General features: G+C 72.3%; 101 protein-coding genes and 5 pseudogenes. 54 read left to right on the forward strand and 52 right to left on the reverse strand.

The window, feature by feature from the left end; genetic code table 11:
- The first annotated feature begins 196 nt into the window (after positions 1–196).
- Positions 197–1,177 (forward strand): NAD(P)H-quinone oxidoreductase, encoded by a 981-nt coding sequence (locus ACZ7G3_RS20325; RefSeq protein ID WP_470927237.1) that lies wholly within the window; start codon positions 197–199, stop codon positions 1,175–1,177.
- 12 nt (positions 1,178–1,189) lie between these two features.
- Here the strand turns inward: ACZ7G3_RS20325 and ACZ7G3_RS20330 are convergent, their stop codons facing one another.
- The gene (locus ACZ7G3_RS20330) at positions 1,190–1,987 is read right to left on the reverse strand and encodes a hypothetical protein (RefSeq protein WP_470927239.1); all 798 of its coding nucleotides are present in this window, start codon (positions 1,985–1,987) and stop codon (positions 1,190–1,192) included.
- Between the two features lie 216 nt (positions 1,988–2,203).
- Between ACZ7G3_RS20330 and ACZ7G3_RS20335 the strand changes: the two genes are divergently transcribed.
- On the forward strand, positions 2,204–2,743 hold the full coding sequence (locus ACZ7G3_RS20335; RefSeq protein ID WP_426521576.1) for a bacterial proteasome activator family protein: 540 nt from the start codon (positions 2,204–2,206) through the stop codon (positions 2,741–2,743).
- Between the two features lie 141 nt (positions 2,744–2,884).
- Here ACZ7G3_RS20335 and ACZ7G3_RS20340 read toward each other — a convergent pair whose 3' ends face one another.
- On the reverse strand, positions 2,885–4,540 hold the full coding sequence (locus ACZ7G3_RS20340; protein ID WP_470927241.1) for a protein kinase domain-containing protein: 1,656 nt from the start codon (positions 4,538–4,540) through the stop codon (positions 2,885–2,887).
- 349 nt (positions 4,541–4,889) lie between these two features.
- On the opposite strand from ACZ7G3_RS20340, the gene ACZ7G3_RS20345 reads away from it, so the two are divergent.
- From ACZ7G3_RS20345 to ACZ7G3_RS20360, 4 genes are all read left to right on the forward strand, one after another.
- Positions 4,890–6,518 carry a protein kinase domain-containing protein gene (locus ACZ7G3_RS20345; protein WP_470927243.1) on the forward strand — a complete coding sequence of 543 codons (1,629 nt, stop codon included), beginning with the start codon at positions 4,890–4,892 and terminating at the stop codon, positions 6,516–6,518.
- Between the two features lie 510 nt (positions 6,519–7,028).
- Positions 7,029–8,297, forward strand: a complete 1,269-nt coding sequence (gene pdhA, locus ACZ7G3_RS20350; protein WP_470927245.1) for a pyruvate dehydrogenase (acetyl-transferring) E1 component subunit alpha — start codon at positions 7,029–7,031, stop codon at positions 8,295–8,297.
- A 31-nt stretch (positions 8,298–8,328) separates the two neighbouring features.
- Entirely contained in the window at positions 8,329–9,294 is a 966-nt protein-coding gene (locus ACZ7G3_RS20355) for an alpha-ketoacid dehydrogenase subunit beta (protein WP_470927419.1), read from the forward strand.
- Positions 9,295–9,313: 19 nt separating this feature from the next.
- Entirely contained in the window at positions 9,314–10,744 is a 1,431-nt protein-coding gene (locus tag ACZ7G3_RS20360) for a dihydrolipoamide acetyltransferase family protein (protein WP_470927421.1), read from the forward strand.
- Positions 10,745–10,822: 78 nt separating this feature from the next.
- Here ACZ7G3_RS20360 and ACZ7G3_RS20365 read toward each other — a convergent pair whose 3' ends face one another.
- Positions 10,823–11,758, reverse strand: a complete 936-nt coding sequence (locus ACZ7G3_RS20365) for a BRO-N domain-containing protein (protein ID WP_470927247.1) — start codon at positions 11,756–11,758, stop codon at positions 10,823–10,825.
- Positions 11,759–11,947: 189 nt separating this feature from the next.
- Positions 11,948–12,916: a D-alanyl-D-alanine carboxypeptidase family protein gene (locus ACZ7G3_RS20370; RefSeq protein WP_470927249.1), complete on the reverse strand. Its 969-nt coding sequence runs from the start codon at positions 12,914–12,916 to the stop codon at positions 11,948–11,950.
- A 206-nt stretch (positions 12,917–13,122) separates the two neighbouring features.
- Here ACZ7G3_RS20370 and ACZ7G3_RS20375 point away from each other — a divergent pair, with 206 nt between their 5' ends.
- Together ACZ7G3_RS20375 and ACZ7G3_RS20380 are read left to right on the forward strand one after the other, a co-directional pair.
- A complete protein-coding gene (locus ACZ7G3_RS20375; RefSeq protein WP_470927251.1) occupies positions 13,123–13,773 on the forward strand; it encodes a GntR family transcriptional regulator in 651 nt (216 codons plus the stop codon).
- A complete protein-coding gene (locus ACZ7G3_RS20380) occupies positions 13,770–15,098 on the forward strand; it encodes an MFS transporter (RefSeq protein WP_470927253.1) in 1,329 nt (442 codons plus the stop codon). The genes ACZ7G3_RS20375 and ACZ7G3_RS20380 overlap by 4 nt, the downstream gene beginning before the upstream one ends.
- 147 nt (positions 15,099–15,245) lie before the next feature.
- Here ACZ7G3_RS20380 and ACZ7G3_RS20385 read toward each other — a convergent pair whose 3' ends face one another.
- Positions 15,246–16,070 carry a maleylpyruvate isomerase family mycothiol-dependent enzyme gene (locus ACZ7G3_RS20385; RefSeq protein ID WP_426602621.1) on the reverse strand — a complete coding sequence of 275 codons (825 nt, stop codon included), beginning with the start codon at positions 16,068–16,070 and terminating at the stop codon, positions 15,246–15,248.
- A 195-nt stretch (positions 16,071–16,265) separates the two neighbouring features.
- Here ACZ7G3_RS20385 and ACZ7G3_RS20390 point away from each other — a divergent pair, with 195 nt between their 5' ends.
- Positions 16,266–17,060: a carbon-nitrogen family hydrolase gene (locus tag ACZ7G3_RS20390; RefSeq protein WP_470927255.1), complete on the forward strand. Its 795-nt coding sequence runs from the start codon at positions 16,266–16,268 to the stop codon at positions 17,058–17,060.
- Between the two features lie 199 nt (positions 17,061–17,259).
- Here ACZ7G3_RS20390 and ACZ7G3_RS20395 read toward each other — a convergent pair whose 3' ends face one another.
- The 3 genes from ACZ7G3_RS20395 to ACZ7G3_RS20405 all read right to left on the reverse strand — a co-directional run bounded on the left by ACZ7G3_RS20395 (position 17,260) and on the right by ACZ7G3_RS20405 (position 21,766).
- Positions 17,260–19,884, reverse strand: coding sequence for a peptidoglycan recognition protein family protein (locus tag ACZ7G3_RS20395; protein ID WP_470927257.1), 2,625 nt, complete (start codon positions 19,882–19,884; stop codon positions 17,260–17,262).
- A 386-nt stretch (positions 19,885–20,270) separates the two neighbouring features.
- Positions 20,271–20,765: an LURP-one-related/scramblase family protein gene (locus tag ACZ7G3_RS20400; RefSeq protein WP_470927259.1), complete on the reverse strand. Its 495-nt coding sequence runs from the start codon at positions 20,763–20,765 to the stop codon at positions 20,271–20,273.
- Entirely contained in the window at positions 20,762–21,766 is a 1,005-nt protein-coding gene (locus ACZ7G3_RS20405; protein WP_470927261.1) for a helix-turn-helix domain-containing protein, read from the reverse strand. Before ACZ7G3_RS20405 ends, ACZ7G3_RS20400 begins: the two co-directional genes overlap by 4 nt.
- A gap of 52 nt (positions 21,767–21,818) precedes the next feature.
- Here ACZ7G3_RS20405 and ACZ7G3_RS20410 point away from each other — a divergent pair, with 52 nt between their 5' ends.
- Positions 21,819–22,211: a cupin domain-containing protein gene (locus tag ACZ7G3_RS20410; protein ID WP_470927263.1), complete on the forward strand. Its 393-nt coding sequence runs from the start codon at positions 21,819–21,821 to the stop codon at positions 22,209–22,211.
- Between the two features lie 182 nt (positions 22,212–22,393).
- A pseudogene (locus ACZ7G3_RS20415) lies at positions 22,394–22,522 on the forward strand (thioredoxin-like domain-containing protein); the annotation flags it as partial.
- A gap of 76 nt (positions 22,523–22,598) precedes the next feature.
- Here ACZ7G3_RS20415 and ACZ7G3_RS20420 read toward each other — a convergent pair.
- The 6 genes from ACZ7G3_RS20420 to ACZ7G3_RS20445 all read right to left on the reverse strand — a co-directional run bounded on the left by ACZ7G3_RS20420 (position 22,599) and on the right by ACZ7G3_RS20445 (position 29,998).
- Positions 22,599–24,926 carry a hypothetical protein gene (locus ACZ7G3_RS20420; protein WP_470927264.1) on the reverse strand — a complete coding sequence of 776 codons (2,328 nt, stop codon included), beginning with the start codon at positions 24,924–24,926 and terminating at the stop codon, positions 22,599–22,601.
- A gap of 130 nt (positions 24,927–25,056) precedes the next feature.
- Complete coding sequence (locus tag ACZ7G3_RS20425) at positions 25,057–25,674, reverse strand: hypothetical protein (RefSeq protein ID WP_426602608.1); 618 nt, start codon at positions 25,672–25,674, stop codon at positions 25,057–25,059.
- A gap of 310 nt (positions 25,675–25,984) precedes the next feature.
- Entirely contained in the window at positions 25,985–26,323 is a 339-nt protein-coding gene (locus tag ACZ7G3_RS20430) for a hypothetical protein (RefSeq protein ID WP_426602606.1), read from the reverse strand.
- A gap of 76 nt (positions 26,324–26,399) precedes the next feature.
- Positions 26,400–26,651, reverse strand: a complete 252-nt coding sequence (locus tag ACZ7G3_RS20435) for a DUF6458 family protein (protein ID WP_310872258.1) — start codon at positions 26,649–26,651, stop codon at positions 26,400–26,402.
- Between the two features lie 123 nt (positions 26,652–26,774).
- Positions 26,775–28,073: a M18 family aminopeptidase gene (locus ACZ7G3_RS20440; protein ID WP_470927266.1), complete on the reverse strand. Its 1,299-nt coding sequence runs from the start codon at positions 28,071–28,073 to the stop codon at positions 26,775–26,777.
- Between the two features lie 98 nt (positions 28,074–28,171).
- Positions 28,172–29,998 carry an acyl-CoA dehydrogenase gene (locus ACZ7G3_RS20445; RefSeq protein WP_470927422.1) on the reverse strand — a complete coding sequence of 609 codons (1,827 nt, stop codon included), beginning with the start codon at positions 29,996–29,998 and terminating at the stop codon, positions 28,172–28,174.
- Positions 29,999–30,160: 162 nt separating this feature from the next.
- Here ACZ7G3_RS20445 and ACZ7G3_RS20450 point away from each other — a divergent pair, with 162 nt between their 5' ends.
- From ACZ7G3_RS20450 to ACZ7G3_RS20460, 3 genes are all read left to right on the forward strand, one after another.
- On the forward strand, positions 30,161–30,640 hold the full coding sequence (locus tag ACZ7G3_RS20450; RefSeq protein ID WP_019324792.1) for an SseB family protein: 480 nt from the start codon (positions 30,161–30,163) through the stop codon (positions 30,638–30,640).
- A gap of 135 nt (positions 30,641–30,775) precedes the next feature.
- Positions 30,776–31,753: a pirin family protein gene (locus ACZ7G3_RS20455; RefSeq protein ID WP_470927268.1), complete on the forward strand. Its 978-nt coding sequence runs from the start codon at positions 30,776–30,778 to the stop codon at positions 31,751–31,753.
- Positions 31,754–31,890: 137 nt separating this feature from the next.
- Complete coding sequence (locus tag ACZ7G3_RS20460; protein ID WP_470927270.1) at positions 31,891–32,979, forward strand: AI-2E family transporter; 1,089 nt, start codon at positions 31,891–31,893, stop codon at positions 32,977–32,979.
- Here the strand turns inward: ACZ7G3_RS20460 and ACZ7G3_RS20465 are convergent.
- Positions 32,907–35,075, reverse strand: coding sequence for a SpoIIE family protein phosphatase (locus tag ACZ7G3_RS20465; protein ID WP_470927272.1), 2,169 nt, complete (start codon positions 35,073–35,075; stop codon positions 32,907–32,909). The two genes, ACZ7G3_RS20460 and ACZ7G3_RS20465, sit on opposite strands and share 73 nt — an antisense overlap.
- Positions 35,076–35,255: 180 nt before the next feature.
- Here ACZ7G3_RS20465 and aspS point away from each other — a divergent pair, with 180 nt between their 5' ends.
- Positions 35,256–37,019, forward strand: coding sequence for an aspartate--tRNA ligase (gene aspS / locus ACZ7G3_RS20470; RefSeq protein WP_470927274.1), 1,764 nt, complete (start codon positions 35,256–35,258; stop codon positions 37,017–37,019).
- A 126-nt stretch (positions 37,020–37,145) separates the two neighbouring features.
- Here the strand turns inward: aspS and ACZ7G3_RS20475 are convergent, their stop codons facing one another.
- The 3 genes from ACZ7G3_RS20475 to ACZ7G3_RS20485 form a co-directional block, all read right to left on the reverse strand.
- The gene (locus tag ACZ7G3_RS20475; RefSeq protein WP_470927276.1) at positions 37,146–37,751 is read right to left on the reverse strand and encodes a Uma2 family endonuclease; all 606 of its coding nucleotides are present in this window, start codon (positions 37,749–37,751) and stop codon (positions 37,146–37,148) included.
- 53 nt (positions 37,752–37,804) lie between these two features.
- Positions 37,805–38,686: a helix-turn-helix domain-containing protein gene (locus ACZ7G3_RS20480; RefSeq protein WP_470927278.1), complete on the reverse strand. Its 882-nt coding sequence runs from the start codon at positions 38,684–38,686 to the stop codon at positions 37,805–37,807.
- Positions 38,687–38,826: 140 nt separating this feature from the next.
- Complete coding sequence (locus ACZ7G3_RS20485; protein ID WP_470927280.1) at positions 38,827–39,381, reverse strand: ATP-binding protein; 555 nt, start codon at positions 39,379–39,381, stop codon at positions 38,827–38,829.
- A 158-nt stretch (positions 39,382–39,539) separates the two neighbouring features.
- On the opposite strand from ACZ7G3_RS20485, the gene ACZ7G3_RS20490 reads away from it, so the two are divergent.
- Positions 39,540–40,415, forward strand: a complete 876-nt coding sequence (locus ACZ7G3_RS20490) for a helix-turn-helix domain-containing protein (protein ID WP_470927282.1) — start codon at positions 39,540–39,542, stop codon at positions 40,413–40,415.
- Entirely contained in the window at positions 40,412–40,624 is a 213-nt protein-coding gene (locus ACZ7G3_RS20495) for a DUF397 domain-containing protein (RefSeq protein ID WP_470927284.1), read from the forward strand. The genes ACZ7G3_RS20490 and ACZ7G3_RS20495 overlap by 4 nt, the downstream gene beginning before the upstream one ends.
- Positions 40,625–40,761: 137 nt before the next feature.
- Here ACZ7G3_RS20495 and ACZ7G3_RS20500 read toward each other — a convergent pair whose 3' ends face one another.
- The 4 genes from ACZ7G3_RS20500 to ACZ7G3_RS20515 all read right to left on the reverse strand — a co-directional run bounded on the left by ACZ7G3_RS20500 (position 40,762) and on the right by ACZ7G3_RS20515 (position 45,516).
- Positions 40,762–41,697 carry a hypothetical protein gene (locus ACZ7G3_RS20500; protein WP_426521050.1) on the reverse strand — a complete coding sequence of 312 codons (936 nt, stop codon included), beginning with the start codon at positions 41,695–41,697 and terminating at the stop codon, positions 40,762–40,764.
- 103 nt (positions 41,698–41,800) lie between these two features.
- A complete protein-coding gene (locus ACZ7G3_RS20505) occupies positions 41,801–42,166 on the reverse strand; it encodes a PH domain-containing protein (protein ID WP_279564350.1) in 366 nt (121 codons plus the stop codon).
- 102 nt (positions 42,167–42,268) lie between these two features.
- Entirely contained in the window at positions 42,269–43,885 is a 1,617-nt protein-coding gene (gene metG, locus ACZ7G3_RS20510) for a methionine--tRNA ligase (protein ID WP_470927286.1), read from the reverse strand.
- A gap of 110 nt (positions 43,886–43,995) precedes the next feature.
- Positions 43,996–45,516, reverse strand: coding sequence for a VWA domain-containing protein (locus tag ACZ7G3_RS20515; protein ID WP_470927288.1), 1,521 nt, complete (start codon positions 45,514–45,516; stop codon positions 43,996–43,998).
- A 266-nt stretch (positions 45,517–45,782) separates the two neighbouring features.
- On the opposite strand from ACZ7G3_RS20515, the gene ACZ7G3_RS20520 reads away from it, so the two are divergent.
- A complete protein-coding gene (locus ACZ7G3_RS20520) occupies positions 45,783–47,873 on the forward strand; it encodes a PhoX family protein (protein ID WP_426602574.1) in 2,091 nt (696 codons plus the stop codon).
- Positions 47,874–47,901: 28 nt separating this feature from the next.
- Here ACZ7G3_RS20520 and ACZ7G3_RS20525 read toward each other — a convergent pair whose 3' ends face one another.
- The 4 genes from ACZ7G3_RS20525 to ACZ7G3_RS20540 all read right to left on the reverse strand — a co-directional run bounded on the left by ACZ7G3_RS20525 (position 47,902) and on the right by ACZ7G3_RS20540 (position 51,128).
- Positions 47,902–48,915: an endonuclease/exonuclease/phosphatase family protein gene (locus ACZ7G3_RS20525; protein ID WP_470927290.1), complete on the reverse strand. Its 1,014-nt coding sequence runs from the start codon at positions 48,913–48,915 to the stop codon at positions 47,902–47,904.
- A gap of 127 nt (positions 48,916–49,042) precedes the next feature.
- Positions 49,043–49,396 (reverse strand): hypothetical protein, encoded by a 354-nt coding sequence (locus ACZ7G3_RS20530; protein ID WP_470927292.1) that lies wholly within the window; start codon positions 49,394–49,396, stop codon positions 49,043–49,045.
- 87 nt (positions 49,397–49,483) lie between these two features.
- The gene (locus ACZ7G3_RS20535) at positions 49,484–50,470 is read right to left on the reverse strand and encodes a hypothetical protein (protein WP_470927294.1); all 987 of its coding nucleotides are present in this window, start codon (positions 50,468–50,470) and stop codon (positions 49,484–49,486) included.
- Positions 50,471–50,633: 163 nt separating this feature from the next.
- Positions 50,634–51,128, reverse strand: coding sequence for a hypothetical protein (locus ACZ7G3_RS20540; RefSeq protein ID WP_470927295.1), 495 nt, complete (start codon positions 51,126–51,128; stop codon positions 50,634–50,636).
- A 127-nt stretch (positions 51,129–51,255) separates the two neighbouring features.
- Between ACZ7G3_RS20540 and ACZ7G3_RS20545 the strand changes: the two genes are divergently transcribed.
- Positions 51,256–52,437, forward strand: coding sequence for a PP2C family protein-serine/threonine phosphatase (locus ACZ7G3_RS20545; protein WP_470927424.1), 1,182 nt, complete (start codon positions 51,256–51,258; stop codon positions 52,435–52,437).
- A 63-nt stretch (positions 52,438–52,500) separates the two neighbouring features.
- Positions 52,501–53,580: a hypothetical protein gene (locus ACZ7G3_RS20550; protein ID WP_470927297.1), complete on the forward strand. Its 1,080-nt coding sequence runs from the start codon at positions 52,501–52,503 to the stop codon at positions 53,578–53,580.
- A gap of 53 nt (positions 53,581–53,633) precedes the next feature.
- Here ACZ7G3_RS20550 and ACZ7G3_RS20555 read toward each other — a convergent pair whose 3' ends face one another.
- The gene (locus ACZ7G3_RS20555; protein WP_470927299.1) at positions 53,634–53,834 is read right to left on the reverse strand and encodes a hypothetical protein; all 201 of its coding nucleotides are present in this window, start codon (positions 53,832–53,834) and stop codon (positions 53,634–53,636) included.
- Between the two features lie 112 nt (positions 53,835–53,946).
- On the opposite strand from ACZ7G3_RS20555, the gene ACZ7G3_RS20560 reads away from it, so the two are divergent.
- From ACZ7G3_RS20560 to ACZ7G3_RS20575, 4 genes are all read left to right on the forward strand, one after another.
- Complete coding sequence (locus tag ACZ7G3_RS20560) at positions 53,947–55,305, forward strand: helix-turn-helix domain-containing protein (protein ID WP_470927301.1); 1,359 nt, start codon at positions 53,947–53,949, stop codon at positions 55,303–55,305.
- A gap of 73 nt (positions 55,306–55,378) precedes the next feature.
- Positions 55,379–56,404: a permease gene (locus ACZ7G3_RS20565; protein WP_470927302.1), complete on the forward strand. Its 1,026-nt coding sequence runs from the start codon at positions 55,379–55,381 to the stop codon at positions 56,402–56,404.
- Complete coding sequence (locus tag ACZ7G3_RS20570) at positions 56,401–57,192, forward strand: TIGR03943 family putative permease subunit (RefSeq protein ID WP_470927304.1); 792 nt, start codon at positions 56,401–56,403, stop codon at positions 57,190–57,192. Before ACZ7G3_RS20565 ends, ACZ7G3_RS20570 begins: the two co-directional genes overlap by 4 nt.
- A gap of 87 nt (positions 57,193–57,279) precedes the next feature.
- Entirely contained in the window at positions 57,280–58,005 is a 726-nt protein-coding gene (locus ACZ7G3_RS20575) for a GAF and ANTAR domain-containing protein (RefSeq protein ID WP_470927306.1), read from the forward strand.
- Positions 58,006–58,078: 73 nt separating this feature from the next.
- Here the strand turns inward: ACZ7G3_RS20575 and ACZ7G3_RS20580 are convergent, their stop codons facing one another.
- Positions 58,079–58,855: a hypothetical protein gene (locus ACZ7G3_RS20580; protein ID WP_470927308.1), complete on the reverse strand. Its 777-nt coding sequence runs from the start codon at positions 58,853–58,855 to the stop codon at positions 58,079–58,081.
- 181 nt (positions 58,856–59,036) lie between these two features.
- Between ACZ7G3_RS20580 and ACZ7G3_RS20585 the strand changes: the two genes are divergently transcribed.
- Positions 59,037–60,014, forward strand: coding sequence for a nucleoside hydrolase (locus ACZ7G3_RS20585; RefSeq protein WP_470927310.1), 978 nt, complete (start codon positions 59,037–59,039; stop codon positions 60,012–60,014).
- 91 nt (positions 60,015–60,105) lie between these two features.
- Positions 60,106–61,776 (forward strand): glycoside hydrolase family 13 protein, encoded by a 1,671-nt coding sequence (locus ACZ7G3_RS20590; RefSeq protein ID WP_470927312.1) that lies wholly within the window; start codon positions 60,106–60,108, stop codon positions 61,774–61,776.
- A 211-nt stretch (positions 61,777–61,987) separates the two neighbouring features.
- Here ACZ7G3_RS20590 and ACZ7G3_RS20595 read toward each other — a convergent pair whose 3' ends face one another.
- Complete coding sequence (locus ACZ7G3_RS20595) at positions 61,988–62,359, reverse strand: DUF6479 family protein (protein ID WP_470927314.1); 372 nt, start codon at positions 62,357–62,359, stop codon at positions 61,988–61,990.
- A 237-nt stretch (positions 62,360–62,596) separates the two neighbouring features.
- Here ACZ7G3_RS20595 and ACZ7G3_RS20600 point away from each other — a divergent pair, with 237 nt between their 5' ends.
- Positions 62,597–64,342 (forward strand): right-handed parallel beta-helix repeat-containing protein, encoded by a 1,746-nt coding sequence (locus tag ACZ7G3_RS20600; protein WP_470927315.1) that lies wholly within the window; start codon positions 62,597–62,599, stop codon positions 64,340–64,342.
- A 51-nt stretch (positions 64,343–64,393) separates the two neighbouring features.
- On the opposite strand, the gene ACZ7G3_RS20605 is transcribed toward ACZ7G3_RS20600, so the two are convergent.
- Both ACZ7G3_RS20605 and ACZ7G3_RS20610 read right to left on the reverse strand, forming a co-directional pair.
- The gene (locus ACZ7G3_RS20605) at positions 64,394–65,272 is read right to left on the reverse strand and encodes a serine hydrolase (RefSeq protein ID WP_470927317.1); all 879 of its coding nucleotides are present in this window, start codon (positions 65,270–65,272) and stop codon (positions 64,394–64,396) included.
- Positions 65,269–66,231: a LysR family transcriptional regulator gene (locus tag ACZ7G3_RS20610; RefSeq protein ID WP_470927319.1), complete on the reverse strand. Its 963-nt coding sequence runs from the start codon at positions 66,229–66,231 to the stop codon at positions 65,269–65,271. Before ACZ7G3_RS20610 ends, ACZ7G3_RS20605 begins: the two co-directional genes overlap by 4 nt.
- Positions 66,232–66,317: 86 nt before the next feature.
- On the opposite strand from ACZ7G3_RS20610, the gene ACZ7G3_RS20615 reads away from it, so the two are divergent.
- Positions 66,318–67,382, forward strand: coding sequence for a CE1 family esterase (locus ACZ7G3_RS20615; RefSeq protein WP_470927321.1), 1,065 nt, complete (start codon positions 66,318–66,320; stop codon positions 67,380–67,382).
- 54 nt (positions 67,383–67,436) lie between these two features.
- On the opposite strand, the gene ACZ7G3_RS20620 is transcribed toward ACZ7G3_RS20615, so the two are convergent.
- Complete coding sequence (locus ACZ7G3_RS20620; RefSeq protein WP_426599286.1) at positions 67,437–67,703, reverse strand: twin-arginine translocase TatA/TatE family subunit; 267 nt, start codon at positions 67,701–67,703, stop codon at positions 67,437–67,439.
- Positions 67,704–67,832: 129 nt separating this feature from the next.
- Positions 67,833–68,288: a tellurite resistance TerB family protein gene (locus ACZ7G3_RS20625; RefSeq protein ID WP_470927324.1), complete on the reverse strand. Its 456-nt coding sequence runs from the start codon at positions 68,286–68,288 to the stop codon at positions 67,833–67,835.
- Positions 68,289–68,655: 367 nt separating this feature from the next.
- On the opposite strand from ACZ7G3_RS20625, the gene ACZ7G3_RS20630 reads away from it, so the two are divergent.
- From ACZ7G3_RS20630 to ACZ7G3_RS20645, 4 genes are all read left to right on the forward strand, one after another.
- Entirely contained in the window at positions 68,656–69,996 is a 1,341-nt protein-coding gene (locus ACZ7G3_RS20630; protein WP_470927325.1) for a hemolysin family protein, read from the forward strand.
- Complete coding sequence (locus ACZ7G3_RS20635; RefSeq protein WP_426599283.1) at positions 69,993–71,015, forward strand: hemolysin family protein; 1,023 nt, start codon at positions 69,993–69,995, stop codon at positions 71,013–71,015. The genes ACZ7G3_RS20630 and ACZ7G3_RS20635 overlap by 4 nt, the downstream gene beginning before the upstream one ends.
- An 85-nt stretch (positions 71,016–71,100) precedes the next feature.
- On the forward strand, positions 71,101–71,610 hold the full coding sequence (locus tag ACZ7G3_RS20640) for a hypothetical protein (protein ID WP_470927328.1): 510 nt from the start codon (positions 71,101–71,103) through the stop codon (positions 71,608–71,610).
- A 118-nt stretch (positions 71,611–71,728) separates the two neighbouring features.
- A complete protein-coding gene (locus ACZ7G3_RS20645; protein ID WP_470927330.1) occupies positions 71,729–72,349 on the forward strand; it encodes a hypothetical protein in 621 nt (206 codons plus the stop codon).
- A gap of 51 nt (positions 72,350–72,400) precedes the next feature.
- Here ACZ7G3_RS20645 and ACZ7G3_RS20650 read toward each other — a convergent pair whose 3' ends face one another.
- From ACZ7G3_RS20650 to ACZ7G3_RS20665, 4 genes are all read right to left on the reverse strand, one after another.
- The gene (locus ACZ7G3_RS20650) at positions 72,401–73,885 is read right to left on the reverse strand and encodes an alpha/beta hydrolase (protein WP_470927332.1); all 1,485 of its coding nucleotides are present in this window, start codon (positions 73,883–73,885) and stop codon (positions 72,401–72,403) included.
- Between the two features lie 474 nt (positions 73,886–74,359).
- A complete protein-coding gene (locus ACZ7G3_RS20655) occupies positions 74,360–76,894 on the reverse strand; it encodes an ABC transporter permease (RefSeq protein ID WP_470927334.1) in 2,535 nt (844 codons plus the stop codon).
- A gap of 3 nt (positions 76,895–76,897) precedes the next feature.
- Positions 76,898–77,650: an ABC transporter ATP-binding protein gene (locus ACZ7G3_RS20660; protein WP_470927336.1), complete on the reverse strand. Its 753-nt coding sequence runs from the start codon at positions 77,648–77,650 to the stop codon at positions 76,898–76,900.
- Positions 77,647–77,895 carry a hypothetical protein gene (locus ACZ7G3_RS20665; protein ID WP_426599277.1) on the reverse strand — a complete coding sequence of 83 codons (249 nt, stop codon included), beginning with the start codon at positions 77,893–77,895 and terminating at the stop codon, positions 77,647–77,649. Before ACZ7G3_RS20665 ends, ACZ7G3_RS20660 begins: the two co-directional genes overlap by 4 nt.
- Positions 77,896–78,094: 199 nt before the next feature.
- Between ACZ7G3_RS20665 and ACZ7G3_RS20670 the strand changes: the two genes are divergently transcribed.
- The 7 genes from ACZ7G3_RS20670 (at position 78,095) to ACZ7G3_RS20700 (ending at position 82,868) form a co-directional block, all read left to right on the forward strand.
- Positions 78,095–79,345 (forward strand): sensor histidine kinase, encoded by a 1,251-nt coding sequence (locus tag ACZ7G3_RS20670; RefSeq protein ID WP_470927337.1) that lies wholly within the window; start codon positions 78,095–78,097, stop codon positions 79,343–79,345.
- Positions 79,346–79,774: 429 nt separating this feature from the next.
- Positions 79,775–80,149: a MerR family transcriptional regulator gene (locus ACZ7G3_RS20675; protein WP_470927339.1), complete on the forward strand. Its 375-nt coding sequence runs from the start codon at positions 79,775–79,777 to the stop codon at positions 80,147–80,149.
- Positions 80,150–80,387: 238 nt separating this feature from the next.
- The gene (locus ACZ7G3_RS20680; protein ID WP_003975194.1) at positions 80,388–80,591 is read left to right on the forward strand and encodes a cold-shock protein; all 204 of its coding nucleotides are present in this window, start codon (positions 80,388–80,390) and stop codon (positions 80,589–80,591) included.
- A gap of 178 nt (positions 80,592–80,769) precedes the next feature.
- Positions 80,770–81,165 (forward strand): sortase-dependent protein, encoded by a 396-nt coding sequence (locus ACZ7G3_RS20685; protein ID WP_470927341.1) that lies wholly within the window; start codon positions 80,770–80,772, stop codon positions 81,163–81,165.
- On the forward strand, positions 81,162–81,836 hold the full coding sequence (locus ACZ7G3_RS20690; RefSeq protein ID WP_470927343.1) for a class F sortase: 675 nt from the start codon (positions 81,162–81,164) through the stop codon (positions 81,834–81,836). The genes ACZ7G3_RS20685 and ACZ7G3_RS20690 overlap by 4 nt, the downstream gene beginning before the upstream one ends.
- Before the next feature lie 47 nt (positions 81,837–81,883).
- Positions 81,884–82,375, forward strand: coding sequence for an RNA polymerase sigma factor (locus ACZ7G3_RS20695; RefSeq protein WP_003975205.1), 492 nt, complete (start codon positions 81,884–81,886; stop codon positions 82,373–82,375).
- Positions 82,359–82,868 (forward strand): hypothetical protein, encoded by a 510-nt coding sequence (locus ACZ7G3_RS20700; protein ID WP_470927345.1) that lies wholly within the window; start codon positions 82,359–82,361, stop codon positions 82,866–82,868. Before ACZ7G3_RS20695 ends, ACZ7G3_RS20700 begins: the two co-directional genes overlap by 17 nt.
- A 130-nt stretch (positions 82,869–82,998) precedes the next feature.
- Here the strand turns inward: ACZ7G3_RS20700 and ACZ7G3_RS20705 are convergent, their stop codons facing one another.
- The 4 genes from ACZ7G3_RS20705 to ACZ7G3_RS20720 form a co-directional block, all read right to left on the reverse strand.
- Positions 82,999–83,319 (reverse strand): SCO5918 family protein, encoded by a 321-nt coding sequence (locus ACZ7G3_RS20705; protein ID WP_470927347.1) that lies wholly within the window; start codon positions 83,317–83,319, stop codon positions 82,999–83,001.
- A gap of 68 nt (positions 83,320–83,387) precedes the next feature.
- On the reverse strand, positions 83,388–84,920 hold the full coding sequence (locus ACZ7G3_RS20710; protein ID WP_470927349.1) for a DEAD/DEAH box helicase: 1,533 nt from the start codon (positions 84,918–84,920) through the stop codon (positions 83,388–83,390).
- Positions 84,921–85,176: 256 nt separating this feature from the next.
- On the reverse strand, positions 85,177–85,380 hold the full coding sequence (locus tag ACZ7G3_RS20715; RefSeq protein WP_055418803.1) for a cold-shock protein: 204 nt from the start codon (positions 85,378–85,380) through the stop codon (positions 85,177–85,179).
- A gap of 481 nt (positions 85,381–85,861) precedes the next feature.
- Complete coding sequence (locus tag ACZ7G3_RS20720; RefSeq protein WP_426599270.1) at positions 85,862–86,086, reverse strand: hypothetical protein; 225 nt, start codon at positions 86,084–86,086, stop codon at positions 85,862–85,864.
- A gap of 310 nt (positions 86,087–86,396) precedes the next feature.
- Between ACZ7G3_RS20720 and ACZ7G3_RS20725 the strand changes: the two genes are divergently transcribed.
- A complete protein-coding gene (locus tag ACZ7G3_RS20725) occupies positions 86,397–87,686 on the forward strand; it encodes a phosphatase PAP2 family protein (RefSeq protein WP_470927351.1) in 1,290 nt (429 codons plus the stop codon).
- 125 nt (positions 87,687–87,811) lie between these two features.
- On the opposite strand, the gene ACZ7G3_RS20730 is transcribed toward ACZ7G3_RS20725, so the two are convergent.
- Positions 87,812–90,160 (reverse strand): esterase-like activity of phytase family protein, encoded by a 2,349-nt coding sequence (locus tag ACZ7G3_RS20730; protein WP_470927353.1) that lies wholly within the window; start codon positions 90,158–90,160, stop codon positions 87,812–87,814.
- Positions 90,161–90,326: 166 nt separating this feature from the next.
- On the opposite strand from ACZ7G3_RS20730, the gene ACZ7G3_RS20735 reads away from it, so the two are divergent.
- The 4 genes from ACZ7G3_RS20735 to ACZ7G3_RS20750 all read left to right on the forward strand — a co-directional run bounded on the left by ACZ7G3_RS20735 (position 90,327) and on the right by ACZ7G3_RS20750 (position 95,909).
- Entirely contained in the window at positions 90,327–90,959 is a 633-nt protein-coding gene (locus ACZ7G3_RS20735) for a glyoxalase (RefSeq protein WP_470927355.1), read from the forward strand.
- Between the two features lie 461 nt (positions 90,960–91,420).
- Complete coding sequence (locus tag ACZ7G3_RS20740) at positions 91,421–93,460, forward strand: flavin monoamine oxidase family protein (protein WP_470927356.1); 2,040 nt, start codon at positions 91,421–91,423, stop codon at positions 93,458–93,460.
- Positions 93,457–95,340, forward strand: a complete 1,884-nt coding sequence (locus ACZ7G3_RS20745; RefSeq protein WP_470927358.1) for a thiamine pyrophosphate-binding protein — start codon at positions 93,457–93,459, stop codon at positions 95,338–95,340. Before ACZ7G3_RS20740 ends, ACZ7G3_RS20745 begins: the two co-directional genes overlap by 4 nt.
- 59 nt (positions 95,341–95,399) lie before the next feature.
- The gene (locus ACZ7G3_RS20750) at positions 95,400–95,909 is read left to right on the forward strand and encodes an inclusion body family protein (protein ID WP_470927360.1); all 510 of its coding nucleotides are present in this window, start codon (positions 95,400–95,402) and stop codon (positions 95,907–95,909) included.
- Between the two features lie 58 nt (positions 95,910–95,967).
- Here the strand turns inward: ACZ7G3_RS20750 and ACZ7G3_RS20755 are convergent, their stop codons facing one another.
- Positions 95,968–96,741, reverse strand: coding sequence for a polysaccharide deacetylase family protein (locus ACZ7G3_RS20755; protein ID WP_426599263.1), 774 nt, complete (start codon positions 96,739–96,741; stop codon positions 95,968–95,970).
- Between the two features lie 407 nt (positions 96,742–97,148).
- Here ACZ7G3_RS20755 and abc-f point away from each other — a divergent pair, with 407 nt between their 5' ends.
- On the forward strand, positions 97,149–98,780 hold the full coding sequence (abc-f, locus tag ACZ7G3_RS20760; RefSeq protein WP_470927362.1) for a ribosomal protection-like ABC-F family protein: 1,632 nt from the start codon (positions 97,149–97,151) through the stop codon (positions 98,778–98,780).
- Positions 98,781–98,844: 64 nt separating this feature from the next.
- Complete coding sequence (locus ACZ7G3_RS20765) at positions 98,845–99,015, forward strand: hypothetical protein (RefSeq protein ID WP_470927363.1); 171 nt, start codon at positions 98,845–98,847, stop codon at positions 99,013–99,015.
- Between the two features lie 135 nt (positions 99,016–99,150).
- Here the strand turns inward: ACZ7G3_RS20765 and ACZ7G3_RS20770 are convergent, their stop codons facing one another.
- Positions 99,151–99,564 carry an arsenate reductase ArsC gene (locus ACZ7G3_RS20770; RefSeq protein WP_470927365.1) on the reverse strand — a complete coding sequence of 138 codons (414 nt, stop codon included), beginning with the start codon at positions 99,562–99,564 and terminating at the stop codon, positions 99,151–99,153.
- Between the two features lie 92 nt (positions 99,565–99,656).
- On the opposite strand from ACZ7G3_RS20770, the gene ACZ7G3_RS20775 reads away from it, so the two are divergent.
- The 4 genes from ACZ7G3_RS20775 to ACZ7G3_RS20790 are packed head-to-tail and all read left to right on the forward strand — an operon-like array spanning position 99,657 to position 102,332.
- On the forward strand, positions 99,657–99,965 hold the full coding sequence (locus ACZ7G3_RS20775) for an ArsR/SmtB family transcription factor (RefSeq protein WP_470927367.1): 309 nt from the start codon (positions 99,657–99,659) through the stop codon (positions 99,963–99,965).
- Entirely contained in the window at positions 99,962–101,071 is a 1,110-nt protein-coding gene (gene arsB, locus ACZ7G3_RS20780; protein WP_470927369.1) for an ACR3 family arsenite efflux transporter, read from the forward strand. The genes ACZ7G3_RS20775 and arsB overlap by 4 nt, the downstream gene beginning before the upstream one ends.
- Positions 101,071–101,271, forward strand: coding sequence for a hypothetical protein (locus ACZ7G3_RS20785; RefSeq protein WP_470927371.1), 201 nt, complete (start codon positions 101,071–101,073; stop codon positions 101,269–101,271). Before arsB ends, ACZ7G3_RS20785 begins: the two co-directional genes overlap by 1 nt.
- Positions 101,268–102,332 (forward strand): ArsO family NAD(P)H-dependent flavin-containing monooxygenase, encoded by a 1,065-nt coding sequence (locus ACZ7G3_RS20790; protein WP_470927372.1) that lies wholly within the window; start codon positions 101,268–101,270, stop codon positions 102,330–102,332. Before ACZ7G3_RS20785 ends, ACZ7G3_RS20790 begins: the two co-directional genes overlap by 4 nt.
- 59 nt (positions 102,333–102,391) lie before the next feature.
- Here the strand turns inward: ACZ7G3_RS20790 and ACZ7G3_RS20795 are convergent.
- Positions 102,392–102,613: pseudogene (locus tag ACZ7G3_RS20795) on the reverse strand (ArsR/SmtB family transcription factor); the annotation flags it as partial.
- 103 nt (positions 102,614–102,716) lie between these two features.
- On the opposite strand from ACZ7G3_RS20795, the pseudogene ACZ7G3_RS20800 reads away from it, so the two are divergent.
- Positions 102,717–103,018, forward strand: a pseudogene (locus tag ACZ7G3_RS20800) (MFS transporter); the annotation flags it as partial.
- A 99-nt stretch (positions 103,019–103,117) separates the two neighbouring features.
- Here ACZ7G3_RS20800 and ACZ7G3_RS20805 read toward each other — a convergent pair.
- Complete coding sequence (locus ACZ7G3_RS20805; protein ID WP_426599255.1) at positions 103,118–103,684, reverse strand: Uma2 family endonuclease; 567 nt, start codon at positions 103,682–103,684, stop codon at positions 103,118–103,120.
- A gap of 80 nt (positions 103,685–103,764) precedes the next feature.
- On the opposite strand from ACZ7G3_RS20805, the pseudogene ACZ7G3_RS20810 reads away from it, so the two are divergent.
- Positions 103,765–104,263 (forward strand): annotated as a pseudogene (locus ACZ7G3_RS20810) (tyrosine-type recombinase/integrase); the annotation flags it as partial.
- Positions 104,264–104,279: 16 nt separating this feature from the next.
- Here the strand turns inward: ACZ7G3_RS20810 and ACZ7G3_RS20815 are convergent.
- Positions 104,280–105,071: a hypothetical protein gene (locus ACZ7G3_RS20815; protein ID WP_470927374.1), complete on the reverse strand. Its 792-nt coding sequence runs from the start codon at positions 105,069–105,071 to the stop codon at positions 104,280–104,282.
- Between the two features lie 226 nt (positions 105,072–105,297).
- On the opposite strand from ACZ7G3_RS20815, the pseudogene ACZ7G3_RS20820 reads away from it, so the two are divergent.
- Positions 105,298–105,434 (forward strand): annotated as a pseudogene (locus tag ACZ7G3_RS20820) (tyrosine-type recombinase/integrase); the annotation flags it as partial.
- Positions 105,435–106,026: 592 nt separating this feature from the next.
- Here ACZ7G3_RS20820 and ACZ7G3_RS20825 read toward each other — a convergent pair.
- The 5 genes from ACZ7G3_RS20825 to ACZ7G3_RS20845 all read right to left on the reverse strand — a co-directional run bounded on the left by ACZ7G3_RS20825 (position 106,027) and on the right by ACZ7G3_RS20845 (position 110,837).
- Positions 106,027–107,055: a hemolysin family protein gene (locus tag ACZ7G3_RS20825; RefSeq protein ID WP_470927376.1), complete on the reverse strand. Its 1,029-nt coding sequence runs from the start codon at positions 107,053–107,055 to the stop codon at positions 106,027–106,029.
- Positions 107,052–108,389, reverse strand: coding sequence for a hemolysin family protein (locus ACZ7G3_RS20830; RefSeq protein WP_470927378.1), 1,338 nt, complete (start codon positions 108,387–108,389; stop codon positions 107,052–107,054). Before ACZ7G3_RS20830 ends, ACZ7G3_RS20825 begins: the two co-directional genes overlap by 4 nt.
- A 503-nt stretch (positions 108,390–108,892) precedes the next feature.
- Positions 108,893–109,726 (reverse strand): PIG-L family deacetylase, encoded by an 834-nt coding sequence (locus ACZ7G3_RS20835; protein ID WP_470927380.1) that lies wholly within the window; start codon positions 109,724–109,726, stop codon positions 108,893–108,895.
- 308 nt (positions 109,727–110,034) lie between these two features.
- Positions 110,035–110,490 carry a DnaB-like helicase C-terminal domain-containing protein gene (locus ACZ7G3_RS20840; RefSeq protein ID WP_470927382.1) on the reverse strand — a complete coding sequence of 152 codons (456 nt, stop codon included), beginning with the start codon at positions 110,488–110,490 and terminating at the stop codon, positions 110,035–110,037.
- On the reverse strand, positions 110,487–110,837 hold the full coding sequence (locus tag ACZ7G3_RS20845) for a hypothetical protein (protein WP_470927383.1): 351 nt from the start codon (positions 110,835–110,837) through the stop codon (positions 110,487–110,489). The genes ACZ7G3_RS20840 and ACZ7G3_RS20845 overlap by 4 nt, the downstream gene beginning before the upstream one ends.
- Positions 110,838–111,059: 222 nt before the next feature.
- Between ACZ7G3_RS20845 and ACZ7G3_RS20850 the strand changes: the two genes are divergently transcribed.
- Positions 111,060–111,389 carry a hypothetical protein gene (locus ACZ7G3_RS20850; protein WP_470927385.1) on the forward strand — a complete coding sequence of 110 codons (330 nt, stop codon included), beginning with the start codon at positions 111,060–111,062 and terminating at the stop codon, positions 111,387–111,389.
- Positions 111,390–111,965: the final 576 nt, after the last annotated feature.

Raw genomic sequence — 111,965 nt, forward strand, 5'->3', positions numbered from 1 at the left:
CCTGGGACCGGGAGGGGAGGGCGTTCCGTCCGGGGGCCCGCGTGGGGAGGGCCTCCCGGCCTGGGGACCGGGTGGGAGGCGTTCCGACCCGGGACCCGGGTGCGGTTTCCTGACCTGGGGCCGGGAGGGGAGGGCGTTCCGTCCCGGGGACCGGGTGGAGGGGCCCGACCGGGGGTGGAGGAGTAGCGTCGCTCTCATGCATGCGATCACGATTTCCGAACCCGGAGGCCCCGAGGCGCTGGTCTGGTCCGAGGTCCCCGACCCGGTGCCCGGCGAGGGCGAGGTCCTGGTCGAGGTGACGGCCAGCGCCGTCAACCGCGCCGACATCATGCAGCGCCAGGGCTTCTACGATCCCCCGCCCGGCGCCTCCCCCCACCCCGGCCTGGAGTGCTCCGGGCGCGTCGCCGCGCTCGGGCCGGGCGTGTCCGGCTGGTCCGTCGGCGACGAGGTGTGCGCGCTGCTCGGAGGCGGGGGTTACGCCGAGAAGGTCGTCGTTCCGGCCGGTCAGCTGCTGCCGGTTCCGGAGGGCATCGACGTCACGCGGGCGGCGGCGCTGCCCGAAGTGGTCTGCACCGTCTGGTCGAACGTCTTCATGGTCTCCCACCTGCGCCCCGGCGAGACGCTGCTCGTGCACGGCGGTTCCAGCGGCATCGGCACCATGGCGATCCAGCTCGCCAAGGCCGTCGGCGCGAAGGTCGCCGTGACCGCGGGCACCGAGGAGAAGCTGGAGCGCTGCGCCGAACTGGGCGCCGACATCCTGATCAACTACCGCGAGCAGGACTTCGTCGCCGAGGTGAAGGAGGCGACGGGCGGCGCGGGCGCCGACGTCATCCTCGACAACATGGGCGCCAAGTACCTGGACCGCAACGTCCAGGCCCTCGCCGTCAACGGCCGGCTCGCGATCATCGGCATGCAGGGCGGCCGGAAGGCCGAGCTGGACATCGGCACGCTCCTGGCCAAGCGCGCGGCCGTCAGCGCGACGTCGCTGCGCGCCCGCCCGCTGGAGGAGAAGGCGGCCATCGTGGCGGCCGTACGCGAGCACGTCTGGCCGCTGCTCGCGGAGGGGCACGTCCGTCCGATCGTCGACCGCGAACTCCCGATGAGCGACGCCCCCGCCGCCCACCGGGTCGTGGAGGAGAGCGGGCACATCGGCAAGGTGCTGCTGGTCACCCCGTAGCGGAGGCGGGTGTCAGCCCCGGCGCAGGCGGAGGCCGACGAAGGCCAGGGCCAGGCCGAGGCCGATGAGGACGAGCCCGCTGCCCAGGGGAAGGACCCGCACCACCGGCTCGGTGGCGTCCTCGGCGTGCGTGCCGGCCTGCGGCTGCTCGGACCCGGACGGGATCGCGGAGGGCACCGGGGCGGCCTCCCCGGCCTCCCCGGGCGGCACGGCGGGGAACGGATCCTCGAGGATGCCCCGGCCACCGTCATCGTCCGCCCTGTGACCCGCGTTCTCGTCCGCGCCGCCCCACTCCGGTGCCCGCTCCTCGGGCCGTCCGGGCCGCTGCCGCCCTTCGCCCGGCCGGCTCCCCGCCCGGGAGGGCTCCGGGTCGGCCGCCGAGCCGCCGGACGCCGAGGGAGAGGGCGAGGGCGAGGGCGAGGGGGCGGGCGTCGCGGAGCCGCGCGCCGCGCCGTCCGCCGGGCCGGACTCCTCGGCGGCGGGGGATGCGGGGTGGGCCTGCGGGCGGTCGGGGCCGTCACGGCCGTCCTGGCGCCGGGGGCGCTCGTGAGCGCCCCGCCCGTCGTCACCGCCGGAGCCGTGAGCGTCGTCACCACCGGAGCCGTGCGCGTCGTCGCCGTCGGTGGCATGCCCGTCGCCACCGCCGGAGCGGTCGGGGCCGGCAGCCGCCCCGGGCACCGGAGCGGGGGCCGGCGCGGAAGGAGACGGGGCCGCGATCGCGTCCACCGCCGCGAACCCGGCGGCCCCCGCCGTCGCGGCCCCGGCGCCGTGCGCCGCCTCCGCCCCCCACGGCGACACCAACGTGCTCACCCCCAGAACCCCCGCCAGTCCCGTAGCTCGCAGTGCGTGCAGCCATGGAGTCACGTCCGTGACCCCCTCCCGGTGATAACCAGTCGCGGAAATCGACGGAACAAGCCTCACACCTGCTCGCCATACCGGCATTCCGGACTCCGCCGAACGCGGTGGATCACGTTTCTCCGGGGGCACCACCCGATCGAGGCGCAGGCGTACGAGAGAATGGCGGGCATGGAGATGCCGAGGAACGACAGGTCGCCGGAGAACCCCCAGATCCTGGTCGTCGGCCAGGACGGAATGGCGCTCAGCGGCGGCGGAGACGACGACTCCCGGGAGACCCCGGTGACCGAGCAGGTGGAACAGCCCGCCAAGGTCATGCGGATCGGCAGCATGATCAAGCAGCTGCTGGAGGAGGTGCGCGTCGCGCCCCTGGACGAGGCGAGCCGGGCGCGGCTCAAGGAGATCCACTCCAGCTCGGTGAAGGAGCTGGAGGACGGCCTGGCCCCGGAGCTGGTCGAGGAGCTGGAGCGGCTCTCCCTGCCCTTCACGGACGACGTGACGCCGACCGACGCCGAACTGCGGATCGCGCAGGCCCAGCTGGTCGGCTGGCTGGAGGGCCTGTTCCACGGCATCCAGACCACGCTGTTCGCCCAGCAGATGGCCGCGCGGGCCCAGCTGGAGCAGATGCGCCGCGCTCTCCCGCCGGGCGTCGGCCAGGACGGCGAGGAGCCGCCCCACCCGGGCGTCCGCTCCGGCGGTCCCTACCTGTAGCGAGGCCCGCCGGCACGGGTGGAAGCCCGCTGATCCCGGTAGGAAGCCCGCACCCGTGGGGAGCGCCGGCCACCGACAGCGCGAAGGGCCCGGCAGCACCTGCTGCCGGGCCCTTCGCCGTACGCCGGACGGAACGCGTGGTCAGGCGGACGGCGGCTTGCCCGTCGAGACCTTGAGCTGGATCGTCGGCATGTCGTCGGGGTCGACGTCGGTACCGGGCTGCGGGAACTGGTCGCGGATCGAGCCCTCACCGTAGGTGTTCTCGTCGACCTCGACGATCTCCATCGGCCACCCGGCGGCGTTGAAGCACTCCTTGACCGAGCCGATGTACTTGAACGTGAAGTCCGGCACCTGGATCTTGTCGGGGTCGTTGTACGCCTCCCGGGGCTCCGTGCAGGTGTCCTTCTCGATCGTCTTCGTCTTGTCCGGCCCGCGGTAGCCCGCCACCTCGGAGGCGGCGGTGGTCGCGTCGCCGCCCTTGGGCTCGTCACCGCCGTCGTCCATCGTCAGCGCGCCGATCAGGCCGCCGACCGCCAGGACGGCGACCGCGATCGAGCCGATGATCACCATCTTGTTGCCCTTGCCGCCGCCCGGCGATCCGGACGCGGGAGTGGCGGGCGTGAGGTTGTACGGCGGTGGCGTGGGCGCGCCCTGGTGCTGCTGCGGTGCGTACGGCGACGGCGTCGGCGTCTGGTAGCCGCCGCCCTGCTGCGGATACCCGTACGCGGGCGAGGGCGCGGCGGGGGCCGGGGTGCCGCCGTAGGGACTCGGGCCGGGATTCGGCATCGGCTGGTACGGCGTCTGGACGGGGCCCGTGGGCGCGGGTGCGGTCTGGTCGACCGGTGGGAACACCGCGGAGCCGACGCCCGCGCCGCTCGACGTGTGCGCGCCGGGCACGATGCTCGGCGGGGCCGCCCGGAAGGAGGCCGCCACGCGCAGGCATTCGTCCCGCATGGCCTCGGAGCTGGGGAAACGCTCGTTCGGGTTCTTCTTCAGCGCGCGGGCCACCAGCGCGTCCACGGCCGGCGGCAGGGCGCGGTTGACGGACGAAGGAGCCACCGGCTCCTCCTGCACGTGCGCGTACGCGATGGCCAGCGGCGAGTCCGCCTCGAACGGCAGGCGCCCGGTGACCAGTTGGAACAGCATGATGCCGACCGAGTACAGGTCGGAGCGGGCGTCCACACCGCGGCCGAGTGCCTGTTCCGGCGAGAGGTACTGCGGGGTGCCGACGACCATGCCGGTCTGCGTCATCGAGGTCACGCCGGACTGCATGGCGCGGGCGATGCCGAAGTCCATCACCTTGACCACGCCGCGCTTGGTCATCATCACGTTGCCCGGCTTGATGTCCCGGTGGACCAGGCCCATCTCGTGGCTGATCTCGAGGGCCGCCAGCACGTCCGCGGTGATCTTGAGCGCCTTGTCGGCGGGCATGGCGCCGTGCTGCCGTACGTCCTCGTCGAGCACCGAGCTGAGCGGCCGGCCCTCGACGTACTCCATGACGATGTACGGGGTCGTCATGCCGCCGAGGTCGTCCTCGCCGGTGTCGAAGACCGAGACGATGTTGGTGTGCGTGAGTTTGGCCACGGCCTGGGCCTCGCGGCGGAAGCGCTCGCGGAAGGCCTGTTCCCGGCCCAGTTCGGTGTGCAGTGTCTTGATCGCGACCTGGCGGTCCAGCACCGAGTCGTACGCCAGGTGCACGGAGGCCATGCCGCCCTCGCCGAGCAAGTCGCGCAGCTGGTAGCGGCCGCCGGCGAGCGCCCGCCCCGCGTACCGGCCCTGTCCGGCGTCCTGGCTCATGTCTCTGCGTCCCCCATAGGCGCTGTGCGGCGCCGGTGTCAGCAGCACGCGCGCTCGTGATCGAAAGTGCTATTCCCGGCCAAGTCTGCCCCAGGGCACCGACACGTCAAGCGGGGTGCCCGTTCCGTGACCGTACGCGAAAGAAGCGTCGCGGAAGCGTTACAGCCGGCCTACCGCCGGTACACGGAATTTGCACGAGGGTACGGAACCAGGGTTTCATGACCGGTCCGTCTCGATGCCGGTCCCGGCGCCCATCTCGGACCGGAGGCCCCCGCGAAGGCTGTAGCGTGGCCGACGGAGACCGTAACAACACCGCGCGCACCGCGGGCAGAAACGACGGCGAGGACTGATGGCACAGCAGCAGCGCGCCCAGGGCCCGTCCGAACCCGAGGCGACTGGCGGCGGTATGTCTGACGCGCCGGAGGCCTGGGGCAACGGCGGCCTGGTCGGTGACGGCCGGTACCGGCTGACCCGCAGGCTCGGGCGGGGCGGCATGGCCGAGGTGTTCGCCGCCGAGGACGTGCGCCTCGGACGCACCGTGGCGGTCAAGCTGCTGCGTGCCGACCTCGCCGAGGACCCGGTCTCCAAGGCGCGCTTCACGCGTGAGGCGCAGTCGGTGGCCGGCCTCAACCACCACGCCATCGTGGCCGTGTACGACTCCGGCGAGGACTTCGTCGGCGGCCAGTCGGTGCCGTACATCGTGATGGAGATCGTCGAGGGCCGCACCATCCGCGACCTCCTCCTCAACGCCGAGGCGCCCGGCCCCGAGCAGGCGCTGATCATCGTCTCCGGTGTCCTGGAGGCGCTCGCCTACTCCCACCAGCACGGCATCGTCCACCGCGACATCAAGCCGGCCAACGTCATCATCACGCACAACGGCGCGGTGAAGGTGATGGACTTCGGCATCGCCCGCGCCCTGCACGGCGCCCAGTCGACGATGACGCAGACCGGCATGGTCATGGGCACCCCGCAGTACCTCTCCCCGGAGCAGGCCCTCGGCAAGGCCGTCGACCACCGCTCCGACCTGTACGCGACGGGCTGCCTGCTCTACGAACTCCTCGCACTGCGTCCGCCGTTCACCGGTGAGACCCCGCTCTCGGTGGTCTACCAGCACGTCCAGGACATTCCGACGCCGCCGTCCGAGGTCTCCGACGCCACCCCGCCGGAGCTCGACGGCCTGGTGATGCGCTCGCTGGCCAAGGAGCCCGACGACCGTTTCCAGACCGCCGAGGAGATGCGCGGCCTGGTCCAGTACGGGCTGCAGATGCTGTACGAGCAGGGCGGTCACACCGGCACCTGGAACACCGGCCCGGTCGCCGCGCACGACGGCCGGCACACGCCCGCCGCCGGCCTCGCGGGCACCTCGGTGCTGCCGCACCCCGACCACGGCTCGGGCACCACGCAGATCCCCCAGCCGATCCTGCCGGGCGGCTACGGCCGGGGCTACGGCGGGGACGACGGCGGCTTCGAGGGCAGCGGCAACAAGGGCAGCGGCCGCGGCAAGCTGTGGATCCTGGCCGTCCTCGCGGTGATCGCCGTCGCCGCGGGCGTCGCGCTGGCCCTGAACAACGGCGGCGGCGACACGGGCGGCACCGACACGGACAAGAGCCCGACGGCGACCACCTCGCAGAGCACCGGGACCGAGTCGCCCAGCTCGTCGCCCAGCGACGAGGAGACGCAGGAGACCACCGACCCGGGCACGGATCGGGGCAACGGCGACGGAGGGACGGGCAGCGGGGAGTGGGATCCGCCCTACACGCCGTCGTACACGCCGTCGCAGACCGCGACGGACGATCCGACGGGCGATCCGACGGGCGACGCGACCACGGACCCGACGGGTGACCCGACGGGCGACCCGACCACGGACCCGACGGGTGACCCGACGGGCGGCACCGACGGCGGCGCGAGCAGCGACCCGACGGGCGGCACCGACGGCGGTTCGACCAGCGACCCCGGGCTGCCGGGCGGCCTGGGCTGACCCGGACCGAATCGCTCTCCACGCGCGCGTGCGTCCCGGAAACGGGTCCACGCGCGCGTCGCGTTCGGGACGTCACCCGGCTGCAGCACGCCCACCACCTCGACGGCGGAACGGATCGTGCACACCCCCGGCGGACGAGCTCGCGGCCGTCCAGCAGGAATGCCCGGATGTGTCCGTTTTCGGGCGCGCGCGCAGTGTCACACGCCAAGTCTTCCCGTGCCCGGGGTGGCCGGGATAACGTGCCGTTGTTCCGGCCCCCTGCGAGGCTGTGACCAGTAGAACTTCCGCACTTTGCCGATTTACTTGGAAATCCGAGTAAAAACGCAGGTCAGGAGGGGTTTCACAGATATGTGGAGCACTGGGTAACGTGCTGTTCGCAGGGCGCTCGCCGGGGCACCTGTCACGCCTGTTCCCGACCGGGCCGCACCCACCCTCGTGCGACCGCCGGGCCGCAGGTGAGCCGCACTGGCTTCCGGCGAACCCGGGGGCCGGACCGACGGAGGAGCACACGTGACCGAGAGCACTGCCGCGCGCAAGCCGCGACGCAGCGCCGGAAGCAAGGCGACCGGTACCACCGGCACCAAGGCCGGGACCGCGGGCGCCAAACGCACCGCCGGCGCCAAGGCCGCGACCACCGGCGCCAAGCGCACCACCCGCACCGCCGCTGCCGAGAAGGGCTCCGAGACGGAGCTCGTGCAGCTGCTGACGCCCGAGGGCGAACGCGTCGGGACCGCCAGGAACTCGGCCTACGCCGAGTACGCCCAGTACGTCGCCGACATCACCCCCGACGAGCTGCGCGGCCTGTACCGCGACATGGTGCTCACCCGGCGCTTCGACGCCGAGGCCACCGCCCTGCAGCGCCAGGGCGAGCTGGGCCTGTGGGCCTCGCTGCTGGGGCAGGAGGCCGCCCAGATCGGCTCCGGCCGGGCCACCCGCGAGGACGACTACGTCTTCCCGACCTACCGCGAGCACGGCGTCGCCTGGTGCCGGGGGGTCGACCCGACCAACCTCCTCGGCATGTTCCGCGGCGTGAACAACGGCGGCTGGGACCCCAACAGCAACAATTTCCACCTGTACACGATCGTCATCGGGTCGCAGGCGCTGCACGCCACCGGCTATGCGATGGGCGTGGCCAAGGACGGCGCGGACTCCGGCGTGATCGCGTACTTCGGCGACGGCGCCTCCAGCCAGGGCGACGTGAGCGAGGCGTTCAACTTCGCCGCCGTCTACAACGCGCCGGTGGTGTTCTTCTGCCAGAACAACCAGTGGGCGATCTCCGAGTCCAACGAGAAGCAGACCCGGGTGCCGCTCTACCAGCGCGCCCAGGGTTTCGGCTTCCCGGGCGTGCGCGTCGACGGCAACGACGTCCTGGCCTGTCTCGCGGTGACCCGCTGGGCGCTGGAGCGGGCGCGGCGCGGTGAGGGCCCGGCGCTGATCGAGGCGTACACGTACCGCATGGGCGCCCACACCACCTCGGACGACCCCTCCCGCTACCGGCACGACGACGAGCGCGTCGCCTGGGAGGCGAAGGACCCGATCCTGCGCCTTCGCCGCTTCCTGGAGTCCGCGAACCACGCGGACGAGGGATTCTTCGCGGAACTGGAGTCGGAGAGCGAGGCGTTGGGCAAACGAGTGCGCGAAGTGGTCCGTGCCATGCCGGACCCGGACCGGTTCGCCATCTTCGAGAACGTGTACGCGGACGGGCACGCGCTCGTCGACGAGGAGCGTGCCCGGTTCGCCGCCTACCAGGCGTCGTTCGCTGAGGCCGAGGGGGTCTGAGATGGCTGCGGAATCCGTGACCGGTAGGAAGATGGCGCTGGCCAAGGCGATCAACGAGTCGCTGCGCCGGGCGCTGGAGGCGGACCCCAAGGTCCTGATCATGGGTGAGGACGTCGGCAAGCTCGGTGGTGTCTTCCGGGTGACCGACGGTCTGCAGAAGGACTTCGGCGAGGACCGGGTCATCGACACGCCGCTGGCCGAGTCCGGCATCGTGGGCACCGCCATCGGTCTGGCCCTGCGCGGGTACCGGCCGGTGGTGGAGATCCAGTTCGACGGGTTCGTCTTCCCGGCCTACGACCAGATCGTCACGCAGCTGGCGAAGATGCACGCCCGTTCGCTGGGCAAGGTCAAGATGCCGGTCGTCATCCGTATCCCCTACGGCGGCGGGATCGGCGCGGTCGAGCACCACTCCGAGTCCCCGGAGGCGCTGTTCGCGCACGTGGCGGGTCTGAAGGTGGTCTCGCCGTCGAATCCGGCGGACGCGTACTGGATGATGCAGCAGGCCATCCAGAGCGACGACCCGGTGATCTACTTCGAGCCGAAGCGGCGGTACTGGGACAAGGGCGAGGTCGACGCCGAGGCCATCCCGGGCCCGCTGCACACCGCGCGGGTGGTCCGCGAGGGCTCCGACCTGACGCTGGCCGCGTACGGCCCGATGGTGAAGCTGTGCCAGGAGGTCGCCGACGCGGCGGCCGAGGAGGGCCGCTCGCTGGAGGTGGTGGACCTGCGGTCGATCTCCCCGGTCGACTTCGACACGGTCCAGGCGTCGGTGGAGAAGACCCGCCGGCTGGTCGTGGTCCACGAGGCGCCGGTGTTCCTGGGTTCGGGCGCGGAGATCGCGGCCCGGATCACGGAGCGCTGCTTCTACCATCTGGAGGCCCCGGTGCTGAGGGTCGGCGGCTATCACGCGCCGTATCCGCCGGCGCGTCTGGAGGAGGAGTACCTGCCCGACCTGGACCGGGTGCTGGATGCCGTCGACCGCTCGCTGGCGTACTGAGGAGAGGGTCGTGACGACGATGACCGAAGGGTCCGTACGCGAGTTCAGGATGCCCGACGTGGGCGAGGGACTCACCGAGGCCGAGATCCTCAAGTGGTACGTCCAGCCCGGTGACACCGTCACCGACGGGCAGGTGGTGTGCGAGGTCGAGACGGCGAAGGCCGCCGTCGAACTCCCCATCCCCTACGACGGCGTGGTCCGCGAACTGCACTTCCCCGAGGGCACCACCGTCGACGTGGGCACCTCGATCATCGCGGTCGCCGTCGGCGACGCGGCCGCGGCGGAACCGGCGCAGGAGGCCGTCGAGGACACGGCCGCCGCGCCGGCCGCGACCGACGCCGCGGAGGAGACGAAGCCCGAGGGCCGCCAGCCGGTCCTGGTCGGGTACGGGGTCTCCACCTCCGCGACCCGCCGCCGCCCCCGCAAGGGCGCTCCGGTCCCGGCCCAGGAGGCACCGGCGGCGTCCGCCGCGATCCAGGCCGAGATGAACGGCCACGGGCCGGCCGCGCCGGTCACCCGCGAGCGTCCGCTCGCCAAGCCCCCGGTGCGCAAGCTGGCCAAGGACCTCGGCGTCGACCTGGCCACGGTCACCCCGACCGGCCCGGACGGCGTCATCACCCGTGAGGACGTGCACGCGGCGGTGGCCGCCGCGCAGGCTCCCGAGCCCGCGACGGCACCGGCGGACGCGGCTCCCGCCGCCGCCCCCGCGGCCCCCTCCCCGTCCCCGGTGGCCGTGTCGTACGACACCGCGCGTGAGACGCGTGTCCCGGTCAAGGGCGTGCGGAAGGCGACGGCGGCGGCGATGGTCGGTTCGGCGTTCACGGCGCCGCACGTCACCGAGTTCGTGACGGTCGACGTGACGCGCACCATGAGGCTGGTCGAGGAGCTGAAGCAGGACAAGGAGTTCACCGGCCTGCGGGTGAACCCGCTCCTGCTGATCGCCAAGGCCCTGCTGGTCGCCATCAAGCGCCACCCGGACATCAACGCCTCCTGGGACGAGGCGGCGCAGGAGATCGTGGTCAAGCACTACGTCAACCTGGGCATCGCCGCCGCGACCCCGCGCGGCCTGATCGTCCCGAACATCAAGGACGCCCACACCAGGACACTGCCGCAGCTGGCCGAGTCCCTGGGCGAGCTGGTCTCGACGGCCCGGGAGGGCAGGACCTCCCCGGCCGCCATGCGGGGCGGCACGGTGACCATCACCAACGTCGGCGTCTTCGGCGTCGACACCGGCACACCGATCCTCAACCCCGGCGAGTCCGCGATCCTCGCGATCGGCGCGATCAGACTCCAGCCCTGGGTCCACAAGGGCAAGGTCAAGCCGCGCCAGGTGACCACCCTCGCCCTCAGCTTCGACCACCGCCTCGTCGACGGCGAACTCGGCTCCAAGGTCCTCGCCGACGTCGCCGCGATCCTCGAACAGCCGAAGCGGTTGATCAGCTGGGCCTGACGGCCACGAACCGAGTAGATTCACGACGGGAGGGGCGCCACAAGTTGGAGTTGTGACGCCCCTTCCGTCGTGCCGGGCTCAGACCTGATGCAGCACGTACACCGGAGCCCCGTCCTCGGCGCCGCCCCGCGAGCGAATGCAGGCGTGCGTGCGCAGCAGCCGCAGGCATTCGTTGACCCGGCGCACGGTAAGCCCCGTACGGGCGGCGATCGACTCCAGCGGCTCCCGCAGCTCACCCTTCTCGACGAGTACCGGGGCGATGACCAGGGCGACCGTCCACACGTCCTCCGTCACGGACAACCGCTGCCGCCAGTCGGCCAGCACCGACTCCGTGGTGGGCGCCGCGGTGGGGTGGCCACTGGATGTCCGCGGACGGGGGACGAGGGTGTCGAACCGGTCGGCGATGCGTTCCATGGCTCGGGTCATGGCCTGCTGCGTGGCCAGCATCTCCCTTTGCAGGGCGATCGACGCACGCTGCCCGTCGGCCAGTTGCTCGTCCAGCTGAAGGTTGTGCGCCTCCAGCCGGACGATCGCGTCGGCGACCTGTTCCGGCATGGCGTAGGCGAGCGGAGCACCCGGCCCGGAGGGTTGTACCTCGGCCTCGTCGAGAGAGTAGGAGCCCTCCCTCTGCACGGTCTCGATGACTTCGGCGACCCACTGCTTGAAGGGGGCGCAGGCCGGTTTGGTACAGGCGTTGACGAGGAGGATGAGACCTTGGAGAGAGATGACATTCAGGTCTCGGCGCCACTCCCTGCCTGCGGGAATGCCGAGACCGTAAGCTCCAGTTACGGTCTCGAGGATCTCTCGGTGCTCATCGGGAACATGGTCTGCGAGCGCCTGCCGGGAGTTGCTGTGCCCGAGTTCCTTGCAGACGTCCACCGCCGGGAACCAGTGGCCTCCGTCCGGCATGGTCAGCCTCCGCACCCGGGCTCCGGTCGCCGCGTACACGAAGTCGCTGACGTCGATGGCCTCCTGCCGCATGCCGGAGTTCGGTCGATTGCTGGGTTCGTTCATGTGAACCACCTCCGCCGCGGAACGTAGGGCGGGGCCACAGGCATATGCCAGCGGAGTCGGGGATGTTCACGAATGCGAGCGAAGCTGAGGGAAAGACGCCGCACCGGCCGCCGGGCGTGTGTACGGCGAGCGCCAGGAGAACGGGCCCGTCGCGGTGGCGACGGGCCCGTTCCGTGGTCGGGGGGCGGCTCAGTTCAGCCTGGCGAAGCCGTAGTTCATCAGCTTCGTCGCGTCCTTGGCGCGCTGCGCCGAGGACGACGAGGTGAGGACCGTGCCCACGACGGTCTTCCCCTTCCGGGTCGCGGCGAAGACCAGGCAGTACTTGGCCTCCGGACCCGAGCCGGTCTTTACGCCGATCGCGCCGCTGTAACTGCCGAGCAGCGTGTTGGTGTTGACCCAGGGCGTCATCGTGCGGGTGCCGCCCTTCCTGGTGACCGTCTTCGCCGTGTACTTCTTCGTCTTCACGATCGTGCGGAAGGTGGAGCTCTTCAGCGCGCTGCTCGCCAGCTTCGTCAGGTCGCGCGGCGTGGAGTAGTTCCCGCCGTTGCCGATGCCGTCGAACGAGTCGAAGCGGGTGTTCTTCAGGCCCAGCTTCTTCGCCTCCGCGTTCATCTTGCCGATGAACGACTTCACGCGGGCCGCACGGGTCTTCCCCGTGCCGAACCTGTCGGCGAGGGCGTACGCGGCGTCGCAGCCCGACGGCAGCATCAGCCCGTACAGCAGCTGCCGGACCGTCACCTTGTCGCCGACGATGAGGCGGGCGGAGGACGCGTTCTTCGAGACGATGTAGTCGCTGTACGCCATCTGGATCGTGACCTTGGCGTCCAGGTTCAGCTTCGGCTGGGAGAGGACGACCTTGGCGGTCATGATCTTGGTGGTGGAGCCGGTGGCGCGCCTGGTGTCCGCGGCCTTGGTGTAGAGCGACCTGCCGTTCGCGTCGTTCATCACGAAGCCGCCCTTGGCGGCGATCGAGGGCGCGGCGGCGGCCCGTGCGGGCGTGGCGGCGGCGTGCGGGGGCGCGGCGGAGGCGGCCCGTGCGGGCGCGGCGGCGGCCTGCGCGGGTGCGGTGGCGAGGGCTCCGGTCGCGAGTACGGCCCCGCCGGTCAGGGCGGCGGTGACGGCTGTGCGGAGGCGGATGCCCTGAATGGCGTTTATCAAGTCGAGTACCCCGGTTTCGGTGAATTCCCCTGGTGTGCGGCCGAGTTGTGGTCGATGCGGTGCCGGCCGCGTCCGTGCGACATGTGAATAGCACGGATGGCCGTGCGGTGGCCGGGGCGGTCCGCCGCGTCCCCCTGACGAGTGGCCGGACGTCCGCATGGTGGACCGGCCTCTTCTTGCGTCCCTGTTGTATCTATCCTGTCGGCATGACCACGGCAGTGAAGCAACCCCCCGCGGCGGACCGCGTCTACACCCACGTCAAGCAGGGCGTCCTCGAGCGCCGCTACGAGGGCGGGACCCTGCTCACCGAGGGGGAACTCGCCGAGGCCGTGGGCGTCTCCCGCACACCGGTGCGCGAGGCGCTGCTCCGGCTGGAGGCCGAGGGCCTGATCCGGCTGTATCCGAAGAAGGGCGCGCTGGTCCTGCCCGTCTCCGCCCAGGAGATCGCGGACGTGGTGGAGACCCGGCTGCTGGTCGAGGAACACGCGGCGCGCAAGGCCGTACCGGCCCCGCCCGCGCTCGTGGAGCGGCTGGCGGAGCTGCTCGACCGGCAGAAGGAGCAGGCCGCCGCCGGCGACTTCGCCGCCGCCTCCGTCACCGACCGCTGCTTCCACGCCGAGATCGTCCGCAGCGGCGGCAACGAGATCCTCTCCCGCCTCTACGACCAGCTCCGCGACCGCCAGCTGCGCATGGGCGTCGCCGTCATGCACTCCCACCCCGACCGGATCGCCAAGACCCTCGCCGAGCACGAGGAGATCCTCGACGCCCTGCGCTCGGGGGACGCGGAGGCGGCCGTCGGTGTGGTCCACCGGCACGTGGGCTGGTTCTCGCACCTGGCCCGGGGGGAGATCCGATGAGTCCGGCCACGTCGGACGGGAAGGCGCTGCCCGGAGATCCTTCCCCGGAGGGGGTACCCCTGGGCGGCCGGCGTGCGATCGCCGTCTGGAGCGTCGGCGTCTCGGTCTACTTCGTCGCCGTCATCTTCCGTACGTCCCTGGGGGTGGCCGGCCTCGACGCCGCCGACCGCTTCCACGTGGGCGCCTCCGCCCTGTCCACCTTCTCCATCCTCCAGCTGCTGGTCTACGCCGGTATGCAGATACCCGTCGGTCTGCTGGTCGACCGGCTCGGCACGAAGAAGGTGCTGGGCATCGGTGTCGTCCTGTTCACGGTCGGGCAGCTGGGCTTCGCCTTCTCCCCCTCGTACGGCATGGCGCTCGCCTCGCGGGCGCTGCTCGGCTGCGGGGACGCGATGACGTTCATCAGCGTGCTGCGCCTGGGCACCCGCTGGTTCCCCGCCCGGCGCGGGCCGATGGTCGCCCAGCTCGCCGGCCTGGTCGGCATGGCGGGCAACCTGGTCTCCACCCTGGTCCTGGCCCGGCTGCTGCACGGCATCGGCTGGACGGCGGCGTTCGCGGGCAGCGCGCTGGCCGGTGTGGTCGTCTTCGTCCTGCTGCTCCTGTTCCTCAAGGACCACCCGGAGGGGCACGAGCCGGACCCGCTGCCGCACCAGGGGACCGCGTACGTACGGCGGCAGATCGCCATGTCCTGGCGGGAGCCGGGGACGCGGCTCGGGCTGTGGGTGCACTTCACCACCCAGTTCCCGGCGATGGTGTTCCTGCTGCTGTGGGGGATGCCGTTCCTGGTCGAGGCGCAGGGGCTGACCCGGGCGACGGCCGGCGGGCTGCTCACCCTCGTCGTGCTGTCCAACATGGCGGTCGGCCTGGTCTACGGCCAGATCATCGCCCGGCACCACGCGGCCCGGCTGCCGCTGGCGCTCGGCACGGTGGGCGCGACGGCGCTCCTGTGGGCGGCGACGCTCGCCTACCCGGCCGACCGTGCGCCGATGTGGCTGCTCGTCGTGCTGTGCACGGTGCTCGGTGCCTGCGGGCCGGCGTCGATGATCGGTTTCGACTTCGCGCGGCCGGCGAATCCGCCGGAGCGGCAGGGGACGGCGTCCGGGATCACGAACATGGGGGGTTTCGTGGCGTCGATGACCACCTTGTTCGCGGTCGGGGTGCTGCTGGACGCGACCGGGGACGACTACGCCGTCGCCTTCTCGTCGGTGTTCGTGCTGCAGGCGCTGGGTGTGACGCAGATCCTGCGGCTGCGGAAGCGTGCGGCGCGCAGGGAGCGGGAGCGGTTGGTCGCCAGCCGGGTGGAGACGGTGCACGTGCCGGTGTAGGCGCGGGCACCAGGGCGGGCACCGGTGCGGGCACCGGTGCGGGCCCGGCCGGGTCTGCCGCCCTCGGACCCCGCGTTCGGGCCGGACGGCCTCGTCCTCAGACGCCGGACGGGCTGGTCCCACTCCCCGGTGGCACTCTCCCCGGCGTCACTGGGTGACCACGAAGTTCCGCAGGATGGCCGCCGCCAGGTCCGGGTCGCCCTCCGTCTTGATGCGGTCCGCCGCCGCGTCCGGGCTCACGCGGCCGCAGGCCAGGCGGACGTAGGTCTCCCAGTCGAGGGTGAGGGTGGCGGCGGGGCCGAGGGCGGGGGCCGTCTCCAGGGTGCCGCGGCCCTGGATGTCGACGCGGATCGTGCGCAGGAACTCGACCGGGCCGTGGATGTCGAAGACGACGGCGGAACTGCGCGGCGCGTCGGCGCGTTCGGCGACGACGGCGGGCAGCGCGGCGAGCAGCACGTCACGGGCGACGTACGCGCCGGGGGAGTCCAGGTTGCCGGGACGGCCGAGGGCCGTGCGCAGGTCCTGCTCGTGCGCCCACACCTCGAAGGCGTGCCGGCGCATCGACTCCTCCAGGGTCAGCTCGGTGCCGAGCGGGCCGCGCACCTTGGTGCCGGGGTCCCGCGACTCGTTCCGCAGCTGGCGGTTGCGCCGGATGATCATGTATTCCAGCTCGGACGTCATCTCCGGCGCCGTGTGGTGGCGGCGGACGTCGACCTGCATCTCCATGTAGCGCTGGTGGTCGTTGGTGACGTGGAAGAGGTCGCGCGGGAGCGTGTGGATGGGGCGCGGGTCGCCGAGCATCTCGGAGTCCAGGCCCATGACGTGGGAGACGACGTCGCGCACCGACCAGCCCGGGCAGGGGGTGCGGCGGTTCCACTCTGCCTCCACAAGCGGCTGGACCAGCTCGGTTATCGCCTCGATGGAGTGAGTCCAGGCGTCGGCGTAGGGCTGGAGGGTGGGATGCAGACTCACGGAACGGGACCCCTCGGCGGTCGGTACACGGGCGGTTGTTTCGGCGGCGGTGCCTGCGGGAGGTGGCGGCGGTCAGTGGGTGTGTCGAGACGCTAAGTTACGCTGCTGTGCGGCACCCCGGCAGTGCTTTCGTGTGACGATCGTAGGCCGTGTGGACACCCTTGGGGACGGCCCGAATGGCAGGACGGTGGTAGCGTGCGCGCCTCTTTGATCCAAATCGCCGTGAACGGGGGCGAATCCGTCGAAGCGCGCCGTCGGCGGGCGGCCTCGCTGGTACGGGAACAGGCGGGCGCCGATCTCGTCGTACTCCCGGAGCTGTGGACCACGGGCGCGTTCGCCTTCGACGAGTTCGGCACGCAGGCCGAGCCGCTCGAGGGCCCGACGTACGAGGCGATGGCGAAGGCGGCGAGCGACGCGGGCGTGTGGCTGCACGCGGGGTCCGTCCCCGAGCGCGCCGCCGACGGACGGCTCTACAACACCTCTCTCGTCCTCTCCCCCTCCGGTGACCTGGCCGCCGCCTACCGCAAGATCCACCGGTTCGGCTTCGACAAGGGCGAGGCCGTACTGATGGGTGCGGGGCGCGAACTGGTGACGGTCCGTCTGCCCGGAACGACCCTTGGCGTGGCGACCTGCTACGACCTCCGTTTCCCCGAACTCTTCCGCGGCCTCGTCGACGCCGGTGCCGAGACGCTCGTCGTCCCGGCGGGCTGGCCGGAGCGCCGCCGGTCCCACTGGACGCTCCTGGCGCAGGCACGGGCGGTGGAGAACCAGGCGTTCGTCCTCGCCTGCGGAACGGCCGGGACACACGCCGGAGTTCCCCAGGCCGGTCACTCGATCGTGGTCGATCCCTGGGGAGAGGTGCTGGCGGAGGCCCGCGCGGACGAAGAGGTCCTCACGGTGGAGTTCGACCCGGCGAAGGTGGCGCGGACCCGGGAGCAGTTCCCGGCCCTGAAGGACCGGGTGCTGGGGCTGGAGACGCCTCGGTGGTAGGTCCGCCGGCGCGGACCCGGTGAGCGGCCCGCGCAGCCCCGTTGTCCCCGTTGCCCCCGTGGACCCCGTCGGCACCGCCGTGAGCGGCCCGTCCGCCCGGCCGCGGGTGCGTCGGCGCCCCGTACGACGACGACGGCTCCCAAGGCCGGATGCGGGCCTTGGGAGCCGTCGTGACGCACTGCTCGGAATCAGGCGGGACTCACTTGGTGAAGTAGCCGGTGATGTCGGCGATCAGGTCGACCGAGCCCCACTGGTTGTAGAACGTCACGTTGCCGTTGACGACCGGGACGACCACGAGGTTCGGGATGGTCTGGCCGGCGGTGAAGTTCAGGTTCGACGCGGAGGTGCGGGTGGTGCCGTCCGGGTAGACCGAGACGTAGGAGGACGAGGTCGGGTTGGTGGCGGTCACGTTGAGGACCACCGCCGTGACGCCCTCGGCCGGGACGCCCTGGATACCGGCGACGGGCAGCGTCACCGTGCCCTGGGGGCCGACGGCCGCCTTCGGCACGCCGATGCCGTAGCGGGTGTCCATCAGCCGCTTCGGACCGATGTTGATGTGCGAGGCACCCTCGGTCCCCGAGGTGAAGTAGCCGGTGATGTCGGCGATCAGATCGACCGTGCCGGCGTGGTTGTAGAAGTTCACCTTGCCGTTGACGACCGGGACGACCACGAGGTTCGGGATGGTCTGGCCGGCGGTGAAGTTCAGGTTCGACGCGGAGGTGCGGGTGGTGCCGTCCGGGTGGACCGAGACGTAGGAGGACGAGGTCGGGTTGGTGGCGGTCACGTTGAGGACCACCGCCGTGACGCCCTCGGCCGGGACGCCCTGGACGCCGGCGACGGGCAGCGTCACCGTGCCCTGGGGGCCGACGGCCGCCTTGGCCACGCCGATGCCGTAGCGGGTGTCCATCAGCCGCTTCGGACCGATGTTGACGTGGGTCGAGCCGTCGGTGCCCGTCGTGTAGTAGCCCGTGACGTCGGCGATCAGGTCGACCGTGCCCGCGTGGTTGTAGAACCGCACCTTGCCGTCGATGACCGGGACGACCACCAGGTTCGGGATGGTCCGGCCGGCGGTGAAGTTCAGGTTCGACGCGGACGTGCGCTCGGTGCCGTTCGGGTAGACCGACACGTAACTCGTCGACGTCGGGTTGGTCGCCGTGACGTTCAGGACGACCGCGCCGACGCCGGTGGACGGGACGACGCCGTTGCCGGTGACCTGCAGGACCACCTCGTCACCGGAGCCGACCTTGGCCTTCGCCACGCCCAGGCCCGACCGGGTGTCCATCAGCCGGGTCGGGGTGACGGGCTTGAAGGTCTTCGGGCCGGGCACGGTGACCGTGACCGGAGCGGACGTCGTCACCTTGCCCGAGGTGTGCGTGGCGCGGACGGCCACCGTGTGGGCGCCGTACCCCTCGATCGTGACGGACGACGTGCGGATGTGGCCCCAGCTCCAGCCGACGGCCTGGCCGTCGACCAGCACCTCGAACTTGTGGATCAGTCCGTTCTGGGTGGACGTGGTCCAGTTGACCGAGGCCTGGCCGGGCGTCTGGTAGCCGCTGCCCGCCTTGGTCGCCTCACCGCTCAGCGACGTGACGGCGAGTCCCGCCACGGTGCCGCTCGCGTAGCCGCGGATGGTGGGCAGCTGCGGGTACAGCATGGTGCCGGGGCACTCGGTGTTGTAGCCGTTGCGGTGCCCGGAGACGGCGTCGAAGGTGTAGTCCTGACCGGCGGTGAAGGACGTACGGAAGTAGTTCGTCTGCGTGGCGCCCGCGGTCAGCGTGGCCTTGCCGGCCGGGTTGACGCCGTACTGGCCGAGCTTGTACGCGATCACCCGCGACGCCGAGACCAGGGCCGCGTCGGGCGCGGTCCGCTGCGTGTAGTTGCCGATGAAGGCGACGCTCGTCGACTGGGAGTTCCAGCCGTAGGTGTGGGCTCCCATCACCGGCTGGTCGATGCCGCCCTGACGGCCCTCGAAGATCTTGCCGCACTTGTCGACGAGGAAGTTGTACCCGAGGTCGCGCCAGCCGTTGGTCTTCACGTGGTAGACGTGGATCGCCCGGACCACCGCGGCGGACTCCGAGCAGTCGTACTCCGCGTCCGTCGTGTGGTGCACGAAGGCGGCCCGGATCTTGCCGTCCGGCAGGTAGATGGGACCCTCGTCGTTCAGGCTCTCGTCCGCGCCCCAGTCGGCGCGGGAGACGATGGCCGGCTGCGGCGCCGAGGACGCCGGGCCGGGCGTCGTGGGCGGCACGTCCTGCGCGAAGGCGGCGGGCTCGGCGTTCAGGGTCCCGGAGGCACCGTCCGCCTCGGTGGTGCCCGGGTCGACCAGGTCGAGGCGCAGACCGGCCGGCAGGGTGCCGTTGGCGGCGCCGTCACTGATGCGGACTTCGGCGCCGTCGGAGGCCTCGACCCAGATCGGCTCGGTGGAACCGCGCGCGCCCGCGCGACGGCCGTCGAGCAGCGCCGGGTAGGGCTCGAGGTCCTTCCACTCGGTCCACTCACCCGTCTCGGCGTTCCTGGCCCGCGCCTGGATGGTTCCCTCGACCGTCGCCGTGGGGTCCGTCCAGGAGACACCCAGGAGGGCGAAGCGCTCGGTGTCCCGCCGGGACAGCGCGGCCTCTCCCCGGCCCTTGTCGGCGAGCGCCAGCCTGTGCACCTCGCTCTTGACGGGCGCGGACTCCTGCCCGGCGGCGCTGTACACGCTCGGCTGGTGCGCCGTCTCGTTCCCGGTCCCGACCGCGGCACCGCCCGCGACGCTCTGCAGACTCAGGACCGCGGCGACACCGAGGGCGGAGCCCACGGCCGTACGGCGTACTCGACGTCTCAATCTCAAGTTGTTCCCACCCCTGTATGAACATGACACGAACGATCGACCGCATGGTACTGACCCGCGCGGGAACGCCATGTGCCGGGGCGTGCGGAGCGCCGTCCGCGACGCCGTGACGGCCGGGGACCCGGGCGCCGCGCGGGCCGCGTACGCGTGCCGCGGGCGCCTTACCGGCGGGGCCGTACCTTTCGGGCGCCGGGGCCGTACCGGCCGGGCGCCGGGACCCTGCCGTCCGGACGCCGTACCGGCGGGGCGCCACCGCCCCGGCCCCCGGCCTCGCGGCCCCGGCCTCGCGGCCCCGGCCTCGCGGCCCCGGCCCCCCGGCCCCGGCCCCCCGGCCCCGGCCCCCCGGCCCAGTCCCCCGGCCGCTTCGTCGCGCACCGCCGTCAGTCGTCCCCCCGCTCCTTCTCCGCCAGGTGGATCACACACACCGTCAGCGCGATCAGCAGCGCCGGGTCCGCGTCGTCCCGGACGACGTCGACGCCGTAGGTGTCCCGGAGGGTCAGCCACCGCCGGGAGACGACGGCCAGCAGCTCACCGTCGTACTCGATGGCGAACTCCCGGTCGAGGATCTTGCCGCTGACGTCCAGCTCGGTGCCGTCGGCCAGGGAGACCAGGTAGTGGTTGCGCAGCAGCGACAGCCGCTTCCGCCTGAGCCGCGCCAGGGGCTCGCCGCCCCGCTCGATCACCATCGTGTCGCGCAGGGTGAACATCTTCTGGTGGATGTCGATGAGCACGTTCCCCCGGGTGTCCTTCAGCTCCCAGGTGTCCCGCAGCCGCATCGCCTTGCCGTCGACGAGGTACGCCTTGTTTCCGCGGTCGTCCTCGATCCAGTAGTCGTCACCGATGCCGAGGAGCCGGTCGTACACGAGGAATCTCATGACGTGATCGCTTCCCCCGCGCCCGGGCCGAAACGCCGCCGGTAGGCCGACGGGCTGAGCCCCGTCTCGCGCCGCAGCCGGGCCCGCAGGTTCGCGGCGGTCCCCAGCCCGCTCCGCGCCGCGACCACGTCCAGCCGCTCCTCCCCGCGCTCCATCATCCGCCGGGCGAGGGTCACGCGCTCGGCCGTCAGCCAGGCGAGCGGCGTCGTCCCCAGCTGCGCCCGGAACCGCCGGTGCAGGGTCGCCGGTGACACCGCCGCGCGCTGCGCGAGGTCCGGCACGGTCAGGGGCTCGCCCAGCCGCTCCTGCGCCCACTCCAGCAGGGGCGCGAGCGACTCGTCGGGCACGTGCGGCACCGGTCGCTCCACGAACTGCCGCTGCCCGCCGTCCCGGTGCGTGGCGAACACCAGCCGCCGGGAGACGGCGTTGGCGGTCTCGGCGCCGTGGTCCTTGCGCCAGATGTGCAGCCCGAGGTCGAGCGCCGCCGCGCTGCCCGCGGCGGTGAGGATGTCGCCCTCGTCCACGAACAGCACGTCCGGCTCCAGCAGCACCCTCGGGTGCAGTCGGCGGAAGGAGTCCGCCCACAGCCAGTGCGTGGCGGCCCGCCGCCCGTCCAGCAGCCCGGCCTCGGCGAGCGCGAAGCTGCCGGTGCAGAGGCTGACGACGCGTGCGCCCCGCGCGTGCGCGCGCCAGATGGCGTCCAGGACGGCCGGGCCGCGCGGTACGACGTTGTCCGGCCGGCCGGGGACCACGAGCGTGTCGGCCCCGTCGGCGATGTCCAGCCCGGGTACGCCGGCGAGCGTGAAGAACCCGTGGTTCATCCGGATCCCGGGGGCCGGACCGCACAGCGACACCTCGTACAGCGGCTCGGCCGGCCCCAGCTCGGGCCGCGGCAGCCCGAACAGCTCGGTGGCGCAGCCCACCTCGAACGGGTTGGTGCCTTCGTCGACGATCACGGCGACCCGGTGGGGTCGCGGCGGCTGAGAGGATCCTTGCGGCATGTGCGGTTTCTAGCACTCGTCCGCCGGGTGCGGCAGCCCGCACGATGACGTCATGTCACAGGAACCCGTCTCCCTCGCCTCCGCCCTCGCGTCCTTCACCGAGCAGTGGAGCCCCCGCATCGTCACCGCCGTCAACGACTACGACGTCCGTATCGCCAAGGCCGAGGGCGAGCACGTCTGGCACGTGCACGACCACACCGACGAGTTCTTCCTGGTCCTCGACGGCGAACTCCGCATCGCGCTGCGCGAACCCGCCGGGGAGCGCACGGTCGTCCTGCCCAAGGGCTCGGTCTTCACCGTCCTGCGCGGCACGGAGCACAAGCCGTACGCCCCCGTCCCCACCGAGATCCTGCTCCTCGAACCGACGGGGACGTCGACCGTGGGCGACCGGCACGACGAGGTGCCCGCCCACGTGGACGCGACGACGGGGCACGCGCTGACCTGAGGGGCGGCGCCGGGCGTCCCCCTTGACGCTCGAGCGCGTCCCGCTCGCCGCGCCCCTCTCATGTACGGGGGCAAAGGCTCATGTAGGGGGCAAAGTTCCAGGCCCGCCCCCACAGCTCCTCGCCGCGAGCGCCCGGCCGCCGCCCGTGGTCATCGACCCGGCGGGCCCGCGCCGTCCAGCACAAGCTGGAGGCGGAGTACGTGGCGCGGGGCACGCTGCGGCGCGGCGACGGGCCGTACGTCGCGCCGCAGCCTGAGCCGGCCACCCCGCACTGCACCGACGAGGCATCGCTGCTGGCTTCCGGGAACTTCGGGCCGGCTGCCTCCCGTCTGGCGGGCATGGACGAGGTGGCGGACGGAAGCCCTGAGGGAACAAGTCCGCCGGGGTCTAGACCCTCGCTTCCTCCATCTCCTCGATGGGCTGATCCGTGTCCTCCTCGGTGCTCTGCTCCGCGTCGGTGGAACCGGCTGCCTGCGCCTTCCGGCGCAGGTTCTCCACGTCCGTCTGCAGGCTGATGAGCTGGTCGAGCAAGATGTCGAGGGTGTGCTGCGGGATGACGGGAGTGTGATTGCCGACTTGGGGTTCGAGTAGCAACAGCTGGTCCAGGGCGTCTCTGGCCGCGGTCACGTTCGCCTTCAGGTTCTGCCGTTGGCCGGCGGCGCGCTGGCTGGCCGACCCGGAGGAGGGGGCCGCCGGGCCGTCGGCGCTCTCCGCGTCATTCTCCGTTCCGGCATCCTGGGTTTCTCGGGCGGTGCCCGCCTCGGTCGGTGTGGTGCTCTCGGTGCCTTGCGCACCTGCCCCAGGGCGCGGCGCGGGGAACAGCCCCGTCTGGGGAGGGTGCGCCTTGCGGGCACGGTCGGGGTTCGAGGCCCACACGACGTCCCACTGCGACAGCAGTTGCGGTACGCCGTCGTCGTCGCGCGCGGTCCGGTCCTGCTGGGTGAGGTCGACCCGGAAGTGTGCGTACCCCCCGCTCGCTGCGGCGCCGGCCTGCTGCTTCCGGGTCAACTGCCGCATCGTGACCGCGTTCTCGGGCAGCGTGTCGCCGCGGAACCGCTCGGCCGCCAGAGCCAGCGTCCACAACCCCACCTCGTTGTTCTGCCGGGACAGGTCCTCGATGACCTGGTTGACGTCCGCCCGGAACGGTACGCCGCCCTTCTCCTTGGCCGCCATCAGCGCCGATCCGACGTTGCGGGTCAGGAGCTTGTCGGCGATCAGGGCCACCCCGCCGGCCACGGCCAGGGTGCAGCGGGCGTGCGTGTCCCCGGCCATCGCGGGTGCCACGAGGGCGGTGAAATCGTCCGTGGGCCGCGGGTCCCACTCCTGGAGGACGTCGGTGGTGAGGACGCCCCCGTTGTTCCAGGCGTTGCGGGCCTGCTTCGTGACGTGCTTCTTGTGCGCACGCCAGGGCAGGTCGATCAGGGGGCCGAGCAGTTCCGAGAAACCCTTCAGCCCCATGCGCTTGCCGCCCTTGATGGCCTTGGCCTGGTCCTTGAGCAGGTCCAGGAGCTCAGGGCGGGTCAGGGCGTGCACCAGGTAAACGGCACGCCACAGCGCCGTGCCGGGGGGTGATACGGCGTCGCCGAAGACGTGGGGCAGGTCCTCGGACGGGATGCGGCCCACTGCCAGTCCGTAGACGGTCTGGAGGTCGTCCTTGGGAACCAGCGAGTCGCCGAGCTGGATCACCCGCTTCAGGGCGCGGGTGGCGACCTCGACGTTCTGCGCCGCCGTGTCCCACTGCTTGAACTCGACGTGTACCGAGGCCAGTACGGACCGGACCGCGTCGTCGAAGACATCCTCGGCGGCGAGCAGATGTCCGGGGTGCCCTTCCGCGCTGACGGCGATCTGGGCCGGGACGACACAGGTCTGCGCGATCTGGGCGGCGCGCGGTCCCGGTTCCGGCCCGGCGATCTCCCGGTCGAACTCCTCGGTGATCCGTCGCCTCCACTTCTGCCTTCCGGCGGCCAGCCGCCGCCCGAGGGGATCACCGCTGGACGCGGCGGGGGTCTTGCCGAACAGTGACTCGACTGCGAGGCCGGCGACCTCCGCGGCGTCCGCGTCAGGTCCCGCGAGGACCTCCCAGGCGCTCGCGAGCCGGGTGATGCCGTCTCGTACCACGAGGGCGTGGAAGGACTCCGTGCCGTCCTCGAACCAGATTTCGACCGGGTGGGTGATCAGGTTCCGGGTGATCTTCCGGGCCAGGACCGAGGGCCCGTAGCTGTTGAGTGACAGGGTCCCGTGGAGCGTCTGCCAGACGTGGTCCCGCAGATGGTCGAGGTCCTGGTACCGGCACCGGACGCTGGCGCAGGGGCGGCCGTCGGTCGTGGTGATCCCCTGTACCTGGGGGTCGGGGATCTCCATGACCTCCATCCCGGTACGGGGCTGGATGCCGGGCAGCAGTTCGCTCAGGTGGACCCGGGTGACGATCGAGCGCAGTGTCGCGCCGTCGACGTTCTCGGCCATGAGCAGCCCGTTGGGTTCCGAGGCGGTGGGCCGCAACTGCACGGCCACCGCCTCGGGGCTGGTCGTGGCGCGGCCGACGGCCTCCCAGGCTGCGTCGGGCAGCAGCGCGACAGGATTGGCCCTGCCCGCGTCGAGGACCTCGGCGAGACCGGCGTCGGATCCGGGAGGCGGCAGTCGCGGCTCGACATTCGATACCACTACGGAATCGGAGCCCCACTGCACGGTGAGGGAGCGGGGGGCGTTGTGGGACATGGCGACGTCCTCTCGGACGGATCGGATGGGGCGATCGGATCGGACGGATCGAGCGGACCGAGCGGGTCCGAGTACGGAGTGGACGGAAGAGGCCGGGCGAGGCGCGCGGAGCCGAGGCCCGCGCGCCGTGTCACAGGTCGAAGGGGAACCCGGCGCCGGGAAGCAGTTCGGGCAGCCACTCCCAGAGGAAGCGGCGGTTGTGCTGTCGGGCGAGGGACTGGTAGGCGCAGTAGGCGACGAATTCCGCCGCCTCCAGGAGGCTTTCCGTCCCGGCCGCCGCGTGGGGCGGGCCGTCGGAGAGGTGGGGCGCCGCGAGCGGGGGCTCGGTGGCGAGGTCGTACCACGAGGCGGCGGCGGTGTTCGCACGAACGACGGCAAGCCCTGATGCGGAGGCCGGGGTGTTCCGCGCGAGCTGTCTGAGCAGGGCGTCCGTGGGCCCCGACGTACCGGGGGCGCGGACCCGGGCGGTGCCGACGGTGGTGCCGGGCAGCGAGGCGATGGCCGTGAGTCCCCGCCGGAGGACGTGCCGGTGCCCCCATTGCTCGGCCTTGCTGGGACCCCTCCTCGCCGAGGAGGGGCGCGGCCTGCCCTGACCGGCCGCGAGCTTTCTGGCGCGGAGCGTGTCACCGCGCCGGATATTCAGCGCGGGGTCGGCGTGGAGCGCCTCGCGGAACTCGGACCAGACCGCGACGGCGGACTTGGACTGCACGGCAGTGCTGTCGATGCGCAGCCATCCGGCCACGGACATGTCGCGGTCTCCCGAGAAGACGCAGACATGGACACACCGGGGATGTGTATTCGCACGGATGGGCGGTTCGGGCGATAGATCGTCTCCGCCGCCGGCGGCGGGACCGGCGAGATGATCCGCGATAGCGTTCATGGTTGACTCCATGCCACAACAAGTGAACTGATGGAGCGTCCGCTGCAACGGCGGTGCTCGCGCGTTGCAGGCGCCTTCGCTTCGCGCAGTCCTGAATCTAGCGCCGGTGAAAAGCTGTACTCATGCGATTAACGGGTTCTGACCGGTCTTTGTTCTGTAATGTCCGATCACTGGCCATTCACGTCAGAAGCGTTCTGACTTCCGGATAGTTGTCGAAAAGAAAAGACAGCCGGTTCTCGCCGAGCTTGTCGAGCATGGCCAGCGACGTGGCGAGGGCCACGGTCTGGCCCAGTGGACTGTCCTTCTCGATCACGAACACGTACTCGTTCTCCGAAGTCGGCAGCCGTCTGGGCAGGGTGAGCAAACCCAGTCGCTCGAACTCCTGTGAGATGTCCGCGCATAGTTCAGCGCTCAGACGCTGGCGATCCGGCGCTGCGTACCTCTTGATGAAGCGCATCGACAAGCGCTTGATGCCGTGGTCCACTTCGACGGCGTGCGCGATAACGGTGAAATCCATAAGTGTGGACTCTACTGAGTTAATAACTCAGTAGAGTCCACCTGCGTGGAGAACTGCACGGGTAAATGTGTTCGGATCACGAGCCGTAGCCGTTGTTGTACCCGTCCCGGGTGTGGTGGTGGGGCCGGTCCTCGACGACCGGGGTCGTCGGCGGCATCACGACGCGGCGGCGCCGGGCGATGCTGCTGAACGTCGCGACACCGATCAGGCCGACGATCATGAAGATGACGCCGACCAGGTCGAGGTTGACGCCCTGCATGTCCCAGTCGGTCGCGAACGTGAGGATGGCTCCCACGGCGATGAGGATGATGCACCCGCCGAGGCCCATGAGTGTTGCCTCCCTGTAGAGCCGGTCGGTTCCGGTTTTCCGGCCGATCCGGTTCCGCTCGGGTACCCCCGGCCGGAACACCCATGCGGCGCACGGGCGTTCCGGCCGGGGCGGGCTCGGGGCTCAGCCCTCCAGGAACGCCACCAGCGCGTTCGCCAGCAGGTGCGGGTCGTCGGCGCCGCACAACTCCCGGGCGCTGTGCATCGAGAGGATGGCCGCGCCGATGTCGACGGTGCTGATGCCGTGCCGGGCCGCGGTGATCGGGCCGATGGTCGTGCCGCACGGCATGGAGTTGTTGGAGACGAAGGTCTGGAAGGGGACGTTCGCCTTCTCGCAGGCGGCGGCGAACACCGCGCGGCCCGAACCGTCCGTGGCGTAACGGTTGTTGACGTTGACCTTGAGGATGGGACCGGCGTTGACGCGCGGCTGGTGCGTCGGGTCGTGCCGTTCCGCGTAGTTGGGGTGGACGGCGTGGCCGGTGTCGGAGGACAGGCAGACCGTGCCGGCGAAGGCGCGCGCCCGGTCCTCGTACGAGCCGCCGCGCGCGAAGACCGAGCGCTCCAGCACGCTGCCGAGGAGCGGGCCGTCCGCGCCCGTGTCCGACTGGGAGCCGGTCTCCTCGTGGTCGAAGGCGGCCAGGACCGGGACGTACGGGAGGTCCGCGCCGGAGGTCGCGACCGCGGCCAGGGCGGCCACCCCGGCGTGCACGGACAGGAGGTTGTCCATGCGGGGGCCGGCCACCAGGTCCTTGTCGCGGCCCAGGTACGCCGGGGGCTCCACGGAGTGCGTCATCAGGTCCCAGCCGGTGACCTCGCCGCGGGCGAGCCCCGCCTCGTCCTCCAGGAAGGCGATCAGGTCGCCGTCGCGGACGGTGTCGCCGAGGCCCCAGACGGGCTGGAGGTGGCGCTGCTTGTCGAGCTTCAGGCCCTCCGCGGACACGTTGCGGTCCATGTGGATGGCGAGTTGCGGGACGCGGAGCAGCGGGCGGTCGATGTTGACCAGGCGGGTGGTGCCGTCGCGCAGGGTGAGGCGGCCGGCCAGGCCCAGGTCGCGGTCGAGCCAGGAGTTCATCAGGGGGCCGCCGTAGATCTCCACGGCGACCTGGCGCCAGCCGTGCGCCCCGCTGTCCGGGCGGGGCTTCACGCGCAGGTTGGGGGAGTCGGTGTGCGCGCCGACGATGCGGAAGGGGGTGTGCGGTGCGGCGCCCTCGGGGACGTACCAGGCCACGATCGCACCGCCGCGCAGCACGTACTTGCCGCCGCTCGTCCCTTCCCAGGCGTCCGTCTCCGCGACCTGCCGGAAGCCCGCCTTCTCCAGCCGCTCGGCGGCGGCCGCCACGGCGTGGTACGGCGTGGGGCCGGCCGCGAGGAAGGACATGAGGTCGTCGGTGTGGCCGCGGTCGAAGCGGGTGGGTGCGCTCATGGGGTTTACCTTAACGACGCGCGAGGGCCCGCTTCCGGTAGACCGGGAGCGGGCCCTCGTGAGGGTGTGAGGGGAGTGTGGAGACCGGGCCCGGTGGGCTAGAAGGCCGCCTCGTCCAGCTCCATCAGGTCCAGCTCGACGCCCTGGGCGACCTTGCGGGCCAGGGTGAGGCCGGGCAGGACGTTCGCGGCGAAGAACTTCGCGGCGGCGATCTTGCCGGTGTAGAAGGCCTTGTCCTTGGCGGAGGCCGTCGGCAGCTTCTCGGCGGCGATGGCGGCGCCCTTGAGGAGCAGGTAGCCGACGATCACGTCACCGGAGGCCATGAGGAGGCGGGTGGTGTTGAGGCCCACCTTGTAGATGTTCTTGACGTCCTGCTCGGTGGCCGCGAGGTCGGTGAGCATGACGCCGACGATGGCCTCCAGCTCGACGGCGGCCTTGGCCAGGTGCTCGCGGGCGCCGGACAGCTCCTCGCCGCCGGTGCCGAGGGCGAGGAACTTCTTGATGTCCTCGGCGAGCGAGTTCAGCGCGGCGCCCTGGTTGCGGACGATCTTCCGGAAGAAGTAGTCCTGGCCCTGGATCGCCGTGGTGCCCTCGTACAGGGTGTCGATCTTGGCGTCGCGGATGTACTGCTCGATCGGGTACTCCTGGAGGAACCCGGAGCCGCCGAAGGTCTGGAGCGACTGGGCGAGCTGCTCGTAGGCCTTCTCCGAGCCGTAGCCCTTGACGATCGGCAGGAGCAGGTCGTTGAGGGCGTGCTCGGTGGCGGCGTCCTCGCCGTTCGCCTCCTTGACCTGGATCTCGTCCTGGACGGAGGCGGTGTACATGACGAGGGCGCGCATGCCCTCGGCGTACGCCTTCTGCGTCATGAGGGAGCGGCGGACGTCCGGGTGGTGCGTGATGGTGACCTTGGGGGCCGACTTGTCCATGAAGTTGGCCAGGTCGGGGCCCTGGACGCGCTCCTTGGCGTACTCCAGGGCGTTGAGGTAGCCCGTGGAGAGGGTGGAGATCGCCTTCGTGCCGACCATCATGCGGGCGAACTCGATGATGCGGAACATCTGGCGGATGCCGTCGTGCTTGTCGCCGATCAGCCAGCCCTTGGCGGGGTGGCGGTCGCCGAAGGTCATCTCGCAGGTGTTGGAGGCCTTCAGGCCCATCTTGTGCTCGACGTTGGTGGCGTAGACGCCGTTGCGCTCGCCCAGCTCGCCGGTCTCGAAGTCGAACTCGTACTTCGGGACGAGGAAGAGGGACAGGCCCTTGGTGCCGGGGCCGGCGCCCTCGGGGCGGGCGAGGACGTAGTGGAGGATGTTCTCCGACATGTCGTGCTCGCCGGACGTGATGAAGCGCTTGACGCCCTCGATGTGCCAGGAGCCGTCCTCCTGCTGAACCGCCTTGGTGCGGCCGGCGCCGACGTCCGAGCCGGCGTCCGGCTCGGTGAGGACCATGGTGGAGCCCCACTGCTTCTCCACGGCGAAGGACGCGATGTGCTTCTGCACCTCGTTGCCCTCCTCGAAGAGGATGCCGGCGAACGCGGGGCCGGAGGAGTACATCCACACGGCCGGGTTGGCGCCGAGGATCAGCTCCGCGTACGCCCAGATCAGGGAGCGCGGCGAGGTGGTGCCGCCGATCTCCTCGGGCAGGCCCAGGCGCCAGTACTCGGAGTCCATGAAGGCCTGGTAGCTCTTCTTGAAGGACGCCGGGACCGGCGCGGTGTTGGTCTCCGGGTCGAAGACCGGCGGGTTGCGGTCGGCGTCGGCGAAGGACTCGGCCAGCTCGTTCTCCGAGAGGCGGGTCAGCTCCTCCAGGACGCTCTTGGCGGTGTCCGTGTCCATCTCCGCGAACGGGCCGGTGCCGTAGACCTTGTCGCGGCCGAGCACCTCGAAGAGGTTGAACTCGATGTCCCGGAGATTCGGCTTGTAGTGCCCCATGGCGACGGCTCCGTTGAGAGATCGGCGAGGCACGTACTCCTCGCATCTGTACACATACCAACTACACGTACCGAGTAGTAGCTCCGATGATGCTACCCGCCGGTAATAAGAAGCAACCCCGAGCGGGGCATCTGTGACTCGTCACTCGCTACTCTTTGCGGCATGTACGGCTACGACCAGACCGCGGGCCAACAGCAGCAGCAGTACGCCCCGCCGCAGCAGCCGATGTCCGGCGGGATGTCCGGTGGGTACGGGCAGCAGCCGCCGCTGTACCCCGAGCCGTCCCCGCCCTCGCTCGCGGACGCGGTGCGCGCCTTCACCACGGGTCAGATGTCCGCCGAGGACTTCCAGCAGATCTTCGCGACCTCGAAGGTCTACTGCCCGCGCGGTGACAACCCCGGTTTCCTCGCGCTGCACAACACCCAGCAGCCGGTGATCCCGATGTTCACCGGGCTCAAGGAGCTGCGCCGGTACGCGGGCAAGGAGTCCAAGTACTTCGTGATCACCGGCGCGGAGGTGATCGACCTGCTGCCGACCGGCTACGGCTTCGTCCTGGACATGGAGGGCGAGCACCGGATGGTGTTCGACGCCAAGGCCGTCGAACAGATGGTCGATTTTGCGATGCGCCGCATGTATGGCTAGTGCCGGCGGCGGCGCGGCCGGCGCCGCCGCGTCCCGCTCGTGAGCCCGGAGGGAATGCCCTCCGGGCTTTCTCCGTTCCAGGTGGCAAGAAGTTCAACGCTCAACTAAAGTGGGCGTACCCGAGGAGGTACCGACATGCCTGCAGTGACCGTCGAGAACCCGTTGACGCTGCCCCGCGTATCCGCACCCGCCGACGCCGTCGCACGTCCCGTGCTCACCGTCACGACCGCGCCCGGCGGTTTCGAGGGTGAGGGCTTCCCCGTGCGCCGGGCGTTCGCGGGGATCAACTACCGCCATCTCGACCCGTTCATCATGATGGACCAGATGGGTGAGGTGGAGTACGCGCCCGGGGAGCCCAAGGGCACCCCCTGGCACCCGCACCGCGGCTTCGAGACCGTCACCTACATCATCGACGGGATCTTCGACCACCAGGACAGCCAGGGCGGCGGCGGCACCATCACCAACGGCGACACCCAGTGGATGACGGCCGGTTCGGGTCTGCTGCACATAGAGGCTCCGCCGGAGCAGCTGGTCATGTCCGGCGGCCTCTTCCACGGGCTCCAGCTGTGGGTGAACCTCCCGGCCCGGGACAAGATGATGGCCCCGCGCTACCAGGACATCCGCAGCGGCTCCGTCCAGCTGCTCACCTCCCCCGACGGCGGCGCGCTGCTGCGCGTCATCGCCGGCGAACTGGACGGCCACGAGGGCCCCGGCATCACGCACACGCCGATCACGATGGTCCACGCGACGCTGGCGCCCGGTGCGGAGGTCACCCTGCCCTGGCGGGAGGACTTCAACGGGCTGGCGTACGTCATGGCCGGGCGCGGGTCGGTGGGCGCCGAACGGCGTCCGGTCCACCTGGGGCAGACGGCGGTCTTCGGCGCCGGAGGCTCGCTGACCGTCCGCGCGGACGAGAAGCAGGACTCCCACACGCCGGACCTGGAGGTCGTGCTGCTCGGCGGGCAGCCGATCCGGGAGCCGATGGCGCACTACGGGCCGTTCGTCATGAACACCCGGGAAGAGCTCCAGCAGGCGTTCGAGGACTTCCAGAAGGGCCGGCTGGGCACCGTCCCGGCGGTGCACGGCATGTCGGCGGCGGGCCCGGACGCCTGATGCCTCGCGCCTGACGCCTCACGCCTGAGGCCTCGCCTGACGCGCTCCCGCGCTGACAGGGCGTCACGCTGACGTCGTGTCACCCGGGCGGGCCGTCCGCGCAGGACAGCCCGCCCGGTGCGTGATCGGCTGGGGACGTGCAGCTGCTTCCCGGTCCGGTCCGTCGGTTCGCCGCCTGGTGCGCCGTCATCCTCCTCGCCAGCGGTGTCGTCTACGTCGCGATCCGGCTCTGCGCCGAGTTCCGCACCGCGGTGACGCCCGTGCTGCTCGCGCTGCTCGGCACCGCCCTGCTCCGACCGCTGCACCGGTGGCTGGTGAAGGCGCACGTGCAGCGCTCGCTGGCCGCCGGGCTCACCTGCGTCGCCGTCGTGGCCGTGGTCGGCGGGGCCGTGTACATCGTGGTGTCGGCGCTCGTCGAGACCGGCGACCAGATCATCGCCTCACTGCGGGACGCCGCGAAGGACATCGCCGACCACTTCGGGGCGGCCGGGACCTCGCTGGACGACATCGCGTCCAACGCGCGCGAACTGCTGGGCAAGTTCGGCGGTACGGCCGCCTCCGGCGTGGTCACCGGCATCAGCGTCGTCGGCGAGATGATCGCCATGGCCGTGCTCGCCCTGCTGCTCGTCTTCTTCTTCCTGCGCGACTCGGACCGGGCCGTCGGCACGGTGCGCGCCATCGCCCCGCCCGGCGGCGCCGACATGGCCGAGGCGATGTCCCGGCGGGCCTTCGGGGCCGTCGAGGGGTTCATGCGGGGCACCACCCTCATCGCCCTCATCGACGCGGCCTGCATCACGGTCGGGCTGCTCGTCCTGCGCGTCCCCGGCGCGATCGGGCTCGGCGCGCTGGTCTTCGTCGGCGCCTACATCCCCTACCTCGGCGCCTTCATCTCCGGAGCCGTCGCCGTACTCGTCGCGCTGGCCGACCGGGGATTCGCCATCGCCCTGTGGGCCCTCGGGGTGGTCCTGGCCGTACAGGTGCTGGAGGGGCACGTGCTCCAGCCGGTGATCCAGAGCCGGACCGTGCAGATGCACCCGGCCGTCGTGCTGCTGGCCCTCACCGCGGGAGCGTCGGTGGCGGGCATCCTCGGGATGCTGCTCGCCGTTCCCCTCACGGCCGCGGCGTTCGGGATCGTGCACGAGCTCCAGGCGCGTTACGCGGTCTCCGAGTCGCCGGCCGGGCCGCGGCCGTCTCCGGGGCCGCCGTCCGGCTCCACGGACTCGTAGACCTCGTACCAGATGCTCTTGCCCTCGCCGCGCGGGGCGACGCCCCACGCGTCCGCCAGCAGTTCGATCAGGATCAGGCCGCGCCCGGAGGAGGCCATCTCCCCCGGCCGGCGCTTGTGCGGCAGGTCGGCGCCGCTGTCGGTGACCTCCACCCGGATCCGCCGCTCGCCCGGCTCGCCGGCGACCTCCGCGACCAGGAGGGCGTCGGCGTCGGTGTGCACCAGGACGTTGGTCAGCATCTCGGAGAGCAGGAGCACCGCGGCGTCCCGCTGCTCCTCGCTGGGCCAGTCGTGCAGCAGGTCGCGCAGATGCTGCCGGGCGGTGGCGATCCGCGCGGGCTCCGCCTGCGCGACGGTCAGCATCGTGCGCCGCACCGGGGCGCGGGCCACGGTGCTGTCGCCGCAGCCGCAGCCCTCGCCCTGCCGGCACAGCAGCAACAGGGCGATGTCGTCCTCCCGCCGGTCGGCCAGCGGGCCGGTCGTGTGGTGCGAGGAGGGTCCGTGGACGGCCTGGACCAGCGCGTCGGCCAGCTCCTCCAGGCCGCCGTCGTGCTCCTCCAGGATGACGCGGAGGCGGTGCCAGCCGGTCTGCAGGTCGTGGCCGCCGGTCTCGACCAGACCGTCCGTGCACAGCATCAGGGTGTCCCCGGGCTCCAGGGCGAGCCGCGTGGTCGGGTAGTCGGAGTCCGGGTCGATGCCGAGGGGCAGCCCGCCCGCCGTGGCGAGGATCAGCGCCGTTCCGTCCGCCATGCGTACGACCGGGTCCAGGTGCCCGGCGCGGGCGCTCTCCACGGTGCCGGTCGCCGGGTCGACCTCGGCGTAGTAGCAGGTCGCGAAGCGCATGTCCCCGGGGTCGTCGCCGGACTGGGCGAGGCCGTGGAAGAAGTGGGAGGCGCGGGAGAGCACCGCGTCGGGACGGTGCCCCTCGGCGGCGTAGGCGCGCAGCGCGATGCGCAGCTGGCCCATCAGCCCGGCCGCGCGTACGTCGTGTCCCTGGACGTCGCCGATCACCAGGGCGAAGCGCCCCCCAGGCAACTGGATCATGTCGTACCAGTCACCGCCGACCTGGAGGCCTCCGCCGGTGGGGACGTAGCGGGCGGCGACGCCCATGCCCGGGATCTCCGGGCCGAGCACGGGCAGCATGGTGCGCTGCAGACCGTCGGTCAGCTCCCGCTGGGTCTCGGCGGCGCCCGCCCGGGACAGGGCCTGCGCCAGCATCCGCGCCACGGTGGTCAGCACCGACCGTTCGTCCGGCGTGAACGCGACCGGATAGGTGAAGGCCGCCAACCAGGCGCCCATCGTGCGGCCCGCCACGGTCAGCGGCAGGAAGGCCCAGGAACGGCGGCCGAAGCGCTCGGCGAGGGGCCAGGTGAGGGGGTAGCGGGACCGGTACTGCTCGGGGGAGGAGAGGTAGACGGCGCGGCCGGTGCGGACCACTTCGGCGGCCGGGTAGTCCGTGTCCAGCGACATGTTCACGAACGGGTTCATGTCGTTCTGCGGCTGTCCGTGGTGGCCGATGACCGTCAGGCGGTCACCCGAGACCCCGAACACCGCGAGCCCGTCCGGGGAGAACCCGGGCATCGACAGGCCCGCCGCGACCCGCAGCACCTCCTCGGTGGACCGCGCCTCGGCCAGTGCCCGGCCCGCGTCCAGGAGGAACGCCTCCCGCGAGCGGCGCCAGTCGCCGGTGACCGCGCTGCGCCCGGCGGGCGTGCCGGGTGTCGGCTCGGCGACCTCCTGGAGGGTGCCGATCAGCTCGTACGCCTTGCGCACGGGGTCGAACGAGGGCTTGGAGCGGCTGCGCACGACGCGGACGATGTGACCCCGTTCGTCCATGATGCGGATCCGGACCTCGGCGAGGGTGCGCTCGGCGACGGCGAGCTGGACCACCCCGGTGATCTCGTTCCAGTCCACCGGATGCAGCCGGGCCCGTACCTGGGCCTCGGTGAGGGTCGCCCGTTCGGCGGGCAGCCCGAGCAGGCGGGCCGCCTCCGCGTCCACCGTGACCGTCCCCGCGGCGGTGTCCCAGTGCCACAGACCGGTCGCGAGAGCGGCAAGGACGTCCCCCACCTCGGGCAGGGGCTCACCAGTGCGCATTCATCCACTGTAGGAAGAGGGGATCGGACACTGCCACCGCTCGCTCCCGGGCCCGTGTCGCGTCAATGGGGAAGAGGACAGCCGTGCCCGGCCGGTACGCTGGGGGTTGTTTCACGCTGGGGTTGTTTCACGTGAAACGCGGAACACCATCCCCGATCCACGAAGGCTGGATGAACGACGATGCATCGGTACAGGTCCCACACCTGCGGCGAGCTCCGCTCCTCTGACGTCGGCACCGACGTCCGACTGAGTGGCTGGCTGCACAATCGGCGCGACCTGGGCGGCATCCTCTTCATCGATCTGCGCGATCACTACGGCATCACGCAGCTCGTCGCCCGTCCGGGTACCGAGGCGTACGAGGCGCTGGACAAGCTGACCAAGGAGTCGACCGTCCGTGTCGACGGCAAGGTCGTCTCCCGGGGCGCCGACAACGTCAACCCCGACCTGCCCACCGGCGAGGTCGAGGTCGAGGTCGGCGAGGTCGAGTTGCTCGGCGCCGCCCAGCCGCTCCCCTTCACCATCAACGCCGAGGACGGGGTCAACGAGGAGCGGCGCCTGGAGTACCGCTTCCTCGACCTGCGCCGCGAGCGCATGCACCGCAACATCATGCTGCGCACGTCGGTCATCTCCTCCATCCGCAGCAAGATGGTGGCCCTCGGCTTCAACGAGATGGCGACGCCCATCCTCACCGCCACCTCCCCCGAGGGCGCCCGCGACTTCGTCGTGCCCTCCCGGCTGCACGCGGGCCGCTTCTACGCGCTCCCGCAGGCGCCGCAGCAGTTCAAGCAGCTGCTGATGATCTCCGGCTTCGACCGGTACTTCCAGATCGCGCCCTGCTTCCGCGACGAGGACGCCCGCGCCGACCGCTCGCCGGGCGAGTTCTACCAGCTCGACGTCGAGATGAGCTTCGTCGAGCAGGAGGACGTCTTCCAGCCGGTCGAGCGGCTGATGACGGAGCTGTTCACCGAGTTCGGCGGCGGCCGCGAGGTCACCTCCCCCTTCCCGCGGATCCCGTTCCGCGAGGCGATGCTGAAGTACGGCTCCGACAAGCCGGACCTGCGCGCCAAGCTGGAGCTCGTCGACATCACCGACGTCTTCGCGGGCTCGGAGTTCAAGGCCTTCGCCGGCAAGCACGTCCGCGCCCTGCCGGTGCCGGACGTCGCCTCCCAGTCCCGCAAGTTCTTCGACCAGCTCGGCGACTACGCCGTCACGCAGGGCGCCAAGGGCCTCGCCTGGGTTCGCGTCGGCGAGGACGGCTCGCTGACCGGCCCGATCGCGAAGTTCCTCACCGAGGAGAACGTCGCGGAGCTGACCAAGCGGCTCTCGCTGGCCCCCGGCCACGCGGTGTTCTTCGGCGCGGGCGAGTTCGACGAGGTCTCGAAGATCATGGGCGCGGTGCGGGTCGAGGCCGCCAAGCGCGCCGGGCACTTCGAGGAGAACGTCTTCCGCTTCTGCTGGATCGTCGACTTCCCGATGTACGAGAAGGACGAGGAGACGGGGAAGATCGACTTCTCCCACAACCCCTTCTCGATGCCGCAGGGCGGCATGGACGCCCTGGAGAACCAGGACCCGCTGGACATCCTCGCCTGGCAGTACGACATCGTCTGTAACGGCGTCGAGCTGTCCTCCGGTGCCATCCGGAACCACGAGCCGGACATCATGCTCAAGGCCTTCGCGATCGCGGGCTACGACGCGGAGACCGTCGAGCGCGAGTTCGCCGGCATGCTGCGCGCGCTCCGCTTCGGCGCTCCGCCGCACGGTGGCATCGCCCCGGGCGTCGACCGCATCGTCATGCTGCTCGCCGACGAGCCCAACATCCGCGAGACCATCGCCTTCCCGCTCAACGGCAACGCCCAGGACCTGATGATGGGCGCGCCCACCGAGCTGGACGAGACCCGGCTGCGCGAACTGCACCTGACGGTGCGCAAGCCGCAGCCGAAGTAATCTGCGGCGGCAGTACCGCAGCGGGGGGGGGGGGGGGGGGGGGGGGGGGGGGGGGGGGGGCGGGGGGGGGCGGGGGGGGGGGGGGGGGGGGGGGGGGGGGGGGTGTTCCCCCCCCCCTCGCCGTCGTCACACCTGGTTCTCGCTCCGGTAGAGCGGCAGGTTCTGGGTCGAGATGGTCCAGTCGGCGATGGTGACGTCCTCGCCGTAGACGAAGTCCTTGCGGGTGGCGTAGCGGGGGCCGTCGGGGGTGGTGTGGATGTCGGTGAGGACGGCGCCCTCGCCCTTACGAGGATCGAAGATCACGTAGACGGGGATGCCCATGAGGGGGTAGTCGCGCATCTTGGTGACCCAGTCGTTGTCCGGGTTGGACTGGGAGACCACTTCGATGGCGGCGATGAGCGCGCGAGGGTCGATCGAGCCCTGGACGTCCAGGTCCGCCCATGCGATCACCATGACGTCGGGATGACGCATGATGCCCTCGGGCTCGTCCTCCACATCGGGTGTTCCGGTGTGGGCCAGCAACGCGTCCGGCAGCATCTTCTCCAGACGGCGGCTGATGTGCGCAGCTGTGACCTCGTGCGGCCCTCCGGGCGACATCATGTCGTGGACGATTCCTTCCTTGGTGATCTCGAACTTGCCGGGCAGCGTGTCGTCCGAGGACTGAACAAAGTCGCGCATGGCCCGGTAGGGGTGGGAGGCGCCCTGCTGCGCGTTGTCGGGTGCGATGGTCATGGCGCTCGCTCCTCGGCGTGTGTGCCCACGGGCTCGGGCAAGGATCGTCGAGTTCATGCTAGGGCGTCCTCCGGGTGATCGGTTCGGCAGTCGCGGCAGCGGCCGGGAGTCGGGGCGCGGAAGGCTCGGTCGCAGCCGTCGCAGGTCTGGAGGGGGTGCCGGGACTCGGCGGCGGCCGACGGGGCCGGTGGCCGGAGGGGTGGTGGGGGCGGCAGCTGGGCGGTCAGGCGGTGGGCGAGGAAGGCGGCCGGCCGGATCAGGGGCTCGTTGGGCAGGTTCTCGGTCAGGGCGTGGCGTACGGCGGTGGGGCCGACCTCGCGTTCCAGCCAGGCGGCGACGCCCGGGGCGAGGTGCTCGGCGTCGGTGGCGGAGAGGAGGAGGCGGGGGTCGCGGCGGCGCAGGCCGGTGAGGACGTCGACGGCCGTCTGGAGGAGGGCGGGGGCGGGACACGACGGCTGGGGCACGGCGGGGAGGCGCTTGCGCGGCGGCGGCTTCTCCTGGGCCGCGCGCCGGGCGAGCCTGCGGGTTGCCGCCTCCCGTGCGCCGCCGCCGCTGTGTCCGGGCCTGTTGCAGGAGACCGTGCGGGTGACGATCCGGCCGGTGGACGTGCGCGTACACGTGCGTTGCAGGTAGCCGTGCTTCTCCAGCTCGCGCAGTCCGGCAGCGATGCGGGTGGGGCCCTCGGGGAAGCGGGCGGCGAGGGTCTTGATGTCGACGGAGGTGCCCTGGCGCACGGACTGGATGTAGCAGGCGAGCCCGATGGCGAGCAGGGACAGATCCTTGTGCTGGGCCAGGTGGTTGCCGATCACCGTGAAGCTCTCGGTGTGGCGGACGTTGTCGTGGACGACACCCGCGAACGGCTGCTCGTGGGGGTGGTCTTCGTCCAGGGCTCCGGACGTGGCGGGCATGGGCGCGTTAGGGTGCTGGGCAGCCATCGGGGAAGCGTCTTCTTCCTTGGTGGTCAGGCCCTCGCATTGGGATCCCACTCCCGGCGGGGGCCGTCGCATGTCTGGTGGTGTGTCGCCGCTGAGCGTAAGGCAGACAACCAGCCCCGAATCCAGCCAAGTTGGCATATTCACTCGCGAGAGTGACCGCGCCCGACGGGAGGGAGGGGAGGGGCTTGGTGGGGTGCTTTCTCCCCAGTTGGTGGTGCATAGGGGGCGCAGGTGCGGCCGGAACCCGCCCCGTCGCGTTCCGGTACTTCCTGTGCCGGGAGGGCGAGTTCGGCCCAGACCGTTTTGCGGGGCGGCAGGCCGCAGGTCACGCCCCAGCGGTCGGCGAGGGCCGTCACGAGAGCCAGGCCGCGACCGGACTCGTCGGCGGGGGCGGTGGGGTCGGTGGGACGCAGGCACGGCAGCCGGTCACCGCGCGTGTCCGTGACCTCGATGCGGAGGGTCTCGCCGACCACGTAGAGCAGGAGCTGGAAGTTCCGGCCCGGGACGCGTCCGTGGGTGGCGGCGTTGTTCGCCAGTTCGGCGACGATGTGTGCCGCCGGGTCCAACGGCAATCCCCAGGCGCGCAGTTGTTCGGTTGCCAGTAGTCGGGCGAGACGGGCGCCGCGTGGCGTGGGGGACAGCAGGAGGCTGAAGTTGCGGACGCGTCCGCCGTGCTGGGCGAGTTTCTGGTTCACGTCACTCAGAGTGGCCGCAGCTGCGTACCGTGAGGAGTGATGACGCCGTTGCGTACGGTCACTGTCTGGCGGTTGTCCGGTGGTGTCCGGGCTTGTCAGGGCGGTGCGTGCGGGTAGGGCGTGGCTGGTACGAGGCGGTACGACGGAGGGGCGCGCGCATGTCGGTGGACGGTGAGGTTCGGCAGCTCAGGACCGAGGCTGACGAGCCGGGGTGGGAGGTGGAACCGGACGACGAGTGGGGCGTGGCGGTGGTCGCCACCGTGGGGCGGCAGTTGAAGCTGCGCCGGGAGGCCGTGGGGATGCGGGCCGGGGAGTTCGGCAGGGCCGTGGGGTACGGCGAGGATCTGGTGTACAAGATCGAGGGCGGGAAGCGGATTCCCCGGCCGGAGTACCTGGAGATGGCCGACGAGGTGCTGGGGGCGGGTGGGCTGCTCGCTGCCATGAAGGAGGACGTGGCGAAGGTCCGGTACCCGAAGAGGGTGCGGGATCTAGCTCAGATGGAGGCGCGGGCGGTCGAGATCGGGGTGTACGTGTGCAGCAGCATTCCTGGGCTGTTGCAGACTCCTGAGCACGCGCGTGCCCTGCTGGAGTCGTGGCAGCCGGCTTACTCCCCGGAGGACTTGGAGCGCCGGGTGGCTGCCCGTATGGCTCGCCGAGCCATCTACGACCGCTGTCCCGCGCCCGCGCTGGGCTTCGTCCTGGAAGAGGCGACGCTTCGCCGCAGGGTCGGGGGCACAATGGTGCGGCAACAGCAGTTCGAACGCTTGCTGGAGGTGGGGCAGATGAACAGCGTCACCCTCCAGGTGATGCCGATGGGCAGTGGACCACACCCCGGCATGAGCGGCCGGATCGAAGTGCTCAAGTTCGAGGACGGCACGGCGGTGGGACGCTCCGACGGAGCGTTCAGTGGCCGCCCGACGCATGATCCGAGGCAGCTTCGCATCCTTGAACTGCGGTATGGCACCATCCGGGCCCAGGCTCTTCCACCGGGGGAGTCTCTGGCGTTCATCGAGCAACTGCTGGGAGAGACATGATCCGCAAGCCCGCCGCCAGGGATGCCTCCGAACTGGCGTGGTTCAAGAGCAGCTACAGCGACGGCCCCGACGGCGACTCCTGCGTCGAGGTGGCGGCCACCCCCGGCACCGTCCACGTCCGCGACTCCAAGTACCGCGACGCGAGCCCCCGCCTCGCGGTGGCGCCGGAGGCGTGGGCGGGCTTTGTGACGTACGCGTCCGGGACCTGACTCCTCAACCGTGCATGCCCCGAGCCTGGTTGTCACCGGGCGCGGGGCGCGTCGTAGTCAGGCCGCCTGGGTGGTGAAGGCCACTGAGCTTGTCCCGTAGCTCCTGGCCCAGGCGCTCGACACCGAGGTGTCTCGGTTCACGGGGTGTCCTCCGGGAGCTCCGGGTGGCCCGTCTCCGGGGCGAACAGGTCCTCCGCTCGCTCTACTGTGCCGGCGCGGTCCAGCCAGTCGTTGAGGAGGGTGAGGTCGGAACACGTGCGGATGCGCTCACGGACGGCGTCAGTGATCACGAGGCCACGCACCTCCAGTACCCGCAGGACGCCCTTGGCCTCACCGCGGGCCTCGCCCTCGGCCTTTCCTTCGGCCCTGCCCTCGAGGTACTTCTCCTCGAACAGTGTCCGGTGTCCCGGGAAGTGGGTGATGACGTCCTGCATCAGCTTTCTCCAGTTCTCCCTGGTCGGAGTGGATTCCAGACCGACCTCCACCATTTCGAACCAGTACTTCGTGATGTCCGGCTCGAAGGACAACAGCCCGCGGGCGACGGCTTCCAGTATGGCGGGCGCGCGGCGGCTCTCGCTGTGGACGATGGCGGAGAGCACCGCAAGGGCGGGGCGCCGGGCCACCGCCACCTCGTCGGTCACTTCCGGGACCGTCTGGGGCCCCAGGACGATCGGCCGGGTGGTCTGGGTCGGCCAGGAGGCCACGCCGCATTCGAAGGGCCCCGTGGCCCACGCCGCTGTGGCACGGTCCCGGCAGACCGCCACCAGCACGACCGGCAGGTCGTACTTCGCGCACAGGTACGCGACGTAGTACGCCCAGCTCCTCGCCTTGTCGGGGTCCTTCTTGGTCTGTGACTCGAGGGCGAGCACGAAGTTCTCCCCCATGTCGGGCGCGAACCTGAGCACCGTGTCCACACGGCGCTCCATCGGCCGGATCTCGGTGGCGTCGGGGGAGAGCTCGTCGAAGTCGTCCTTCGAGGGCGGCGGAAGCCCCAGTGCCTCGAAGACGGGCGCGAGAGCCTCCGGGTGCTCCTGGAAGAGCCGGTGGGAGGCCTCGTGTGTTGCTTTGACCATGAGTGCCAATTAAGTGCGGTCATGGCAGGAGCGCTCGGCATATGCCGGAGCATTCACTCGTTCGGTGACGGGAGAATCGTTCGCTCCGGCCCGGGTGCTCGCGTCAGCGGGCCACGAACTGGGTCAGGATCGCCTGGACCTCGTAGATGTCGACGCCCTTGGTGAAGGTCTTCTCGATGGGGGTCTGGGAGCCCGAGAGCCAGATCTTCAGTTCGGCGTCGAGGTCGAAGTGGCCGGCCGTCTCGACCGAGAAGTGCGTGATGCTGCGGTACGGGATCGAGTGGTACTCGGTCTTCTTGCCGGTGATGCCCTGCTTGTCGACCAGGATAAGGCGCCGGTCGGTGAGCAGGATGGTGTCGCGGATCAGCAGGTAGGCGGCGTGGATCTGCTCTCCGTGACCGAGCAGGCGTGCGTAGTCCTGCTGCGCCTGGGCCGGGTTGATGCTGTGCGCGTTGCCGAACAGTGCCATGGACGGTCCTCCCACGTGAGCTGGCTATTTGTCCGATCTTCGCAAAGCAGAAGGCCCGGGAGAAGGTCTGCCCCTCCCGGGCCCCGTGCTGTAGCGAGCGCGTTACGCGGTCGGCTTCTCCTCGAGACGCGGGAAGAGCACCGCGCCCTTGGTGACCGTCGTGCCGGCGGGCAGCCGGCCCCAGTCCGCCGCCTCCTGGACCCTCTGGTCCGCGAGGCCGCCGAGGGACGCCTCGGCGCCGAGCGAGTCCCAGAGCTTCTGGGAGGTGTCCGGCATGATCGGGTTGAGGAGGACCGCCACCGCGCGGAGCGACTCCGCGGCCGTGTAGAGGATCGTCGCCAGGCGGGCCTTGCCCTCCGGCGAGTCGTCCTTGGCGACCTTCCAGGGCTCCTGCTCCGTGATGTAGCCGTTGACCTGCTTCACGAAGTCGAAGACGGCCAGGATGCCGCCCTGGAAGTCCAGCTCCTCGCCGATCTTCCGGTCGGCCTCCGTGACGGCCTTGGTCAGACCGTCGTGGATCGCCTTCTCCGCGTCCCCGTCGGCCGCCGAGGCCGGCAGCTCGCCGCCGAAGTACTTGCCGACCATGGCCGCGACGCGGGAGGCGAGGTTGCCGTAGTCGTTGGCCAGCTCGCTGGTGTAGCGGGCGGAGAAGTCCTCCCAGGAGAAGGAGCCGTCCTGGCCGAAGGCGATCGCGCGCAGGAAGTACCAGCGGTACGCGTCCACGCCGAAGTGCGAGGTCAGGTCCTGCGGCTTGATGCCGGTCAGGTTGGACTTCGACATCTTCTCGCCGCCGACCATCAGCCAGCCGTTCGCGGCGATCTTCCCGGGGAGCGGGAGGCCCTGCGCCATCAGCATGGCCGGCCAGATGATCGCGTGGAAGCGGAGGATGTCCTTGCCGACCAGGTGGACGTCGGCGGGGAAGGTGGCCTCGAACTTCTCCGGGTTCTCGTTGTAGCCGACCGCCGTGGCGTAGTTCAGCAGGGCGTCGACCCACACGTAGATGACGTGCTTGTCGTCCCAGGGGACCGGCACACCCCAGTCGAAGGTCGAGCGGGAGATGGAGAGGTCCTGGAGGCCCTGGCGGACGAAGTTCACGACCTCGTTGCGCGCGGACTCGGGCTGGATGAAGCCCGGGTTGGCCTCGTAGTGGGCGAGCAGCTTCTCGCTGTACGCGCTCAGCTTGAAGAAGTAGTTCTCCTCGCTGAGGATCTCCACCGGCTTCTTGTGGATCGGGCACAGCTTCTGGCCCGCGTACTCGCCCTCGCCGTCGAGCAGCTCGCCGGGGAGCTTGTACTCCTCGCAGCCCACGCAGTACGGGCCCTCGTAGCCGCCCTTGTAGATCTCGTCCTTGTCGTACAGGTCCTGCACGAACTCCTGGACGCGGTCGGTGTGCCGCTTCTGCGTGGTGCGGATGAAGTCGTCGTTCGCGATGTCGAGGTGCTCCCACAGGGGCTTCCAGGCCTCGGTGACGAGCTTGTCGGCCCAGGCCTGCGGGGTGACCCCGTTGGCCTCGGCCGTGCGCATGATCTTCTGACCGTGCTCGTCCGTGCCGGTGAGGTACCACACCTTCTCGCCGCGCTGGCGGTGCCAGCGGGAGAGCACGTCGCCTGCGACGGTCGTATAGGCGTGGCCCAGGTGAGGAGCGTCGTTGACGTAGTAGATGGGGGTCGAGACGTAGTACGCCTTCGCCCCCTGCTTCTCGTTTCCAGTGGCCGCCATGGTCGAAATCCTACTGGTCGGATGGAGATCGACTCACACGCGTTTCGGGGGGCGGACAGGTGGCGGACAGGGTGGTTCTTCCTGTCCGCCCCTGTCCGCCCTCGTGGGTCCTACGGGCGCCAGGTGGCCAGTACGCCCTCGTAGAGCTCCTTGTCGGTGAGCTCCCCGGGGGTCTCGCCGGCGAGGAAGTGGGAGGCGTTGGCGGTCTTGAGCTTGCGGAGGTAGTCGAAGGCCTTGTTCTCCGGGTCGCCGAAGGCGACGAAGGAGAAGTGGACGTCCGGGTGGTTCGCCGCCGCGTCGGCGAGGGATTGGGTGGCGGGGGTCTTGGCGTCGGGGGCGCCGTCGGTCTGGAAGACCACCAGGGCGGGGGTGCCGGGGGCTTCCTTCTCGTGGTGGGCGAGGACGGCCTCGACGGCGGCGTGGTAGCTGGTGCGGCCCATGCGGCCGAGGGCGCCGTGCAGCTCTTCGATCTTGTTCTCGTGGTCGGTGAGGGTGAGGTCGCCGGCGCCGTCCACCTCCGTGGAGAAGAACGTGACGTGGACCGTGGCCTCGGGGTCCAGGTGGGCGGCGAGGGCGAGGGTCTGCTCGGCGAGTCCCTGGGCGGAGCCGTCCTTGTAGTACGGGCGCATCGAGGCGGAGCGGTCGAGGACGAGGTGGACCTTGGCGCGGGTGCCGGTGAGGCCGTGCTTCTTGAGGGCGGTGGCGGCGGCCTTGTAGGCGGTGGTGAGGCCGGGGGCGCGGGAGCGGACGCGGGCGGCGGTGGTCGCCGGCTTCGGGGCCGGGGCCGGGGCCTCCGGCCGGGGGTTCGGCTTGGCCTCGGCTTCGCCTTCGGTCCCTGTGTTCCCACCCGTACCGCCCGTGCCGGGTTCGTTGTCGGGTGCGGGTGGCCCCTGTGGGGCCCCTTCGCCGTCGGCGGCTGCGGGCTCGGGGGCGGGGGCGGGGGCGGCCGGTTCTGCCAGGGCTTCGGGCTCGGCGGGTTCCGCCGTCTCGGCGGCCGGGGTCTCCTCGGCTCCGGCTCCGGCTCCGGCTTCGGCTTCGGCCTTGGGGGCGGTGGCGGGTGCGTTCTCGGGCGCGGGCTCGGCTTCGGCTTCGGGCTTGGAGGAGGGCTCTGCCTCGGGGGCGGCTTCCGGCGCGGGCTTGGAGGTGGCCTCGGCCTCGGCTTCGGGCTCGGCTTCGGGCTTGGAGGTGGCAACCTCGGGCTCAGAGGTGGCCTCGGGCTCGGTGGCGGCCTCAGGTTCGCGTTCGGCCTCGGATTCCACGGCGGGGGTGGGCTCCGGCCGGGGTTCCGGTGTGGTCTCCGGCTCCGGGGGCTGCCGGTCCGAGGTCTTGTCCGGGGACTCCGTCGGTTTCGGGACCGTGACGTTGGCGAAGGCCGCCTTGACGAGTTCGTGCTCGTCGGGGGAGGCCGCCGTGCGGGGCTCGGGGACCTGGGCCGTCTTCGGGGCGGGGTCGGCGGTCTCCGTCGGCTCCGGAGCCTCGACCGGTTCCGGGAGTGCGGTGGGCTGGGACGGGAGCTTCGGCTCCGGCGCGATGGCCGGCGGTGCCGTCTCCTGCGTCGCACCCTCCGCCTGGGCGGTCCGTTCTTTGCGTGACCGTCCGAACGCGTTCCGCAGGAGAGTGAGAATGCCCATGTGCGCAACCCTTCGCGTGAGTTGATGCCCGTCAATCCCTGGCCAGGACGGACACGTAAGGTTAGCGGCCCCGGCTTGTGATCTTGTGCAGGGTCTGCCACGAAAGCACGGGCGCGTCAAGGAGGGATCGAGACGCCGCGGTAATTCCCCTCCGGCTTCCGTGGATTCACCCGTCGTTCACCGTGGCGCCCGTCTCCCGCACGTATGTGCACCTACGGTCGCGCTGACACCAAGGGCATCCAAGGGCTTCTCAGGGGAGAATCACAGTGCGCAAGCTGCTGCCGTTGATCGGAACGCCGTCCGGTTCGCATCCCGGCGGCCGGTCCGCCATGACCTGCCGTTTCCGGTGTGGTGACGCCTGCTTCCACGAGGTGCCCAACACCAGCTCCAACGAGTACGTCGGCGACGTCATCGCCGGCGCGCTCAGCCGGCGCTCCATGATGCGTGCCGCGGCCGTCGTCACCGTCGCCGCGGCGGGCGCCGGGGCCGTGGGCGTGGCGGGGGCGCCGTCGGCGCAGGCCGCGCCGGCGGCCGGCAGGGGGCACGGACACGGGCACGGGAAACCGTCCGCGTCGAAGGGCGCGCGCGGGCTGCGGTTCACGCCCGTCGCGCCCAACACCGACGACGCCGTCACCGTCCCCGAGGGGTACCGGCAGGACGTCGTGATCCGCTGGGGCGAGCCCATCCTGCGCGGGGCGCCCGCCTTCGACCCGGAGAACCAGACCGCCAGGGCCCAGGCCGGTCAGTTCGGCTACAACAACGACTTCCTCGCCCTGCTGCCGCTGCACGGTGAGCGCGGCCGGCAGATCCTCGTCGCCAACCACGAGTACACCGACGAGGTGCTCATGTTCCGCGGCTACGACCCCGACAACCCGACCCGCGAGCAGGTCGAGATCGCCTGGGCCGCGCACGGGCTGTCCGCCGTGGTGGTGGAGGAGGAGCGCCGCAGCGGCAGGCTGACGCCCGTCTCCCGGCACCGCCTCAACCGCCGCATCACCGCCACCACCGAGTTCCGGCTGACCGGGCCCGCCGCCGGTTCCGACCTGGTGAAGACCTCCGCCGACCGCAGTGGCCGCAAGGTGCTCGGCACCCTCAACAACTGCGCCGGCGGCACCACCCCGTGGGGTACGACGCTGCACGGCGAGGAGAACTTCAACCAGTACTTCGCCAACAGCAGCCGGGCCACCGACAAGCGTTACGGCATCGGCACCGGCGCCACCGAGCGCAAGTGGGAGCGGTTCGACAAGCGCTTCGACGTCGCCCAGGAGCCGAACGAGGTGCACCGCTTCGGGTACGTCGTCGAGCTCGACCCGTACGACCCGGACTCCACGCCCCGCAAGCACACCCTGCTCGGCCGCTTCAAGCACGAGGCCGCGACCGTGCGGCTGACCCGCGACGGGCGCCCGGTCGTCTACACCGGCGACGACGAGCGGTTCGACTACTTCTACAAGTTCGTCGGCAGCAAGCGGATGCGGCACGGCAACTCCCGCTGGGCGCGCGAGCACAACCTGTCGCTGCTCGACGAGGGCACCCTCTACGTCGCCAAGCTCAGCGGCGACTCCCCGGCGATCGAGATCGACGGCACGGGCACGCTGCCGAGCGACGGCGAGTTCGACGGCAGCGGCCGCTGGATCCCGCTGGTCACCGCCACCGAGGACGGCGCCGTCTCGCACGTCGACGGCATGACCGCCGAGGAGGTCTGCGTCTTCACGCGGCTCGCCGGTGACAAGGTCGGCGCCACCAAGATGGACCGCCCCGAGGACATCGAGCCGTCGCCGACGACCGGCAAGGTGTACGTCGCCCTCACCAACAACTCCAACCGGGGCAAGTCCGGGTACGCGGGTGCCGACGAGGCCAACCCGCGCAACAGCAACAAGCACGGCCACGTCCTGGAGCTGACCGAGCGCTGGAACCGGGCCGACGCCACCAGCTTCGCCTGGTCGCTGTTCCTGGTCGCCGGTGACCCGGAGGACCCGGCGACCTACTTCGCGGGCTTCCCGAAGGACCGGGTCAGCCCGATCTCCTGCCCCGACAACATCGCCTTCGACGACCACGGCAACCTGTGGCTGTCCACCGACGGCAACGCGCTCGGCTCTCACGACGGCCTCTTCGGCGTCGCGACGAAGGGTGACCGGCGCGGTGAGCTGAAGCAGTTCCTGACCGTGCCGAACGGCGCGGAGACCTGCGGCCCGCTCATCCAGGACCGGCGCGTGCTGGTCGCCGTGCAGCACCCGGGCGAGGTCGACGGCGCCTCCGTGGAGAAGCCGGCCAGCAGCTGGCCCGACGGGCCCGGGAAGATCGTGCGCCCGTCGGTCGTGGCGGTGTGGCGCGCGGACGGCCGCGACATCGGCGTCTGAGCGCTCCCTTCCGGGCGGGGCCGGTGTGTCAGCCGGCCCTGTGCAGCGTGAGGTCGACGACCAGTGCGCGGTGGTCGGTGCCGGCCAGGTCCAGGAACCGGGCGCGGCGCGCGGTGAAGTCCTCCGACACCAGGACGTGGTCGATCTGCACGCCGAACGCCGGGGCGGTCCGGGCCGGCCAGGTGGCCGTCCGGTCGGCCCCGGCCAGCCGGGCCGCGTCGCGCAGCCCCGTGTCGAGGATGCGGCGGAACGCGGCGTGGTCCTGGGAGGCGTTGAAGTCGCCGGCGAGGACGGTGGGGGCCCCGCTGCCCTCGGCCTCGGCGGCGGCGTCGCGCAGCGCGTCCAGCTCCTCGCGCCACAGGCCGACCTGGTCCGGCAGCGGCGGCATCGGGTGGGCGAGCTGGAGCCGTACGGCGTGGCCGCGCACGTCGGCGACGGCACCGGGCATGCCCATGGTGCCGGGAACGTCGGGGGCGGCCTTGAGCGGGAACGCGCTCAGGATGACGGACCCCTCGGAGCCGCCGCCCTCGACGGCCTGCCGGTGGGGGTAGTCGGCGGCGAGGTCGCGCCGCAGCGCCGCGTCGCACGTGTACTCGCACTCCTGTACGAATATGAGGTCGGGTTTCTCGCGCCGCACGGCGGAGATCAGCTCGCCGGTGCCCTGGCCGAACTCGACGTTCGAGGTCAGCACCCGCAGCTCGGCGACCGGCAGACCGACGGGGTCGCCCGTCTTGCCGTACGGCTCGATGAACCACGCCAGCAGCCCGAGCAGCGCCACCCCCCACACGGCACCGGCCCACCACCGGGCGAGCAGCGTCAGCAGCAGCGCGGCGCCGGTCGGCACGAGCAGCCAGGGCAGGAAGGCGAGCAGCTGCGGTACGGGTGTGATGCCGTCGCTGTCGGCGGCGCGGCAGCCGACGACCACGCTCACCCCGGCGAACAGCAGCCCCGCGCACCAGGCCCCGAACCGCCGCCCGGCACGGCGGTCGGCCGGCCGTTCGCGGGAGTCCGTCCACTCACCGGTCGCCGTGTCGGTGTCCAAGTCCCGGCCTTCCACTCGCGGGTGCGTTGCCTGCCTCTGCGCTCAGTGCCTCGGTGTCCACTGCCTGTGCGATGCCCGAATCCTCCCTCAAAGACGGGAGTCGGGGGCAGGAAGTTGCGCACAGGCCCTACACCCGCGCGTGGAACTCCCGAATCACCTCGATGCGCCCCACGATGTGCGCGTTGAACTCGTCCAGCTCCTCCGCCGGAACCCACAGCTCCAGGATCGTCTCGCCGCCGGCCCGGCGTACCGGGTAGCGCTCCAGGAAGCCGGCGTCGACCTCGAAGCGGGTGACGTAGCCCGAGCCGGACGCGGGGACGTTCCAGTCGCGGGCGATGCGGACGGCGTACTCCTCGTTGAGGACCGGGTAGAAGATCGGCTGCTCGGGCAGGCGGGGCGGCCACGCCGTCCAGCCGGAGGCCTCGACCAGGGTCAGCTCCTCGGGACCGGTGGGACGCCACAGGGTCGTCGTCTTGGGCATGGCCGGTGACCCTAGCCGCCCGGCCGTGAGCCCGGCCAAGGCATTACCGGCCTCGGGCGGATCGGGGCGGGGCCCGCGGCGGTCGGCTCAGCGGCGGGGCCGCGGCGGCCGGGGCGGTGCCGGGGCGACGGGGGTTCCCGCGGGTGCCCGGCGGCGGCGCAGCAGACGTCCGTACCGGCCGGTGAGCCAGGAGGCCAGGGCGACCGTGAGGCCGAGGCCGACCAGCAGCCAGGAGGCCGTGCGCAGGGTCCCGGTGAGGGCGTCGTAGACGGCGCCCGCGGCCGGCCCGTCCACCGCGCCCTCCACCGCGTCGGGGAGTTCGGTGACGGTGAGCCGGCGGCCCACCACGACGGAGAGGGCGAGCAGCGCCCCGCCGAGGGCGGTGCCGACCCCGGCGGCGGCGACGGCGCGCCGGCGGCAGGCGGCGACGGCGATGCCGGTGACCGCGAAGACGACGGCGGCGACCGGCAGCCAGAAGGCGGCGACGTCGAGCACGTGGTAGCCCTTCCTGAGCCGGTCCGCCTCGTGGGCCGGGAGCACGGTGACCGCGATGTGCCGGACCGGGATGCGCCGCGCGAACGGCACGTCGTCCTCGGCGAGCCGGTCCTTGACGCGGTCGGCGACCGGGGCCAGGTCGACGGTGACCGCCTGGCCGTCCGCCCGGTCGTCCCGCAGGGCGCGCAGCACGGCGTCGTGGACGGTGCGGTTGGCCGCGTCCCAGCCCTCGCGGAAGGCCTCGGTCCGGGTGAACGACCGTGCCGCGTCCTGCGCGAAGAGCCGCACGGTGCCGTTCAGGGTGCCGGCCGCGGCCTCGTCCGCGACCCCGTCGCCCACCGCGTCCGCGACCCCGTCGCCCACCGCGTCCGCGACCCCGTCGCCCACCGCGTCCGCGGCCGCGTCGGCGACCGCGTCCCGTACGTCCGGGTCATCGGCGAGCGGCGCCATGGCGGCGACGTACCGTCCGGTGTCGGTCAGCCCGTACGCCGCCCAGCCCGCCGGCACGCCGCACGGTACCGCCAGGCAGGCGAGGGCGATCAGGACGGCCGACAGGGCGCTCCGGAAACGTGGGGGCACCCTCCCAGACAAGGCGCCGGCGACGGCACGGGCGACCGGCGTGACTGCATACGGCCCACCGGGACGAGCCGAACGTGCGCCCCGCCCGGCCCCGGGGTCTGCGGGCGGGCGCCACCCGCTCCCGCTCCCGGATCAGACCCCGGACGGGTGACGGCGCGGGCCGTCAGGTGACGCGGTGCCCCCGCGCGTCCTCGTGGGTGTAGTAGCGGTAGAACAGCGCCCCGAAGACCGCCGCCGCGACCAGCAGGGACACGAGGACGCACGTGAACATGGCCACGCCGCTCTGCGCGTACAGGAAGCCCAGCGCGCTGCCCGCGAACGCGCCCCACAACGCCGCGTGGCCTTCGCGCGGCAGCCGCCGGGCCACGGCCCGCACCACGGCGTAGAGCACGACGAACGCGAGCACGGTCAGGAAGCCGAACAGCAGGTTCCGGCCGGTGATGGGGCCGCCGTAACGGCGGATGGACGCGGCCCAGTAGCCGTAGACCAGTCCGGCCGCGACGGGCCCCGCCCACCGCGCCACCAGGTGGGTCCGCGCGCTGAAGACGTCGGGTGTCCTCGTACGCGGGCCGCGCGTGCCCGTCCCGGGGGGCGTCCCGGGGGACGTTCCGGTGGGTGCTCCGGTGGATGTGCCGCGTGCCGGTACCGCGTGAGCCATGAGCGCACTCCTCTCGCCTCGCCCCCGACTACCAGGGCACACCTGGGCAGGCGGACCGGCAAGTCAGGATGCGGGCCGTGGGGGCGCGTGTTTCGCTGGCTCCGTGAGGGGTCGCGACCGCAGGCCGGTGCGCGGCCGGTGGCGGCTGATCGGCCGGCTCGTCCAGGCCGCCGGCCGGGGCGACGCTGCGTCCCGGCACGAACTGCTCAGCGTCCGCGGCCACAGTGTCGCCTGGGCGTTCCCGCTGCTCCTGCTCGTCGGTATCGCCGCGGCCGACATCACCACCGGCGCGTTCGAGATCATCTCCTGGACGGTGCTCGTGCCCGGCGTGGCCGCCGCGGTCTGCGGGGTGCGGGCGACGGCCGCGTTCGCGGTGGTCGCCGTCGTCGTCTACGTCCTCGCCGACACCGTCTGGCAGCACCGCGACGAGACCGGCCTGTCCGGCCTGGTCCTCGTCACCGTCGGCGGGACCATCGCCGTGGTGGCCGCCGCGGTCCGGGTCGGCGGCGAGCAGCGCATGCTGCACATGCGGGACATCGCCGACACCACCCGCCGCACCGTGCTGCGCCCGCTCCCGGTGGGCTTCGGCGGCCTCGACCACGCCGCCGTCTACCTCTCCGCGGACACCGAGGCCCGTGTCGGCGGCGACTTCTACGACATCCAGCCCGGCCCGCACGGCACCCGTGTCCTCGTCGGCGACGTGCAGGGCAAGGGGCTGGGCGCGGTGGACACGGCCGCCGCGCTGCTCGGCACCTTCCGCGAGACCGCCTACCACGAGCCGGACCTCGCGACGGTCGCCGAGCGCCTGGAGATCCGTATGCGACGCCACCGCGCGCGGACCGCCGCCCTCGGCCGGTCCGACGGCGACCGCTTCGCCACCGCCGTGCTGATCGGGTTCTCGGACGACCTGCCCGACGTGGTGGACGCCGTCGTCTTCGGCCACGAACCTCCGCTGGCGGTCGGCCCCGCGGGCGTACGGGCCCTGCCTGCCGCCGGCGGACTGCCGCTGGGCATGAGCGACCTCGTCCCCGGCTCGCCGGTGCCGCCGGTGTGCCGGCCGGCCCTCGCCGCGGACGAGACGCTGCTGCTGGTCAGCGACGGGGTCACCGAGGCCCGCGACCCCGACGGATGCTTCTACCGGCACGCCGAGGACATCGCCCGCGCCGTCGCCGCCGACCCCTCGAACGCCGCGCCGTCGCGGCTGGTGGCGCTCGTACGGGACGGCACGCTGCGGCACTGCCGGGGGCGGCTCGTCGACGACACCACGGTCTTCGCGGTACGGCGGCGGGGGGTGCCCGTGGACGGTTGAGTGCCCCGCTTCGCAGCCGCACCGGTTACGGTGCTGCCGTACGTGATCGACAGGGGGAGGGACATGCCCGGAACCGTGCTGCTGCTCGCGGCGTCGCCCGTGGGCAAGGGGGGCCTGGTGGACGCCGCCTCCGTGCTCCCCGTGCTCGCGGCGGTGCCGCCCGCCGTGCTCTCCGGCACCGACACCGCGAACGTGGTCGAGCTCGCCGACCCGCTGGATCCGCAGGCCGTCCTCACCCGGCTGCGTGCGGCCGCGGCGGCACCCGGACCGCTGACCGTCTACGTCGTCGGGCAGCTCCAGCTGGACCGGCGCCAGCGCCTGCCGCACCTGGCGCTGGCCCGCACCACACCGGCGACCGTCCGCTACACCGCCCTGCCCTGGCACTGGCTCCGCGAGGAGCTGCGGCTGCGGCCGAGCGGTGCGACGACGCTCCTGCTCGACCTGCACGCCGACCAGGAGACCTGGCAGTGGCTGCGGGAGAACCCGCTGGACTGCGGGCGCAACAACGCCGTCTACGGGCGCATCGCGCCGCCGCCCGCGCGGCGGACGGTGGCCACCCCGTCGTACATGCGGGCCGTCGCGACGATCCTGCGCAGCGGGCACCGGCCGCCGCCGGACCAGCTGCACGAGCAGGCGCTGGCCCGCGGCGCGGCCGAGGGCGCGGGGAGCGGCGGGCCGGCCGGCGCGGACCTGGTGCTGACGGCGCCCGGGCCGGCGGCGGGCGACCCGCACGCGGTCATCGCCGCCGCCGTGCAGGCCGGGCGGCACGCGGACGCCGACGAGCTCGCCGCCCGGCACGAGCGGGCCGCCGCCCAGGCGCGCGGGCCCGCGTCCGAGGACGCGCTGCACTGGACGGAGGTCCGGGCGGACCTGGCGATGTTCGCGGGGGACCCGGCGCGCAGCTGCCGGGCCTGGCTGGCGGTGGCCGAGGCCCGGCTGGTCGCCGGACAGCCGCCGCAGGCACCCGCCGTGGAGGCGGCCGTCGACCGGGCCCACCACCAGTGGGGGCAGGTCCGCGACGCCGGGCCGGCCCGGGAACTGGGCGCGGCTCTCGTCGCGTTGCGCGGCCGGGTGCCCGGACCGCGTGAGGGCGCGCTGGACCACGTGCAGCGGGAACTGAGCCGGTTGCAGACCCAGGGCTGAGACGGTCCTGCCCCGGGTCCGCCGCGTGGCCGCTTCGTCGCGGGCTCGCGTCGCTAGTGGTTTGTCGTGGTTATGGAGTCCACGACCGGGGTGGTGTCGCCCGCCGGGGCCGGGGCCGGTACCGATGTCGGAGCCGGGGCGTGTGCCGTGTCCGTCGGTCCCGCGTTCGCGGCCAGCAGCAGGCAGGCCACGGCGGCGACGGCGGCGGCGAGGGCTCTGGCGTAACGTTCGGCGGTGCGGGTGCGTCCGGGCACGGCGTCCTCTGCGGAATCGGGGATTGCGCCAAGCGCTGTTAAGCATGCTTAATCCGCGGTTTAACCTAGAGCCGTCGGAGTCGAACGGCAAGAGCCACAGGGGGAGTCGGCAGTGGGGGACCGTGACGACCGTGACGACCCGGGGACGATCGGACGCCGGGTGCAGCGGCTGCGGGCCGAACGCGGCATGACCCAGCGCCAGCTCGCGGAACCGGCGTACACGGCCGCCTACATCTCCACCCTCGAGGCCGGCCGCGTCCGCCCCTCCGACGAGGCACTGCGGCATCTCGCCGAGCGGCTCGGCGTCGGCTACGAGGAACTGGCCACCGGCCGCCCGGCACGGCTCGCCACCGACCTGCGGCTCAGGCTCACCGAGGCGCGGCGCACGCTCGCCACCGAGGGCGCCGAACAGGCCGCCGGACAGTACGCCGGGCTGCTCGCCGAGGCCGAGGCGTACGAGCTGCCCGAGGAGCGGGCCGCCGCACTGCTCGGCCTCGGGGAGTGCGCGGTGGAGACCGGTGAACTGGTCACCGGACGACGGTACTTCGAGCAGGCCGAGGAATGCCTCACCGCGGCCGGCGCCCCGCTGCCCGCCCGCGTCCCCGCCCTGCGCGGACGCGCCCTCGCCCACTACCTCGCCGGCGAGCTCCGGTACGCCGTCTACCTCCTCGAGTCCACCCTCGACGAGCTGAACCGAGGCGGCCTGCACGACCCCGACGCACTGCTGCTGCTCTACGCCAGTGCCATCGGCCCGTACATGGACATGGGCGCGCACGCGCGCGCCGCCCAGGCCGCCGAACTCGCCCTCTCCCTCGCCCCCAGCGCCGGTGACCCCGCCCTGGTGGCCCGCATGCACCGCTCGGTCGCCCGCACCCTGCTCGCCGACGGCCGCCTCGCCGAGGCCGACGCCTCGCTCGCCAAGGCGGCCGAGCTCTACCGCACGCTCCAGCTCCGCACCGAGCTCGCCAACTGCCACTGGATGCGCGGCTACGTCTGCGCACAGAACGGCGAACTGCCGCGCGCCGAGGAGGAGATGCGGGAGGCCCTCGGCATGCTCTCCGCCACCCGCGCCGCCCTCTACAGCAGCCAGGTCGCCGTCGAGCTGGCCGACGTACTGCACCGGCGCGGCAAGTCCGCCGAGGCCGCCGAACTGCTGCACGGGGTCCTGGACGACCTCTCCTCCGAACGCGGCGCCGTGCACGCGGCGGGCGCGCACCGGCTGCTCGGCATCATCGCCGAGGACGCCCGGGACACCGAGGCCGCCGAGGAGCACTACGTCCGCGCCCTGAGCCTGCTGGAGCGGGCCGGAGCCGCGGGCGACCTGGCCGACCTGTGCCGGCTCCTGGGTGACCTGCTGCGCCGCACCGGCCGCGTGGAGGCGGCCCTCGACGCCTACCGCACCGGCCTGGGGCACCGCACGGCACCCGGTACGACCACCCTGGGCCCGGCGCCCGCACAGCCGCCGCTGTAGGGAATCCTGGGCGGTGCACAGCGGCGCCGGTCAGCGTGTCGCCGGGGGAGCAGGGACGAGTGGGACGAGGCACGTGGACGACCAGCGGACAGTGACCGGCCGGACGGTGGCCGACGGTGTGCGGCTCACCGTGCGCGCGCTGGTGTACACCGTGCTCGGCGGTGCCGCGCTGCTCGCCATCGTGACCGTGGCCTCGGTGCTGGGCCCGACCCTCGCCCTCGACCTCTACACGCCCCCGGTCGCGGCCTGGTGGACGGTGTTCACCGCCGTCGTCGTCCAGGGCGTGCCCTTCCTGCTGCTCGGCACGGTCGTCTCCGCGGCGATCGGGGCGTTCGTGCCGGAGCGCGTCTTCAGCCGCCTCCTGCCCCGCAACCAGGCCCTCGCCGTGCCCGTCGCCGGCGCGGCGGGGGTGGTGCTGCCCGGCTGCGAGTGCGCGTCGGTGCCGGTGGCCGGGAGCCTGATGCGGCGCGGGGTGGCCCCGGCGGCGGCCCTCGCCTTCCTGCTGTCGGCGCCCGCGATCAACCCGGTGGTGCTGGTCGCCACGTCGATCGCGTTCCCCGGACAGCCCGCCATGGTCGCCGCGCGCCTGGTCGCCTCGCTCACGGCGGCGGTGGTGATGGGCTGGCTGTGGGTCCGGTTCGGGAAGGACGAGTGGCTGCGGCTGCCGAAGAGCCGTACGGCACCCGGTGCGTCGTCGTACGGCTGGACCGGCTTCGTGACCGGACTGCGGCACGACTTCCTGCACGCGGGCGGTTTCCTGGTCGTCGGCGCGGGCGCGGCGGCCGCCTTCAACATCGCCGTGCCCCGGTCCGTGCTGGACGTCTTCACCGACTCGGCCTGGCTGTCCGTGCTGCTGCTCGCGGTCCTCGCGGTGCTGCTGTGCGTGTGCAGCGAGGCGGACGCGTTCGTCGCCGCCTCGCTGAGCGGGTTCTCACCGACCGCGCGGCTGGCGTTCATGGTGGTGGGTCCGATGGTCGACCTGAAGCTGATCGCGCTGCAGGCCGGGACCTTCGGCCGGGCCTTCGCGGTCCGCTTCGCGTCGGTGACGTGGGTGGTGGCCGTGGCGAGCAGCGTGCTGGTGGGGTGGTGGCTGCTGTGAGCCGTTACGGACCGGCCGTCCTCCTCGCGCTGACCGGCGCGGCGGTGCTGCGCATCTCGCTCTTCGGCGACCTCTACCTGCGGTACGTGCAGCCGGGGCTGCGGCCCTACCTGATCGTGTCCGGAGCGGTGCTGGTGCTGCTCGCGGCGGCGACGGCCCTCACCCGGCGCGGCGACGAGCACCGCGACGACGAGGACGCGGACGCGGACACCCACGTCCACGGCGCCGGGGGCGCGGGTGCCCTCGGCCACGGCTCCGGGGAGGCGGACGGCCACGGCCACAGCCACGGCCCCGCCGGTCCGCGCGTCGCCTGGCTCCTCACCCTGCCCGCCCTCGCCCTGCTGCTGTTCCCGCCGCCCGCGCTCGGCTCCTACAGCGCGGAACGCGAGGCGGCGCAGCGTGCGGCCCAGGGGGTCGGTGCCTTCCCGGCGCTGCCGTCCGGGGACCCGGTGGAGCTGACCCTCGCCGAGTTCGGCTCCCGCGCGGTCTACGACAGCGAACGGTCGCTGACCGGCCGTACCGTACGCCTGACCGGCTTCGTCACCCACGGCGACGACGGGACCTGGTACGTCACCCGGCTCCAGGTCTCCTGCTGCGCCGCCGACGCCACCGCAGGCAAGGCCGAGATCCGCGGGGCCGGCGCCCCGCCCGTCGACGCCTGGGTCACGGTCACCGGCACCTGGCACCCGGAGGGCGGGCTCGGCTCGGACGCGGCCTGGCCACCGGTCCTCGACACGACGGACGTACGGCGGGTGGCGCAGCCCGCGAACCCGTACGAGAAGCGCTGAGCCCTCGTCCACCTCCTGCGGAGCGCCCGGGTTTCCCCTGGTCCGGCACGGGTAGTCGAGCCTCCGGCCGCGTGAGCGAAGGAGGCGGTGCGCGTGCGGCCCAGCGACGAACCCGGGCGGTCCTCCGAGGGGGCACGCGCCGCCGAGGTGATCGCCGGGGAAGTGCGGGACGCCCCGCCGGGCGAGGTGCCGGGACGACTGTGCGGAGCGGCCGTCCGGCTGCTGCCGGTGACCGGCGCGAGCGCGTCGCTGCGCGGCGACGGCGTGCCGGTACGGCTGTGCGCCAGCGGTGACCGGGCGTCGTACCTGGCGGAGATCCAGGCCACTCTCGGTGACGGCCCCTGTGTGAGCGCCGCCGAGTCGGGTGCTCCGGTGCTCGCCTGCGACCTGACGGCCGGTGCGGACGCCGGCCGGTGGCCCGTCTTCGCGCAGCAGGCGACGGCCGTCGGCGTACGGGCGGTCTACGCGCTGCCGCTGGGCAGCGACGCCGTCTGCCTGGGCACGCTCGACCTCTACCGGGACACCCCCGGCGGGCTGACCGGCCCGCAGCTGCGCGTGGCGCGGCTCGTGGCCGGCGTCATGACGGTGGCGCTGATGGCGCTGCCGCGAGGGGAGGAGGCCTGGCTGGACGAGCTGGCCGGTGACCACGACGAGGTGTACCAGGCCGTCGGCATGATCATGGCCCAGCTGGGGGTCGGCGCCGACGAGGCCCTGGCCCGCCTGCGCGCCGACGCGTTCGCCCGCGGCCGCACCGCCCACGACGTGGCCCGCGACGTACTCACCCACCGCCGACGCCTCGACCGCGACCACTAGGTGTACTGACCGGCTGGTGTGCCGTGGCCTGCGTCCTGCCGGGCACGGCCGTGCCCGGCCCGCCCTCCGCTCGCTAGACCTGTGCCCGCCCCTGCCGCCGGACCTCCGCCAGCCGCTCCGTCCCGGTCTCGACGGCTGTCCGGGTGGCGTCGTCGGCCGGTGCGCCGAGGCCGCCGTTGGTGAGGCTGATCGCGTCGTCGCCGACCCGTACGGCGACGAGGTCCACGGTGAGGACGGCACCCTCGGCACCCTCGGCGCTCACCGTCACCCGCAGGCCCTGCCGCGCGTCCCCCGCCTCCGGGAGCGCCAGGCCGGTGACCCGGGCGTCCCGGGTGGCGCCGCGGGCGGTCCGGGCCGTGAACCGCCCGCACGTGTCCGGCAGCGTCGCGAGCCAGGCCAGCGTCCTGTCGATGTCGGCCGCGCGGAGCGAGGTGATCCGGAAGTGCAGCTGGGCCCCGCCGGCCGCGTCGTCCAGGGCGACCGCGGCGCGGGGGTCGGAGGCGGCGCCGAAGAGCTCCTCGGTGTAGAGGACGTCCAGCAGCCGCCCGCAGTCGGGCCGTTCGGCGGTGGCCTTGAGCACCTCGTCCCGCCAGGTCGCGGCACCCCGGGTCGGCTCCCACGCCTCCCCCAGGTCGGCCTCCGTGATCAGGGCCGCCCGCGCCTGCTCCCGGGTGAGCGCGGGCGGCACGGCGGGTGACGGAAGCGCCGCCGGGGACTGCGCGGTCGCCGACGTGGTGCCGGCCGGCCGGTCCGCCGCCCGCCCGCCGGTGGTGCAGGCCGCCGCCGTCAGCGCCAGCGTCGCCGACAGCGCGGAGGCGAGCAGGGGACGTGCGGCGGGGGCGTGCTGCATCGGGGTTGCCTCCTGGCGGGCGGGGCGACCGGCGCCGTGCAGGACCGGTCACACCCTCCACGGCACCACTGCCCCCACCCCGCCACCAGCGCGCGGGGCCGTCCGGGTGAGGCGCACGCCCGCGCGAGGCCGCGTAGGGTCACCGGGACCACTTCCCCCACTGAGCCCGAGGAGCCCCGCCGTGACGACCGACACCGGCCGGCAGCCCATCCCGGTGATCATCGACTGCGACACCGGCATCGACGACGCGCTGGCCCTGCTGCTGGCCGTCCGCCACCCGGGGCTCGACCTGCGCGCGGTCACCTGCGTGGCCGGGAACACCGATGTGGAGGGGGTCGTACGGAACACCCTGACCGTGCTGGAGCAGGCGGGCGCTCCCGACGTCCCCGTCGCCCGGGGCGCCGAGCGTCCGCTGATCGAGGACGTGCGCACCGCCCGGCACGTGCACGGCCACGACGGCATGGGCGACCTCGGCCTGCCCGCCCCCGCCCGCACCCCCGTCGACGTGGACGCGGTGACCCTGCTGCGCCGGGAGATCCTCGCCTCCCCGCGCCCGGTCACCCTGATCCCCACCGCCCCGGCGACCAACATCGCGCTGCTGCTGCGCACCCACCCGGAGGTCACCGCCAACATCGAGCGGATCGTCTTCATGGGCGGCGCGGTGGCCACCGGGAACGCGACGCCGGTCGCCGAGTTCAACGTGTGGCACGACCCGGAGGCCGCCGCGATCCTGCTCACCGCCGGGGTGCCGATCACGATGTACGGGCTGGACGTGTTCGAGAGGGTGATCGTCCCGGGGCCGGACGTACGCCGTCTGCGGGCGAGCGCCGAGCCCGGCACCCGGCTCGCCGGCGAGCTGCTCGCCCACCGCGGCCCGGCCACCGACGAGTCCGACCCCGGCGGCGGCCTCGGCGACGCGGGCGCGGTCTGCGCGGTGATCGACCCCGCGGGCCTGACCACGCACCGGCTGCCCGTAGAGGTGTCCCTGGCCCCCGGCCCGGCCCGCGGCCAGACCCTCGTCGACCGCCGCCTGCGCGTCGGCGAGTCCGAACTGCACGAGGGCACACGCGAACAGCCTCTGGTGGACGTGGCGTTGGACGTGGACGTGGCCCGGTACGTGGACTTGTACCTGGGAGCAGTCGAGCGCACGGGCGCGTAGTCCCCGGCGCGTCGCGGGCGCGCGGGTTCGCTTTTCGGGTGATGTGGACAGATCTATTCGTGTCGCCCGCACGCATCGCGAAGGAGCCCGCGTGACCGTACGCAGCACCACCCGCACGCCCGACCTGTCGTCCAAGGACCCCAACTGGTGGCGGCAGGCCGTCATCTACCAGGTCTACCCCCGCAGCTTCGCCGACGCCGACGGCGACGGGCTCGGTGACCTGCGGGGCATCACCCAGCGTCTGACGCATCTGGCCGCGCTGGGCGTGGACGCCCTGTGGCTCAGCCCGTTCTACCCGTCCGAGCTGGCCGACGGCGGCTACGACGTCGACGACTACCGGGACGTCGACCCGCGCCTGGGCAGCCTGGACGACTTCGACGCCATGGCCGCCGAGGCCCACCGCCTGGGCCTGAAGGTGATCGTCGACCTGGTCCCCAATCACTCGTCGCACCGCCACGCGTGGTTCCGGGAGGCCCTGAACGCGGGCCCCGGCTCCCCGGCCCGCGACCGCTACGTCTTCCGTGACGGCCGGGGCGAGCACGGGGAGCTGCCGCCCACCGACTGGCAGTCCGTCTTCGGCGGCAGCGCCTGGAAGCGGGTGCCCGACGGGCAGTGGTACCTCCACCTCTTCACCCCCGAGCAGCCCGACCTGAACTGGGAGAACGAGCAGGTCCGCGCCGACTTCCGCACCACGCTGAAGTTCTGGTGCGACCGGGGCGTCGACGGCTTCCGCGTCGACGTGGCGCACGCGCTGGTCAAGGACCTGACCGAGCCGCTGCGCGACCTGGGCTCACCCGAGCTGAGCAGCGAGGCGGCGCTCGCCCGGTTCGCCCCGGGCACCCACCCGTTCTACGACCGCGACGACGTCCACGAGGTCTACCGCGACTGGCGCAAGATCCTCGACGCCTACACCCCGCCCCGCATGGCGGTGGCCGAGGCCTGGGTCCCGGGCGCCCGGCGCGCGCTGTACGCCCGCCCGGACGAGCTGGGGCAGGCCTTCAACTTCGAGTACCTCCAGGCCGGCTGGGACGCGGCGGAGCTGCGCGAGGTGATCACCGGCTCGCTGGCCGACGCCCACGCCGCCGGTGCCTCGGCGACCTGGGTGCTGTCCAACCACGACGTGGTCCGGCACGCCACCCGCCTGGTCCTCCCGCCGGGCACCGACACCGACGCCTGGCTGCTGTCCGGCGGCCACGCACCGGCCGTCGACGCGGCCGCCGGCCTGCGCCGGGCGCGCGCGGCGACGCTGCTGATGCTGGCGCTGCCCGGCTCGGCGTACGTCTACCAGGGCGAGGAACTGGGCCTGCCCGAGGTGGCCGACCTGCCCACCGAGGTCCTCCAGGACCCGATCTGGGAGCAGACCGGGCACGTCCGCAAGGGCCGCGACGGATGCCGGGTGCCGCTGCCGTGGACGACGGACGGGCCGTCGTACGGCTTCGGCGCGGGTGCGGCGTGGCTGCCGCAGCCGCCGGAGTTCGCGTCGTACGCCGTCGAGGCCCAGGACGGGGTGGCGGGCTCGACCCTGGAGCTGTACCGCACGGCCCTGCGCCTGCGCCGCAAGCTGCTCGACGGAGAGTCTCTGACCTGGTCGGACGACGTCCCGGCCGGGGTCCTCCGGTTCGACCGCTCGGACAGCTGGCGCTGCGTCACCAACCTCTCCGGCACGGCGGTCGACCTGCCGGCCGGGGAGGTGCTGCTGAGCAGCGCACCGCTGGACGGCGGCCGCCTGGGGCCGGACACGACGGTGTGGCTGGGGTTGTAGCGGTCCCGTGAGGCCTGCGGGGACGGCGGGCCTGTGCCGGGTGCCGGGCGGCAGGCTGCTGACGGGCGGCGGGCCTGTGCCGGGTGCCGGGCGGCAGGCTGCTGACGGACGGCGGGCGGCAGGCTGCTGACGGACGGCGGGCGGCAGGCTGCTGACGGGCGGCGGGCCCGGCGGGGGCCGGGTCTGCCGCCCTGTACGGGGGCCGCCAGGATCAGACGTGACCCGGGCCACCGCCGCCGAAGGATCCGCTCGACCCCGGCAGCCAGCGGCGGCGGATCTGGTCCTGGCCCCGGCGGCTGCCCGAGTGGTGGAGCTCGTACGGCATGAGCCGTGGGCTTCCGTCCGTGATCAGCGGGATCTCGTCGGGTTCCCGCATCTCCCGTTCCTCGTGGACGGCGCCGGTTGCGGGAAGTCTGCCGTGCTCGTCGGCGTGGGGGCGTTCGGGTTCTTGTTCCATGACCCGCATGCCCATGCGCACGGCCCAGATCAGCGCGCCGGCGATGACCAGCCCGCCGATGAAGGCGATCGTCACGTTGAGCGCGTGCGAGGACGCGGCCAGCAGTTCAAGCGTTGCCGTACTCATGTTCTGATTATGTACCCCCAAATGAGATAAAGCGCCAGGAATGTCCGAGTAGTCCCTCGGAGGGCTTGGGGCGGCTTGGGGGGGCGGTTCGGGGTCTTGGGGCCCGGGGGCTTTCCGGGTGCCCCGTCCTGATTGAGAGCAGCCGGTGCCTGGTACCCGGCCGGCAGTGCGGTGGCGTCGGCGCCGAGTCCGCGGCCACGCACACGGCCCCGCGTCGCCGCTGGAAGGAGCACCCCCATGACCGTGCCGTTGACGGCCGACGCCCACGAGTACGGCCTGGTCGGGGACGGTACCGCCGACGACCGGCCGGCACTGCAGAAGCTGGTGGACGCATTGGGCGACGCCACCGCCGCGGACGGGCGGCCGCGCACCGTACGCGTGCCCGGCGGGCGGTACGTGATCCGGGACCGGCCCGTGCTCTGGCGCAGCGGCGTCTCGCTGACCGGCGCCGGACGCGGCGCCACCTGCTTCGCCCTCACCAACCCCGGCGCCCCCACGCGGCCGGTGCCGCTGGCCTGGTTCACCACCGCCCAGCACGGCGCCGGGCGGGAGAACCACATCGCCGACGTCACCTTCGCCCACTTCGAGATCGACGGCTCCGGGGTGCAGACCGAGGAGTACGAGGTGCTGGCCAAGGGGCTCGGCCTCCAGTACGTGCTGCGCGGGCGCTTCAGCGACCTGTACATCCACGACACCGCCGCCACCGGTTTCGGGTGCGACTTCCTCCAGGACACCGTCGTCGAGGGCGTGCTCGCCGAGCGGTGCGGGCGGCAGGACCCCGGGGAGAAGATGGGCGGCGCGGGCATCGGCATCGGGGTCGGCGGCTGGGGGCCGGTCGAACGCACGACGGTGACCGACTGCACCGCCAACGGCAACGGCACCAACGGCATCTTCCTCGAACTCCAGCAGGACGACTGGGTTCCGCCCCGGGGCATCCGCGTCACCGCCTGCCACACCGAGGACAACCGCTACGGCATCTCCGACTGGGGCGCCGACGGCCTGCTGGTCACCGGCTGCACGATGCTCGGCAACCACGTCGCCGGGTTCGACGTGTCGGCGCAGGGCACGACGAGCGTCGGAGGGCGCGGCGGCATCGTCACCGGGTGTGTGATCGACGGCAACGTCGGGGACGGGGTAGCCCTCGGCAACACCCCGGGTCCGTACGCCTTCCGCGGCAACCGGATCAGCAACAACGGGCGGTACGGGTACTGGCAGCACAACCTGGCCGGCGGCGACCAGGAGCCCGCCACCGACATCGTCCTGGAGTCCAACGACCTCCACGACAACGCCCTGGACGGCATCCGCGTCGACGCCCCGCTGCACGAGCCGGCGATCTTCGGCAACCGGGTCCGCAACAACGGCCGCCGTGCCGCGCCCCGGACAGAAGGGGGCGGCGAGGGTGTCCGCTGCGGGCCGCTGTCCCTGACCGACGAGAACGCCGACTGGCTCCCCGGCGGCCACCGCGGCAAGGAGCTGACGGTCGGCGCCCGGAACACCGGGGACGCGGCCGGCACCACCGCGGGGGAAGCGGCCGGTACCACCGCGGGGGAAGCGGATAGCACCGCCGCCGGCGGCACGGCCGGCACCACCGCCGGGAACGCGGCCGGCACCGCCGCCGAGGTCACCGTGGTGGTCGTCGACAACACCGCCACCGAACTCACCCTCGCCCCCGCACGCCCGGGCGCGGAAACGGCCTGGCCCGCCGGCACCCCCGCCCCCGGCGCCGACTACCGCCTCCCGGACTGTCCGGCCCCGCGCACCGGCCTCACCGCCGCCGCGGCCGTGGCCCACCCGTACGTGCACGGCAACCGCGTCCGGGACGACGGGCGCCCGCGCACCCAGACCCACGCCCTGTGGATCGCGCACGAGGCCACCTGGACCGGAGGCCGGGTCTCCGGCAACGACTTCAGCGGCAACGCCTCGGCGGCGACCCGCTTCGACTCGGCCCCGAGCGGTGGGCGCTGGCGCGACAACGACGGCTGACGCGCCCGCCACCGGAGGCCGCCACCGGGCGGGACGGCACCGCCCGCCGCCTCACGATGCCCGCAGCGCGTCCACCGCGATGCGGGCCGCCGTGCCGATCACCGCGTCCGCCGCGGGGAGGACGGCGGCGGTGTGGGCGGTGCGGGTGAAGACGGCCACGGCGTAGCGGCCGCCGTCGGGGTATTCGACGACGCCGACCTCGTTGCGCAGGGTCGGCAGGCTGCCGGTCTTGCCGGCCACGTGGACGTCGTCGAAGGGGAAGCCCGAGGCCAGGCGGTGCGGCCACACCTGGAGGCCCATGATGCGGCGCACGGCGGCGCCGTACTCGGGCGGGCACGCCTCGTCCCGCCACACCGCGGCGAGCAGGCGGGTCATGTCGCGGGGGGTGCTGTGGTTGGTGCGGGCCGGGTCCAGGGCGCGGAGCCGGGCGATGACGTGCGGGTCGGCGAGGGCCTGGGCACCGGCCGGCCCCGTGTCCTCGCGCATCGCGGCGAGCATGTCGCCGAAGCCGTACACGGCCCGCGTACGGGTGAGACCGAGCCGGGCCGTGGTGCGGTTGACGGCGTCCAGACCGACCCGTCGCAGCAGCAGGTCGGCGGCGGTGTTGTCGCTGACGGACATCATCAGGAACGCCGCGTCGCGCAGCGACAGCCGGACCGGGTCGAGCATGGCCGCCAGCCCCGTGGGCCCCGGGGTGCGCCCGGCGGGCGGGCACTCGGTCTGCTCGGTGAGGTCCAGCGCCCCGGCCGCCGCCAGTTCGTGCAGCGTGACCAGCACGCACAGCTTGTGGACACTGGCCGTGCACACCGGCTGGTCCGCCCCGGCGCCGACCTGCGCGCCGGAGTCGATGTCGACGGCGTGCAGCCACCCGGTGACCCCGGCGTCGGCGAAGGCCGCGTCCAGACGGGCGGTGGTCGCGGTGTCGGTCACAGCCAGAACTCCGATGCCGGACGAAGGTGCAGTGGCCGGGCGGGTGCCTCGGAACGGGCGCCGGCCGTGGTGCGCAGGGCGTGGGTGGCCGCGTCCGCGAAGGCGCCGACGGCGGCGTCGCCGCGCCCCTTGGGCCAGGCCACGGAGTGCCGCCAGGCCAGCGGGGCCCCGGCCAGCGGACGCCAGACCAGGTCCCCGTCACCGGCCGCGGCGAGCCGGGTGTCGCGGGGGCCGAGGGCGACGGCCCCGGACGACAGCACCAGTCCGCGTACGAAGCTGGCGCCCTGGCCGTGCCGTACGGCGGCGGGGGTGTAGCCGCCCCGGGCGCAGGCGGTGAGCAGGTCGTCGTAGACCGCGGGGGCGCCGGCGCGCGGGAAGAGGACCAGGTCGTAGCCGGTGAGGGAGGCGAGCGGTACTTCGTCGAGCTCCGCCTGGGCCGCGCCGCGCGGCAGCAGCACGCCGAGGTCGCGGCGGAGCACCGGGCCCAGTTCCAGACCGGTGACGTCGCACGGGTGGTGGATGAGGCCGACGTCCAGTTCGTGGGCGGCGAAACCGGCGAGCTGCTGGGCGGTGGACAGTTCGTGCAGTTCGAGTTCCAGGCCGGAGCGGCGGTGCCGGAAGTCCGCCAGCAGCGCGGCGACGGTCTCGCCGGAGACGTCGGGGGACAGGGCGGCGCGCAGCAGGCCGCTCTCGCCGTCGCGGATGCGGCGCGCTGCGGCCCGGAAGGAGTCGGAGCGGGCGAGCAGCTCGCGGGCCTCGGTGAGCAGCAGCGTCCCCGCCTCGGTGATCGTCACCTGGCGGCTGGTGCGCTCGAAGAGCCGGACGCCGAGTTCCTTCTCCAGCCGCTGGATGCGCTGTGACAGGGGTGGCTGGGCCATGCCGAGACGGGCCGCGGCACGGCCGAAGTGTGACTCTTCCGCAACAGCCACAAAGCACTCCAGGTGCCGCACCAGGTCCACGACCAGGAATCATATCGGGAATTGATCGAATCGGCATTCATATCGATCTTGGACAGGGGTGTCGCCGGGCTGCTCTCCTCTGGGGCATGCGCTCCTTCCGTGACCTCTCGCACCGCACCCGCCGGTGGCCCGGCGTGCTGGCCCTCGCCCTCGCTCTTCCGCTGGCCGGCTGCGCCACCGAGTCCGGGCGTCCGGACGCGACGCCGCCGGCGAGCGGCGGCCCGTCCCGGACCTCCGGCAGTACGGCCTCCGCGGCACCGGACGCCCGCGCACAGCTGCGCGTGGACGGCCGCACCCGCCAGTACCTCCTGCACCGGCCCGCCGGCTCCGCCGCCGACGGTCCGAGGCCCCTCGTCATCGCCTTCCACGGCCGCGGCGCCGACGCGGCCGAGATGCGCGAGAAGAGCCGGCTGGAACGGGCCGCCGGCGAGCGCGGCATGCTGGTCGCCTACCCGGAGGGCCTCGACAACGGCTGGGGCGCGGGCACGCAGGCGACCGAGCGGCGGCCGGACCCCGACCTCGACGTCCGCTTCACCGAGGCGCTGATCAAGCACCTGGTGCGCACCGAACGGGCCGACCCCGAGCGGGTGTACGTCGCCGGTTTCTCCAACGGAGGCTCGATGGCGCTGCGCTTCGCCGCCGAGCGTCCCGGCCTGCTGGCGGGCGCCGCCTCGGTCTCCGGCCAGCTGCCCGCGGGCGCCGCCGCGGTCGAGCCCACCGGGCCCGTCCCCGTCATGGTCGTCTACGGCGCCGACGACCCCGTACGCCCCCTCGAGGGCTGGCCCTCCCCGCCGCCGAACCCCGAGGAGCCGATCCTTCCGAGCCTGTCGGCCCGGGACAGCGCGGAGGCGTTCGCCGAAGCGGGCGGCGCGGGCGAGCCGGTCACGGAGGACGAGAAGGGCTACGACCGCACCGTCTGGCACCTGAAGGACGCGAAGAGCCCGAAGAGCCCGAAGAGCGCGAAGGGCGCAGCGGCGGCCGATGGAGGGGCCGCTGGAGGGGCCGCCACCGTCCAGCTCCTGGTCGTCGAGGACGCCGGTCACACCTGGCCGGGTTCGTCGGTCGCCCCGCCCGAGGGATTCGGCCCCACCAGCAGGGCCCTGGACGCCACCGACACGATCCTCGACTTCTTCACGGGTGCCGGCCGCTGAGTGACGTGACACCTCCCGGGCCCCGGGAGGTGTCACCGGCCCCGGGACGTGCCGTCAGCCCTGGGAGGTGTCCCGCCCGCCGGGCGCCGTACCGGGATTCCCGCCTCCGGTGTCATCACGGCGGATCGCCTCGCCCTGGATGACCCGGGGCGCCTCCCGGTCCTCGGGCGGCGTCCGCTCCTCGTCCTTCATCGCGCGGGCCTCGGCCTTGAGGATGCGGGCCGACTTGCCCGCCGAGCGGGTCAGCTCGGGGAGCTTCTTGGCGGCGAGAACGGCTATGACGACGATGAGAATGATCGCGAGTTCGCTCAGTCCGAACACGGCGCTCCCCTGGTGAACGTACGGTGCGAGCCCGCGGCACGGGCCCGCACGGAATCTACGGCATGGCCGGTGGCGTCGAAGGGACCAGAGGCCTCAGGGATCCCAAGGACCCCAGAAGCCTCAGACATCTCAGAGGTCGAACTCGTGCGGCGGCAGGTCCAGGGCGAAGCACGCCTCGCGGACGACGGCCCGCTCGTCCTTGTCGAAGTCCCCGTCGGCACCGCCGATCACGATGCCGATCTGCACCACGGCCCGGGCCTCGGCGGGCTTCTTCCTGGCCTTGGCGATCTCCTGCAGGACGCTGACCTTGCCGAAGGCGAAGTCGGCGGTCAGCTTGTCCAGGTTCTCCTCGAAGCGGCGGCGCAGGTCGTCGGCGGGGAAGTTCTGCAGCACCTCGTTGGTGGCGATGAGCTGGGCCACCCGCTGGCGCTCCGACGCGTCGACCGTCCCGTCGGCAGTGGCGACCAGCGCGCACATCGCCATGCTCGCGTCGCGGAAGGCGCCGCTCTTGAGGTCGTTCTTCTTCGCCACGAGCTGCGTCTGCATCTGCGACGCGGACTCCTTGAAGCGGTCCCACAGGGCCATGAGAACTCCGTACGGGTCGGGAGACGGGCGAGTTTCTACACTCGTGTAGAAGTTACCAGGCTTCCCCGCCGCCCTCGAAGCCGTCCCCGCCCCCGGAATCGCCGTCGGAGCCGAGGGGAACAAGCGGAGCCGTCCCGCCGTTCTCTACAGTCGAGTAGAAGCGTAGGGATCCGGGGGTATGTGGGGACTCCCCATGCTTTTGCCCGTCCTTTACCATGAGAGGGAAAACCTCGGGCGACCGGCTGGTACCGGCGCCCACCGACCCCGTTAAGGAGTCCCGTTCCGTAATGGAGCCTCCCAGTACCGGCCGTGCCATGGCCGGCCCGCAGTCCCCCCTGTATGCGCGTGAGGGAAGCGGGGTGGCACGGTGACCGAGGTCCTGCTGCTCCTGCTGGCCCTCCTCCTCACCCTGGCCTGCGCGGTCTTCGTCGCGGCCGAGTTCTCCCTCACCACCGTCGAGCGCGGTGACCTGGAACGTGCCGCCGAGTCCGGCGAGCGCGGTGCCGACGGCGCTCTGAAGGCCGTACGGTCCCTCACCCTCCAGCTCTCCGGCGCCCAGCTGGGCATCACCGTGACCTCGCTGGTCATCGGCATGCTCGCCGAGCCGTCCCTCGCGGTGCTGCTGCGCGGCCCGCTGCGGGCGATCGGCCTGGGCGGTGCCGCCCCGACGGTCGCGACCGTGCTCGGCGTGGTCGTCTCCACCGTCGTCCTGATGGTCGTCGGCGAGTTGGTCCCCAAGAACTGGGCGATCTCCCGCCCGCTGGCCGTCGCGAAGGTCGTCGCGGGCCCGCAGCGCGGCTTCACCACCGCGTTCGGCCCCTTCATCCGGCACCTGAACGACAGCGCGAACCGTTTCGTACGCCGCTTCGGCCTGGAACCGGCCGAGGAGCTGGCGTCCGCCCGCAGCGCCGAGGAACTGGTCGCCCTGGCCCAGCACTCCGCCGCCGAGGGCGCCCTGGAGGCCGACTCGGCCGAGCTCTTCGTGCGCACCCTGCACCTGAACGAGCTGACCGCGGAGAACGTCATGACCCCGCGCGTGGACGTCAAGGCCCTGGAGGCCCACGCCACCGCGGCCGACGCCGCGAACCTCTCGCACGCCACCGGCCTGTCCCGCTTCCCGGTCTACCAGGAGAGCCTGGACGAGGTCATCGGCACCGTGCACATCCGCGACGTCCTGGCCCTGGAGCCGGACCGGCGCAGGTCCACCCCCGTCACCGAGCTGGCCACCGCGCCGCTCCTGGTGCCGGACAGCCTGCCCGCCGACCGGCTCCTGGAGCGCATGCGCGCCACCCGCACCATGGCCGTCGTCATCGACGAGTACGGCGGTACGGCGGGCGTGGCGACCGTCGAGGACATCGTGGAGGAGGTCGTCGGCGAAGTGCGCGACGAGCACGACCCGGTCGAGATACCGGACCTGCTGCCCGCCCCCGCCGAAGCGGACGGCCGCGCGGCCTGGGAGGCCGACGGCTCGCTCCGTCTGGACCACCTGGAGCGCATCGGCCTGACCGCGCCGGACGGACCGTACGAGACCCTGGCCGGCCTGGTCGCCACCCACCTGGCACGCATCCCCGCCAAGGGCGACGTCGTCGACCTGGGAGGCTGGCGCCTGGACGTCCTCGACGTCGACCACCACCGCGCCGACCGCCTGCGGGTCACCGCGCCCGCGCCGGCCCCGTCGGCCGACCGCGAGCCGGAGGTGGCCCGATGACCGCCGTACAGCTCCTCATCGGCGCCCTGACGCTGCTGACCAACGCGTTCTTCGTCGGCGCCGAGTTCGCCATGATCTCCGTGCGCCGCAGCCAGATCGAGCCGCGCGCGAAGACGGGCGACAAGCGCGCCCGGATGACCCTGTGGGGCCTGGAACACATCTCCGCGATGATGGCCACCGCCCAGCTCGGCATCACCGTCTCCTCGCTGGTGCTCGGCGCGGTCGCGGAACCGGCCATCGCGCACCTGATGGAGCCCGTGTTCGAGGCGGTCCACATGCCGCACGCGCTGGTCCACCCGGTCGCCTTCGCGATCGCCCTGGCCCTCGCCACGTATCTGCACATGCTGATCGGCGAGATGATCCCGAAGAACATCGCGCTGGCCGCCCCGGCGACCACCGCGCTGGTCCTCGGCCCGCCGCTGGTCGCCCTCACCCGGGCCCTGAAGCCGTTCGTCTTCGGCATCAACGCCTTCGCCAACACGCTGCTCAAGCTGCTGCGGGTGGAGCCGAAGGACGAGGTGGAGGCCGTCTTCACCGACGACCAGCTGGCCCGCATGGTCGTCGACGCCAGCGAGGCCGGACTGCTCACCCCGGCCGACGGCGAACGGCTGCGCGACGCGCTGGAACTGGGCACCCGCCCGGTCGGCGAGATCCTGGTCCCGGCCCAGAAGATGCGCACGGTCGGCCACACCGTCACCCCGGCGGAACTGGAGCGCATGGCCGCGGACGCGGGCTACTCCCGCTTCCCGGTCACCGGCCCCGGCGGCACCGTGCTGGGCTACCTGCACATCAAGGACACGCTGGGCCTGACCGACCGCGACCGGCCCTTCCCGCGCACGGCCCTGCACCGGGTCACCCGGGTCCGCATCGACACCCCGCTCGACGACACCCTCACCGCCCTGCGCACCGAGGACAGCCACCTGGCCGCCGTCACCGGCGAGACGGGCGCGGTCCTGGGCTTCGTGACGATGGAGGACGTGCTGACGGAACTGGTGGGCCCGACGACACCGGTGGCCTGACCCCGGGAACTCCCGCACGACCAGGGGCGTCTCCCACAGCGAAACGGCGCCGGCACCGGCGCCGACACCGCTGTGGGAGGCGCTCATGGCCATGGTCGGCCTGTTCTGGATCACCGAGGACGCCGTGTACGTGGGCGCCGAGCCCATCGGCACGGCGTCCGGAGTGCGCCTGACCAAGGACGGGGTCGAGATCCTCGGGCTCGGCCAGGGCCGTTTCTGGTCCTGGGACGACGTCCGCGGGCTCGACGTCCAGGACGTCGCCGTGCGGTCCACCGCCCGGCGGCTGGCCTCGATGGCGTTCGACTCGGTCTACGCCATGCTGACCGGCGACGGCGAACTCCCCCCGGCCTTCACCGTACGGGTGGAGACCGAGGGCGACGGCACGGTCGAGGCGACCGCCCTGGCCGCCGTCCCCAGCGGCATCCACACCCCCGACGAGTACGGCCTCTCCCGTACCCTCCTCACCCGCCTCGCCACCGGCGCCACCCCCGTCGACGACCTGCTCACCTGGCGCCGCGACGAGCCCGAGGACGTCGCCCCGGCCAGGGACCAGCAACTGGCACTGCTCCGCCAGTGGACGACGGCCTCCGCCTGACCCGGGGCGCAGCGCACGGCGCGCCCGCATGTACGATCACGCGTCATTCACGTGAGGGTGCCCTGCCTGCGGTGACGCCCGTCGGCAAGCCCTCCGGCACTCGACGGAGATGGTGTACGTGGGCAGCAGGCGGAAGAACGGGTCGACCCTCGTGTGCGGCGTCGTCATGGTGAGCGCGCTCGTCGCGATGCTGGGCGGGTGCGGTGACGACTCCCCCGGCTCCCCTTCTCCGGACGCCGCTTCGACGGCCGGCCCCGGCGCGACCGCTTCCGCCCCGGCCGGCTCACCGAAACCCGCCACGCAGGAGGAGCCGGAGCGGACGGCCGGCCCCGAGCCGCGCAAGGTCACCCTGTCGCTCGCGGAGATCGCCGACACCCCCGGCACCTTCGAGCAGTTCAAGGAGTACGTCACCGAGCACGGGACCACCGAGCAGAAGAACGCCGTCCGCCACCTCAAGGGGTGGCGCGGCTACGAGCGCAAACTGGCCTACCCGGCCCTGGAGGCCGCCTCCGACCATCCGACCGTCGACTACGAGGCCATCGACAGCGGTGACGTGGCGGAGCGGAAGAAGATGACGGCTCTGGAGAAGCAGAGCCAGTACGTCGCCGAGGCGCTCGCGGGCTGGTGGGAGATCGACGAGACGGCGGTCCTCCAGGTCTACGACCGCAGCGGCGAGTACGCCGCCGGGACGTCCTGCATCCGGCCCGACACCGTGGAGAAGGAAGGGTCCTGCATCTGACGTCTCCCCGGCCGCCGACCGGGGAGACGCGGGGAGGCCGGCTGGGCCCGCTCAGGACGGCAGGGCCGGACACCTGGTGCCGCGCGGGGGCACCGTCAGGCCGGTCAGGTACGCGTCGACCGCGCGCTCCATGCAGGGGCCGCGGGTGACACTGCCGTGGCCTCGGCCCTCGTAGGTGAGGAGCGCGCCACTGCGGCCGAGCTGCCGGGCCACCGAGACCGCCCAGGGGTAGCCGGTGACGGGGTCGTGGAGGGCGTTGGACACCAGGATCGGCGGGGCGCCGCGGACCGAGAGGCGGTGCTGCGGGTTGGCGGCCGGCGCGCCCAGGCATGCCACCGTCATCTGGACCGGCAGCAGGTGGGGCAGGTCGGGTGCGGTCCTGTTCATCATCCTGACGAGTGACGTGTACTCCCGGTGGTCGCGTACCGGCAGGTGCCAGTCCGCGCAGAAGACGGGCAGCGCCGGCGGGAGCGGCGACACCGAGGTGGGTGCGGCGGGCAGCGGGGCGCTCGCCGCCATCCCCGCGACGGCCGTCGCCAGTTCCGCGTAGTCGGCGTCGTAGAACTTCCGCAGGGCGACCCTGTTGACCAGGTCCGCCGACGAGAGGGCGGTTCCCGGTTCGGCGGGGTCTGCCAGCTCGCCGCGTTCGGCACGCTCCAGCAGTCCCCGCCAGACCGTGCGGACGTCGTGGCCGTGCAGCGCGCAGGCCGGGTTGCCGGCGCACCACTGGGCGAACTCGTCGAAGGAGTCCTGCGCCGAGGCCGCCTCGGCCCGCAGGAACCCGCGGGTGCTGGAGACGCTGTGGTCCATGACGCTCTCCAGCACCATCGCACGGACCCTGTGCGGGTGGGTCTCGGCGTACTGGGCCCCGAGCACCGTGCCGTACGAGCTGCCGTGGAAGGTGAGTTCGGCCTCACCGAGGGCGGCCCGCAGAGCGTCCAGGTCCTGGACCGTCTGGGCGGTGTCGAGGTGGTCGAACACCGGGCCGGTGCGTGCCCGGCAGTCGGCGCGCAGCCGCTTGTTGTAGGCCAGGGTGGCGTCGAAGTCCGCCTGGTTCGCGAGTGCCGGTGACGGACGCCGGGCGAGCAGGTCGCCGGAGCAGGTCACCGGGCTGCTGCCGCCCACGCCACGCGGATCGAAGCTGACGATGTCGAACCTGCGGCGGGTCTCGGAACTGAACCGGCCGATGCCGCTCACCACCCGCTCCACGCCGGAGTCGCCCGGCCCGCCGGGGCCGAACACCAGCGAGCCGACCCGGGCGTCGGGGTCGGTGGCCTGACGGCGGGCCACGGCCAGGTCGAACGTCGGCCCGTGCGGGCGGGACCAGTCGACCGGGACCTCCAACGTGGCGCACTCGGCGCCCGGGTGGTCCGGGTCGTCGCACGGAGCCCAGTGCAGGGCTCCGGCGGTCGGCGTCGCCGCGTTCACGGCGGGCGCGGCGACGAAACCGACGGTGGCGGCGACGGCGGTCCCCGCGATGACGGCTGTGCTCCGCACCATGGCGCGCCGTAACGCGGATGTGCCCCTGAAGAGCATGAATCGTCCTCCTGTCGAGACCGGGCATGACAGGTCTGCTCAGGCAGGGAGCAGACTCGGCGGTCCTTCCGGGCACGCTAGGCGTGCCACCGTCCGTCAGGTGCCGTGTCAGGGTCGATTCCGGGGGCCGGTCAGGGACGAACCAGGGGAACCCGGAGGCGGTGCTGCCGCATGCCGTTCCGGAATCGACCCGGGTGAGCGCGCCGGCCGGCGTGCCGATGCCGCCTTCTCGGCCGGCGGGAGTCGCTCCACGAGCGAGCGGCGCTCCACGAGCGGAAGTCGCTCCACGAGCGGAAGTCGCTCCACGAGCGAGCGGCGCTCCACGAGCGGAAGTCGCTCCACGAGCGAGCGGCGCTCCACGAGCGGAAGTCGCTCCACGAGCGAGCGGCCCGGCCCGCGGGTGAACCACAACCGCCGCACGCCCAGCCCGTCAGGGCCGGGGGTGCGGCGGCGTCACCGGCCGCTCCGCCTCCCTCAATCCGCCCGCAGCGCGTCCGCCGGAGGTGTCCGCAGGGCGTGCCGGGTGGGCAGTTCGATGGTGAGGAAGGACGTCAGCGCGACCGTGGCCGCCACCGCGGGGAGCAGCCAGGCGGGGCCCGACGGCCAGGGACGGCCGAGGAAGCCCTGGCCCAGCAGGGCGAGCGGGAGGGCGGACAGGAGCAGACCGGAGACGAGGGCCGCGGCGGCGATGACGGCGGCCTCGCGGCGCATCATCGCCCGGATCTGGCGTGGCGTCGTGCCGACCAGGCGCAGGGCGGCGATCTCGGCGCGGCGCTGGGCGGTGGCGGCGACCAGCTTGTTGGCGATGCTCAGCAGCAGATAGCCGAGCAGCACCACGATGGTGGCCAGGTTGACCCACACCTCGGGCGGCGTGTCCGCGCCGGCGGGGTCCGGGTCCGTGCCCGACACGGCCAGGCCGGTACGGCCGGCGGCCAGCGCGGCCAGGCCCTGCCCGGCCGCGGAGGTGCCGTCGGTGCGGACCAGGACGCTCTGGTCGAGGCCGGTCGTGGTGTGCCCGGCGGCCAGGTCACGGGAGAGGACGACCGGGCCGAAGCCCAGGCCCCGGTCGTACACGGCGACGACCTCGGCGTCGGCCCGCGTCCCGTCGCCGAGCACCAGCCGGAGCCGCTCCCCGAGTCCCGTGCCCCGGGTGCGCGCCGCCTCGCCGCTCACGGCGACCGTGGCACCGGTGAGCCGGGCCAGGCCGCCGTCCGTGACGCCGAGGTCGACGACGTCCCGGGCGTCCGGGGTGAGGACCATCGCCGGGGCGGACTCGGCCACGGGTTCGCCGAACTGGTCGTACTCCCACACCACCGTGGTCGTCCCGACGGGCGCCGCCGCCCGCACGCCCGGCACGTCCCGCACGGCGGGCAGCGTGTCCGCGGGCAGCCCGCCCAGGCCCGGCGCGCTCACCTCGTACTGGGCGAGCGTGCCGGTGCGGGTGTCGTCCGAGGTGGCGGCCAGCACCGTCGTCTGCGCGAACGTGTACGTCAGGACGAACACGACCGCCATGGCCAGCGGGCTGACCACGCCCGACAGGCGCTGCGCGTAGGCGCGTACGTTGGCCAGCGCCAGCCAGGTCGGGGCCGTGACCCCGGGGCGCAGGCGCCGTACGGCCGCCTCGCCCGCGCGCTTCACCAGGGCCGGGCCGGACAGGGCCAGGCCGATCGCGGCGAGGATGCCCGCGATGGACGTGGCCGAGGCCCCGATGACGGTCCGGGACAGCAGCGGCGCCGCCGACATCACGCCCGCGCCGAGGATCAGCAGCAGACCGGCCCGCGTACGCGCCCGTGACGGGGTGCGCGGTTCGCTGCGCGACTCGGCGACCGCCTCGGTGGCCGGCATGCGGGAGGTGCGCCAGGCCGCGCACCGGGCCGCGAGCTGCACGGCCCCGGCCATCAGGAGCAGCGTGGCGAGCGCGGGCAACGGGCCGGATGTGAGGGGGAGTTCCTCCGGCAGCACCCCGCGGTCCGCCAGCATCCGCCGGAACCGGTCCGCCAGCAGGTAGCCGACCGCGACGCCCGGCACCAGGGCCACCGCCGCGACGACCGTCGACTGCGCGGCGGCCAGGCGGCGGATCTGCTTCGGGGTCGCCCCGACGGCCCGCATCAGCGCCAGGTCGCGGCGCTGCCCGGCGATCGTCACGCCCAGCGCGCCCGCGACGACGAACCCGGTGATCAGCAGCACGATCCCGGCGAGCGAACCGGCGAGCAGGATCAGCAGCGAGCGCGCCGAACCCACGCCGGGCGCCACGGCCTCCCCCCGGTCCGCACCGGTGACGACCTCCAGCCCCGTGCCCGCGACCTGCTCGCGGACCGCCGAGGCGACCCGCTCCGCGGCACCGTCGTCGACGCGCAGGCCGATCAGGTCGACGGTCCCGGCGCGCGGCCCGTCGCCGGCACCGTCCCGTCCCGCCAGGCGCGCGGCCGTCCCGTCCGCGAAGTAGACGCCCGCGCCCGGGGCGTCGACCACCGCGGAGACCCGGTAGGAGGCGGCGGGGCGGCCGTTCGCCACGACCCGGACCCGCTCGCCCACCGCGACGCCCGCCGCCGCGTCCACGGCGACCTCGCCCGCACCCGAGGGTGCCCGGCCCTCCACGCGGGGGTCCGCCAGCAGCTTCGCCGACGACCAGCCGTGACCCGCCGTCCCCGGGTCCTCGGCGGACGGCACGACCCGTCCGCGCGCGTCGACCAGCGCCGCCGGGAAGCCGATGTCACCGACGGCCTCGGTGACGTGGGGCAGGGCGGCCAGCCGGCCGACGAGCCGGTCCGGGACCGTGGCGCGCTCGGGCAGCGCGATCGGCAGGTCCCCGTTCGGGTGGAACTCCTGGTCGGCCGCGACCACGACGTCCGCGCCGCCGAGCCGCCCGGGCGGCAGCTGGGAGCGGAGGCCGGACTCGGCCAGTACACCGGTGGTGGTGATCAGCGCGGCGCCGCCCAGCACCGCGCACGCCACGGCGAGCAAGGCGGTGATCCGGTGGGCGGCCATCCGCCAGGCAAGGTGCAGCACGGTCTACCGCTCCCCCAACGCGACGAGGCGCTCGGCCAGCCGGGGTGCGGTCGGGCCTTCCAGCGCCTCCACCACCCGGCCGTCGGCCATCACCAGGGCCCGGTGCGCGCGGGCCGCGGCGGCCGGGTCGTGGGTGACCATCACCACCGTCTGGCCCAGGTCGTCGACGAGTGCGCGCAGCAGGTCCAGCACCTGGTGGGCGCTGCGCAGGTCCAGGGCGCCGGTCGGCTCGTCCGCGAACACGACGGCGGGCTTCGCCGCCAGCGCCCGTACGACGGCGGCCCGCTGCTGCTGTCCGCCGGACAGCTCCGCCGGCCGGTGCGACAGCCGGTCCGCGAGCCCGACCCGTTCGGTCAGCGTGCGCAGCCAGTCCCGGTCCGGGCGCCGGCCGGCCAGCCGCAGCGGCAGCGTGATGTTGTCCTCGACGCTGAGCGAGGGGATCAGGTTGTACGCCTGGAAGACGAAGCCGACGCGTTCGCGGCGCAGTTCGGTGCGGCGGGTCTCGTTCAGCCCCGAGATCTCCCGGCCGTCGATGCGGACACTGCCCGACGTGGGGGAGTCCAGGCCGGCGGCGCAGTGCATCAGGGTGCTCTTGCCGGACCCCGAGGGCCCCATCACGGCGAGGAACGTGCCGTGCTCCACGGTGAGCGACACGTCGTCGAGGGCCCGCACGCCACCCGGGTACGTCCTGGCGACGTTCGCCAGCGCGATGGCGGGCGCCCTGCGCGCGGTGACCGCCGCGAACGCGGTGCTCATCGACGCCCCCGCAGACCGCGCACGACGAGCGTTCCGGCGGCGAGGACGGTGACCACGCCGCTGGCCAGGTGCACCACGGTGGGGGCGCCGGCGAGGGAGGCGGCCATGTTGGCGACCGCGCTGACCACGACGACGGCCCACAGCAGCGTACGGAGGACGTCCCCGCGGGAGACGGCGTCCGGGCCGTCCTGCCCGGTGGTGCGGGGCGGGGGTGTGCTCAGGCGGTAGGGGTCCTGGTGCGTCATGGCGGCGTCCTCCGTGGCTTCGCTCTCGGTCCGTCACCGACGCTATGGACCCGGGCCCCCTCGGGCCGATCCCGTCAGCCGCCCGGTCCGAGGTACAGCAGGCTGTACTTTCCGGCTCCGCGCCCGCCGCCGGGGCGCCGGGCGGCATAGGGTCGGGCACGCCGGAGTGCGGCGAGCGGCTCTGAGGGAGGCGGGCGGGATGACGGTGCCGATCACGTCCGTGCGGCAGAGCGCCCTGCGGACCCTGAGCGCCGCCGGCGCGGCGACCGGGCAGCTCGTCGGCGGGCTCGGCACGGCCACCCTGGCGCTCGGCGTGCTCGTGCTGCTGGCCGTGGCCGCGGTGACCGCGCCGGCCGGCGTCGGGCTCCTGCTCGCCCCCGCCGTGCTGCGCGCCCTGCACGCCCTGGCCCGCAGGGAACGCGAACGCCTCTCCCACCGGGGCCCCGAGATCATCCCGCCCGATCCCCCGCCCACCCGGCTGCGGCCCGCCCTGGCCGACGCCACCACCCGGCGCGAGCTGCGCTGGCTGGCCCGGCACGCCACCCTGGGGTTCCTCCTGGGCCTGCTCGGTCTCCTGCTCCCGGTCAGCGCGGTCCGGGACACCACCTTCCCCCTGTGGTGGCGCCTCGTGCCCGAGGGCGTCACCAGTACGTCGATCGGGATCGGGACCGCCGAGACCTGGCCGGACGCCGTCGCCGTGGGCCTGCTGGGCCTCGGCTGGGTCGCGATCCTGCTCGGGCTGGGGCCGGGCATGGCGCGGCTGCAGGCCGGCCCGGCACGGCGGTTGCTGGCGGCGGGCCCGGAGACGGACCTGTCGCTGCGGGTGGCGGAGCTGACGGCGACCCGGGCGGCGGCGCTGGACGCGCACGCGACGGAGCTGCGGCGGATCGAGCGGTCGCTGCACGACGGTGCGCAGAACCGGCTGGTGTCGGTGACGGTGCTGCTGGGAGCGGCCCGGCGGATGGCGGCGCGTGATCCCGCGGGTGCCGACGAGCTGCTGGAGCGGGCGCAGTCGGCGGCGGAGCAGGCGCTGGCGGAGTTGCGCGCGGTGGCGCGGGGGATCCTGCCGCCGGTGCTGGCGGACCGTGGGCTGGCGGGGGCGTTGTCGGGGCTGGCGGCGGACTGCGGGGTGCCGTGCCGGGTGGCGGCGGACGTGCCCGAGCGGTGTGCGGCGTCGGTCGAGGCGACGGCGTACTTCGTGGTGGCGGAGGCGCTGACGAACATCGCGAAGCACAGCGGGGCGGGGCGGGCCACCGTCACCGTCCGGGCGCGTGGCGGCCGGCTGCGGCTGGTGGTCGAGGACGACGGCCGGGGCGGTGCGGACGAGGGCGGCGGTTCGGGCCTGACCGGTATCCGGCGCCGGGTCGCGGCCCACGACGGCACCCTGCGCCTGGCCAGCCCGCCCGGCGGACCGACGACCCTGGAAGTGGACCTCCCCTGCGGAAGATGACCGGAGCGGACCCCGCGAGGGTGACCTGCGAGGGTGACCCGCGAGGGTGACCTGCGAGGCGGTGTCCCCGGGGTGGCGGGGCCGGCCCGGGTGGACCGGACCGGTGCAGGGGCCGGCGCCCGACACCCGACGCCGAGGCCGACGTCCCCCGGGCGTCCCCGCCTGGCGCGTACGGCGTCCCGGTCCCCGGCCTCTGCCCCCACCCCCGCCCCGCCCACCCTGGCCCCGCCCCACCCTCGCCTCGCCTCACCCCGTCCCTTCCGTCCCGCCGCCTTCCGACCCGGCACGACCGGACCGGCACGCCCGCCGCGCCCTGCGGATATGTGTTCGCCGCGGGAGGTATCCGACGGGCGCGACTAGAGTTCAGGTGCGGGGAAACCGGATTCCCTGCGGCGGGCCGTGTCCCCAGCGGTCCGCGGGAAGGTATGCATGTCCCCGGAGAGCAGGCTGACCGCCGAAGACCGGCCGCAGGCCGCCGACCGGCTCGACGACGATCAGTACCCGGCCTACACCATGGGCAGGGCGGCCGAGCTGATCGGTGCCACACCCGGTTTCCTCCGTGCCCTCGGTGAGGCGGAGCTGATCAGCCCGACCCGTTCGGAAGGCGGGCACCGCCGCTACTCGCGCCAGCAACTGCGCCGCGCCGCCCGCGCCCGCGAGCTGGTCGACCAGGGAACGCCCATCGAGGCCGCCTGCCGGATCGTCCGCCTGGAGGACGATCTGGACGCGGCGCTGCGCATGAACGAGGAGCTCCGGCGCGAGGCCGGGCGGCCCGGCGGGAACGGAGAACGGCGCGGCGAGTGAAAACCTGACCTCTGCGAAACAGATATTCGGCGGACGCCGGAAAAACTATCCTCCGCTAAATCGAGAGCATCTTTCCTGGCGATTCATTTCTGTGCGGCCGATTCAATTCGTGCTAGGCTGGACATCAGTTGCAGTTGTGGTTGCCATTTGTGTTACCGGTTTTCCGGGCAGGTGATCATCGCAGCGATGTGAAGGCCCGCACAGTGCGGGCCTCCAGCACTGCCTAGGAGTAAAAGACATGGCTTCCGGTACCGTGAAGTGGTTCAACGCCGAAAAGGGCTTCGGTTTCATCGCGCAGGACGGCGGCGGCGCCGACGTCTTCGCCCACTACTCGAACATCGCCACCCAGGGCTTCCGTGAGCTCCAGGAGGGCCAGCGGGTCAACTTCGACGTCACGCAGGGCCAGAAGGGCCCGCAGGCGGAGAACATCGTTCCCGCCTAAGACGCGCGAACAGCACTGAAGGCCCGCACCGCAAGGTGCGGGCCTTCTGCATGGCCCGGGACTTTGCCATCTCTTTACAACCCGTCCCGTCGTCGCCTCGTCTCTCCGTCCGATCCGCGTTCGCGACCGCACCCCGAGCGGCACGCACACGCGCCGACCCATGAGAGAGAGCGACCCGATGCGCCGAACCATCCTCAGCGCCGTGGCACTGGCCTGCACCGTCGTCCTGGCGGGCACCGCGCCCGCGTTCGCCGACGACCCCACCCCGGTCCCCTCCAAGCCTCCGGCCACCGACGCCCCGAGCTCCGGCACCGAACCGAGCGAGGCAGGGGTGCCGGTGCCGTCCGTCAGTGCCCCGGCTCCGGTGGCCGAACCGTCCCAGGCACCCGCCCCGGCACCGGCCGAGGGCCAGGTATCCGCCGTGCCCGAGGGCGCGCCCAACACCGGAGTGACGGCAACGGAGGCCTCCGGGACCGACGAAGGACTCATCGGCGCGGGCGCCGGCGCGGTACTCGTCGCGGGCGGCGCGGTCCTCTTCGTCGTACGTCGCCGGCGGGCGGCGACCGGGGCATGACCCCGCGCTCCGGGCGCGCCCTCGCCGCCGCCGCGCTGGCCGTACTCCTCGTGGGATGCGGCGCCGGCCGAGAGGCCGGGCGCGGCACGCCCGCAGGCTCCACGCCCACCGCCACCACCGCGCCGCCCGCGCACGCCGCCGCCAAGCCGCCCCGGCCCCTGGGCCGTTCGGTCCCGGCCGGCCTGCGCATCCCGGCCATCGGGGTCGACACCCCGGTGATGCGGCTGGGACTGGCGTCGGACGGCACGGTGGAGGTCCCGCCCGCCACGGACGACGACCGCGCGGGCTGGTACCGGCACTCGCCGACGCCGGGCCAGGTGGGGCCGTCGGTCCTCCTCGGCCATGTCACGGTCGGCACCCACGGGGACGGCGTCTTCCGGCACCTGGCGCGGCTGCACCGAGGCGACCGGATCGAGGCGCAACTGGAGAACGGCACGACGGCGGAGTTCACGGTCACCTCCGTACGGACGGTGGCGCGGGCCGACTTCCCTACGGACGACGTCTACGGGGACGTGGACCGACCGGAGTTGCGGCTCATCACCTGCGGCGGCCCGCGGATCGGCGAGGAGTACCGGGACAACGTCATCGTCTTCGCGGAACTGACCGCGACCACGACCGCGACCACGACCATGCAGACGACCACGAACGCGACGCGTCCCGCGGCCTCCTGACCGGCCGTCCGTACCGTGCGGCCCCTACCCCACGACCATGGAGAGTGTTGAAACGGTCCCGTGACAGGGCGGCGTCCGAGCTGTTCGCCGCCCTGTATCCGCGCCTCGCCGGCTGGTGCCGCCGGCTCGTCGACGACGACGAGACGGCCCACGAGATCGCCTCGGAGGCGTTCACCCGGCTCTGGGCCCGCTGGACGTCCGTGGAGGAGCCCCGCGGCTTCCTCTACGTCACCGCCGCCAACCTCGTCCGCGACCACTGGCGCAAACTGGAGCGCGAGCGCCGGGCGGTGCGCCGGGTCACCGCGGAGGTCGCCGTCCGCCCGCACCCCGAGCAGGCCGACCCCTCGGTACGGCTGCTCGTGCAGTCCCTGCCGGAGCGACTGCGCGTGCCGATCCTTCTGCACTACTACGCTGACATGCCGATCCGGGAGGTGTCCGTGCTGACCGGGCGCAAGGAAGGAACCGTCAAGGCCGACCTCCACGCGGCCCGCGAACTGCTCCGCGTCCATCTGAGGAGAAGCCTTGACCACACGCCTTGAGGACGGCCAGGACGACCCGGGGTCCGCGTGGGACGACGACGATCCGCTGCTGGTCGTGCTGCGGCCGGGCGGCGACTACCTGGGACCGCCCCCCGGCCGCTACGAGGCGGTCCGCCGGGCGGCGTCCCGGCGGCGCCTGCTGCGCGCCGCGGCCGGCGCCGCCGCGACCGCTGCCGCCGCCGCCCTGATCGCGCTGCCGCTGCACTGGGCGGCCCCCGCGTCGCCCGCACGCCCGACGGCTCCGCTGGCCCCGGCCCCCGCCGGGCCCACGCCGACGACCGCGCCGACGACCGCACCGAGTCCCGCCCCGCCCCGCGAACCCTCGCAGAGGCCCGCTCCCGAGGAGCCCCCGCCCACCGCGTCGGCCTCCCTGCCCGGCTCCGCACCGTCGGCGGTGCCGAGCACCCCGCCCGCCGCCGAGCCGTCGGCCCGCCCGAGCACGGCGCCGACGCCGTCGGAGCCCCACGACGCGGCTGCTACGGGACCCTCCTGACGCAGAAGCACACAGAAGGGACGTAGGAGACAGGTGGGAGATAGGTAGGAGAACCCGGCAGGAGAGACAGAGGGAGGGCGGGACCGAGGCTTCCGCCTCCGTCCCGCCCTCTGCTCAGACGTCCCCGCGGCTACGCGTCCAGCGGTGCCGTACCGCCGAGCAGCGCCGACGCGGTCTCGACCGGCGTGGCGGCGGGCGCCGGAGCCGGTGCGGCCGCGGGGTCGGCGTGGCAGGTGAAACCGAGGCGGGCCATGGCCCGGGTGACCTCGCCGCTGGAGAAGTCGCGGCGGTCCTGCCGGGTGACGACCTCGCCGACCTGCTTGACGGGGTAGCGGCGGCGGCCGATGGTCACGGACTCACCCGTGATGGGCTCGGGAGTGACGCCCTTCATCGAATCCAGCACCCCGCCCTTGGTGAGGTCGAACGGGTACCGGGCGATGACACAGCGCATGATGCCTCCACAAGGGGGAGATGGGACGGGTGGGTTGCCGTTCGCGGTGGGTCTGGAGCAGGTCGTCCCTAGGCCGCCGAGCCACCGGCGGACTGGCGCCGCGGCCTGCGGCGCGGGGCTTCGCCGGCGGGCCGGCCCTGGGTGCCGCGGCCCTGGCCGGCGCGGTTCTGCTGGGTGGAGGTCCCCTGGCCGGCGCGGCCCTGCGCGGAGCGGCTGCGGCGGCCGCGGGACGAGGAACCCCCGCCGGACGCGGCGCGGCGCGGGCGCTCCACGACCGGTACGGCGATGACGACCGGGACACCGGACGGGGCCTGCGCCCCGGTGATGCGGGACAGCTCCGCCTCGCCCGAACGGACCGGCGTGACCTGCGGGGTGATACCGGCCGAGGCCATCAGCCGGGTCATGTCGCGCCGCTGGCTCGGGGTCACCAGGGTGACGACGCTGCCGGACTCGCCGGCGCGGGCCGTACGGCCGCCGCGGTGCAGGTAGTCCTTGTGGTCGCTGGGCGGGTCGACGTTGACGACCAGGTCGAGGTTGTCGACGTGGATGCCGCGGGCCGCGACGTTGGTCGCCACCAGCGCCGTCACGTGCCCGTCCTTGAACTGGGCGAGGGTCCGCGTGCGCTGCGGCTGGGACTTGCCACCGTGCAGGCCCGCGGCGCGGACACCGCTGCTCAGCAGGTGCTTCACCAGCCGGTCCACGGCGTGCTTGGTGTCGAGGAACATGATCACCCGGCCGTCCCGCGCCGCGATCTCGGTGGTCGTGCGGTGCTTGTCGGTGTCGTGCACGTGCAGCACGTGGTGCTCCATCGTGGTGACGGCACCGGCCGACGGGTCGACGGAGTGCACCACCGGGTCCGTCAGGTAGCGGCGGACGAGCCGGTCGACGTTGCGGTCCAGGGTGGCCGAGAACAGCATCCGCTGGCCCTCGGGGCGCACCTGGTCGAGCAGGGCGGTGACCTGGGGCATGAAGCCCATGTCGGTCATCTGGTCGGCCTCGTCCAGGACGGTGATGCCGACGTCGCCGAGGTGGCAGTCGCCCCGGTCGATGAGGTCCTTGAGCCGTCCGGGCGTCGCGACGACGATCTCCGCGCCGCCCCGCAGCGCGGAGGCCTGCCGGCCGATCGACATGCCGCCGACCACGGTGGCCGACCGCAGGCCCAGCGAGCGGGCGTACGGGGCGAGCGCGTCGGTGACCTGCTGGGCCAGCTCACGGGTGGGTACGAGGACGAGGCCGAGCGGACGTCGCGGTTCGGCGCGCTGCCCGGCCGTACGGGCCAGCAGGGCGAGGCCGAAGGCGAGCGTCTTGCCCGAGCCGGTGCGGCCGCGGCCGAGTACGTCGCGGCCGGCCAGGGAGTTGGGCAGGGTCGCCGCCTGGATCGGGAACGGCGTGGTCACGCCCTCGGCCGTGAGCGCGGCCAGCAGGCGGGCCGGCATGTCGAGTTCGGCGAACGACTCGACGGCGGGCAGCGCCGGCGTGATCGTCTTCGGCAGCGCGAACTCGCCGCCCTGGGGGGCGGACGGCCGGCGGCCGGAGGTCTGCGAGCGGCGGGGGCCGCCGCCACCGGAGCGTCGGCGGTCGTTGGTGCGTACGCGGTTCATGGGGAACCTTCCTTGATATGGCACGTATCAAGGGAGACCCGCAGCAAAAGAGCGGCGCAGGGAATCGCAAGAACGAGCCGGCCCCGGTCGGTCTCGGCGTATGAAGCCGAGTGGACCGAGAGAATTGATGAAAGCGAGGGAATTGAATGCGCGGGGAGAGAAGCGGAACCCCGCAGGGCGCTCTGCGCCCGGAAACGCGGCGAGCTGGGGCCCGCACCCCTAGGCGCGGGCCCCAGCTGCGAAGTATGCGTGAGCGTCAGGCGGGAACGATGTTCTCGGCCGTCGGGCCCTTCTGGCCCTGCGCGATGTCGAAGGTCACCTTCTGGCCTTCGAGCAGCTCACGGAAGCCCTGGGCGTTGATGTTCGAGTAGTGGGCGAAGACGTCGGGGCCGCCGCCGTCCTGCTCGATGAAGCCGAAGCCCTTTTCCGCGTTGAACCACTTGACGGTGCCGGAAGCCATAATTTTCTCCTTCGGTACGGTGCTCGGAGTTCACCCTGTGTGAACTCCGGTCGCCGTGATGATCACCCCGTCGGACAAAACCTTCAGGCAACCACAACTGCAACTTCCAGCGACACTAGCACGCCGTGATCGACCGGGAGCCGGCAATAATCTTGCTCCGACTGGCCGACCGAGGAATATTCCCCGGGCGTCCTGTTGATTTCTCCTGTCATGGCAGCAGATATTGCCCTCCGGGGGCCGCAGTCTTGCCGTCCGGGCTCCCGTCGGCGGCGTGGTGACCACCGGCGATGGTGTCTGCGCCGCCTTCCGCCCCGCCGGTACGGCAAAAGCGCCACAGGCGGCGAGACGGACCGGTGGAGACAAAGGACACGTCGCACGTCGAGGGCAGCGGACGTGGCCCGGCGCCCGTGGGCGCGGGCGCGGGCGCGGGGCGTTGTCGTGCCGTGGGCGGCTCCCGGTGCGCGGTGTGGCCGGAGTGGTCCTAGAGCTTGCTCATCCTGGCGTAGGGCACGGTGATCCGCTCCTGCGCCGAGCCGAAGTCCACGAGCACCGCGATCCCGCCCTCGAGGGCGATCACCCGGCCGAGGCCGTAGGTGTCGTGGGTGACCCGGTCGCCCACGTCGAAGTGCTTGGGAGGCAGTGCGACCGGCTCCTTGAAGGGGCTGGTGGGCAACGCGTGGCGTTTTGATCCGACTGGCTTTGTCATTGCCACCAGTATGTGCCTCCGCCGGGCCGAAGGAGCCGCGGCGGTCGCACGGAACGCCCGCCGGGCCGGCCCGCGGTACGGCGGCGGGCGGCGGCCCGCCGCTCTTTTCTCCCCCGGCCCCCGGGGCGTCGGCGTCGGTCTCGACAATTCAGGACCGGAACCCGCAATGTGATCCTCCCGTCTCCTCTGCCGACGGACTGCTCTTCCGGAACCATGAAGATTGAGACAAATGCCATCACAGGTATTTTCGCGAATAAAGTGGAGAAACACCTTCTCCGCATGGGGTCGACCACGTACGAGACTCTGGGTCGTGGCGGGTGTGGCGGCCCTCGGATTCAGCATCGCGCTGGAGATCGCCGCGCGCCGCTACGGCCTGCCAGGGCCGTTGACCAACCAGGCGAAAGAGGTGGTGTTCGCCCCCGCGTCGGGGCCGCTGCTGTACGCGAGCATGGCGTTGATGATGGTGGTGCTCACCTGGCGGGAGCGGTTCGTCGCGGCCGGTGCCGCGATCGGCATCGACGTCGCCTTCCTGCTGGTGCGGTGGGCGTTCGACGCCCGGGTGAGTGACGGACACTCCTTCGGCAACGGCGCGTTGTGGGTGATTCTGGGCTGTGCGGTCGTCGCCGTCACCCGCCGCACCGGCCGGGAACGGGTCCTGATGCTGAAGGGGGTCGGGCTCGGCCTGCTGCTGGTGGCCGGCCGCAAGACGGGCGACACCTGGCTGCTGGTCACGTCGAAGACCCGCCCGGCGGTACTCGACCCCTACGTGGCGATCGCCGATCACGCGCTGGGCAGTCCGTCGTGGCTGGCGGGCCGGCTGGTCGCCGCCACGGGCCCGGTCGGCGAGCACGTCCTCGACTGGATCTACGCCCAACTCGCGGTGGCAGCGGTCGTCGTCGCGCTGTACCAGCTGCGCAACGTGGCGGCCGAGCGCCGTTTCCCGCGCCACCATCTGGTCCGTACGTTCCTGGTGATAGGTCTCCTCGGACCGGCCGTGTACATGATCTATCCGGTGGTCGGGCCGGTCTTCACCTACGGCACCGGCGCGTTCGGCACCGGCGGCGAGCAGTGGGCGATGGCCAACCTGTGGCCGCACACGCCCCCGCCGGTCAGCACCCCGCACCCGTGGACGTACGACGGCGTCACACCCCGCAACTGCATGCCCAGCCTGCACACGGCGTGGGCGACCGCCATCTTCATCCATTCCCGCAGGGCCCCACGCGTTCTGCGTTTTGCAGGAACGTTTTGGCTTATCGCCACTCTCGGCGCGACGCTGGGATTCGGCTACCACTACGGCATAGACATTCTGGCAGGCGTGGTGTTCGCGGTCACGATCGAGGCGGCACTGCGCTCGTTCGACCACGGCTGGGACCGGGCGGGAATACAGCTGGTCACTTACGGAACGGTGGTCTTCGCCGCGCTCCTGGCGTCGGCCCGCTGTCTTCCGATGGAAATGGCCGCGCGTCCCTGGGTGTTCGGACCGCTTCTCGTTCTGGCGATGGCCTCGGTCGTCTACGGCTATGTGCGGACCGCCAGACTGTGGAACCCGAAGGCCGCGGCACCGGCGCGGAAGACGGAGCCGCAGCTCGAACCGGCTTGACCCGCTCAGCACCGGTTCTTCGCTCCCCGGTTCGGCGGTTCGGGGCGGGCGGTCGCCGGCCGTTCGCCGGTGACCGCCCGCATGCCCGCCGGTGACCGCCCGCATGCCCGCCGTCGGCCCGGCCGTCAGCCTCGCCGGCCGAAGACGCTCCTGCTGGAGCCGAGATCGAGGAAGACGGTCTCCCCGGTGGCGTCGTCCAGACCGTCGTTGTCGGTCACGGCGTGCACCCGGCCGTCGCCGGCCACGGCCAGCCCTTCGAGCTTCTCCTGGGTCCAGCCGTTCGTGGCCCGCAGGGCGGGCAGGACGTCGTACGCGAGCCGCTTCGGCAGTACCGGCAGGGACCCCGACGGTGCCGCCGACCGCGGCATGTCGACCGTGTGGATCTGCTTGACCCTGGCGGCCGGGCCGTTCAGCTTGTCGCGTTCGACGACCGCCAGCCGGTCCCCGACCACGGTGATCTCGGAGAGGCCGATCCAGTCGCCCGGCGTGGTCGTGGAGCCGATCCGGTAGCCGTACCAGCTCCACGTACCGGCCCCGACGTCGTACCGGCCGAGCCGCACGACCCCCGCCGGGTCGCCTTCGACCTCGCGCTGGAGCGCGGCCCAGACCACCTCGCGGCCGCGCCGGTCCGTGGTGGCGGCGACCCCTTCGAGCCCCTGCTTGCCGAGGCCCGCGGCGACGTCCGCCGGCAGGGGGACGACCTGCCGGGTCACCCCGTCGCGGTCCAGCCGGACCAGCCGGTTGCCCGCACCCGTCCCGCCCTCGACGGCGAGCCAGTACCCGCCCCGCGGCCGGGCGGAGATGCCCTCGGCGTCGTAGCCGGCCGGCCGCCCCGCGGCGTCCTTGACGGTCAGCGCCCGGGTGACGACCGCCGGCCGGCCCGCGCGCGCCGTGTCGAGGGTCAGGATCCTGGTGGTGGAGTACGCCGCGTCGGTGACGGAGTACAGCTGGTGCGGTCTGCCGGGTACGGCGGACAGCGCGCCGAGAGCACCCCAGCCGATCGGCGCGCCGGTGGCGTCGGCGGCCGAGACGACGCCCGGGACGGCCGGGGTGCCGGGCGTGCTCCTGCCCAGCCGGAAGAGGCTCACGGTGGCCCGTACGCCCGCCTCGGCGTCGTCCTCCTCGCTGGAGACCGCGAGCAGGCCGCGCGAGGGGATCGGCAGCAGGCCCTCGGGGCCGTTGGTGGTGGGCAGCAGCTGGCGGAAGACCGGACGGGCCGGCCGGCTGATGTCGTAGACGGCGACGAAGTTGCCGCGCTCCGAGCCGACGAAGGCGTAGCGCACGCCGTCGTACTCGGCGATCGCCAGGCCCTCCGGCTCGCTGCCCTTGTTCTCGGACCGGCCCTCGTCGTACAGCCCGTACCGTACGGCGAGCCGCTCGAAGCCGTTGCCCGCGTCCCAGACCACCTTCCCGGTCCGGCTGTCGAAGACGGACCAGCCCCGGGTGCCGCCGCGCCAGTCGCCCTCGTTGGCGGTCGCCAGGTAGCGGTCGTCGATCCAGCCCAGTGCGTCGGGCTCCCGCGGCACGCCGGTGATCGACCCGGTCAGGTCGATGGTGCCGTCCTCGACCGTGTCGATGCCGTCCACCGTCGCCGTGCCGGCGCTGAACGCCTTGGTGATCCGGCCGGTCGGCAGGTCGACGAGGACGACGCCGTTGTTCTCCTGCAGCGTCACGGCGAGTTGGCCGCGGCCGTTGACGGAGACGTACTCCGGCTCCGGGTCGGTCGGCGCGGCGATCCCGGCGGCGGCCAGCACGGGCAGCGCCGAACCGTCGGCCCGCGTCAGGGGCACGGCCCGGGTCCGCCAGTGCGCGGGTGACGAGCCCTTCTTCAGGTCGACGATCTGCACGAAGCCGGCCGGCGCCTGGGGGAGATCGCCCTCCTCGCCGCCGGGCGGGGCCGCCTCCTCGTCGCGTTCGTTCTCGATCGCGATCGCCGCGTACCGCTGGTCCTTGCTGATCGTGATCGAGTCGGGCTGCCCGCCGAGGTCGAAGCTCGCCACCCGCTCGCGGTCGCGCAGCGAGATGACGTCGAGCCGGCCGGAGGGGGCGGTGTGGCTCGCGCTGGTGTTCACCACGACCAGGACGTACTGGCCGACCACGGACACCGAGGTCGGCTCGTCCTCGGCGTCGCCGAGCCGGGCCAGCGACAGGGTGCCGAGGCCGCGCGGGCGGTCGGGGTCGCCGATGTCGAGGAAACCGATCCGCCGGGCCGCCGCGTCGGTGTGGACGAGGGTCCGCCCGTCCTCGCTGACGGCCGAGATCTCCGCGACGGTCGCGGCGGCCGGGTCCTCGCCGGCCGGCCGGTTCCGGAAGACCGGGTAGGTGGCGGTGCGCTCGAAGGCCACGGGCCGCTGCGGGCGGTGGTGGCCGCGCTCGCGCTGTTCCGCGTGGGCCGCGCCCGCGCCCGCGAGGGTGCCGGCGGTCACGGCCAGGGCCGCGAACGCGGCGCAGGCTCTCCTGCTCTTCGGGGACATCGTTCCTCCGTAACGGACCACTGCGACGCCGAATCGTTTCAGCCGTGGACGAGGGGGCGCCGGACCGCCGAATGAACAACCGGCGAAGATCGCGTGCGCCGGGTCCGTGCGGCCCGGTCAGTTTTCGAGAAGCGCGGGCGAGCCGCCCGCCCATACCGTCGACGGCATGAACTCCATCGACTCCGTCACCCTGGAGGTGGCCGACATCGAGGCGGCCGCCCGCTTCTACTCCGCCGCCTTCGCCCTGGACCCGTCGCGGGTCCGCCTGCGCGCCTCCCAGGCCCCCACCACCGGCTTCCGCGGCTTCACCCTGTCGCTCGTGGTGTCCCAGCCGGGCAACGTCGACGCCCTCGTCGGCGCCGCCCTCGACGCCGGCGCCACCGCCCTCAAGCCCGCCGCGAGGTCGCTGTGGGGCTACGGCGGCGTCGTCCAGGCCCCGGACGGCACGGTCTGGCAGATCGCGACGTCGGCGAAGAAGGACACCGGCCCGGTCACCCGGGACGTCGACGAGATCGTGCTCCTGCTGGGCGTCGAGGACGTGAAGGCCAGCAAGCGGTTCTACGTCGGGCAGGGCCTCACCGTGGGCAAGAGCTTCGGCGGCAAGTACGTCGAGTTCGCCGCCGGGCCGGGCACCGTCAAGCTGTCCCTGTACAAGCGCCGCGGCCTCGCCAAGGTCGCGGGCGCCCCCGCCGACGGCACCGGTTCCCACCGGCTCGTGCTCTCCGGTGCCGACCGCCCGTTCAGCGACCCGGACGGGTTCGTCTGGGAACCCACCGCCCCGCTGGCGGTCGCCGGCTGATCGCGCGTGCAGGGCTCTCGGGGCCGACGACGCCACGGAACGGGCCCCGGGAGCCGGTGAGCCGGTGAGCCGGTTCCCGCGGTCGCCCGGGCCGGTGCCCGTGGTCACCGCGCCGGTACGGCCGGGCGCCGCCCGGGCCGGGGCGACACCGCGCAGGGCCGGGGCGACACCGCGCAGGGCCGCGGCGACGACTGGGCGGAAAATCACCGTCCCGGACCCCTTCCCGCCCCCGTCGGCCGGTGGGGCCGCCCACCGTGGGAGCAGCGGGAATTCCGCCTTCCGTGAGCGAATTATCGATTCGGCTGCGTTTCCCTTTCCCCATCCGCCCCTGGTGGACCACCGGTCCGTCGTGAGTAATACGGGCAAGTCGAATTCCCGTCGAGCAGCGCGATCGCCGCTTTTTGGACTTTGTCCGCGAAACGATCCGGGAAACCGTTTCTCCATCTCTACGATCGCAAGCTATGACCGACCATTCACGGGAAAACTCCGCCACCCGTGCACGCTGGCAGACCTGTCTCCGACTTGCCCGCGAACTCCTGCTCGTCGGCCCGGACGGCAGGGACCTCAAGCTCGACTACCTCCACACCCTGATCGACACGGGCCGTCTCGGCACCACCCGCCACCCGCGCAAGAAGATCCTCGTCGTCGGCGCCGGCATAACCGGCCTCGTCGCGGGCCGTCTGCTCAAGGACGCCGGCCACGACGTCACGATCCTCGAGGCCAACACCGACCGGGTCGGCGGACGCATCAAGACCTTCCGCGCCACCAAGCACCACCAGCCCTTCGCCGACCCGGCCCAGTACGCCGAGGCCGGTGCCATGCGGCTGCCCGACTTCCACCCGCTCGTCCTCGCCCTCGTCGACAAGCTCGGCCTCGGCCGCCGCCAGTTCTACAACGTGGACGTGGACCCCTCCACCGGCAGCGGCCCCGACGTCCCCGTCCCGCCGGTGACGTACACCTCCTTCACCGGACGGACGTGGACCTACGGCGACGACAGCCCCGACTTCCGCGAACCCGACAAGCGCGGCAACTCCTGGATCCGCGCCAACCGCGTCCAGGTGCGGCGGGCCGACTACGCCGCCGGTCCCGAACGGATCAACGAGGGCTTCCACCTCACCGACGACGAGGTCCGCGCCCCCGTCGTGAAGATGGTCGACGACGCACTGGAGAGCGTGCGCGACTACTACTCCGACGTCGTCGACGGAAAGCGCGTCAACAAACCGTTCGACGAATGGGTCGAGGGCTGGGCCCGGGTGATCCGCGACTTCGACGGCTACTCGATGGGCGGATTCCTGCGCGACCACGCCGGGCTCAGCGACGAGGCGATCGAGGCCGTCGGAACGCTGGAGAACATGTCCTCACGGCTGCACCTCTCCTTCTTCCACAGCTTCCTGAGCCGCAGCGACATCAACCCCACCGTCCGCTACTGGGAGATACCGGGAGGCAGCTGGCGCCTGCCGCACGCCCTCCACCAGGGCCTGCGCGACGAGGTGCGGCTCGGCCACCGCATGATCCGCCTCGAGTACCACGACCCCAGCCGGGACACCGACCCCGAGGGCACCGGAGCCGTCGGCCCCGACGGCTGGGGCGTGGCCGTGCAGACCGTCGCCGAGAACGACCCCCAGGCCCCGCCGCGCCTGTGGACCGCGGACCTGGCGATCGTCACCGTCCCGTTCTCCGCCCTGCGCTTCGTGGAGATCGTCCCCTCGATGTCGTACAAGAAGCGCCGCGCGGTCATCGAGACCCACTACGACCAGGCCACCAAGGTGCTGCTGGAGTTCAGCCACCGGTGGTGGGAGTTCACCGAGGACGACTGGCGCGACGAGCTGGAGGGCATCGCGCCGGGCCTGTACGAGTACTACCGGCTCGGCGCCGACCAGGGCGCCCGGACCCGCGTCACCCTCCCCGACCCGGAGGCCGGCCTGCTCGGTGCCGCGGTCAAGGACAGCGGCGTCACCGAGGAGATGCGGCGGATCGACGGCACCATGCCGCTGCGCGGCCCCGCCGTCCGCCCCGCCACCCACAGCTTCGGCGGAGGCTCCGCCACCGACAACCCCAACCGGTTCACGTACTACCCCTCGCACCGGGTCGAGGGCAGCACCGGCGGCGTCGTGCTCGCCTCGTACTGCTGGTCCGACGACGCCGCCCGCTGGGACTCCATGCGCCCCGCCGAGCGCTACGTCTACGCCCTGCGCAACCTCCAGGCCCTGCACGGCCGCCGCATCGAGGTGTTCTTCAGCGGCCGGGGCGCCACCAAGAGCTGGGCCCGCGACCCGTACGCCTTCGGTGAGGCCGCCATCTACACCGCGCACCAGATGACCAGCTTCCACCTGGACGTCTCCCGGCCCGAGGGCCCCGTGCACTTCGCCGGGGAGCACACCTCCCTCAAACACGCCTGGATCGAGGGCGCCCTGGAGAGCGCCGTCCGGGCCGCCGTCGCCGTCCACCACGCCCCGCCGGTCACCGTCCCGGGACCGGACAGGGAGGAGAACTCGTCGTGATCGCGATCAACCCCGGGTGCACGGTCGCCCGCTACCTCGCCCGGCGCCTGGCCGAGCTGGGCATCACCCACCTGTTCGGCGTCCCCGGCAACCACCTCGGCCCGTTCCTGACCGCGCTGCACGCCGAGGGCGACATCGAGTGGGTCGGCACCCCCACCGAGGGCGGCGCGGGCCAGGCCGCCGACGCCTACGCCCGCATCCACGGCGTCGGCGCGGCCGCGGTCACCTACAGCGTGGGCGCGTTCAACCTCCTCAACGCCTGCGGCGGCGCCTACGTCGAACGGGTCCCGCTCGTCGCCGTCAACGCCTCCCCGCCCTACGAGCAGTGGCAGAACCAGCGCGCCCTCGGCCTGCTCACCTCCCACATGAGCCCCCGCACGGAGAGCAACCTGGAGGTCTACCGGCAGGTCACCGTGGACGCGCAGGTCATCTCCAACCCGGGCCTCGCCCCCGGCCAGATCGACACCGCGCTCACCGCCTGCCTGACCGAGCGCCGGCCGGTCTACCTGGAGGTCATGGAGGACCTGTGGGACGAGCCCTGCGCCGAGCCCCAGGAGCCGATCAGCCGCCGCGAGCGGCCGCTCGGCGCACGCGGCCAGACCATGCTCGACAGCGCCGTCGCGGCGATCCTCACCCTGATCGAGGAGCATCCCGGCCCGGACGGCAGGCCCCGCCCGGTCGTGTGGGCCGGCGAGGAGATCGACCGGTTCCGCCTGGGCGCGCGGCTCACCGACCTGGTCGAGGCCACCGGGGTGCCGTTCTGCACCACCGTCGGCGCCAAGGCCGTCGTCGACGAGGACCTGCCGCAGTTCCACGGCGTGTACAACGGCCACGCCAGCCATCCGGACGTGCACTGGGTCTTCAAGGACTGGGCCACCTGCCGCATCGGGCTCGGCGCCTGGTCCACCTCGAAGAACCTCGGCGGCGAGCAGTGCGTCGGCGACGACTGGGTGATGGCCGCGAACGGCGGCGTCAGCGTCGGCACCTCCTACTTCCCCGACGTCCAGCTCGAACAGCTGCTGCCCGCCCTCCAGGACGCCCTGGTGAAGGCGTACGGCTCCGACGGCCTTGCCGCCGACTACTACGCCGAGGCCCACGCCCACCACGGAGCGCCCGAGGACCGCCCCGCCGCCCTGGAACACCACCGGGCCTCCCTCCACCTCAGCGGCTCGCGCTCCCGGCGCCGGGGACACCCCGGGCACCTCACCTACGACGGCGTGTTCGACCGGATCAACCACTTCCTGGCCCGCGAGACCCGGGACGACTGGACGGTCGTCTCCGACGCCGCCTTCTCCCTCATCGGCTCGATGAACCTGTCGCTGCCCGCGGGCGGGTTCCTGTCCCAGGTCAGCTGGCTGTCCATCGGCTGGTCGGTCGGCGCGGCCACCGGCGCCGCGCTGGCCCCCGAGCGCACGCCCGCCCGCCCGATGGTGTTCGTCGGCGACGGCGCCTTCCAGGAGACCTGTCAGGAGATCTCCACCCACACCCGGCTCGGGCTGCGCTCGGTGGTGTTCGTCATGGACAACGGGCACTTCTACGGCATCGAGCAGATGCTGGTCCACCCGTCCTACTACGCCGGGAACGGCCAGGCCGAGCGGTCCGGCCAGGCCGACCGGTCCGCCCGGCCCGACCCGGACTTCTACAACGTGCTCCACCCCTGGCACTACGACCGCCTCGCCGCCGTGTTCGCCGGACGGGACACCCCGGCGAACGGGGTCGCCGTCGCGGACACCGCGGAGCTGGACGCCCTGCTGGCCCGCCTCACCGACCCCGCCGACCCGGTCAACGCCGGACCGCTGCTGGTCCGCGTCCGCCTGCGCCGGCACGACTACCCGCGGGCGATGGCGTACAAGGTGCCGAAGCCCGGCACGACCGTCTGACGGGCCGCCCGGACCGTCAGGGAGCAGAGAGCACGACCCGTATCCGAAGGGGGCAGGACATGGCCGAACTCAACGTGATGATCGCGTTCGACGCGGCGACGATCGTCGAACGGAACCCCAACGCGTCGAAGAACCCCGACGCGCCGACCTACGCCGACGAGAGCCTGATCTACATGACCACGCGTCAGGACCACATCATCGGCACGTCGGGCGCCGAGCTGAACCTCCGGGCCGAGCCCGGGGACAGCGTCAAGTGGCGGGAGACGACGCTGTCGCTCGGCAGTGACTACAAGGCACTCCTGTACCGGTACGTGAGCAACGACAGCCAGCACGTGCTCATCAGGACGCCGGAGATCGAGGTGGTCCAGGGCGTCTACCCGATGCCGCAGGAGGGGACCGAGGGCACGCCGGCGTTCACGGTCCAGGAGTACGAGGACCACTACTGGCGGACGACGGTCAAGAGGACCGGCAAGGTCGTGTACCACTTCTACTTCCAGATCCTGGACCGTCACCGCAATCTGATGGGCTACTTCCAGTGGGACCCCTTCATCACCATCGAGCGGCCCTGACGGCCCCCGGTGAACGCCGGTCCCTCCGCGACGTGGCGCTCGCGGAGGGACCGCGGCCTCAGCGCACCGGGAAGCCGAAGGAGTAGCCCTGCTCCTTGAGCCAGGGCAGGACGCGGCGCAGGGCTTCGACGGTCTGGGAGCGGTCGCCTCCGGCGTCGTGGAAGAGGAGCGTCGGCCCGTTGGGGAGCTCCCGCTCGACGGTGGCGACGATGGCGTCCGCGCCCGGCCGCTCGAAGTCCTTGGTGTCCACGTTCCAGCCCAGCGGGCGCATGCCCCGGGAGGCGGCGAGCTCGCGGCTGTAGGGGGTGAAGGCGCCGCCGGGTGCCCGGTAGTACACGGGCCGTACGCCTCCCGACGCCTCGGTGATCATGCGCTCGGCGTCGAGGATCTCCTTCGACTGGTAGGCCTCGGACTTCTTGTCCATGGCGGTGTCGTGCGACACCGCGTGGTCGCACAGCCGGTGTCCGGCCGCGACCAGTTCCTTCACGAGGTCCGGGTGGGCCTGCGCCTGCGTCCCCGTCACGCAGAACGTGGCCTTCACTCCGAACTCGCGCAGCACGTCGAGCACCTGAGGGGTCCACACGGGGTCGGGGCCGTCGTCGATGGTGATGTTGACGCCGCGCGGCCCCTTGTCCGAGGCGTGCACGATGGTGACGTCGACCGGCTCTACGCCACTGCCCGGCGTGGCCGACGCGGTCGCCGCCGGCGAAGGGCCGCCCACGGAGCCGGCCTGCGCGGTCCACACCGAGGCGCCGACGGCGAGCACCGTCACGCCGAGCGCCGCCCCGACCACCTTGCCGTACCAGCCCCGCCCGCCACCGTGCCGTGCCATGTCCGCCCCGCTTTCCCGCCGTTGCCCGTCGAACCCTCGGTCGCTTCGAGACCACCTGACAGGACGGAGAACGGCGGCCGGGGGATGCGTCTGTTACCGATCACGGACGATCCCGGCGGAGTTCGCGGACAACCCGGCGCGCGGACAACCCGGCGGCGGACACCCCGGCGCGCGGACGACTCGGCGCGGCGGCCGGAGCGGCGCGGCGGCGGGAGCGGGCCGGTGGCCCGGTCCCGCCCGCTTCGCCCGCCGTCCTGCCGCCGACGTCGGCGCCGCCAGCTGACGAGACGTAACGTCTTGCGTGACCGTGCCGCGTGGGCTATCTTCCAGGAAAGCGAGACGCGACGTCTCGTATCGCTTCGCTCCCGTTCCTCGTATCTCCGTTCCCGGACGAAAGAAGACCCCACTTGATCCGTACGCCCGCAGCACCGTCCGCCGCCCGCACCACCGTCTCCCAGCTCACCGTCACCGACGTCAGCAAGCGCTACGGCCACCACCTCGTCCTGGACCGGGTGTCCTTCACGGTCCGGCCCGGGGAGAAGGCGGGGGTCATCGGCGACAACGGCTCCGGCAAGTCCACACTGCTACGGCTCCTCGCCGGCACGGTGCGGCCCGACAACGGCGAGGTCCGCGTCGTGGCGCCGGGTGGCACAGGGCACCTGGCGCAGACACTCGACCTGCCGGAGACGGCGCGCGTCGGCGACGCCATCGACCTGGCCCTGGCCGAACTGCGCACCCTGGAACGGCGGATACGGACGACCGGCGCCGCGCTCCAAGGCGCCGACCCGGCCGTGCACGACCGGTACGCCGCGCTCGAGGCGGAGTTCGAGGCGCGCGGCGGGTACGACGCGGACCGCCGGGTCGACGTCGCTCTGCGCCACCTCGGAGAGCCGGCCGGTCTGGACCGCTCGCGGCGGATCGGCACCCTCTCCGGCGGTCAGCGCTCCCGCCTCGCCCTGGCCGCGACGCTCGCCTCGGCGCCCGAGCTGCTGCTGCTGGACGAGCCCACGAACGACCTGGACGACGAGGCCGTGGCCTGGCTGGAGGACCGGCTGCGTGCTCACCGGGGCACCCTCGTCGCCGTCACCCACGACCGGACGTTCCTCGACCGGGTCACCGACACCGTTCTGGAGGTCGACCCGTGCACCCGGGCGGTTCGCCGCTACGGCGACGGCTACCCGGGATACCTCGTCGCCAAGGCCGCCGAACGCGCCGCGCAGGAGCGGGAGTACGAGCAGTGGCGCACCGAGGTGGCCCGCCAGTCCCGGCTCGCCGACTCGCACATCGGCCGCCTCGAAGCGATCCCGCGCAAAGGGCCCTGGGCCTTCAGCGGCGCGGGCGCGTTCAGGGCCCGCTCACGCGCCCACGGTGCCATGAGCCGCATCCGCAACGCACGCGAGCGGCTGCAGCGGCTCACCGACAACCCGGTGCCCGCACCCCCCGAGCCGTTGCGGTTCTCCGCGGACATCGGGGGATCGGCGGACCGCGCGGTGGAGGTGGGAAACCTGCGCGTGCCGGGGCGCCTGGTACTGGACTCGCTCCATGTTCCCGCGAGCGGCCGGCTCCTGGTGACCGGTCCCAACGGTGCGGGCAAGACCACGCTCCTGCGCGTCCTGGCGGGCGAACTGGCACCGGAGCCGGGTGCCACGGTGCGACGGCCCGCGCGGGTCGGAATCCTGCGCCAGGTGGCGGCCCCGGCCCCTCCCGGCGAGGAGAGCCGCTCCCTGCTCGCGGCCTTCGGCGAGGACCGCGCCGACGAACTGCTGGCCCTGGGCCTGTTCCGTGCGGCCGACCTGCCCCGGCCCGTACGGGACCTGTCCACCGGCCAGCGCCGCCGCCTCGAACTCGCCCGCCTGGTCACGGGCTCGCACGACCTGCTCCTGCTGGACGAACCGACCAACCATCTCTCGCCCTCCCTGGTGGAGGACCTCCAGACCGCCCTCACCTCCTACGAGGGCACGCTCATCGTCGTCACCCACGACCGCCGGCTGCGGTCCGCCCTGCCGGGACCCGCTCTGGAGATCACCCCGGCCGGCTGACCGGCCGATGCGGGCGGCCGCGAAGCGCCGGGGCGGGAGGTGACGCCCTGTCCGCTTCTCCGGAATGTCCCGGCGCTCGGGGCTCGACGCCGTCGGCGCCGAGCCCCGCCCCGGGCCGGCAGGTCTGCTTCTGACTTTCGACGCCGACCTCACAGACATCGAACCGGCCGAGCTCAGACAGGCGCTGCGCTCCCTGCGCACCCGCATCGACGACGGACTCGGGCGTGACGCGTGAGTCCCGGGGGGACGGGGGCCACGCCTCCGGGATCTGCCCGCCCGAGGGGGCCTCGGCGCGGGCGGTGCGGAGCGCGGCGGTGCGGCCCGCGGGGCCGCCCGATGGCGATGACCTCGCGGATGTCCGTGGCCGTGCTCATGACCGCGGCTCGGGCACGAGCTCCTTGATCAGGCCCTCGACCAGCACCTTGATCTCGTCGCGGATCGGGCGGACGGCCTCGACGCCCTGGCCGGCCGGGTCCTCCAGCCGCCAGTCCAGGTACCGCTTGCCGGGGAAGACGGGGCAGGTGTCGCCGCAGCCCATGGTGATGCAGACGTCGGACTCCTTGACCGCGTCCACGGTCAGCATCTTCGGCACCTCGGCGGAGATGTCGATGCCCACCTCGCGCATCGCCTCGACGGCGGCGGGGTTGACGTTCTCGCCCGGGTCCGAGCCGGCGGAACGGACCTCGACGCGGTCCCCGGCCAGGTGGGTCAGCCACGCGGCGGCCATCTGCGAGCGGCCGGCGTTGTGGACACAGACGAACAGCACGGAGGGCTTGTCGGACATCAGGAGGTCTCTCTTGTCTCGCGACGGCATCAGGCGCCCATGACGTCAGCACCCAGTGGTGTCAGTCATCACTGATGTGACAGTATCAGCACATGATGACGTCAGTCGACACTGACCTGATCCGGGTTCTGGCGGACCCGCTCAGGCTGCGAATCGTGACCCTGCTCGCCGAAGAGACGCTGTGCACCACCCACCTCGTGGAGGAGACGGGCGCCCGGCAGACCAACCTCTCCAACCATCTGAGGGTGCTGCGCGAGGCCGGGGTCGTCGAGACGGAGCCGTGCGGCCGCTACACGTACTACAAGGTCCGTCCGGACGTCATCGCCTCGCTCGCCGGCCAGTTCGCCGACCTGGCCGAGTCCGCCCGCACCGCCGCCGAGAACAAGAGGGCCTGTCCGTGACCCGCACCGACACACCCGCGACGACCGCCGAGGAGTCCTCCGTCGTCGCGAAGCTGTCGACGCTCGACCGCTTCCTCGCCGTATGGATCCTCATCGCCATGGCCGTGGGCCTCGGCCTGGGGCGAGCCGTCCCGGGCCTGAACGACGCCCTCGCCGAGGTCGAGATCGGCGGCATCTCCCTGCCGATCGCCCTCGGCCTGCTGATCATGATGTATCCGGTCCTGGCCAAGGTCCGCTACGACAAGCTCGACGCCGTCACCGGCGACCGCAGGCTCATGGCTTCGTCCCTGGTGATCAACTGGATCGTCGGCCCGGCGGTGATGTTCGCGCTCGCGTGGATCTTCCTGCCGGACCTGCCCGAGTACCGCACCGGCCTGATCATCGTCGGCCTGGCCCGCTGCATCGCCATGGTCATCATCTGGAACGACCTGGCCTGCGGCGACCGCGAGGCCGCGGCCGTCCTGGTCGCACTCAACAGCGTCTTCCAGGTGCTGGCGTTCGGCCTGCTCGGCTGGTTCTACCTCGACCTGCTGCCCGGCTGGCTCGGCCTGGGCGACGGCGAGCACCTGGACATCTCCATGTGGAAGATCGCCCTGAACGTGGTCATCTTCCTCGGCGTCCCCCTGCTGGCCGGCTTCCTCACCCGCCGCATCGGCGAGAAGAAGCTGGGTCGCGAGAAGTACGAGTCCAAGTTCCTGCCGAAGATCGGCCCCTGGGCGCTCTACGGCCTCCTCTTCACGATCGTCATCCTCTTCGCCCTCCAGGGGAAGACCATCACCTCCCAGCCGCTCGACGTCGTACGCATCGCGCTGCCGCTGCTGGTGTACTTCGCCGTGATGTGGGCCGGGACCTTCCTGCTGGGCAAGGCGATCGGCCTCGCCTACGACCGCACGGCCACCCTCGCCTTCACCGCCGCCGGCAACAACTTCGAGCTGGCGATCGCCGTCGCCATCGCCACCTTCGGCGTGACCTCCGGCCAGGCCCTCTCCGGCGTCGTGGGACCGCTCATCGAGGTGCCCGTCCTGATCGGCCTCGTCTACGTGTCCCTGGCCTGGCGCAAGAGGTTCACCCCGTCCGCCCTGACCACCGAGGGAAGGGACTACTGATGCACTGCCTGGACTGCCGCGCACAGGGAACGACCGGCACGGCCGTCGGCGTCTGCCACGACGGCGGAGCCGCCGTCCGCCCCGAGCACACGCTCGTCGCCCACCGCGTCGTGCGCGGGCGACCCCTCCTCGGACGACCCGGCCGGATCACGGCCCGCACCGTCCGGTGCACCACGCGCGCGGCGGCACAGGCGGCATGACACAGCACACCGACGTGGTGGTGATCGGCGGCGGCCAGGCAGGGCTCGCCGCCGGCTACCACCTGCGCCGCCAGGGCGTGGACTTCGTCGTCCTCGACGCCCAGGCCACCCCCGGCGGAGCCTGGCAGCACACCTGGGACTCCCTGCACCTGTTCTCCCCCGCTGCCTTCTCCTCCCTCCCAGGTCGCCTCATGCCGCCGCAACAGGGCGAGGAGTACCCCGAGGCCGGGCACGTGGTGGCCTACCTGAGCGACTACGAGCAGCGGTACGACCTCCCCGTGCGGCGGCCGGTCCGGGTCATCGGCGTGCACGACGACGGACGGCTGCTGAGAGTCGAGACCGACTCCGGCACCTGGCACGCACGCGCGGTGATCAGCGCGACCGGCACCTGGTGGCGCCCCTTCCTCCCCGCCGTCCCGGGCCGCGGGGACTTCGAGGGCCGTCAACTGCACACCGTCTCCTACCGCAGACCGCAGGACTTCGCGGGCCGACGGGTGATCGTCGTCGGAGGCGGCAACTCCGGCGCCCAGATCGCCGCCGACCTCGCCCACCACACCGAACTGACCTGGGCGACCCAGCGCCCGCCCCGCTACCTCGCCGACGACATCGACGGCCGCGCCCTCTTCGACGCGGCCACCGCCCGCCGCCGGGCTCTCGACGCCGGCCGCACCGACACGGGAGGCGTCGCCTCGCTCGGCGACATCGTCGCCGTACCGCCGGTCCGTGAGGCTCGCGACGCCGGGCGGCTCAAGGCGTCACCCATGTTCGAACGCCTCGACCGCGACGGCGCCGTCTGGGCCGACGGCACGCGGGCGCCCGCCGACGCGGTCATCTGGTGCACCGGCTTCCGCCCGGCCCTCTCGCACCTGGCGCCCCTTGGTCTGCGCGGCCGGCGCGGGCACATCGCCACGGTGGGCACACGGGCCGCGGACGAGCCACGCCTGCACCTCCTCGGCTACGGCGACTGGACCGGTCCCGCCTCCGCCACCCTCATCGGCGTCGGACGACCGGCTCGCGACGCCGCCCGCGCTGTCGCCGAACTCCTCGACGCCGCAGGATGATCCGCGTGCGATCAGCCGCAAGGGCGCGGACACGGCGATGACGGGCGTGGCCGGGCGGGCTACCGGACGGCCAGCAGTTGCCCCATCGCGGCCAGTACCGACGGCTCGACGCGGTAGTAGACCCAGGTGCCGCGGCGCTCGGAGGTCAGCAGGCCGGCCTCCTTGAGCTTCTTCAGGTGGTGGGAGACGGTCGGCTGGGAGACGCCGACGTCGGAGATGTCGCACACGCAGGCCTCGCCGCCTTCGTGGGAGGCGACGGCCGAGAAGAGGCGTAGCCGTACTACGTGGTCAAGGCCGACGCCGACACCCTGACCAAGCAGAGCGCCGACGCTGACGCCACTGCCGAGGAACCGGCCGACACCGCCGGATGCTGCTGACCCGCCGATGGCCGACCTCCGCACCAGCGAGGCCGTGACCGGAACAGGGGACCGGTCACGGCCTCGCGCCGCCCTGCCCGCCCTGTGCGTCACCCAGATCACCAGCTGGGGATTCGTCTGCTACGCATTCCCCGTCCTGAACCCCGGATCACCGCCGACACCGCCCGGTCGACGACCGCCACCACCGGCGCCTTCTCCGCCGCCCTGATCGTGTCGGCGCTCGCCGGCATCCCCGTCGGCCACATCCTCGACCGCCGTGGTCCGCGTCCGGTCATGACCGTGGACTCGGTCCTCGGCGTCACTCTGCTCGCCCGAGGGAGCCTCGGTTGCCTACGCACATGATCCGCAGGAGCCTGTCGGGCGCACCGCCGCAACCTGAGCAGCCCTTCTGCCTGCCCTGCGATCGGTTCAGATCTGGCCGAGGTCGATCTCCGCTGCGAAGGGGGCGGTGATCTTCAGGGCGCCGGCGAACACGTCCCCTTCGCGGTACGTCCTCGTCGCGGGATCGAGCAGGTACGTATACACCAGGGGTGTGCCCGTCGCGGCCTGCTCGATACGCCAGTAGAAACCGATCCCGGCTTTGGCGTACTGGTCCACCTTCACGATCCGGTCGGTGGTCTCCGAGCCCGGCGACACCACCTCGGCCACGAGCAGTACGTGGTCGGGCCGGGTGGGCGTGATGTCGATCGTGTCCGCACGGTAGACGATGACGTCGGGGCGGCGGTTGGTCAGCGGGACGTCCTGAAGCCGGACGTCGAAATCCGTGTCGGCGTTCCAGTCGGGACCGGCTGCGGCGTCCAGGGCGTTCGCCAGGAGCCGGGCCAGCCGATTGTGCCGCTTGGAGGCGCTGGGGCTCACGACGACCATTCCGTCCACGATCTCGATGCCGGCGCACTGTTCCTCGGACCACGACTCGTACTCCTCGGCCGTGATCTGCTGGTGCATCCACGCCGGGGCCACCATCTCGGCAGTCATGACACGCCTCCCGGACACTGTGCGGCGGGCCCGATCCCGCGCGACCCAGCGTACTGTTCTCGCTCGTCCGGCGTCCTGCGAAAGGGGCGGGCAAGGAGTCATCGGCGGAGCGGCGTATCGCCACCGTCGGTCAGATCGACGCGCTCGCCGACGTCGTCGGCATCCGCGGCCGGCTCATCGCCTACCTCGACGCCTACGGTCCCATGCGGCCGGAGGAACTGGCCGGCCTCGCCGTCGTGACGTGGGCGTCGACGCGTGCGGGTCGCCGAGCCGGAACGGACCAACGGCAGGCGGGCCCCCGGTCCGACCAAGTCGGATGCGGGTGCTCGCGTCGTCGTCCTCCCGGACTCCCTCCGGAAGGAGCTGAGGCGACACCTCGACTGGTTCGCCGAGAAGGGCCCGGACGGGTTGGGCTTCGTGGCGGAGAAGGGCGCGGCCTTCTCGCGCACGACGTTCGGGCGGAAGCGGCGACGTGCCCGCACGGTCGCCGGTCTGCCGGAGGGCTTGCGCTTCTACGACCTCAGCCACACCGGCCACACGCTCTCGACCCGTTCGGGGGCCACCCTCAAGGAACGGATGGCCCTCGGGTCCGCGATCAGTTGTGCTCCTCGTCGATGGTGACGGCGACCCCGTCCTCGACCTGGACGGCGACAGCGACGCTGCCCTTCTTGGCCGCGGCTTCGAGGTCTTCCTCGGTGCAGGGCGTGACGGTCTCCGCGTCACCGCAGATCCAGCCGGCGCCGTTGATGACGGTGTCGGTGCCGGTGAAGAACGCACGCTCGTTGCCGTCGCGGCTGAGGGAGTACTTGCCCGGGGCCATGTACCCGAGCGTGCCCGAGAAGAGCCCCGACCTCTCGCCCTCTCCCATACCGTTGCCGCCGCCGTTGCCGCTGTCGGTGTGGTCCTCGATGATGCTGACAGCGACTCCGTCCTTGACGTCGACCGTCGCTCCGAACCCCTTCTTGGCCGCGGCTTCGAGCTCCTCCTCGGTGCACGGCGTGGCGGCCTGGCCGTTCGCGTCACCGCAGATCTTGCCCGCGCCCTCGATGTCGGTGTCCTCGGAGGTGAAGAACGCCTGCTCCGCGTTGTTCGCGTCCGTGACGGTGTACTTGCCGGGGGCGAGGTAGGAGACCGTGCCGACCCACTTGCCCGACACCATGCCGCTCTTCGAGCCCTTCTCGCCCGACTGGGACTCGCTGCCGGTACCGGTGTTGGTGCCACTCCCACCGGCGTCGGACTTCCCCTTGGCGGCCGAGTCCGAGGCCGTGGCCCCGGTCGACTTGCTGCCGTCCTCCGTGTCCTCTCCCTGACAGGCGGTCAGCAGCATCGTCGTGGCCACCAGGGCCGCGGCGGCGAGGACGGACTTGCGGCGGTGCGTGCGAAGCATGATGGGATTCCCCCTGCTGATGGTGATGTGGCAGGGCCGGGCTGGTCGTTCCGGCTGGTCTCTGCCTTGTCGATCACCATCCTGAACGGTGCGGCGGCCCCCTGGAAAGCGCGGTTACGGTGTCATGACACTCCTGTCGTGAGCACGGGACGTCGCTCCAATGTCCACGAGCCCATGCGGCACGGCCGCCTCTTCCTCGCCGGTCGGGCGGACGTGACGGAAGTGGCGGAAGTGGCGAAAGGCACGTGAGAGCGGCGGCATGTCAGAGGGCTTCCGCTTCTACGTTCCCCGCCACACGGGGCACCCCTGTCCACGCGCTCCGGGGCCACGCTCAAGGACACCGTGGTCCGTGCCGGACAGTCCGGCGCTCAGGGGCCGATGCCTGTTGACGGAGGCGGATGGGCTCTTTGCGACTGCGTACGATGCGGTCCCCGGTCGGGGCGGTCCCTGGTCAGGGGCCCCACAGCGCCGTTTCCGGCGCGTGAGTGGTTGAGCAGGGCGGACCGACCGGTCGTCGTGCTCGTCATGGTGTGCCGGGGCGTCGGTGCGGACCCGTTCCTCATCCCGGGGCGCGGACTGCCGGGCCGGGATTACGGTCTGTTCTGCCTCGACAGGGCGCCCGGCCACCAGAACCGGCGGCCGAGGTCGTGGGCCGGTACAGGACCGTACGCGCGAGGAAGGCGTCGAGCAGGACGCCGATGCCGACAGGCACGCTCATCTGGACCAGAGCCAGGGGTGACCGCACTCACCGGCCGGGCGGGCCGGGAAGGCGGGCTTGCCGGAAGCTGCCGGAGCTGACGCGCTCGGCGGGGAAGGCGGCGCGGATCTTCAAGAGTGAGGCGAAGGCGCTGAAGGAGCAAGGACTCGGGGCCGTCGACGGGTGCCGGAGGTCGTGTCGTCTCCGGCACCGTCGTCGACGGCGATGTGCGGTCCTCGCGGTCCTGAAAGGGGCTTGCTACGCGGTCTGCGGCTGCAGGAAGCGCGCCAGCAGATCGTCCAGGCTGACCATGCCGGTAAGCCGGCCCGAGTCGTCGCGGACCACGGCGAGCGAGGCCCTGCGTCTGCGCAGCAGCTCGATGGCGTCGGCGACCGTGTCGTCCTCGGTCAGCTCCGGTACCGGCCGGGCCAGTTCGCGAGCGCTCGTGGCACGTCCCCGGGTGCGGGCGACCAACGCGTCGCGGGCGTGGACCGAGCCGAGTACGGCGCCGTCCTCGCCCTCTTCACGGACCAGCAGGCGCGTACGATCGCCGTCGGCCGCGAGACGCAGGATGTCGTCGGGCCCCGCATCCCCGTGGACCGACGCGATCTCGTGGGTCGGCACCTGAAGGTCACCCACGGGCAGCTGGGGCTCGGTCAGCGACCGGGTGATCAGCTCCGAGTCGGTCTCGCTGATCAGGCCGAGCCGCTGCGACTCCTCGACGAGGTGCGTGAGCTGTTCCCGGTTGTGGACGGAGGCGAGCTCGTCGCGCGGGGTGACGCGGCACAGGCGTACCAGCGCGTTGCTCATCTTGTTCAGAACGGCGATGAGTGGTCGTACGACCTTCACCACCCCGCGGAAGGCCGGCGAGAGCAGCATCGCCGAGCGCTCGGGGTGGGCGATGGCCCAGGACTTGGGGGCCATCTCGCCGACCACCATGTGCAGGAACACCACGACGATCATCGCGACGGCGAACGCGATGCCGTAGCTGAGACCGCTCGGCAGGCCCAGCCTGTGCAGCAGCGGATCGAGTTCGTGCGAGATCGCGGGCTTGGAGACCGACCCCAGCCCCAGCGTGCACACGGTGATGCCGAGCTGGGCCCCGGCGAGCATCAGTGACAGCTCGCGCATGCCGGTCAGCGCGGCCTTGGCGCCGCGCTGTCCCTCGGCCACGGCCTTCTCCATCCGGTGCCGCTTGGCGGCGACCAGGGCGAACTCGGCGGCCACGAAGAACCCGCTGCCGATCAGCAGCAGCACGGTGACGAAGAGCGCCATCGGGAAACTCATGCCTGCTCCACCGCCTTCTCCGTCATGCGTTGCAATCGCACCCGCTTGGGCACATGGCGGTCGAGGACACGGACGTCCATGACCGCCCGGTCGCCGTCGGGCAGTTCTACGGTGATCCGGTCGCCGATCGTCGGGAAGCGGCCGAGCCGGTCCACGATGAGGCCGGCCACGGTGTCGTAGTCGTCCTCCTCGGGAAGCTCGATGCCGGTGGCCTCGGCCACCTCGTCGAGGCGGCGCCCGGCGTCCACCAGCCAGCCTCCCCGGTCGGCCACCGCGATCTCGGTGACGGTGTCGGTCTCGTCGGCGATGTCGCCGACCAGTTCCTCGGCGACGTCCTCGTACGTCACGATGCCCGCGACGCCGCCGTGCTCGTCGAGGACGACGGCGAACTCGTCGTCCTGCTCGCGCATCCGCGTCACGGCATCGGGCAGCGGCAGTGTGTCGGGCAGCAGCAGGGGGCGCCGGGCGACGGCACCGGCGGTCGTCATGGCGAGTCGCTCGGCGGGCAGGCCCATCAGCTCGCGTACGCCCAGCACTCCGGTGATGTCATCAGGGTGGTCTGCGAAGACGGGGTAGTTCGAGTGGCCGTGCTCGGCGATCAGCTCGACGGCCTCGGTGGCGCTCGCGTCCTTGCGCACGAAAACGGCATCCGCGCGCGGCACCATCACCTCGTCGAGGGTGCGCTCGGAGAACTCCAGGGCGTGATCGAGGAGGGCGGCGGTGTCCTTGGGCAGCTCACCCTGTTCGTGGGACTCGCCGATCAGCTGGCTGAGCTCCTCCAGGGTCGCGCCGTGGTGCAGCTCCTCGACCGGCTCGATGCCGATCCTGCGCAGCAGCCGGTTCGCGGCGCCGTCGAAGACCCGCACGACCGGGCCGACGACCTTGAGGTACGCCAGTGTGGACGAGGCGAGGGACTTCGCCAGGCGCTCCGGCACGGCGATCGCGAGGTTCTTCGGGGCCAGCTCGCCCAGCACCATCTGCACGACCGTGGCACCCACGAAGGCGAGTACGACGGAGATGCCGCTGACGGCGCCGTCAGGGATGCCGGTGCCGGACAGCGCCGGCCTGAGCAGCGCGGACACGGACGGCTCGGCGATGAAACCGACGACCAGGCCCGTGACAGTGATGCCCAGCTGCGCGCCGGACAGCATGAACGACAGCCGCTCCAGCACCTTCAGGGCGCGAGCGGCCTTCTTGTCCCCGGCCTCGGCCTCCCGTGCGAGAGCGAGCCGGTCGGCGGAGACGTATGCGAATTCCTGGGCGACGAAATAGCCGGTGCCCGCGGTCAGCACCAAGACCGCCAGCAGGCCCAGTACGGCATTCGCGGCACTCATCGAACACCACCCCGCCGCGTGCCGGGCTCAGTGAAAACCTGGCGGGATGGTCGGGGACTGTGCCCCGGGGGGTCCGTCGGTCTGGCGGACAACGCGTGACTCCTTGTTTCCTTGTTTCCGTCTGTGAGCGGTGCAACGAACAGGGCTGTATGCACGTTCCCGACCACTGTCCGCCACGGGTCGGTGCGGTGCCAGGCGGGTTGCGGCGGTCAGGCGAACGGACGGGCGGGTCTGCCCGTGCTGCGGACCATCCGTCGCACGGTTCGAGACTTTCTGGCGTCGAGTGGGTTGGAACGGCACGCGAGAGCCCAGCCAAGCATCGCCCACCTGCGGTTAGGGCGCGCGAAGGGCACGCCGCCCCGAGGTTGGACTGGACAACAAGAAACCCCCGGGTCGATGACCTGGGGGTTCTGCGTGGAGCGGGTGACGAGAATCGAACTCGCGCGACCCGCTCGATCGCGCCGTGCGGCCGATGCGCTTTCCCGGCCGGCCCTACGGGCGGATCACCGCAGTCCGGCGAAGAGATCGTTCTCGGGCAGGGACGCGCCGGTGGCGTCCTGGACACGTACGAAGGTCTCCACGCCCATCAACTCGCCGAACCTCTCCTTTCCCATCTTGAGGAAGAAGATGTTGTCGCCCTGACTGGCGTGCGCGGCCAACGCGTCGAACTTCTGACCACTGAACGCGGTGGTGTCCACCCACGTGGTGATCTCATCGTCGGGCAGGCCGATCTCGGCCATCGCGGCGGCCTCGGCAGGGTCCGGCTCCGGCATGTCCGGATGAAACTCACGCATGATCTCACCGAACCGCTGCATCCCCGAGCGGGGCATCGTGGTCCAGTACACCTTCCGTGTCAGCGCGGTCATCTCCAGCGCCGCCATCGTGATGCGGTGGGCTTGGATGTGGTCGGGGTGGCCGTAGAAGCCGTTCTCGTCGTAGGTGACGACCACGTCAGGCCGGTAGTGCCGCATGAGTTCCGCGAGTCGGGCCGCGCCTTCGTCCACGGGGGTCCGCCAGAAGGATCCGGGGGCGTCGTTGCCCGGCCAGCCCATCATCCCGGAGTCGGCATAGTCCAGCATCTCCAGATCACTGACCTTCAGGACGTCGCAGCTCGCTTCGAGTTCTTGACGCCGCATGACGGCGACGGCCGCCGGATCGTGCCCGGGCTCGCCCGGCTTGACACCCCCCGGCCCGTCACCGCAACCGCCGTCGGTACACGTCACGAGAACCGTGCGGATGCCTTCCGCCGCGTACCGCGCGAGGACACCTCCGGTTCCGGTTGCCTCGTCGTCGGGGTGGGCGTGTACTGCCATGAGCGTCAAGGGTCGGTCAGTCATGAAACAGTCCTCCTGCGGATATGAGTCCCGGCCCGAGTGCGCGGCGGGCGTGCCGCGATCCTGGAGCCCGGATCCTGGTGGGGGGCGGACGACCTCGCGGTCTCTGTGCTCCCGCCGTGCGGCGCCGGTCCCTCGGTCGGTGCAACCGCGCCGGACGCACCGGCTGTTCCCGGCGCGGCCACTTGGCCTTCCGGGCGTCGGCGTTCAACGAGACCGGGGGGCGGGCGCGACCTGCATGTCTCAGCACCACGTCGGATTCGGCTTCCGTCCGGCACCAGCTGTGAGACGCCGATACGGAATGAGAAGTTCTACTGCAGCCGGCACTCACACCTGAGCGGAGTCGATGAACGACGACCAGGTCGGTGTTGTCCTCCAAACTCTCCGGAGTCGCGTAGACCGCCGGCCGTGGGGTGTTTGTCGGTGCGCCGCTCAGGCCCGCAGTTGAGTCGAGGAACGGCGACGACGGGGACGTCCGGCTTCTTGGCCGGGGGCTTCAGGCAACGGGCGGCCTCGTAGGCCCACGCCACCTCAAGGACACGACGATCCGCGCCGGCCAGTCTTCCGAGCAGACCGCGCCGATTCATCAGCACTCCGACGACGACGACAGGAAGAGGTCGCCGCCGACCTCGACGCCACCGTCCGGAAGGAGAACCGCAGTGATCGGCAAGCCACCTGCCCAGCCTTCTGGCACGAATCCGGCACGCGGCGACGGACAACCGGAGACAACAGAAAAGGCCCAGGTCTCTGACCTGGGCCTTCTTCATGGGGCGGGTGACGAGACGTGGTTCCCCGCTGTTCCCCGCTCTATCTGGTGCGCTTGTGGTGCGTCGGCTGTGTCCTGGCCTGGTGCCGTCGGCTCGTCGGCTGCCCCGTACAGATCGGCACGGAGACGCTCCTTGGCCGCTTCAAGGCGTGGGCCGTAGTCGGGCATGAAGATCTCGCTCAGCGTCTTGTCGAGCGTTCCGGAGATCGCGTAGATCGGCGACCAGATGGCGCGGTCGTGCACGATCCCCTGAAGGTCGTCGGACTGGAACATGACCTGGTAGAGCCAGTCCGAGAGCACGAACGCTTGATCGCGCGTGAGCCTGATGGTGATCGCTTCCTCGTCCACACCCTCAACCCAGCTTCCTCGACTTGCCGCGTCTTGGGCCGAGCTTCCGTGCTGACCAACACGCTTTCCAACTGTGGTGGTGGTCCTGAGCGACTTGGACGGGCCGAGCGAGCCACCGGCTCCGTCCCGTCTGAACGGCCGTGTACGGCGCGGAATGAGACGGAAACTGAGACGGACGGCGAAGTTGGGCTCGCTAGCATCGTGGCTGTTGAAGGAGGCGTCATGGCACTGGTCCGCAAGGGATCACGACGGATCGTTGTCGACGGCACCGTCTACCGCTGGCGGCTGCGAGGCAGGCCGACGTACTTCCAGGGCCTGACCTGGTCGCCGTGCTCGTTCGCGGTCGAGCATGCGGACACCCGGGGTACGACGCTCGTGGTCACCACCGACCAACCGCATCCGAGTAACTGGGTCGGTCGTGAGGCTGAGCCTGTACTGCCGTCCGGTGTTGCTGCGGCTGTTCGGCTCGCCCTGCGTGAGGGTTGGACGCCGAAGGCTCCGGGCTCCGCGTTCCACCTCGATCACTCCGCCGGCTTCACACCTTCGAACTGACCGGATCCGTTGGAGTGGTTGGTCGTACCTCAGCCGACGACAGTCAGCCACGATGGTGGGTGCGTCAACGGATCAGGCGCGTGTGTGCCTCGTTGCACCCCCACCGGCCCCAGCCACGCCGCCCGGTGACGTCCGTCAGAGCATGCGGCGATGGCGGAACCGTGGTGACGAATCTTCGGGGCAAGGACCTCTTTGTCCCGAAGCAACTTGGGCGGGGACTCTGCCTTGCACTGGCATGGCGACTACCTGCACTGATAGTCCGCGCTCGTCCGCCATTGTGCGTCGGCGTTTGTCACGCAGTTAGACCCTCACTGCTCGGACGGTGGCGCTGACCATGGATCATGTTGTTGGAGTGCGTCGAACTCGCTGAGATCAACCCTGCTTGCGGCGGTACGCCGTTCCCGAACCTCTGACCACGTTCTGGGTCGGTAGCCCGGCCCACTGCAACCGCACGAGTGGAAGGTGATCCCGGCTCGGAGAGTGGCCTCAAGGGCGCGCCAACCCCGCTTGTCCCTGCGGCGCGGAATGGCCACGTCGAAACCGGCGTTGATCATTGGCTGACGGCAGCGAGGACAG

Source organism: Streptomyces sp. NPDC037271 (genome assembly GCF_055603605.1).

What these genes read in the sequence shown, in the direction of transcription:
- ACZ7G3_RS20325 (WP_470927237.1), top strand. Translation starts at nt 197, where the DNA reads ATGCATGCGATCACGATTTCCGAACCCGGAGGCCCCGAGGCGCTGGTC.
- ACZ7G3_RS20335 (WP_426521576.1), top strand. Translation starts at nt 2,204, where the DNA reads ATGGAGATGCCGAGGAACGACAGGTCGCCGGAGAACCCCCAGATCCTG.
- ACZ7G3_RS20340 (WP_470927241.1), bottom strand. Translation starts at nt 4,540, where the DNA reads ATGAGCCAGGACGCCGGACAGGGCCGGTACGCGGGGCGGGCGCTCGCC.
- ACZ7G3_RS20345 (WP_470927243.1), top strand. Translation starts at nt 4,890, where the DNA reads ATGGCACAGCAGCAGCGCGCCCAGGGCCCGTCCGAACCCGAGGCGACT.
- ACZ7G3_RS20355 (WP_470927419.1), top strand. Translation starts at nt 8,329, where the DNA reads ATGGCGCTGGCCAAGGCGATCAACGAGTCGCTGCGCCGGGCGCTGGAG.
- ACZ7G3_RS20360 (WP_470927421.1), top strand. Translation starts at nt 9,314, where the DNA reads ATGACCGAAGGGTCCGTACGCGAGTTCAGGATGCCCGACGTGGGCGAG.
- ACZ7G3_RS20365 (WP_470927247.1), bottom strand. Translation starts at nt 11,758, where the DNA reads ATGAACGAACCCAGCAATCGACCGAACTCCGGCATGCGGCAGGAGGCC.
- ACZ7G3_RS20375 (WP_470927251.1), top strand. Translation starts at nt 13,123, where the DNA reads ATGACCACGGCAGTGAAGCAACCCCCCGCGGCGGACCGCGTCTACACC.
- ACZ7G3_RS20380 (WP_470927253.1), top strand. Translation starts at nt 13,770, where the DNA reads ATGAGTCCGGCCACGTCGGACGGGAAGGCGCTGCCCGGAGATCCTTCC.
- ACZ7G3_RS20400 (WP_470927259.1), bottom strand. Translation starts at nt 20,765, where the DNA reads ATGAGATTCCTCGTGTACGACCGGCTCCTCGGCATCGGTGACGACTAC.
- ACZ7G3_RS20405 (WP_470927261.1), bottom strand. Translation starts at nt 21,766, where the DNA reads ATGCCGCAAGGATCCTCTCAGCCGCCGCGACCCCACCGGGTCGCCGTG.
- ACZ7G3_RS20410 (WP_470927263.1), top strand. Translation starts at nt 21,819, where the DNA reads ATGTCACAGGAACCCGTCTCCCTCGCCTCCGCCCTCGCGTCCTTCACC.
- ACZ7G3_RS20420 (WP_470927264.1), bottom strand. Translation starts at nt 24,926, where the DNA reads ATGTCCCACAACGCCCCCCGCTCCCTCACCGTGCAGTGGGGCTCCGAT.
- ACZ7G3_RS20425 (WP_426602608.1), bottom strand. Translation starts at nt 25,674, where the DNA reads ATGTCCGTGGCCGGATGGCTGCGCATCGACAGCACTGCCGTGCAGTCC.
- ACZ7G3_RS20430 (WP_426602606.1), bottom strand. Translation starts at nt 26,323, where the DNA reads ATGGATTTCACCGTTATCGCGCACGCCGTCGAAGTGGACCACGGCATC.
- ACZ7G3_RS20435 (WP_310872258.1), bottom strand. Translation starts at nt 26,651, where the DNA reads ATGGGCCTCGGCGGGTGCATCATCCTCATCGCCGTGGGAGCCATCCTC.
- ACZ7G3_RS20440 (WP_470927266.1), bottom strand. Translation starts at nt 28,073, where the DNA reads ATGAGCGCACCCACCCGCTTCGACCGCGGCCACACCGACGACCTCATG.
- ACZ7G3_RS20445 (WP_470927422.1), bottom strand. Translation starts at nt 29,998, where the DNA reads ATGGGGCACTACAAGCCGAATCTCCGGGACATCGAGTTCAACCTCTTC.
- ACZ7G3_RS20450 (WP_019324792.1), top strand. Translation starts at nt 30,161, where the DNA reads ATGTACGGCTACGACCAGACCGCGGGCCAACAGCAGCAGCAGTACGCC.
- ACZ7G3_RS20455 (WP_470927268.1), top strand. Translation starts at nt 30,776, where the DNA reads ATGCCTGCAGTGACCGTCGAGAACCCGTTGACGCTGCCCCGCGTATCC.
- ACZ7G3_RS20465 (WP_470927272.1), bottom strand. Translation starts at nt 35,075, where the DNA reads ATGCGCACTGGTGAGCCCCTGCCCGAGGTGGGGGACGTCCTTGCCGCT.
- aspS (WP_470927274.1), top strand. Translation starts at nt 35,256, where the DNA reads ATGCATCGGTACAGGTCCCACACCTGCGGCGAGCTCCGCTCCTCTGAC.
- ACZ7G3_RS20475 (WP_470927276.1), bottom strand. Translation starts at nt 37,751, where the DNA reads ATGACCATCGCACCCGACAACGCGCAGCAGGGCGCCTCCCACCCCTAC.
- ACZ7G3_RS20480 (WP_470927278.1), bottom strand. Translation starts at nt 38,686, where the DNA reads ATGGCTGCCCAGCACCCTAACGCGCCCATGCCCGCCACGTCCGGAGCC.
- ACZ7G3_RS20490 (WP_470927282.1), top strand. Translation starts at nt 39,540, where the DNA reads ATGTCGGTGGACGGTGAGGTTCGGCAGCTCAGGACCGAGGCTGACGAG.
- ACZ7G3_RS20495 (WP_470927284.1), top strand. Translation starts at nt 40,412, where the DNA reads ATGATCCGCAAGCCCGCCGCCAGGGATGCCTCCGAACTGGCGTGGTTC.
- ACZ7G3_RS20500 (WP_426521050.1), bottom strand. Translation starts at nt 41,697, where the DNA reads ATGGTCAAAGCAACACACGAGGCCTCCCACCGGCTCTTCCAGGAGCAC.
- ACZ7G3_RS20505 (WP_279564350.1), bottom strand. Translation starts at nt 42,166, where the DNA reads ATGGCACTGTTCGGCAACGCGCACAGCATCAACCCGGCCCAGGCGCAG.
- metG (WP_470927286.1), bottom strand. Translation starts at nt 43,885, where the DNA reads ATGGCGGCCACTGGAAACGAGAAGCAGGGGGCGAAGGCGTACTACGTC.
- ACZ7G3_RS20515 (WP_470927288.1), bottom strand. Translation starts at nt 45,516, where the DNA reads ATGGGCATTCTCACTCTCCTGCGGAACGCGTTCGGACGGTCACGCAAA.
- ACZ7G3_RS20530 (WP_470927292.1), bottom strand. Translation starts at nt 49,396, where the DNA reads ATGCCCAAGACGACGACCCTGTGGCGTCCCACCGGTCCCGAGGAGCTG.
- ACZ7G3_RS20540 (WP_470927295.1), bottom strand. Translation starts at nt 51,128, where the DNA reads ATGGCTCACGCGGTACCGGCACGCGGCACATCCACCGGAGCACCCACC.
- ACZ7G3_RS20550 (WP_470927297.1), top strand. Translation starts at nt 52,501, where the DNA reads ATGCCCGGAACCGTGCTGCTGCTCGCGGCGTCGCCCGTGGGCAAGGGG.
- ACZ7G3_RS20580 (WP_470927308.1), bottom strand. Translation starts at nt 58,855, where the DNA reads ATGCAGCACGCCCCCGCCGCACGTCCCCTGCTCGCCTCCGCGCTGTCG.
- ACZ7G3_RS20595 (WP_470927314.1), bottom strand. Translation starts at nt 62,359, where the DNA reads ATGAGTACGGCAACGCTTGAACTGCTGGCCGCGTCCTCGCACGCGCTC.
- ACZ7G3_RS20600 (WP_470927315.1), top strand. Translation starts at nt 62,597, where the DNA reads ATGACCGTGCCGTTGACGGCCGACGCCCACGAGTACGGCCTGGTCGGG.
- ACZ7G3_RS20615 (WP_470927321.1), top strand. Translation starts at nt 66,318, where the DNA reads ATGCGCTCCTTCCGTGACCTCTCGCACCGCACCCGCCGGTGGCCCGGC.
- ACZ7G3_RS20625 (WP_470927324.1), bottom strand. Translation starts at nt 68,288, where the DNA reads ATGGCCCTGTGGGACCGCTTCAAGGAGTCCGCGTCGCAGATGCAGACG.
- ACZ7G3_RS20635 (WP_426599283.1), top strand. Translation starts at nt 69,993, where the DNA reads ATGACCGCCGTACAGCTCCTCATCGGCGCCCTGACGCTGCTGACCAAC.
- ACZ7G3_RS20640 (WP_470927328.1), top strand. Translation starts at nt 71,101, where the DNA reads ATGGCCATGGTCGGCCTGTTCTGGATCACCGAGGACGCCGTGTACGTG.
- ACZ7G3_RS20650 (WP_470927332.1), bottom strand. Translation starts at nt 73,885, where the DNA reads ATGCTCTTCAGGGGCACATCCGCGTTACGGCGCGCCATGGTGCGGAGC.
- ACZ7G3_RS20660 (WP_470927336.1), bottom strand. Translation starts at nt 77,650, where the DNA reads ATGAGCACCGCGTTCGCGGCGGTCACCGCGCGCAGGGCGCCCGCCATC.
- ACZ7G3_RS20665 (WP_426599277.1), bottom strand. Translation starts at nt 77,895, where the DNA reads ATGACGCACCAGGACCCCTACCGCCTGAGCACACCCCCGCCCCGCACC.
- ACZ7G3_RS20670 (WP_470927337.1), top strand. Translation starts at nt 78,095, where the DNA reads ATGACGGTGCCGATCACGTCCGTGCGGCAGAGCGCCCTGCGGACCCTG.
- ACZ7G3_RS20675 (WP_470927339.1), top strand. Translation starts at nt 79,775, where the DNA reads ATGTCCCCGGAGAGCAGGCTGACCGCCGAAGACCGGCCGCAGGCCGCC.
- ACZ7G3_RS20680 (WP_003975194.1), top strand. Translation starts at nt 80,388, where the DNA reads ATGGCTTCCGGTACCGTGAAGTGGTTCAACGCCGAAAAGGGCTTCGGT.
- ACZ7G3_RS20685 (WP_470927341.1), top strand. Translation starts at nt 80,770, where the DNA reads ATGCGCCGAACCATCCTCAGCGCCGTGGCACTGGCCTGCACCGTCGTC.
- ACZ7G3_RS20690 (WP_470927343.1), top strand. Translation starts at nt 81,162, where the DNA reads ATGACCCCGCGCTCCGGGCGCGCCCTCGCCGCCGCCGCGCTGGCCGTA.
- ACZ7G3_RS20705 (WP_470927347.1), bottom strand. Translation starts at nt 83,319, where the DNA reads ATGCGCTGTGTCATCGCCCGGTACCCGTTCGACCTCACCAAGGGCGGG.
- ACZ7G3_RS20710 (WP_470927349.1), bottom strand. Translation starts at nt 84,920, where the DNA reads ATGAACCGCGTACGCACCAACGACCGCCGACGCTCCGGTGGCGGCGGC.
- ACZ7G3_RS20715 (WP_055418803.1), bottom strand. Translation starts at nt 85,380, where the DNA reads ATGGCTTCCGGCACCGTCAAGTGGTTCAACGCGGAAAAGGGCTTCGGC.
- ACZ7G3_RS20720 (WP_426599270.1), bottom strand. Translation starts at nt 86,086, where the DNA reads ATGACAAAGCCAGTCGGATCAAAACGCCACGCGTTGCCCACCAGCCCC.
- ACZ7G3_RS20730 (WP_470927353.1), bottom strand. Translation starts at nt 90,160, where the DNA reads ATGTCCCCGAAGAGCAGGAGAGCCTGCGCCGCGTTCGCGGCCCTGGCC.
- ACZ7G3_RS20735 (WP_470927355.1), top strand. Translation starts at nt 90,327, where the DNA reads ATGAACTCCATCGACTCCGTCACCCTGGAGGTGGCCGACATCGAGGCG.
- ACZ7G3_RS20740 (WP_470927356.1), top strand. Translation starts at nt 91,421, where the DNA reads ATGACCGACCATTCACGGGAAAACTCCGCCACCCGTGCACGCTGGCAG.
- ACZ7G3_RS20750 (WP_470927360.1), top strand. Translation starts at nt 95,400, where the DNA reads ATGGCCGAACTCAACGTGATGATCGCGTTCGACGCGGCGACGATCGTC.
- ACZ7G3_RS20755 (WP_426599263.1), bottom strand. Translation starts at nt 96,741, where the DNA reads ATGGCACGGCACGGTGGCGGGCGGGGCTGGTACGGCAAGGTGGTCGGG.
- ACZ7G3_RS20765 (WP_470927363.1), top strand. Translation starts at nt 98,845, where the DNA reads ATGTCCCGGCGCTCGGGGCTCGACGCCGTCGGCGCCGAGCCCCGCCCC.
- ACZ7G3_RS20770 (WP_470927365.1), bottom strand. Translation starts at nt 99,564, where the DNA reads ATGTCCGACAAGCCCTCCGTGCTGTTCGTCTGTGTCCACAACGCCGGC.
- ACZ7G3_RS20775 (WP_470927367.1), top strand. Translation starts at nt 99,657, where the DNA reads ATGATGACGTCAGTCGACACTGACCTGATCCGGGTTCTGGCGGACCCG.
- ACZ7G3_RS20785 (WP_470927371.1), top strand. Translation starts at nt 101,071, where the DNA reads ATGCACTGCCTGGACTGCCGCGCACAGGGAACGACCGGCACGGCCGTC.
- ACZ7G3_RS20790 (WP_470927372.1), top strand. Translation starts at nt 101,268, where the DNA reads ATGACACAGCACACCGACGTGGTGGTGATCGGCGGCGGCCAGGCAGGG.
- ACZ7G3_RS20805 (WP_426599255.1), bottom strand. Translation starts at nt 103,684, where the DNA reads ATGACTGCCGAGATGGTGGCCCCGGCGTGGATGCACCAGCAGATCACG.
- ACZ7G3_RS20815 (WP_470927374.1), bottom strand. Translation starts at nt 105,071, where the DNA reads ATGCTTCGCACGCACCGCCGCAAGTCCGTCCTCGCCGCCGCGGCCCTG.
- ACZ7G3_RS20825 (WP_470927376.1), bottom strand. Translation starts at nt 107,055, where the DNA reads ATGAGTTTCCCGATGGCGCTCTTCGTCACCGTGCTGCTGCTGATCGGC.
- ACZ7G3_RS20830 (WP_470927378.1), bottom strand. Translation starts at nt 108,389, where the DNA reads ATGAGTGCCGCGAATGCCGTACTGGGCCTGCTGGCGGTCTTGGTGCTG.
- ACZ7G3_RS20835 (WP_470927380.1), bottom strand. Translation starts at nt 109,726, where the DNA reads ATGACTGACCGACCCTTGACGCTCATGGCAGTACACGCCCACCCCGAC.
- ACZ7G3_RS20840 (WP_470927382.1), bottom strand. Translation starts at nt 110,490, where the DNA reads ATGAAGAAGGCCCAGGTCAGAGACCTGGGCCTTTTCTGTTGTCTCCGG.
- ACZ7G3_RS20850 (WP_470927385.1), top strand. Translation starts at nt 111,060, where the DNA reads ATGGCACTGGTCCGCAAGGGATCACGACGGATCGTTGTCGACGGCACC.